At 70.5% G+C, this 109556-nt stretch carries 101 protein-coding genes, 1 rRNA gene, 1 pseudogene and 1 riboswitch (1 of these 104 only partly in view); of the genes and pseudogenes, 39 read left to right on the top strand and 64 right to left on the bottom strand.

What is annotated here, in order from left to right:
* Positions 1-8745, bottom strand: partial view of a non-ribosomal peptide synthase/polyketide synthase gene (locus ACIBJH_RS29015; protein ID WP_399119816.1) — the 5' end (the start) only. Its footprint begins 13173 nt before the window's first position; the window shows 8745 of its 21918 coding nt (coding positions 1-8745); it begins with the start codon at positions 8743-8745; the stop codon falls past the left edge of the window.
* A gap of 227 nt (positions 8746-8972) precedes the next feature.
* On the opposite strand from ACIBJH_RS29015, the gene ACIBJH_RS29020 reads away from it, so the two are divergent.
* The 3 genes from ACIBJH_RS29020 to ACIBJH_RS29030 are packed head-to-tail and all read left to right on the top strand — an operon-like array spanning position 8973 to position 11948.
* On the top strand, positions 8973-9998 hold the full coding sequence (locus ACIBJH_RS29020; protein WP_174479416.1) for an iron ABC transporter permease: 1026 nt from the start codon (positions 8973-8975) through the stop codon (positions 9996-9998).
* Entirely contained in the window at positions 9995-11062 is a 1068-nt protein-coding gene (locus ACIBJH_RS29025) for a FecCD family ABC transporter permease (RefSeq protein WP_399119817.1), read from the top strand. The genes ACIBJH_RS29020 and ACIBJH_RS29025 overlap by 4 nt, the downstream gene beginning before the upstream one ends.
* A gap of 4 nt (positions 11063-11066) precedes the next feature.
* Positions 11067-11948, top strand: coding sequence for an ABC transporter ATP-binding protein (locus tag ACIBJH_RS29030; RefSeq protein ID WP_399119818.1), 882 nt, complete (start codon positions 11067-11069; stop codon positions 11946-11948).
* 34 nt (positions 11949-11982) lie between these two features.
* Here ACIBJH_RS29030 and ACIBJH_RS29035 read toward each other — a convergent pair whose 3' ends face one another.
* Positions 11983-12936: a methionyl-tRNA formyltransferase gene (locus ACIBJH_RS29035; protein WP_399119819.1), complete on the bottom strand. Its 954-nt coding sequence runs from the start codon at positions 12934-12936 to the stop codon at positions 11983-11985.
* Positions 12937-13046: 110 nt separating this feature from the next.
* Here ACIBJH_RS29035 and ACIBJH_RS29040 point away from each other — a divergent pair, with 110 nt between their 5' ends.
* On the top strand, positions 13047-14342 hold the full coding sequence (locus ACIBJH_RS29040; protein WP_399119820.1) for a lysine N(6)-hydroxylase/L-ornithine N(5)-oxygenase family protein: 1296 nt from the start codon (positions 13047-13049) through the stop codon (positions 14340-14342).
* Between the two features lie 84 nt (positions 14343-14426).
* Here ACIBJH_RS29040 and ACIBJH_RS29045 read toward each other — a convergent pair whose 3' ends face one another.
* Genes ACIBJH_RS29045 through ACIBJH_RS29055 form a run of 3 tightly spaced genes read right to left on the bottom strand, consistent with a single transcriptional unit; the run spans position 14427 to position 18343 of the window.
* Positions 14427-15047, bottom strand: coding sequence for an isochorismatase family protein (locus ACIBJH_RS29045; RefSeq protein WP_399119821.1), 621 nt, complete (start codon positions 15045-15047; stop codon positions 14427-14429).
* Positions 15048-15058: 11 nt separating this feature from the next.
* Positions 15059-16558 carry an amidohydrolase gene (locus ACIBJH_RS29050; RefSeq protein WP_399119822.1) on the bottom strand — a complete coding sequence of 500 codons (1500 nt, stop codon included), beginning with the start codon at positions 16556-16558 and terminating at the stop codon, positions 15059-15061.
* Between the two features lie 42 nt (positions 16559-16600).
* Entirely contained in the window at positions 16601-18343 is a 1743-nt protein-coding gene (locus ACIBJH_RS29055) for an RICIN domain-containing protein (protein ID WP_399119823.1), read from the bottom strand.
* A gap of 419 nt (positions 18344-18762) precedes the next feature.
* Here ACIBJH_RS29055 and galU point away from each other — a divergent pair, with 419 nt between their 5' ends.
* Positions 18763-19716, top strand: a complete 954-nt coding sequence (gene galU / locus ACIBJH_RS29060) for a UTP--glucose-1-phosphate uridylyltransferase GalU (protein WP_399119824.1) — start codon at positions 18763-18765, stop codon at positions 19714-19716.
* Positions 19717-19785: 69 nt separating this feature from the next.
* On the opposite strand, the gene ACIBJH_RS29065 is transcribed toward galU, so the two are convergent.
* A complete protein-coding gene (locus ACIBJH_RS29065) occupies positions 19786-20223 on the bottom strand; it encodes a DUF4442 domain-containing protein (protein ID WP_399119905.1) in 438 nt (145 codons plus the stop codon).
* A gap of 152 nt (positions 20224-20375) precedes the next feature.
* Between ACIBJH_RS29065 and ACIBJH_RS29070 the strand changes: the two genes are divergently transcribed.
* Both ACIBJH_RS29070 and ACIBJH_RS29075 read left to right on the top strand, forming a co-directional pair.
* Entirely contained in the window at positions 20376-21392 is a 1017-nt protein-coding gene (locus tag ACIBJH_RS29070; RefSeq protein ID WP_399119825.1) for a hypothetical protein, read from the top strand.
* A 74-nt stretch (positions 21393-21466) separates the two neighbouring features.
* The gene (locus tag ACIBJH_RS29075; RefSeq protein ID WP_399119826.1) at positions 21467-22774 is read left to right on the top strand and encodes an MFS transporter; all 1308 of its coding nucleotides are present in this window, start codon (positions 21467-21469) and stop codon (positions 22772-22774) included.
* On the opposite strand, the gene ACIBJH_RS29080 is transcribed toward ACIBJH_RS29075, so the two are convergent.
* The 4 genes from ACIBJH_RS29080 to ACIBJH_RS29095 form a co-directional block, all read right to left on the bottom strand.
* Complete coding sequence (locus tag ACIBJH_RS29080) at positions 22736-23581, bottom strand: spermidine synthase (protein ID WP_399119827.1); 846 nt, start codon at positions 23579-23581, stop codon at positions 22736-22738. The genes ACIBJH_RS29075 and ACIBJH_RS29080 overlap by 39 nt on opposite strands.
* Before the next feature lie 49 nt (positions 23582-23630).
* Positions 23631-24467 (bottom strand): patatin-like phospholipase family protein, encoded by an 837-nt coding sequence (locus tag ACIBJH_RS29085; RefSeq protein WP_399119828.1) that lies wholly within the window; start codon positions 24465-24467, stop codon positions 23631-23633.
* Between the two features lie 164 nt (positions 24468-24631).
* The gene (gene tuf / locus ACIBJH_RS29090; protein ID WP_399119829.1) at positions 24632-25801 is read right to left on the bottom strand and encodes an elongation factor Tu; all 1170 of its coding nucleotides are present in this window, start codon (positions 25799-25801) and stop codon (positions 24632-24634) included.
* 311 nt (positions 25802-26112) lie between these two features.
* Positions 26113-26835 (bottom strand): DNA alkylation repair protein, encoded by a 723-nt coding sequence (locus ACIBJH_RS29095; RefSeq protein WP_399119830.1) that lies wholly within the window; start codon positions 26833-26835, stop codon positions 26113-26115.
* 50 nt (positions 26836-26885) lie between these two features.
* Here ACIBJH_RS29095 and ACIBJH_RS29100 point away from each other — a divergent pair, with 50 nt between their 5' ends.
* Positions 26886-27650, top strand: a complete 765-nt coding sequence (locus tag ACIBJH_RS29100; RefSeq protein WP_399119831.1) for a TVP38/TMEM64 family protein — start codon at positions 26886-26888, stop codon at positions 27648-27650.
* 4 nt (positions 27651-27654) lie between these two features.
* Here the strand turns inward: ACIBJH_RS29100 and ACIBJH_RS29105 are convergent, their stop codons facing one another.
* Positions 27655-28824, bottom strand: coding sequence for a thiolase family protein (locus tag ACIBJH_RS29105; protein WP_399119832.1), 1170 nt, complete (start codon positions 28822-28824; stop codon positions 27655-27657).
* A 145-nt stretch (positions 28825-28969) separates the two neighbouring features.
* On the opposite strand from ACIBJH_RS29105, the gene ACIBJH_RS29110 reads away from it, so the two are divergent.
* The gene (locus tag ACIBJH_RS29110; RefSeq protein WP_399119833.1) at positions 28970-29473 is read left to right on the top strand and encodes a winged helix-turn-helix transcriptional regulator; all 504 of its coding nucleotides are present in this window, start codon (positions 28970-28972) and stop codon (positions 29471-29473) included.
* Positions 29474-29495: 22 nt separating this feature from the next.
* Here ACIBJH_RS29110 and ACIBJH_RS29115 read toward each other — a convergent pair whose 3' ends face one another.
* From ACIBJH_RS29115 to ACIBJH_RS29125, 3 genes are all read right to left on the bottom strand, one after another.
* Complete coding sequence (locus ACIBJH_RS29115; RefSeq protein ID WP_399119906.1) at positions 29496-30131, bottom strand: cupin; 636 nt, start codon at positions 30129-30131, stop codon at positions 29496-29498.
* A 119-nt stretch (positions 30132-30250) separates the two neighbouring features.
* The gene (locus ACIBJH_RS29120; RefSeq protein ID WP_399119834.1) at positions 30251-31189 is read right to left on the bottom strand and encodes a PmoA family protein; all 939 of its coding nucleotides are present in this window, start codon (positions 31187-31189) and stop codon (positions 30251-30253) included.
* Positions 31186-32373, bottom strand: a complete 1188-nt coding sequence (locus tag ACIBJH_RS29125; RefSeq protein WP_399119835.1) for a Gfo/Idh/MocA family protein — start codon at positions 32371-32373, stop codon at positions 31186-31188. The genes ACIBJH_RS29120 and ACIBJH_RS29125 overlap by 4 nt, the downstream gene beginning before the upstream one ends.
* Before the next feature lie 251 nt (positions 32374-32624).
* Between ACIBJH_RS29125 and ACIBJH_RS29130 the strand changes: the two genes are divergently transcribed.
* Complete coding sequence (locus ACIBJH_RS29130; protein WP_399119836.1) at positions 32625-33500, top strand: undecaprenyl-diphosphate phosphatase; 876 nt, start codon at positions 32625-32627, stop codon at positions 33498-33500.
* 1 nt (position 33501) lies between these two features.
* Here ACIBJH_RS29130 and ACIBJH_RS29135 read toward each other — a convergent pair whose 3' ends face one another.
* On the bottom strand, positions 33502-34062 hold the full coding sequence (locus tag ACIBJH_RS29135) for a carboxymuconolactone decarboxylase family protein (RefSeq protein WP_399119837.1): 561 nt from the start codon (positions 34060-34062) through the stop codon (positions 33502-33504).
* A gap of 140 nt (positions 34063-34202) precedes the next feature.
* On the opposite strand from ACIBJH_RS29135, the gene ACIBJH_RS29140 reads away from it, so the two are divergent.
* Positions 34203-34481 carry a winged helix-turn-helix transcriptional regulator gene (locus ACIBJH_RS29140; protein ID WP_399119907.1) on the top strand — a complete coding sequence of 93 codons (279 nt, stop codon included), beginning with the start codon at positions 34203-34205 and terminating at the stop codon, positions 34479-34481.
* A gap of 110 nt (positions 34482-34591) precedes the next feature.
* A complete protein-coding gene (locus tag ACIBJH_RS29145) occupies positions 34592-34771 on the top strand; it encodes a hypothetical protein (RefSeq protein ID WP_200710564.1) in 180 nt (59 codons plus the stop codon).
* 41 nt (positions 34772-34812) lie between these two features.
* Here ACIBJH_RS29145 and ACIBJH_RS29150 read toward each other — a convergent pair whose 3' ends face one another.
* On the bottom strand, positions 34813-35553 hold the full coding sequence (locus ACIBJH_RS29150; RefSeq protein ID WP_399119838.1) for an SDR family NAD(P)-dependent oxidoreductase: 741 nt from the start codon (positions 35551-35553) through the stop codon (positions 34813-34815).
* Positions 35554-35581: 28 nt separating this feature from the next.
* Complete coding sequence (locus ACIBJH_RS29155; protein ID WP_399119839.1) at positions 35582-36322, bottom strand: MerR family transcriptional regulator; 741 nt, start codon at positions 36320-36322, stop codon at positions 35582-35584.
* A 54-nt stretch (positions 36323-36376) separates the two neighbouring features.
* Here ACIBJH_RS29155 and ACIBJH_RS29160 point away from each other — a divergent pair, with 54 nt between their 5' ends.
* The 3 genes from ACIBJH_RS29160 (at position 36377) to lnt (ending at position 38919) form a co-directional block, all read left to right on the top strand.
* On the top strand, positions 36377-36664 hold the full coding sequence (locus ACIBJH_RS29160) for a hypothetical protein (protein WP_399119840.1): 288 nt from the start codon (positions 36377-36379) through the stop codon (positions 36662-36664).
* Positions 36665-36775: 111 nt separating this feature from the next.
* On the top strand, positions 36776-37267 hold the full coding sequence (locus ACIBJH_RS29165) for a nuclear transport factor 2 family protein (RefSeq protein WP_399119841.1): 492 nt from the start codon (positions 36776-36778) through the stop codon (positions 37265-37267).
* 77 nt (positions 37268-37344) lie between these two features.
* The gene (lnt, locus tag ACIBJH_RS29170) at positions 37345-38919 is read left to right on the top strand and encodes an apolipoprotein N-acyltransferase (protein WP_399119842.1); all 1575 of its coding nucleotides are present in this window, start codon (positions 37345-37347) and stop codon (positions 38917-38919) included.
* Here lnt and ACIBJH_RS29175 read toward each other — a convergent pair.
* The gene (locus tag ACIBJH_RS29175; protein ID WP_399119843.1) at positions 38837-39748 is read right to left on the bottom strand and encodes a Gfo/Idh/MocA family protein; all 912 of its coding nucleotides are present in this window, start codon (positions 39746-39748) and stop codon (positions 38837-38839) included. The two genes, lnt and ACIBJH_RS29175, sit on opposite strands and share 83 nt — an antisense overlap.
* A gap of 98 nt (positions 39749-39846) precedes the next feature.
* Here ACIBJH_RS29175 and ACIBJH_RS29180 point away from each other — a divergent pair, with 98 nt between their 5' ends.
* Positions 39847-40359: a DinB family protein gene (locus ACIBJH_RS29180; RefSeq protein WP_399119844.1), complete on the top strand. Its 513-nt coding sequence runs from the start codon at positions 39847-39849 to the stop codon at positions 40357-40359.
* A gap of 121 nt (positions 40360-40480) precedes the next feature.
* Positions 40481-40963, top strand: coding sequence for a hypothetical protein (locus ACIBJH_RS29185; RefSeq protein WP_399119845.1), 483 nt, complete (start codon positions 40481-40483; stop codon positions 40961-40963).
* Between the two features lie 27 nt (positions 40964-40990).
* Here the strand turns inward: ACIBJH_RS29185 and ACIBJH_RS29190 are convergent, their stop codons facing one another.
* The 8 genes from ACIBJH_RS29190 to ACIBJH_RS29225 all read right to left on the bottom strand — a co-directional run bounded on the left by ACIBJH_RS29190 (position 40991) and on the right by ACIBJH_RS29225 (position 48108).
* Complete coding sequence (locus ACIBJH_RS29190) at positions 40991-41533, bottom strand: hypothetical protein (RefSeq protein WP_399119846.1); 543 nt, start codon at positions 41531-41533, stop codon at positions 40991-40993.
* Between the two features lie 102 nt (positions 41534-41635).
* Positions 41636-42319, bottom strand: coding sequence for a uracil-DNA glycosylase (gene ung, locus ACIBJH_RS29195; RefSeq protein WP_019071064.1), 684 nt, complete (start codon positions 42317-42319; stop codon positions 41636-41638).
* Positions 42320-42432: 113 nt separating this feature from the next.
* Complete coding sequence (locus ACIBJH_RS29200; protein ID WP_399119847.1) at positions 42433-44010, bottom strand: ABC transporter substrate-binding protein; 1578 nt, start codon at positions 44008-44010, stop codon at positions 42433-42435.
* Between the two features lie 201 nt (positions 44011-44211).
* Positions 44212-44973, bottom strand: a complete 762-nt coding sequence (locus tag ACIBJH_RS29205; RefSeq protein ID WP_399119848.1) for an SDR family oxidoreductase — start codon at positions 44971-44973, stop codon at positions 44212-44214.
* A 21-nt stretch (positions 44974-44994) separates the two neighbouring features.
* A complete protein-coding gene (fabG, locus tag ACIBJH_RS29210; protein ID WP_388110003.1) occupies positions 44995-45756 on the bottom strand; it encodes a 3-oxoacyl-ACP reductase FabG in 762 nt (253 codons plus the stop codon).
* Positions 45757-45898: 142 nt separating this feature from the next.
* The gene (locus ACIBJH_RS29215) at positions 45899-46315 is read right to left on the bottom strand and encodes a DUF3037 domain-containing protein (protein WP_399119850.1); all 417 of its coding nucleotides are present in this window, start codon (positions 46313-46315) and stop codon (positions 45899-45901) included.
* Positions 46312-47067: a HipA family kinase gene (locus tag ACIBJH_RS29220; protein WP_399119851.1), complete on the bottom strand. Its 756-nt coding sequence runs from the start codon at positions 47065-47067 to the stop codon at positions 46312-46314. Before ACIBJH_RS29220 ends, ACIBJH_RS29215 begins: the two co-directional genes overlap by 4 nt.
* A gap of 138 nt (positions 47068-47205) precedes the next feature.
* A complete protein-coding gene (locus tag ACIBJH_RS29225; protein ID WP_399119852.1) occupies positions 47206-48108 on the bottom strand; it encodes an SGNH/GDSL hydrolase family protein in 903 nt (300 codons plus the stop codon).
* Positions 48109-48401: 293 nt separating this feature from the next.
* Here ACIBJH_RS29225 and ACIBJH_RS29230 point away from each other — a divergent pair, with 293 nt between their 5' ends.
* Complete coding sequence (locus ACIBJH_RS29230; RefSeq protein WP_399119853.1) at positions 48402-48878, top strand: Rieske (2Fe-2S) protein; 477 nt, start codon at positions 48402-48404, stop codon at positions 48876-48878.
* A 3-nt stretch (positions 48879-48881) separates the two neighbouring features.
* Here ACIBJH_RS29230 and ACIBJH_RS29235 read toward each other — a convergent pair whose 3' ends face one another.
* Entirely contained in the window at positions 48882-49532 is a 651-nt protein-coding gene (locus ACIBJH_RS29235; protein ID WP_399119854.1) for a cysteine hydrolase, read from the bottom strand.
* A gap of 149 nt (positions 49533-49681) precedes the next feature.
* On the opposite strand from ACIBJH_RS29235, the gene ACIBJH_RS29240 reads away from it, so the two are divergent.
* Positions 49682-50149: a pyridoxamine 5'-phosphate oxidase family protein gene (locus ACIBJH_RS29240; RefSeq protein WP_399119855.1), complete on the top strand. Its 468-nt coding sequence runs from the start codon at positions 49682-49684 to the stop codon at positions 50147-50149.
* A gap of 142 nt (positions 50150-50291) precedes the next feature.
* Here the strand turns inward: ACIBJH_RS29240 and ACIBJH_RS29245 are convergent, their stop codons facing one another.
* Positions 50292-51194, bottom strand: a complete 903-nt coding sequence (locus ACIBJH_RS29245) for a LysR family transcriptional regulator (RefSeq protein ID WP_399119856.1) — start codon at positions 51192-51194, stop codon at positions 50292-50294.
* A gap of 59 nt (positions 51195-51253) precedes the next feature.
* A complete protein-coding gene (locus ACIBJH_RS29250) occupies positions 51254-52585 on the bottom strand; it encodes an aminotransferase class I/II-fold pyridoxal phosphate-dependent enzyme (RefSeq protein ID WP_399119857.1) in 1332 nt (443 codons plus the stop codon).
* A gap of 65 nt (positions 52586-52650) precedes the next feature.
* Here ACIBJH_RS29250 and ACIBJH_RS29255 point away from each other — a divergent pair, with 65 nt between their 5' ends.
* Together ACIBJH_RS29255 and ACIBJH_RS29260 are read left to right on the top strand one after the other, a co-directional pair.
* On the top strand, positions 52651-53337 hold the full coding sequence (locus ACIBJH_RS29255) for a pyridoxamine 5'-phosphate oxidase family protein (RefSeq protein WP_399119858.1): 687 nt from the start codon (positions 52651-52653) through the stop codon (positions 53335-53337).
* Positions 53337-53969 (top strand): FMN-binding negative transcriptional regulator, encoded by a 633-nt coding sequence (locus ACIBJH_RS29260; RefSeq protein ID WP_399119859.1) that lies wholly within the window; start codon positions 53337-53339, stop codon positions 53967-53969. The genes ACIBJH_RS29255 and ACIBJH_RS29260 overlap by 1 nt, the downstream gene beginning before the upstream one ends.
* 50 nt (positions 53970-54019) lie before the next feature.
* On the opposite strand, the gene ACIBJH_RS29265 is transcribed toward ACIBJH_RS29260, so the two are convergent.
* The 3 genes from ACIBJH_RS29265 to ACIBJH_RS29275 all read right to left on the bottom strand — a co-directional run bounded on the left by ACIBJH_RS29265 (position 54020) and on the right by ACIBJH_RS29275 (position 56079).
* Entirely contained in the window at positions 54020-54394 is a 375-nt protein-coding gene (locus tag ACIBJH_RS29265; protein WP_399119860.1) for a hypothetical protein, read from the bottom strand.
* Positions 54395-54434: 40 nt separating this feature from the next.
* Positions 54435-55439 (bottom strand): EamA family transporter, encoded by a 1005-nt coding sequence (locus ACIBJH_RS29270; protein ID WP_399119861.1) that lies wholly within the window; start codon positions 55437-55439, stop codon positions 54435-54437.
* A gap of 88 nt (positions 55440-55527) precedes the next feature.
* Complete coding sequence (locus tag ACIBJH_RS29275) at positions 55528-56079, bottom strand: Clp protease N-terminal domain-containing protein (protein WP_399119862.1); 552 nt, start codon at positions 56077-56079, stop codon at positions 55528-55530.
* Positions 56080-56298: 219 nt separating this feature from the next.
* Here ACIBJH_RS29275 and ACIBJH_RS29280 point away from each other — a divergent pair, with 219 nt between their 5' ends.
* Entirely contained in the window at positions 56299-56466 is a 168-nt protein-coding gene (locus ACIBJH_RS29280) for a hypothetical protein (protein ID WP_019071081.1), read from the top strand.
* Between the two features lie 142 nt (positions 56467-56608).
* Positions 56609-57037, top strand: a complete 429-nt coding sequence (locus ACIBJH_RS29285; protein ID WP_200710589.1) for an SRPBCC family protein — start codon at positions 56609-56611, stop codon at positions 57035-57037.
* Between the two features lie 105 nt (positions 57038-57142).
* Here the strand turns inward: ACIBJH_RS29285 and ACIBJH_RS29290 are convergent, their stop codons facing one another.
* Entirely contained in the window at positions 57143-57778 is a 636-nt protein-coding gene (locus tag ACIBJH_RS29290) for a PadR family transcriptional regulator (RefSeq protein ID WP_200710590.1), read from the bottom strand.
* 108 nt (positions 57779-57886) lie between these two features.
* Here ACIBJH_RS29290 and ACIBJH_RS29295 point away from each other — a divergent pair, with 108 nt between their 5' ends.
* The gene (locus ACIBJH_RS29295) at positions 57887-58795 is read left to right on the top strand and encodes an aminoglycoside phosphotransferase family protein (RefSeq protein ID WP_399119863.1); all 909 of its coding nucleotides are present in this window, start codon (positions 57887-57889) and stop codon (positions 58793-58795) included.
* A gap of 3 nt (positions 58796-58798) precedes the next feature.
* On the opposite strand, the gene ACIBJH_RS29300 is transcribed toward ACIBJH_RS29295, so the two are convergent.
* Entirely contained in the window at positions 58799-59335 is a 537-nt protein-coding gene (locus ACIBJH_RS29300) for a hypothetical protein (protein WP_399119864.1), read from the bottom strand.
* Here ACIBJH_RS29300 and ACIBJH_RS29305 point away from each other — a divergent pair.
* Positions 59334-60002 (top strand): class I SAM-dependent methyltransferase, encoded by a 669-nt coding sequence (locus tag ACIBJH_RS29305; protein WP_399119865.1) that lies wholly within the window; start codon positions 59334-59336, stop codon positions 60000-60002. The genes ACIBJH_RS29300 and ACIBJH_RS29305 overlap by 2 nt on opposite strands.
* 157 nt (positions 60003-60159) lie before the next feature.
* Positions 60160-60972, top strand: coding sequence for a PhzF family phenazine biosynthesis protein (locus tag ACIBJH_RS29310; RefSeq protein ID WP_399119866.1), 813 nt, complete (start codon positions 60160-60162; stop codon positions 60970-60972).
* A gap of 16 nt (positions 60973-60988) precedes the next feature.
* Here ACIBJH_RS29310 and ACIBJH_RS29315 read toward each other — a convergent pair whose 3' ends face one another.
* A complete protein-coding gene (locus ACIBJH_RS29315) occupies positions 60989-61789 on the bottom strand; it encodes a type II CAAX endopeptidase family protein (protein WP_317883348.1) in 801 nt (266 codons plus the stop codon).
* Positions 61790-61927: 138 nt separating this feature from the next.
* On the opposite strand from ACIBJH_RS29315, the gene ACIBJH_RS29320 reads away from it, so the two are divergent.
* The gene (locus ACIBJH_RS29320) at positions 61928-63715 is read left to right on the top strand and encodes a substrate-binding and VWA domain-containing protein (protein ID WP_399119867.1); all 1788 of its coding nucleotides are present in this window, start codon (positions 61928-61930) and stop codon (positions 63713-63715) included.
* Between the two features lie 12 nt (positions 63716-63727).
* Here ACIBJH_RS29320 and ACIBJH_RS29325 read toward each other — a convergent pair whose 3' ends face one another.
* Positions 63728-65245, bottom strand: coding sequence for a glutamate--cysteine ligase (locus ACIBJH_RS29325; RefSeq protein WP_399119868.1), 1518 nt, complete (start codon positions 65243-65245; stop codon positions 63728-63730).
* 522 nt (positions 65246-65767) lie between these two features.
* Between ACIBJH_RS29325 and ACIBJH_RS29330 the strand changes: the two genes are divergently transcribed.
* On the top strand, positions 65768-66352 hold the full coding sequence (locus ACIBJH_RS29330) for a hypothetical protein (protein ID WP_399119869.1): 585 nt from the start codon (positions 65768-65770) through the stop codon (positions 66350-66352).
* Positions 66353-66636: 284 nt separating this feature from the next.
* Positions 66637-66828 (top strand): DUF5999 family protein, encoded by a 192-nt coding sequence (locus ACIBJH_RS29335; protein ID WP_200713605.1) that lies wholly within the window; start codon positions 66637-66639, stop codon positions 66826-66828.
* A 93-nt stretch (positions 66829-66921) separates the two neighbouring features.
* On the opposite strand, the gene ACIBJH_RS29340 is transcribed toward ACIBJH_RS29335, so the two are convergent.
* From ACIBJH_RS29340 to ACIBJH_RS29380, 9 genes are all read right to left on the bottom strand, one after another.
* Positions 66922-68382, bottom strand: a complete 1461-nt coding sequence (locus tag ACIBJH_RS29340) for a glycoside hydrolase family 43 protein (RefSeq protein WP_399119870.1) — start codon at positions 68380-68382, stop codon at positions 66922-66924.
* Between the two features lie 57 nt (positions 68383-68439).
* Positions 68440-70980 carry a DUF4118 domain-containing protein gene (locus ACIBJH_RS29345; RefSeq protein WP_399119871.1) on the bottom strand — a complete coding sequence of 847 codons (2541 nt, stop codon included), beginning with the start codon at positions 70978-70980 and terminating at the stop codon, positions 68440-68442.
* A 1-nt stretch (position 70981) separates the two neighbouring features.
* On the bottom strand, positions 70982-71665 hold the full coding sequence (locus tag ACIBJH_RS29350) for a response regulator (protein WP_399119872.1): 684 nt from the start codon (positions 71663-71665) through the stop codon (positions 70982-70984).
* A gap of 100 nt (positions 71666-71765) precedes the next feature.
* Positions 71766-72398, bottom strand: coding sequence for a potassium-transporting ATPase subunit C (locus tag ACIBJH_RS29355; protein ID WP_399119873.1), 633 nt, complete (start codon positions 72396-72398; stop codon positions 71766-71768).
* 6 nt (positions 72399-72404) lie between these two features.
* Positions 72405-74504 (bottom strand): potassium-transporting ATPase subunit KdpB, encoded by a 2100-nt coding sequence (gene kdpB / locus ACIBJH_RS29360; protein WP_399119874.1) that lies wholly within the window; start codon positions 74502-74504, stop codon positions 72405-72407.
* Positions 74505-74542: 38 nt separating this feature from the next.
* Positions 74543-76207 carry a potassium-transporting ATPase subunit KdpA gene (kdpA, locus tag ACIBJH_RS29365; protein ID WP_399119875.1) on the bottom strand — a complete coding sequence of 555 codons (1665 nt, stop codon included), beginning with the start codon at positions 76205-76207 and terminating at the stop codon, positions 74543-74545.
* A gap of 7 nt (positions 76208-76214) precedes the next feature.
* Entirely contained in the window at positions 76215-76304 is a 90-nt protein-coding gene (gene kdpF / locus ACIBJH_RS29370) for a K(+)-transporting ATPase subunit F (RefSeq protein WP_016434100.1), read from the bottom strand.
* Positions 76301-76474 (bottom strand): hypothetical protein, encoded by a 174-nt coding sequence (locus tag ACIBJH_RS29375; protein ID WP_359610623.1) that lies wholly within the window; start codon positions 76472-76474, stop codon positions 76301-76303. Before ACIBJH_RS29375 ends, kdpF begins: the two co-directional genes overlap by 4 nt.
* Positions 76475-77573: 1099 nt before the next feature.
* Positions 77574-79415 carry an APC family permease gene (locus tag ACIBJH_RS29380; protein ID WP_399119876.1) on the bottom strand — a complete coding sequence of 614 codons (1842 nt, stop codon included), beginning with the start codon at positions 79413-79415 and terminating at the stop codon, positions 77574-77576.
* A gap of 256 nt (positions 79416-79671) precedes the next feature.
* Here ACIBJH_RS29380 and ACIBJH_RS29385 point away from each other — a divergent pair, with 256 nt between their 5' ends.
* Positions 79672-80172, top strand: a complete 501-nt coding sequence (locus ACIBJH_RS29385) for a hypothetical protein (RefSeq protein ID WP_399119878.1) — start codon at positions 79672-79674, stop codon at positions 80170-80172.
* Here ACIBJH_RS29385 and ACIBJH_RS29390 read toward each other — a convergent pair.
* Complete coding sequence (locus tag ACIBJH_RS29390) at positions 80150-82663, bottom strand: ATP-binding protein (RefSeq protein WP_399119879.1); 2514 nt, start codon at positions 82661-82663, stop codon at positions 80150-80152. The two genes, ACIBJH_RS29385 and ACIBJH_RS29390, sit on opposite strands and share 23 nt — an antisense overlap.
* A 182-nt stretch (positions 82664-82845) precedes the next feature.
* Between ACIBJH_RS29390 and ACIBJH_RS29395 the strand changes: the two genes are divergently transcribed.
* The 3 genes from ACIBJH_RS29395 (at position 82846) to ACIBJH_RS29405 (ending at position 88012) form a co-directional block, all read left to right on the top strand.
* Positions 82846-84420 (top strand): Na+/H+ antiporter, encoded by a 1575-nt coding sequence (locus ACIBJH_RS29395; protein WP_399119908.1) that lies wholly within the window; start codon positions 82846-82848, stop codon positions 84418-84420.
* Positions 84421-84713: 293 nt separating this feature from the next.
* Positions 84714-86672, top strand: a complete 1959-nt coding sequence (locus tag ACIBJH_RS29400) for an amino acid transporter (protein ID WP_399119880.1) — start codon at positions 84714-84716, stop codon at positions 86670-86672.
* Between the two features lie 818 nt (positions 86673-87490).
* Positions 87491-88012, top strand: coding sequence for a hypothetical protein (locus tag ACIBJH_RS29405; RefSeq protein ID WP_399119881.1), 522 nt, complete (start codon positions 87491-87493; stop codon positions 88010-88012).
* Here the strand turns inward: ACIBJH_RS29405 and ACIBJH_RS29410 are convergent.
* The gene (locus tag ACIBJH_RS29410; protein WP_399119882.1) at positions 87990-88580 is read right to left on the bottom strand and encodes a DUF1707 domain-containing protein; all 591 of its coding nucleotides are present in this window, start codon (positions 88578-88580) and stop codon (positions 87990-87992) included. The two genes, ACIBJH_RS29405 and ACIBJH_RS29410, sit on opposite strands and share 23 nt — an antisense overlap.
* Positions 88581-88678: 98 nt before the next feature.
* Between ACIBJH_RS29410 and ACIBJH_RS29415 the strand changes: the two genes are divergently transcribed.
* On the top strand, positions 88679-89074 hold the full coding sequence (locus ACIBJH_RS29415) for a molybdopterin-binding protein (protein ID WP_200713589.1): 396 nt from the start codon (positions 88679-88681) through the stop codon (positions 89072-89074).
* A gap of 42 nt (positions 89075-89116) precedes the next feature.
* On the opposite strand, the gene ACIBJH_RS29420 is transcribed toward ACIBJH_RS29415, so the two are convergent.
* The 4 genes from ACIBJH_RS29420 to ACIBJH_RS29435 all read right to left on the bottom strand — a co-directional run bounded on the left by ACIBJH_RS29420 (position 89117) and on the right by ACIBJH_RS29435 (position 91866).
* Positions 89117-90277, bottom strand: coding sequence for an NAD-dependent formate dehydrogenase (locus tag ACIBJH_RS29420; RefSeq protein WP_399119883.1), 1161 nt, complete (start codon positions 90275-90277; stop codon positions 89117-89119).
* Between the two features lie 104 nt (positions 90278-90381).
* Positions 90382-91314 carry a LysR substrate-binding domain-containing protein gene (locus tag ACIBJH_RS29425; protein ID WP_399119884.1) on the bottom strand — a complete coding sequence of 311 codons (933 nt, stop codon included), beginning with the start codon at positions 91312-91314 and terminating at the stop codon, positions 90382-90384.
* A gap of 26 nt (positions 91315-91340) precedes the next feature.
* A complete protein-coding gene (locus tag ACIBJH_RS29430; protein WP_399119885.1) occupies positions 91341-91565 on the bottom strand; it encodes a helix-turn-helix domain-containing protein in 225 nt (74 codons plus the stop codon).
* On the bottom strand, positions 91555-91866 hold the full coding sequence (locus ACIBJH_RS29435; protein ID WP_399119910.1) for a hypothetical protein: 312 nt from the start codon (positions 91864-91866) through the stop codon (positions 91555-91557). The genes ACIBJH_RS29430 and ACIBJH_RS29435 overlap by 11 nt, the downstream gene beginning before the upstream one ends.
* Between ACIBJH_RS29435 and ACIBJH_RS29440 the strand changes: the two are divergent.
* Positions 91757-92255, top strand: a pseudogene (locus tag ACIBJH_RS29440) (aldehyde oxidase); the annotation flags it as partial. The gene ACIBJH_RS29435 and the pseudogene ACIBJH_RS29440 overlap by 110 nt on opposite strands.
* Here the strand turns inward: ACIBJH_RS29440 and ACIBJH_RS29445 are convergent.
* On the bottom strand, positions 92167-92658 hold the full coding sequence (locus ACIBJH_RS29445) for a molybdopterin-dependent oxidoreductase (protein WP_399119886.1): 492 nt from the start codon (positions 92656-92658) through the stop codon (positions 92167-92169). The pseudogene ACIBJH_RS29440 and the gene ACIBJH_RS29445 sit on opposite strands and share 89 nt — an antisense overlap.
* 205 nt (positions 92659-92863) lie before the next feature.
* Here ACIBJH_RS29445 and modA point away from each other — a divergent pair, with 205 nt between their 5' ends.
* Genes modA through ACIBJH_RS29460 form a run of 3 tightly spaced genes read left to right on the top strand, consistent with a single transcriptional unit; the run spans position 92864 to position 95588 of the window.
* Positions 92864-93685, top strand: coding sequence for a molybdate ABC transporter substrate-binding protein (gene modA / locus ACIBJH_RS29450; protein WP_399119887.1), 822 nt, complete (start codon positions 92864-92866; stop codon positions 93683-93685).
* The gene (locus tag ACIBJH_RS29455) at positions 93682-94539 is read left to right on the top strand and encodes an ABC transporter permease (protein ID WP_399119888.1); all 858 of its coding nucleotides are present in this window, start codon (positions 93682-93684) and stop codon (positions 94537-94539) included. Before modA ends, ACIBJH_RS29455 begins: the two co-directional genes overlap by 4 nt.
* Positions 94536-95588: an ABC transporter ATP-binding protein gene (locus tag ACIBJH_RS29460; protein WP_399119889.1), complete on the top strand. Its 1053-nt coding sequence runs from the start codon at positions 94536-94538 to the stop codon at positions 95586-95588. Before ACIBJH_RS29455 ends, ACIBJH_RS29460 begins: the two co-directional genes overlap by 4 nt.
* A gap of 97 nt (positions 95589-95685) precedes the next feature.
* On the opposite strand, the gene gcvP is transcribed toward ACIBJH_RS29460, so the two are convergent.
* On the bottom strand, positions 95686-98571 hold the full coding sequence (gene gcvP / locus ACIBJH_RS29465) for an aminomethyl-transferring glycine dehydrogenase (RefSeq protein ID WP_399119890.1): 2886 nt from the start codon (positions 98569-98571) through the stop codon (positions 95686-95688).
* Positions 98572-98750: 179 nt separating this feature from the next.
* Positions 98751-98846: riboswitch (glycine riboswitch) on the bottom strand.
* Between the two features lie 114 nt (positions 98847-98960).
* Here gcvP and ACIBJH_RS29470 point away from each other — a divergent pair.
* Entirely contained in the window at positions 98961-99332 is a 372-nt protein-coding gene (locus ACIBJH_RS29470; RefSeq protein ID WP_399119891.1) for a PRC-barrel domain-containing protein, read from the top strand.
* Here ACIBJH_RS29470 and ACIBJH_RS29475 read toward each other — a convergent pair.
* The 11 genes from ACIBJH_RS29475 to rrf form a co-directional block, all read right to left on the bottom strand.
* The gene (locus tag ACIBJH_RS29475; protein ID WP_399119892.1) at positions 99254-100756 is read right to left on the bottom strand and encodes a DNA polymerase IV; all 1503 of its coding nucleotides are present in this window, start codon (positions 100754-100756) and stop codon (positions 99254-99256) included. The genes ACIBJH_RS29470 and ACIBJH_RS29475 overlap by 79 nt on opposite strands.
* 57 nt (positions 100757-100813) lie before the next feature.
* Positions 100814-101458 carry a MerR family transcriptional regulator gene (locus ACIBJH_RS29480; RefSeq protein ID WP_093624310.1) on the bottom strand — a complete coding sequence of 215 codons (645 nt, stop codon included), beginning with the start codon at positions 101456-101458 and terminating at the stop codon, positions 100814-100816.
* Between the two features lie 216 nt (positions 101459-101674).
* Entirely contained in the window at positions 101675-102148 is a 474-nt protein-coding gene (locus ACIBJH_RS29485) for a bifunctional nuclease family protein (protein WP_006123076.1), read from the bottom strand.
* Positions 102149-102233: 85 nt separating this feature from the next.
* Complete coding sequence (locus tag ACIBJH_RS29490; RefSeq protein WP_201053928.1) at positions 102234-102971, bottom strand: MerR family transcriptional regulator; 738 nt, start codon at positions 102969-102971, stop codon at positions 102234-102236.
* Positions 102972-103014: 43 nt separating this feature from the next.
* Entirely contained in the window at positions 103015-103896 is an 882-nt protein-coding gene (locus ACIBJH_RS29495) for an FHA domain-containing protein (RefSeq protein WP_399119893.1), read from the bottom strand.
* A 61-nt stretch (positions 103897-103957) separates the two neighbouring features.
* Positions 103958-104794, bottom strand: a complete 837-nt coding sequence (locus ACIBJH_RS29500) for a DUF881 domain-containing protein (RefSeq protein ID WP_399119894.1) — start codon at positions 104792-104794, stop codon at positions 103958-103960.
* A 5-nt stretch (positions 104795-104799) separates the two neighbouring features.
* Positions 104800-105132 carry a small basic family protein gene (locus tag ACIBJH_RS29505; RefSeq protein WP_019059351.1) on the bottom strand — a complete coding sequence of 111 codons (333 nt, stop codon included), beginning with the start codon at positions 105130-105132 and terminating at the stop codon, positions 104800-104802.
* Complete coding sequence (locus ACIBJH_RS29510) at positions 105129-105965, bottom strand: DUF881 domain-containing protein (protein WP_399119895.1); 837 nt, start codon at positions 105963-105965, stop codon at positions 105129-105131. Before ACIBJH_RS29510 ends, ACIBJH_RS29505 begins: the two co-directional genes overlap by 4 nt.
* Before the next feature lie 167 nt (positions 105966-106132).
* Positions 106133-108628: a mannose-1-phosphate guanyltransferase gene (locus tag ACIBJH_RS29515; protein ID WP_019075736.1), complete on the bottom strand. Its 2496-nt coding sequence runs from the start codon at positions 108626-108628 to the stop codon at positions 106133-106135.
* Positions 108629-108742: 114 nt separating this feature from the next.
* On the bottom strand, positions 108743-109351 hold the full coding sequence (locus tag ACIBJH_RS29520) for a CDP-alcohol phosphatidyltransferase family protein (protein WP_399119896.1): 609 nt from the start codon (positions 109349-109351) through the stop codon (positions 108743-108745).
* Positions 109352-109461: 110 nt separating this feature from the next.
* Positions 109462-109556, bottom strand: a 5S ribosomal RNA gene (gene rrf, locus ACIBJH_RS29525); the annotation flags it as partial.

The following is a 109556-nucleotide window of genomic DNA, read 5'->3' on the forward strand; positions in this document are numbered from 1 at the left end:
CTGGTGGTTCAACTGCATGTTCGTCAGGCCCCGGTAGGGGGTGACGACGCCCTTGGGGCGGCCGGTGGAGCCGGAGGTGTAGATGACGTAGGCGGGGTGTTCGAGGCTGAAGCGGCGGCGGACGGGAGTGTGCGGCTGACCCGCCAACTCCCCCTTGGTTTCAGGGTTGTCGAGGAGAACGCGGGTCATCTCGCCGTCCAGCGTGGCCGATACGGCCGTGGTGCTCAGCAGAAGGAGCGGGCGGGCGTCGGCCAGCATCAGGGACAGGCGGTCGGCCGGGTGGTCCAACTCCAGCGGGAGATAGGCCGCTCCGGTGCGCAGGACCGCGAAGAGGGCGACAACCATGTCGAGGGAGCGCGGCAGGGCGAGGGCGACGACCTGCTCGGGGCCCGCGCCCCGGTCGATCAGCAGCCGGGCCGTGCGGTTCACGGCCGCGTCGAGTTCGGCGTACGTCATGCTGCGCTCGCCGAAGACCAGGGCCCGCTCGTCCGGGGTGCGTTCGGCCTGTGCGGCGAGCAGGTCGGCGATGGTGTCCTCGGGGTCGGGGACCCGGCTGGCCGCCGACTCCCGCCGTAGCGCCTCGTGTTCGGCGGGTAGCAGCGGGTCCAGCGAACCCACGGGCGCGTCGAGGTCGGCGGTTAGGCGGTCGACGATCAGCGCGAAACGGTCAAGGAGCGCTTGCGCCTGGGCAGTCGGGACGAGGTCGGGGCGATGGGTGAGGGTGACGGCGATCTCGCGGCCGGGGGTGATGACGAGGTTGGCCGGGTAGTGGGTGGCGTCGACGTTGGCGACGGCGGTGGCGCCGTGCCGGGTCTTCAGGTCGGCGAGCCGTTCCTCGGTGTCGTTGTTGCGCAGCACGAACAGCGTGTCGAAGAGCTTGCGGTGGCCCGTCTCGGCCTGGAGGACGCCGAGGCTGAGGTGCTCGTACGGCATGAGGTCGAGGCGTTCGCCCTGGACACGGCGGAGCAGGTCGAGGACCGGTTCGGCGGGGTCGAGGGCGATGCGGGTCGGGACGGTGTTGAGGAACAGGCCGATGATGTTGCCGACGTCCGGGACCTCGCTGGGGCGGCCTGCGACGGTCGTACCGAAGACGACGTCGGCGCGGCCGGTCGCGGAGGCGAGGGTGAGTCCCCAGGCCGCGTTGAGGATCGTGTTGAGGGTCAGACCGTGAGCGGGCGCCAACTCGCGGAGTCGGTCGCCGAGTTCGGCGGGGAGGCGGGTGTCGAGCTGGTCGGGGATGACCGGTTCGAGGCCGTCGGCGGCGGTGGGCGCGAGCAGGGTGGGCTCGTCGAGACCGGCGAGCGCGGTGCGCCAGGCGGCCGTGGCGACCGAGTCGTCCTGCTCCTCAAGCCAGGTCAGGTAGTCGCGGTACCTGCCGGGCGCAGGGAGAGTGTTGGCGTTGCCGGCCGTCTCGTAGAGCGCGAACAGCTCGTCGAGGAACAGCCAGGCCGACCAGCCGTCCCAGAGGATCAGATGGCGGCCGATGACGAGCCGGTCGCCGCGCTCCGCGCCGAGGCGGAGCAGGAGGAGGCGGAAGAGCGGGGGTGCGGACAGGTCGAAGCGGCGGTTGCGTTCGGCGTCCGTCAACTCCCGTAGGAGTACGTCCTGTTCGGCTGCCGAGAGGAGGGAGAGGTCCACCTCTTCGAGGGGAATCTCCGGGGTCTCGACGATGAACTGCACCGGCTGGTCGAGGCCGTCGCTGGTGAAGCCGGCGCGCAGGCCCGGGTTGCGGTCGAGGAGCGTGCGGACGGCGGCGCGCAGCCGGGTGGTGTCCAGGCGGGTGGCGAAGTCGAAGGTCTCGTGGACGGTGTAGACGTCCAACGCGCCCTCGTCGTAAGCCGAGTGGAAGAACAGGCCCTCCTGGAGAGGGGCCAGCGGCCAGACGTCGGCGACCTCCGCCGGGGCGGCGACGGCTCGGACACGCGCGTGTTCGGCCTCGGTCAGGGCGAATGCCTCAACACGGCCGGTGGCTACGGCCGTTGCGGTGCCGGCCGCCAGCGCGAGGGCGGCGGGCGTGCGGTGGGTGAACACGTCGCGCGGGCTCAGGTCCAGGCCCGCCGCGCGGGCGCGGCTCGCGACGCCGATGGAGCTGATGCTGTCGCCGCCGAGGCGGAAGAAGTCGTCGTCGGGGCCCGCGTCCTCGATGCCGAGGACGGCCACGAAGATCTCGGTGAGCTGCTGCTCCAACGGCCCTGCGGGCAGGCGGCGTTCGGCGCGCTCGGCCTCGGGGGCGGGCAGCGCCGCCTGGTCGAGCTTGCCGCTCGGGGTGAGCGGGAGGTCGGCGAGGACGACGTACGCCTCCGGGACCAGGGGCGCGGGCAGCGCCTCCGCGAGGGCGGCACGCAGGTCGGCGGGGTCGACGTCCGCTCCGGCCGCCGGGACCGCGTAGGCGATGAGCCGCTGGTCGCGGATGACGACCGCGCCTCGGGCCACCGCCGGGATGCGTGTCAACTCGGCCTCGATCTCGCCGAGTTCGACGCGGTTGCCGCGCAGCTTGACCTGGCGGTCGGTGCGGCCGAGGTAGTCGATCGTGCCGTCGGGACGGCGACGTACGAGGTCGCCGGTGCGGTACATGCGGGCGCCGGGTCCGGTGGCGTACGGGTCGGCGACGAAGCGGTCGGCGGTGAGCGCGGGGCGCCGGTGGTAGCCGCGGGCCAGCTGGACGCCGGTGAGGTACAGCTCTCCGGGGACGCCGTCGGGGACCGGGCGCAGGCAGGAGTCGAGTACGCGCAGGCCTGTGTTCCACACGGGTCGGCCGATGGGCACGGTGGTGTCGGGCGAGCCGTCGTAGGTGTGGTGCGTGACGTCGACGGCGGCTTCGGTGGGGCCGTAGAGGTTGTGCAGCGGGACGCCGGTCAGCTCGTACCAGCGGTGGGCCGCGGAACCGGACAGGGCCTCGCCGCTGCTGAAGACTCGGCGCAGGCCGGCCGCCCATGCCGGGTCGGCGGTGACCTCGTCGGAGGCGAGGAACGCCTCCAGCATCGACGGCACGAAGTGCATGGTGGTGATGCCCTCGGCCTGGATCAGGCGGGCCAGATAGGCGGGGTCGCGGTGCCCGTCGGGGGCGGCGAGGACGACGGCGGCGCCCTCGCGCAGCGCCCAGAAGAACTCCCAGACGCTGACGTCGAAGCTGGACGGTGTCTTCTGCAACACCCGGTCGTCGGCGGCGAGTTGGTACGCGCCCTGCATCCAGGCCAGCCGGTTGCCGATGGCTCGGTGGGTGACGACGACGCCCTTGGGGCGGCCGGTGGAGCCGGAGGTGTAGATGAGGTAGGCGGGGTCGTCGGGGCGGGCGGGGTCCTCGGCTCCGCCGAACAGGGCCTCTTCGCCCTCCGCGTCCACCCGCAACACGTCCAGGCCCTCGACCGACGGGAGCCGGTCCGCGTCCCGTTCCGTCGTGACGACCGTGGTCGCGCCCGAGTCGGCCAGCATGTACGCGAGGCGCTCGGCCGGGTAGTCCAGGTCGAGGGGCAGATAGGCGGCCCCCGACTTCAGGACGCCCAGCAGCGCCACCATCAGCTCGGCCGAGCGCGGTACGGCGACGGCGACGAACCGCTCGCGGCCCGCACCCTTGGCCCGCAGCCGTGCGGCCAACTCCTCGGCCCGTGCGTCCAGTTCGGCGTAGGTGAGGGTGATCGTGCCGTCGTACACGACGGCCGTCGCGTCCGGAGTCCGCGCGGCCTGCGCGGCGAACGCGGCGGCGACGGTGGTGGCCGGGACCGGTCGGGTCTCCCCCGCCGGGTGGGCGGCGGTCAGTTCGTCCGGGGTGAGCAGGTCGAGGTCGGCGACGCGGACGCCGGGATCGTCGGCCAGGGCGTGCAGGACGAGGGTGAGCCGGTCGGCGAGGGACTGTACGGCGTCCGCGTCGAGGCGTCCGGCGTGGTGCTTGAGACGCAGGTCGAGGCGGCGGCCGGGCTTGACGATGAGGGCGAGGGGGTAGTGCACGGCGTCGTGGAAGGCGTGTCCCGCGACGGTGATCGTGCCGGTGAGGTCGGTGATGCCGGGGGCACCCTCGCCACCGGGGTAGTTCTCGAACACCACGAGGGTGTCGAAGAGTTCGCCGTCACCCGCGTGGCCGGTGGCGCGCTGGATGTCGGCGAGGCCGAGGTGCTGGTGGTCGAGGAGCGCGCTCTGTTCGTCCTGGAGCCGGTCGAGGAGCCCGCCCAGGGTGTCGCCTGGGGCCCAACGCAGGCGGGTGGGCAGGGTGTTGATGAACAGGCCGATCATCGACTCGATGCCGTCGACGGCGGCGTCGCGACCGGCGACCGTCGTACCGAACAGCACGTCCTGGCGGCCCGTCATCCAGCCGACGAGCAGACCCCACGCACCCTGGACGAGGGTGCCGAGGGTGACTCCGCGTTCGCGGGCGCGGGCGGTGAGCCGCGAGGTCATGCGTTCGGTCAACTCGGCGCGGATCTGGGCGGGTTCGAGCGGTCCGGCGGGCGCGGGGGTCTCGACCAGGCGGGTGGGCTCGTCGACTCCGGCGAGCGCGGTGCGCCAGGCGGCGCGGGCCGCGTCGCGGTCGGCTCCGGCGATCCGGCGGAGGTAGCCGCGGTAGGGGGCGACTTCGGGGAGGGGCGTGGGGTTCTCGCCGTAGAGGGCGAGGAGTTCGCGGTGCAGGACGGGCAGGGACCAGCCGTCCGCGACAATGTGATGGAACGTCAGGACCAGTCGGCTGCGGTCCTCGCCGAAGCGGATGAGGGCGCAGCGGATCAGCGGCGGGTGGGCGAGGTCGAAGCGGTGTGCGCGTTCGTCGGCGGCGACGGCCTCGGCGAGGGTGCGGCGGACCGTGGCGTCTTCCTGTGCGGACAGGTCGACTTCGTGCCAGGGCAGTTCGAGGCCGGAGGCGATGAGCTGGACCGGGCGGCCGTCGGGTGTCTGGCGGAAGCAGGCGCGCAGCGGGGCGTGCCGGTCGACGAGTCGCTGTGCGGCCGTGCGGAGCAGGGTGCCGTCGACCGGGCCGGACAGCTCGATGACCTGCTGTACGACATAGGCGTCGTGTTCGGCGCCGTCCACCAGGGCGTGGAAGAAGAAGCCCTCCTGGAGCGGGCCGAGGGGCAGCGTCTCCTCGACGGTGACGGGGAACTCGCCCTGCACCGCGTCGAGTTCTGCATCGCTCAGGGACTGCCACGGGGTGATGGTCGGGTCGTCGACCGTGCCCGTGCGGGCGACCGTGGCGAGTTCGGCGACCGTGCGGTGCCGGAACACGTCTCGGGGGGTGAGTTCCAGGCCCGCCCGGCGGGCGAGGATGAGGAGTTGGACGGCGACGATGCTGTCGCCGCCGAGCGCGAAGAAGTCGTCGTCGACGCCGACCGAGGGGACCTTGAGGGCTCGGGCGTAGAGGTCGCAGAGCAGTTCTTCGCGAGGGGTCTCGGGCGCGCGGCCCGCGCTGAGTTGCCGGGTGAGGTCCGGGACCGGCAGTGCGGCGGCGTCGAGCTTGCCGCTGGGGGTGACGGGCAGCCGGTCCAGCGGGACGAAGGCGGCCGGGACCATGTAGTCGGGGAGGTACTCGGTGGCGTGGGTCCGCAGGGTCGACATCAGGGCGTTGACGTTGCGGAAGGGGGCGGGGCGGTTGGCGAGTTGATGGCCGCCGCCGGGGCGGTACGGCGCCTGCGCCTCCTCGCCGAGGGCGAACACGGCGTCCAGGCTGCCGTCCTCGGCGTCCCCGTTCCAGGTGAGCGCCACGTCGTAGCCGTGCCGCTCCGCGATCTCGTACAGGGTCTCGGGGTCCACGCCGTACGGTCCGGCGGCCGGCCTGCTGCTGTCGGCGAGGGCGTCGAGCGCGGCAAGGTCGTCGGCGAGGCGGGAGTTGGGGATGCCGGTGACGCGCGACCGGGGCGGGCGGGCGGCGAGCAGCGCGTCCAGCGCCTCCGCCGAACCGAGCGCGGGCCAGGGCGAGTCGGGGGTCTCCTCGGGTGCGGTCGCCAGCGGCCGGAGCACAACGTCGTAGCGGTACCGGGTGAGTTCGTTGTGGTGGGTGCCGCGCTTGACGCGGATGTCGGCGGTGAGGCCGTCGAGGGTGGTGAAGTAGTCGGGGTCTACGAGGAGTTCGCCCTCCCAGGCGACGGCCCGGTCCACGGCGGCGCGCAGGGCTTCCTTGTCGTCGTCGGCCTCGTCGCGTGTCCGGCCGCTCTCGACGGCGGCGCTCAGGGTACGCAGCAGGCGCAGGTTGCGGACGTCGCCGACGAAGACCGCGCCGCCGGGGGCGAGCAGTTCGGCGGCGTTGCGGAGCACGTCGGTGAGGTAGTCGCCGCCCGGGAAGTACTGGATGACGGAGTTGACGACGATCGTGTCGAAGTGGCCCTCGGGCAGTCCGGTGAGGTCGTGCGCGGGGCGGGCCAACAGGGTGACGCGGTCGGCGAGTTCGGGGATCGCGGACACCTGGGCGTCCAGGGCGCGTACGGCTTCCTCGGAGAGGTCGGTGCCCCAGTACTCGGCGCAGTCCGGGGCGAGCCGGGACAGCAGCAGGCCGGAGCCGACGCCGATCTCCAGGACGCGGCGGGGCCGTAGCGCGCGGATGCGGTCGAGGGTGGCCTCGCGCCACTCGCGCATGTCGGCGAGCGGGATCGGAAGGCCGTCGTACATGCTGTTCCAGCCGGCGAAGTTCTCCTCGAAGCCGTCCGATCCGGCGGCGGAGTAGAGGAGTTCGTGCAGGTCCTTCCAGTCGGCGACGCCCTCGTCGGGGGTCGCCTCGGCGTCCAGTGAGGGCACGACGTAGGCGGCGAGGCGACGTTCGCCGGGGCGGTCCTCGCGGACGACGACGGCGGCCTGGTCGACGGCCGGGTGGGAGCGCAGGACGGACTCGATCTCACCGGGTTCGATGCGGAAGCCGCGGATCTTGACCTGGGTGTCTACGCGGCCGTGGAACTCCAGTCGGCCGTCGGTCTTCCAGCGCACCAAGTCGCCTGTGCGGTACAGGCGTTCGCCGGGGGCGCCGAAGGGGTCGGCGACGAAGCGTTCGGCGGTGAGGGCGGGGCGGCCGAGGTAGCCGCGGGCCAGGCCGTCGCCCGCGAGGTAGAGCTCTCCCGTGACTCCGGCGGGGACGGGGCGCAGTCGGTCGTCGAGGACGTAGGCGCGGGTGCCGGGGTCGGGGATGCCGATGGGCACGATGGTGCCGGCCGGGGTGTCCGGATCGCAGAGGCCGAGGGTGGAGTTGGTGGTGGCCTCGGTCGGGCCGTAGGCGTTGAACATCATCCGACCGCGCGCGTAGCGGCCGACCAGCTCGGGCGAGACGCGTTCCGTGCCGGCCAGGAGGGTTGCCTGCGGCGGGAGTTGGACGTCCTCGGGCATGGCCGCGAGGAGCGCCGGCGGGAGGATCATGAAGGTGATGCCGTGGGCGTTGGCGTAGTCCGCGAGGGGGGCGCCGGGGACGCGGCGGTCGGCGGGGACGACGACGAGTCGGCCGCCGGAGAGCAGGCCGAGGCACAGGTCCCAGAACGCGACGTCGAAGCTGGGCGAGGCGAACTGGAGGACCCTGCTGTGCGGGCCGATTCCGAATCGCTCCTGCTGGGTGGCGACCAGTTTGGCGACACCCGCGTGGGACAGCACGGTGCCCTTGGGGCGGCCGGTGGAGCCGGAGGTGTAGATGACATAGGCGGCGTGCGCGGTCGTCGACTCGTCGACGGTGGCGGGGCCTTGGGCGGGGTGGGCGGCGAGTTCGACGACCGTTTCCGGGGCGTCGAGGACCAGCGGATCGAGGCCCGGCGGGAGGTCGGGGGCGATCTCGGCGGTGGTGACGAGGCAGACCGGGCGGGCGTCGGCGAGCATGTAGGCGATGCGGTCGGCCGGGTAGTCGGTGTCGACGGGCAGATAGGCGGCGCCCGCCTTCAGGACGGCGACCTCGGCCACGATCATGTCGGCCGAGCGCGGTACGGCGAGCGCGACGACCTGCTCGGGTCCGGCGCCCCGGGCCACCAGCGCGTGCGCCAACTTCGCGGCGTGGGCGTCGAGTTCGGCGTAGGTGAGGCGGACGTCCTCGTGGATGAGGGCGATCTCGTGCGGGCGGGCGGCGACCTGGTCGGCGAACATGCGGGGCCAGGTGAGCGGGGGCACGTCGTGCGCGGTGTCGTTCCAGCCGTGCAGGATGCGCTGTCGCTCGTCGGCGCCGAGGAGTTCGAGGTCGGCGACCTGGGTGTCCGGGCGGGCGAGGGCGTCGGTGAGGAGGGCGCCGTAGTGGCCGAGGATCAGGTCGACGGTGGCGGGGGTGATGAGGTCGGTGCGGTAGTCCGCCGCCACTTCCCCGTCGGCCACCGTGAGGGCCAGGTCCAGTGGGCCGCTCTCGTGCCAGGGGTCGGTGCCGAAGCCCGTGGCGCACAACAGGCCGCCGCCGCGGAAGGGTTCGGGGGCGAGGAGCCGTAGGAGATCGGTCGTCGGCAGGTGGTGGGCGGCGGCCTCCGCCCGTACGGCGGCGATCTGGTCGCGGAGTTGGGCGAACGGGGTGCCGCCGTCGATGGTGACGCGCAGCGGGAGGCCCTCGTGGGCGACCGCCGTCTCGGTGGTCGTGGTGCCGCTGTAGCGGTGCAACAAGGCCACGAAGGCGGCGAGTTGGGTGGCCGTGTCGGCCGTGGTGTCGAGTACGGCCGTGCGGCGCGCGCGGGACACCGGGCCGTCCTGGCGTGGCGGACGGGGGAAGTCCAGCGGCAGTGCCGTCTCCGGTACCGGTGAGGCGAAGCGCCGTCGCCAGAAGTCGTTCGTCGCCGTTGCCTGCGCCTCTGCCCGTCCCGAAGAAAGCGTGTTGCCCGCCACAGCTGCCCGTGCCTCCCAATGCGTGCGGAACGGCTCAGCGGAGCCGCGACCGCTCGCATAGTAAGGTAAGCATTGCCTTACTTGATAGACCTTCCCGGGAACCACCGGCGCATGTCACAGCAGCTGAGGTTATGCTCACCTAAGCTGCTGGCCGGGCTGTCCGAGGGTCCGCCAACAGGGCTCCAGAGCACGGAAGATGACCCGGAAGACGACATGGAGACCGGCACGTGGCTTCAGGCAGAAGGCTTCGCACCACGGTGCTGGTGACCCTCGTCGTCGCCCTCCTCGTCCTGCTGTCCCTGCTGTCCGTCGCGCTGGGCGCGCTCAGTGTTCCGCTCGACCAGGTCGTGCGGTCGGTGCTGGGCCATCCGCCGAGCCGGCTGATCGACAACGTCATCTGGTCGGTACGCGTGCCGCGCACCCTGCTGGGCCTGACGACGGGTGCCGCGCTCGGCCTGTCCGGCGCGCTGATGCAGGCCCTGACCCGCAATCCGCTCGCGGACCCGGGGATTCTCGGGGTGAGCGCGGGCGCGTCCTTCGCGATCGTCCTGGCGGTCGGCGTGCTCGGGGCCACCTCGCTGTACGGCTATGTGTGGTTCGCGTTCGGCGGGGCGCTGGTCGCGAGCGTCGTGGTCTTCTTTCTCGGGCGGCTCGGCAGGTCCGGGGCGACGCCGGTCAAACTGGCGCTCGCCGGGGTCGCCGTCACCTCGCTGCTGCAGTCGTTCACCAGCGCCATCGTGCTGACCGACCAGGACGCGCTGGACCGCTACCGCTTCTGGTCGGCCGGCACCCTGGCCGACCAGGACTCCGGCGACCTGGTGCGCATCCTGCCCTTCCTCGCCGTGGGCGCCGTACTGGCGCTGTCCTGCGCGCCCGCCCTCAACAGCATGGCGCTCGGCGACGACGTGGCCGCCTCCCTGGGACGGCGGCTGGGGCTGGTACGACTCCAAGGGGTCACCGCCGTCGTGCTGTTGACCGGCGCGTCCGTCGCCGTCATCGGTCCCGTCGTCTTCCTCGGTCTGGTCGTCCCGCACATCGCCCGGGTCCTGGCCCAGTGGGTCGGCATCGGCCCCGACTACCGGTGGCTGCTGCCGCTGTCCGCCGCGCTCGCACCCGTGCTGCTGCTGTCCGCCGACATCCTGGGCCGGATGGTGGACCGCCCGACCGAGATCCAGGCCGGTGTCCTCGTCGCCTTCCTCGGCGGCCCGTTCTTCATCGTCCTGGTCCGCCGCCGGAAGCTCGCGGAGGTATGAGCGTGTCCGCACCACCAGCCGCCTTCAGCAACCGGCCGTTCCGGCTCACCTTCCCCCCGGTGTCCGGGGTACTGCGTCCACGCCTGCTGCTGACGGGAGTTGGCGTCGGCGTCGGCGCCTTCCTGCTCTTCTGCTGGGGTCTGACCATCGGTGACTATCCCGTGGCGTTCACCGACGTCATCCGGGCACTGTGGGGTTCGGGCGACGCGGGCACGGTCATCGTCGTACAGGATCTGCGGCTGCCGCGCGCGCTGGTCGGGCTGCTGGTCGGCATCGCGTTCGGGGTCTCCGGGGCCGTGTTCCAGACGATGACTCGCAATCCGCTGGCGAGCCCCGACATGATCGGACTCACCGAAGGCGCGGGAACCGCCGTGGTGGCGGCGGTCGTTCTGGGCTGGACCGGTGGACTCGGGCTGTCCACGCTGGGGTTGCTCGGGGCACTGGTGACCGCGCTGCTCGTGTACGCGCTGGCGTGGAAGGGCGGGGCCACCGGCTACCGGATCATCCTGGTCGGCATCGGGGTGTCCTGGATCTGCTCCAGTGCCACCAACTTCCTTGTGGCGCGCGGCAATCGGTTCGAGGCGGAAGCGGCCCTCGGCTGGCTGGTCGGCAACCTCAACGGCCGGACCTGGGGCCAGGTCGACTCCCTGGCCATCGCCCTGGCCGTGCTGCTGCCGGTCACGCTGGGCATGGGCCGCTGGATGCGCACGCTGATGCTCGGCGACGACGTGGCCGCCGGGCTCGGCACCCCCGTCCAAGTCGTGCGGCTGGCACTGCTGTTGGCCGGGGTGGGCCTCGTCGCGTTCGGCACGGCGTCGGCCGGTCCGGTGGCGTTCGTCGCGCTGGCCTGTCCGCAGATCGCCCAGCGGCTGGCGGGCACCTCCTCGCCGCCGCCGCTCGTCTCCGGTCTCACCGGCGCGTTCGTCGTCCTCGGCTCGGATCTCCTCGCCCGCGAGGCGATCCCCGGGACGGAACTGCCGGTCGGTATCGTCACCGGCGCCCTGGGCGCGCCGGTCCTGCTGTGGCTGCTCATCCGCGTCAACCGCGCGGGCTCTGGAGGCTGATCGCATGTCGACCACTGACCCGCGCGCCCCGCGGACGTCCGAATCACCCGCCTCCGGACCCGAGTTGCGGGCACGAGATCTTCATCTCGCCTACGACGGGCGGGCGGTGGTCGAGAATCTGGACCTGACCGTGCCGACCGGCCGGATCACGGCCATCGTCGGGGCCAACGCCTGTGGGAAATCGACCCTGTTGCGGGCGCTCGCCCGACTGCTGGCCCCGCGTCAGGGCGTGGTGGAGCTGGACGGTGTCGCGCTGCGTTCCGTGCCGACCCGTGAACTCGCCCGGAAACTCGGCATCCTGCCCCAGACCCCGGTGGCACCGGAGGGACTGACCGTCCTCGATCTGGTGGGCCGGGGCCGGTCCCCGCACCAGACCTGGTGGCGGCAGTGGTCGGCCGCGGACGAGGAGGCCGTGCACGCGGCCCTTGAGGCGACCAATCTCACCGAGCTGGCCGAGCGTCCGGTCGACGAACTCTCCGGCGGCCAGCGCCAACGCGCCTGGATAGCCATGGCAGTTGCCCAGGACACCCCGGTACTGCTCCTCGACGAGCCGACGACGTATCTCGACCTCGCCCACCAGATCGACGTACTCGACCTGATCACGGACCTCAACCGGCGCGAGGGCCGCACGGTGGTGATGGTCCTGCACGACCTCAACCAGGCCTGCCGGTACGCCGATCACGTCATCGCCATGAAGGCCGGCCGTATCGTCGCCGAGGGCGCGCCCGCCGATGTCGTCACCGAGGCGACCGTCGAGGACGTCTTCGACCTGCGCTGCCGGATCACCCCCGACCCGGTCAGCGGCACCCCGCTGGTGATCCCGCTGGGGCGGCACCACCACGACGGCGACACCTCCCGGGCCGAGGACGCCGTTTCGACCCGGTGAGGCCCCCGTCAACGCGTGACAGGGGCCCGCTCGCTCAGGGTCGGGACGTCAAGTACCCGCCCATCGTGCGGAAGTAGTCGCCGGCCCCGTACTCGGTGCCGTCGTCGGTGCGCACCCGGCGCACCAACAGCCCACGGCCACGCCCGGTGTGGGCCTCGGGGCCGGCCACGATGACCACGCCGTCGCCCTCGCGGATGAAGATCCGGCCCGGGGTGCCGCCGTAGCGTCCCTCCGAGACGGCAGCCGAGACGACCCTGAGCCGTTCGCCGCGGTGGAAGGCGTAGGCGTTCGGGTACGGGTCCGACTGGGCGCGCACGAGGCGCTCCAGGCGTTCCGCGGGCCAGCTCCAGTCGATCCGGCTGTCCTCCGCCGACCGCTTGTGGAAGAAGCTGGCGCGCCCGCGGTCCTGCGGCACCCACTGGCCGGCGTCGCGGCCCGAGGCGATCAGGTCGAGCGACTCGCGCACGATGGGCGAGATGAGGTCGACGGTGCGGTGGAACAGGTCGGTCGCGGTGTCGGTGGGGCCGACCGGGACCGAGCGCTGGATCAGGATGTCCCCGGCGTCGAGTTCGCCGTTCATGCGGTGCGCGGTGACACCGACGCGCGGCTCGTCGTTCAGGAGCGCCCAGATGATCGGGGAGAACCCGGCGTACGACGGCAGCAGCGAGTCGTGGACGTTGAGGGTGCCGTGCGGCGGAAGGTCGAACAGCTCCGGCGGCAGCCAGGTCCGCCAGTTGTTGGCGACGATGATGTCCGGCCGCGCTTCCCGTACGGCGTCGAGGAGTTCGGCGTCGTCGGGGCGGTTGCGCAGCAGGACGGGGACGTCGTGCTTCTCGGCGAGTTCGGCGACGTTGTCGTCCCAGATCTTCTCGTAGGCATGCTCACTCTTCGGGTGGGTGACGACGAGAACGACCTCGTGGTCGGAGTCCAGCAGCGCCTGCAGCGTGCGGTGACCCCAGGTCTGATAGCCGAGCATGACGACCCGCATGACGGTCCTTCCCTTCAACGACTCATTGCAAGGTAAGCCTTACCTTATCTAGCATTGGGTTGCCTGAGGGAGGCGATGCCACGGTGAAGTCACCGCTACTGGATTCCGAAGTGGTCCACGACATACTCGGAATCGGATTCGGTCCGTCAAATCTCGCTCTGTCCATAGCGGTTGAGGAGCACAACAAGAGCCTTCCGGCAGACAGCCGTCTCAACGCCCTGTTCCTGGAGCGCCAGCCGCGGTTCGGCTGGCACCGGGGCATGCTCATCGACGACGCCACGATGCAGGTGTCGTTCCTCAAAGACCTGGTCACGCTGCGGAATCCGACCAGCGACTACAGCTTCCTGTGCTTCCTGCGCGAGCAGGGCAGACTGATCGACTTCCTGAACCAGAAGACCCTCTTCCCGCTGCGCGTGGAGTTCCACGAGTACTTCGAGTGGGCCGCCGAGCGGGTCTCCCACCTCGTCTCCTACGGCAGCGAGGTCGTCGCCGTCGACCCGGTGCGCGGCGACGACGGCGAGGTGGCCTTCTTCGACGTCACCACCGGGGACCCCTCGGGGAACGGCGCGACCGTGACCCGCCGGGCCCGCAACATCAGCGTGGCCATGGGCCTTGAGCCACATGTGCCGCCGGGCCTCGAACTGGGCGAACGCCTCTGGCACAACAGCGAGTTGATCCCCCGCGCGACCGAACTGGCCGACGCGGGGCAGCCGGTGCGACGGGCCGTGGTGCTCGGCGCGGGCCAGAGCGCCGCCGAGGCGGTGGACTATCTGCACCGCACCTTCCCGGACGCCGAGGTGTGCTCGGTGTTCGCCAAGTACGGCTACACCCCGGCCGACGACAGCCCGTTCGCGAACCGCATCTTCGACCCGGAGGCGGTGGACGTCTACTTCTCGGCGCCCTCCGAGGTCAAGCAGTCGCTGCTCGACTACCACCGGTCCACCAACTACTCCGTGGTCGACATGGAGTTGATCGAGGCCCTGTACGCCACCGCGTACCGGGAGAAGGTGGCGGGACGGGAGCGGCTGCGCTTCCTGAACGTCTCGCGGGTCCGCTCCGTGGATGCCGGTGCCGACGGCGGTCTCGATGTCGCCGTGGAGTTCCTGCCCACCGGCGAGAAGCAGGTGCTGGCCGCCGACGTACTGGTGCTCGCGACCGGTTACCGGCCCCGCGACCTGGGTTCACTGCTCGGCGAGGCGGCCAAGCTCTGCCTCCGGGACGACGGGGACGAGATCCGCGTGGGCCGGGACCACCGGGTCGAGACCGTCCCGGAGGTGACCGCCGGCCTCTACCTCCAGGGCGGCACCGAGCACACCCACGGGCTGACCAGCACCCTGCTGTCGACGGTCGCGGTCCGGGCCGAGGAGATCCACCGCTCGGTACAGACGACGAAAGCAGCCGCCTGACACCCCACGACTCCCCGGGCCCGGAGGGTACGGTCCCTTCCGGGCCCGGGGTCTTTGCCTGCGACCGGTCAACTCGCCGTCACATCACCGGTGTTGGGACACCGGCTCGCCGAACACGTCCACAACGCCCCGCACGGTCCGCACCGCTCCACAGGTCGCCGCGATCCAGTCCACGGCCATCCGGTGGTCCTCGTGCGCGCGGTCGGCCACCGCGTCCGCGACGACGAACGGCTCCATGTCCTGCATCCACGCGTCGGCGGCGGTCAGCAGCACCTGCGTCCGTGCGAACACACCGACGATCACTGGCTGGTCGCGCCCCAACTCCGTGAGCCTGCGCCGCAGTCGGGTGCCGGCGAAGGCGCTGAACCGCTTGGCGACCAGCACGCTGTCGCCGACCTGCGGCCTGAGCGCGTCCACGATGTCCCGGGAGTCCTCGCCACCGGGCAGCCGCGGGTGCCCGAAACTGGTCTCGCGCCCGGCCGGTTCACGCTCGGCGGTCTTGAGGGTGTACAGGACGGGGATGCCCGCGGCCCGCGCCGACTCCGCCAACAGGCCCACTCCTGCGATGAGTTGACCGACCGGCGCGGAGGACTCGCGCAGCACGTGCAGAAAGTGGTTCTGAACGTTCAGGACGACGAGGGCGGCGCGGCGCGCGTCGACGGACCAGCCGGTGCGGTCCGGGGGCAGCGCGGCGGGGTCGGGCATGTCGTACGGGATCATGAGTAAGGGCCGTGGGTCCAGCGGCCGTTCGTCATCGTGGCGTGCACCGGCATCGCGCGCAGGGTGTCCGGATCGGCGTCCAGCGGGTCCACGTCCACGACTACCAGGTCCGCCGGGTCCCCGACCCTGATGAGCCTGCGGCCACGCGCCGCGGCGACCAACGCGTCCGGGACGGACAGGCGTTGCTCCGGATGCCAGGCGGGGCGTTCGTCGTCGGTGCGGCTGACCGCCGAGGCAATCGCGAGCCACGGGTCGAGCGGCGAGACCGGGGCGTCCGAGCCGAACTCCAGCCGTGCGCCCGCGGCGAGCAGGTCGCCGTAGGCGAAGGCGCGTTCGGTACGGCCGGCCCAGTGCCGGTCCGCCACGTCACGGTCGTCCGTCGCGTGCCGGGGCTGGACTCCCGCGATCACCCCCAACTCGGCGAATCTCGGGAGGTCTTCGGGGTTCAGCAGCTGCGCGTGCTCGATCCGGCCGCGGCAGCGCACCGCCTCGAAGGCGTCCAGGGCAACGGTGTTGGCGCGGTCGCCGATGGCGTGGACGGCCGGTTCGATGCCGTGGGCGGCGGCGCGCCGCATGAGCCGTACGAGTTCTCCGGGGGCGGTCTCCTCGATGCCGTGGGCGCCGTCCGTGCCCTCAAGGCCCGGGTAGGGGTCGCGGCACAGGGCGGTGCGGGTGTTGAGCGAGCCGTCCGTGAAGAGTTTCAGCGGGCCCACTCCGACCAGGCCGCCGATCTCGTCCCCCGTGCGCAGTCCGCGCTTGATCGCGGCGTCCAGACGACTCGGATACACCGCCGCCAACACCCGTACGGCGGGCCGGAATTGGGCCACGCGGCGTTCCCAGTCCGCGACCGTGTCGCCGAACTGGAAGTCGATGACACCGGTGACCCCGCGTGCGGCGGCGGCCCGGCAGGCCTCCTCGATCCAGCCGTCGAGCACCTCGGCCGGGGTCGCGGGAAGGGCCGCCAGGGCTTCGTGGGCCTCGTGTTCCCTGATCAGTCCGGTGGGGTGGTCGGCTCGGCCGACGAGGGCGAGGCAGGCGGAGTTGAACCACGCGGCATGGAGATCGGCGCTGACCAGGGCGACCGGCCGGTCCGGCAGCACCGCGTCGAGCAGTGCCTTGTGCGGGGCGTCGGGCCACAGGCCGTCGCGGAACCCGTAGCCGTAGAGCACCGTGCCGTCGGCCGCCCCGGCACGCGCCCGGACGAGGTCGGCCACCGCCCGCGCGGAGGCGGTGCCGGCCAGGTCCAGCCGGTGCCGGGCGCTCGCCCATTCCGCGAGGTGGACATGGGCGTCCCACAGGCCGGGCAGCAGCACCCGCCCGTCGAGATCGAGGACCGGTTCACCGCCGGTCCCGGTGTCCGTGTCCCCGCTCGCTTCCGGGACGACGTGGGTGATCCTGCCGTCCGCCACCCGCAGCCGGGCAAGCGGTCCACCGGCGCCGAGCCGGACCCGGGCGAGCGTCCATGCGGGCGCCGGGGCACTTGCGGTGTCTGCCATATGGGACCCCCTAGGTAAAGTTAGCCTTACCTTACCTTCATGTCAGTGCCCGGCCGGGACGAGCTCGGTGAGGGCACCGGTGACAGTGTTCACGACGTCCCCGACCACCGTCACCACCGGCTGCAGGGCATCGACGACCGGCGCGGGCGTGGGAGCGGGGTCCGGCGCGGGCTGCTCGCAGCAGGCGACCTGCACGGCGCGGGGCGCGTTCTGCGGTTGGTCCTGCTGGGGAACATCCGTGGGAGGCGGCTGCGGCACGTCACCACCCTCAGGTGCCGTCGGAGCACCGCCGCGGGGCGCGTCGCCCCTTCCGTCCGTCTTGCCTCCGTCCGTCGGTTCGCCGCCTTCGGCCCCCGCGTCGGCGGCGGATCCGAGCGCCCAGCGCTGCCCGGCGGACCCGTTGCGTCCCGCCAGCACGATCCGCGCCCCCTTCTTCCCGTTCTCGGGAGCGACGGCCAGCCCCTGGCTCCAGCGGAGCAGCAGCTCGCCGCGGACCGTCAGGTCGTAGTACACGTCGCCGGCGTGCACCAGGCACCCGGCCAGCGTGACCGTGCCCTTGTCGGTGTCGGCGGCGAGGCACAGTCCGGGATCGTCGAGGCTGCGCAGCAGACCGTCCTGGTCGTACGACCACTGCTGCGACCCGGCGTCGGAGCACACGGCCAGGGTGACGGCGGCACCGTCGCGCACCCGCCCGCCCGCCACGTCGAGGCACAGCCCGGACGCGAGGGCGCGCAGCACGCCCTGTTGGACGACTCCCGCGCCGACGGCACCGGTGGCCGACTCGTCACCGGCCGACGAGGGCGCCGCGACCGGGCTCTGGTGGGACGAACTGCCGCTGGGCGCACCCCAGGTGGCCTGCGGATCGGGGGTGTCGCCCTGGGTCCAGCCCTTGGAGACGAGCACGGTCGCGAGTAGCGCAAGGGAAGTCAGCCCCACGACCGCGGCCCTGGGGTGCCTGCGCGGAAAGGCGAGGACGCCGTCCGGGGTGGGGCGGTGGCGGCCCATCGGGCGGCGGGCGGCACGGGCGGCGGTCCCGGGCGTCGCGCGGCCGGGCCGTGAGTCGAGATAGCGGCGGGCGCCCCAGCCGAGCACGGTCTCGGCGAGCAGTACTTCGAGGCCGCCGTCGAAATGACTCAACTGCTCCGCCGCGAAACGGCAGTAGCGGCATGTCATGAGATGCCGTTGCACATCGGGCAACAGACTGCCGCCGCGGCGGATCGGGACGTCGAGGAGACGGTTGTAGTAGCGGCATTCCGGCGTCGGCGCGAGTTCATGGTGGGCGCGGACGCAACCTGCCCTGAATTGTTCACGTGCCTGGTCCAGCGCGGCGGTCGCGGTGGCCTCGTCCACACCCAGCAGACCGGCCGGTACGGTTATGGGTTCGGCTTCGACCTCGGTGTGCCACAGCAGGCATTGGGAGCCGCCCGGCAGCTTGCCGAAAGCTCGTTCTGCGAGCTTCCGCCTTTCGGAGGTGCCGGGCCTCGCCGCGCGTAGACCCCGGCCGCCAGTGGGTTTGCGAAGTTCCGGCAACAGCGCGGGAATTCGCTCATCGGCGGCCCACTTCTTCACCGTCTCCCTTACCGCCACAAGGAGTTGGGGCCGCAGGGCGCCACCGGTCACCCGGCTCGCGAGTACCTGATGGAAGGCGGCGCTCGCCACCATGGACGCCGAACTCTCGGCGGTGGCGAGGCAGATGGCCGCATATTCACTTGTCGACTGCCAGTGGCGCGCGAGCAGCAGGGCGACGGAACGAGTGCCCGAGGCCTTGTCACCGAGTTGTGCCATGAGATTGCGGTCCGACTCCCCCGGACTCGATCCGGGGCGAGGCGGGAACGGCGGGCGTGGGGGGGTAGGGGATTGCACGGGACCATTTCCTTCCAAGCCGCAGGACGGCACACGAATGCCCGACCATCGGAAAGCAGGTGCTTGCTTGGTGCATACCTATGACATGTCAGAAACGACCCTGACCATTGCCTTCTCACGACTGGCCTCATGAGGTGGCTCACACTCGCACAAGCGCCTGACAGGAAACAAGGAGTTCGGGTGACCAACGTTCAAAACGCTGTGAATTCAGATTGGTTACCGCCGGTATCCACAGGCGTCTACACGAAATCTCCAACTCTCCCGCGAACTAAGCGGGGCGCACAGGGAACTCCGAGGTTTCTCTCGGGGTGCTCTCATCGCCGTGGGCCACCATGAGCCGCATGATCGCCCCCCACTCCTCAGCCACCACCGCACCCGCCCCCGCCCCCACGGTCCGCAAGGCGGTCGTGCCGGCCGCCGGGCTCGGCACGCGGTTCCTGCCCGCGACGAAGGCGACGCCGAAGGAGATGCTCCCGGTCGTCGACAAGCCCGCGATCCAGTACGTCGTCGAGGAGGCCGCGGCGGCCGGACTCGACGACATCCTGATGGTCACCGGCCGGCACAAGCGCGCCATCGAGGACCACTTCGACCACGCCTTCGAGCTGGAACAGGCCCTGGCCGCCAAGGGCGACACCGTGCGCCTGGACGCCGTACGCGATCCCGCGCGCCTCGCCGACATCCACCACATCCGCCAGGGCGACCCGCTCGGCCTCGGCCACGCGGTGCTCTGCGCCCGCCACCACGTCGGCGACCAGCCGTTCGCCGTCCTCCTCGGCGACGACCTGATCGACCCGCGCGAGACTCTGCTCAGCCAGATGCTGGAGGTCCGCGAACGGTACGCGGGCAGCGTGGTCGCCCTGATGGAAGTCCCGGAGGAGCAGGTCCACCTGTACGGCTGCGCGGCCGTCGAGCCGACCGGCGAGGACGGTGTCGTACGGGTCACCGGCCTGGTCGAGAAGCCGTCCCGCGAGGACGCCCCGAGCCGCTACGCCGTCATCGGCCGCTATGTCCTCGACCCCGCGATCTTCCCCACCCTGGAACGCACCCCGCCCGGCCGCGGCGGCGAGATCCAACTGACCGACGCCCTCCAGGAGTTGGCCGCCGGAGGCACGGTCCACGGAGTCGTCTTCAAGGGCCTGCGCTACGACACCGGCGACAAGGCCGACTATCTGCGCACGGTGGTCCGGCTGGCCTGCGACCGCCCGGACCTGGGACCCGAATTCCTCGCGTGGCTGAAGGAGTTCGTGGCGGGGATGGAGGTCGGCGCGAGCGCCGACGAGCGGCTCGCCGCCTGAACTCCCCACGCACGAGGGCCCGGTCACGCCGTGGGCGTTGACCGGGCCCTCCTGTCAGCGATGCGACGGTCAGCCGTTCGGCCGGAGTGTCCAGGTGACCGTCATCTCCCCCGTCACGGCGCCGTCCTCGCGCTGGATGGCGACGGCGACCGGAAACTCGGGGCGTTCGCCCGCGTCGAGTTCGGCGACGACGTCGGCGACGGGGCGACCGAGGGTCGCGGTGGCCCGGACCGGGCCGAGGGCGATCTTCTTGAACGCGATCTCGGCGTTGACCGGGAGCGGCACGGCCCGCGAGAGCTGGTCGCCGAAGGCGGCGAGGACGATCGCGCCACTGGCGGACTCACCGAGGGTGAACATGGCACCGGCGTGCGGCCCGCCGACGTGGTTGCGGTACTCGCTCTGGTCCGGCAGGGCCAGCACGGCCCGCTCGGGACTGGTCTCCAGGTACTCCAGGTTCAGCGTGCGAACCATCGGCACCGTGGCGGCGAGCAACTCGCCGATGGACATCTGATCTGCGCTCATGGACAGCATGTTACCCATGGGTAGCCAAGTCGGACCAGACCTGTGCGCCGGCAAACACCGTCCGGCCCCCGGTTGGTACGACCCTGACAAGGGCCGGTGACCCAACCGTGTCCCGTGCCGCACTAGGGTTACTGCCCATGTGGCCAGGACAGCAGCCGCCCGGGGGCGAGCAGAACCCGCAACAGAACCCGTACCAGCAGCCGGGGTACCAACAGCCGAATCCGTATCAGCAGCCCGGCTACCAGCAGCCCAACCCCTATGGGCAGCAACCGCAGTGGGGCGCTCCGGGCCCCGCCGGCGGACCGCAGCCGCCGCAGGGCGGGGGCGGCGGAAACCGGACGAAGCTGGTCGCGATCGTCGCCGCCACGGCCGTCGTCGTGGCCGCCGGGGTGACTGGATTCCTGGTCCTGGGCGGGAACAAGGACGACAAGGCGGACGGCGGCAAGGACACGTCGAGCCAGTCGCCCTCGGCCTCCGCGGACCCGAGTGCCTCCTCCTCCGGTTCCGACGACAACCCGCGCGGCACCGAGACCGAGCAGCCGACCATCGCGGGCTGGAAGGTCGTCGTCAACCAGAAGTACGGCACCGCCTTCGACGTCCCCGCCGACTGGGAGGTGGGCACGCCGGGCACCTTCACCTTCTTCGAGGACGAGCAGAAGGGCGACGGCTCCCCGTACATCGGCTTCTCCGCGCCCGCCTATCTGAAGCAGAACTGGTGCGAGTCCGACGACGACAAGGACGGCACCAAGGAGACCTCGTCGCTGGCGTCCAGCGGCACCAAGGGCGAGGACGGTGCGAAGGACACCGCGAGCACCGCGCGCGGTGACGCCGCCGCGTTCGCCTTCGGTGGGTACACGGACCAGAAGGACTCCTCCAAGAAGTACCTGAAGATCGGCGCGGCGAAGTCGTACACGACGAAGTCCGGTGTCGCAGGCAGCGTCGCCACCTCCTACACGACCGGCGTGCCGAAGAGCGGCAAGTGCTCCTCGGACGGCAAGGCGACCACGTTCGCCTTCAAGAACTCGGCGGGCGACTTCGTCTCCTGGACCCTCTACGGCGCCAAGGGCGTCAGCGAGGAGATCCCCGACGCGACGATCCAGAAGATCCTCAGCACCGTACGGCTGCACGGCGACCCGACGGGCAGCGTCAGCTGACGCCGTGACGGGTTGGCCGGATTCTGGCAGCAAATGGTTTGGCAGGCCGTGGCGCGGGCGGCGATAGTCGGCCGGTGAACGACACCGCCGCCCTCCGTCACCCGCACCGTCCCGACTGGGCGGGCCGCAACTACACCCTGCTGACCACCGCCGCGGTGGCGACCGGGCTCGGTGGGAGCGGTGCGCTGATCGCCGCCGCGTTCGCGGTGCTGGACGCGGGCGGCGACAGCGGTGACGTGGGACTGGTGGCCGCCTCGCGCACGCTGCCGCTGGTGGTGTTCCTGCTGATCAGCGGCGCGCTCGCGGACCGGGTGCCCCGGCACCGGGTGATGGTCGCGGCCAACGCCCTCAGCTGTGTCTCGCAGGCGGCCTTCGCGGTACTGGTCCTCGCCGGCGAGCCCCGGCTGTGGCAGATGATGCTGCTGACCGCGCTCGGCGGCACCGGCCAGGCGTTCTTCGGTCCGGCGGCCGAGGGCATGCTGATGTCCACGGTGAGCGGGGAGCAGGCGGGCCGGGCGTTCGCGGTGTTCCGGATGGCGATGCAGGGCGCCTCCCTGGGCGGCGCGGCCCTCGGCGGCGCGCTGGTCGCGGTGGTCGGCCCGGGCTGGGTACTCGCCCTCGACGCGGCGATGTTCGCGGTCGCCGGGACGCTGCGCTCCTTCCTCGACGTGAGCCACATCCCGCCGCGCGCACCGGGTGGCGGGATGCTGGCCGATCTCCGGGACGGCTGGCGGGAGTTCATCGGCAGGCCCTGGCTGTGGTCCATCGTCCTGGCGTTCTCCATCGCCAACGCGGTGGTCGGCGCGGCCGACGGCGTCTACGGCCCGCTCGTCGCCCGGGACAGTCTCGGCGGCGCGGGCCCCTGGGGCCTGGCCCTGGCCGCGTTCGGCGCGGGCACGGTCGGCGGCGCCCTGCTGATGACCCGCTGGAAACCCCGCAGACTGCTCCTCGCGGGCATGCTCTGCATCTTCCCCCTGGCGCTGCCGTCCGCCGCGCTCGCGATACCGGTGCCGGTCGGTGTCCTGTGCGTGGTGATGTTCGTCGCCGGAGCCACCGTCGAGGTGTTCGGGGTGTCGTGGATGACGGCGCTGCACCAGGAGATCCCGGAGGAGAAACTCTCCCGGATCGCGGCGTACGACTGGCTGGGCTCGATCGCGCTGATGCCGGTCGCCGCCGCGGCGGCGGGCCCCGCGGAGTCGGCGTTCGGCCGGACGGCGGCCCTGTGGGGGTGCACGGCCCTGGTCGCCCTGGTCACGGCGGGAGCCCTGTGCGTACCGGAGGTACGGAACCTGCGGCGGCGCACCGGACCGCCCGCCCACGAGGAACCGGGGGCCGCGAACGGCTCAGCCGATCCCGAACGCTCCGTCGGGGGGCTCGGGTGACGGTACGGCGTCCTCATCCCGGACGGGTCGCGCGCCGCCGATGAACTCCCGTACCGCTAGCCCGTGTTCGAGCCGCGCGGGGAAGGCGTCCGAGGCCACGAGCCGGGTCAGGGCCACCGTGTCGAGAGGCCGGTGGGAGGCGACGAGCACCGCGTTGCCGAACCGGCGTCCGCGCAGCACAGCCGGCTCCGCGATCAGCGCCAGCTCCCCGAACACCGCGCCGAACGTGGCGAGTTGGGCGCGCAGGAACGCGAAGGGGGTGGAGTCCGCGAGGTTGGCGAGGTAGTACCCCTCGGCCCGCAGCACGCGCTCGGCCTCGCGGGCGTACGCCACGGAGGTCAGGTGCGCCGGGACCCGCGTCCCGCCGAACACGTCCGCGACCACCACGTCCGCCGAACCGTCCGGCGCCGCCTCCAGCCATGCCCGGGCGTCGGCGCCGTGCACGGTGACACCGGCACCGTCCGGCACTGGCAGATACTCGGCGACCAGCTTCAGCAGCCCCCGGTCGGCCTCCACGACGTCCTGCCGCGAACCCGGCCGGGTCGCCGCCAGGTACCGGGGCAGCGTGAGCGCCCCACCGCCCAGATGCACCACGTCCAGCGGGCGCCCCGGCTCCGCGACGATGTCCAGCACATGCCCCAGCCGCCGCGCGTACTCGAACTCCAGATGCGTCGGCGCGTCCAGGTCCACATACGACTGCGGCGCCCCGTCCACGGTCAGCAGCCAGGCCCGCGCCCGGTCCACGTCGGGCATCAGCTTGGCGGTCCCGTGATCAACGTCCCGGGTCACGGGTATGGGCTCGTTCACGGGTCCATTGTGCCGGGGTGGAGCGAGGGGGTGCTGTCGTACGGGCCCGTCAGACCCCCCACACCTCCCCCACCTCAGCCACGTGCGCCGCCGCCTGTTCCCGCCCCGCGCGAGCGGCCGGCGCCCGTACCGCCGGGTCGAGCGGGTTGCGGCCGTACGCCTGCTTCGCCTCCGGGGACGGATGAACGACAACCGCGCGGGCCCCCTGTTCCACGAGCCGCCGCGTCTGGTCCGCGGCCGAGGCCAGCGGGCCGCCGCCCACGGCCATCGGGGCGAGGACGACGACCCGGTCGTAGCCCTCGGCGAGATGGGCGTTGGCGGACGAGTGGATACCGCCGTCCATCCAGACCCTGCCCTCGATCGAGACCGGGGGCCACACACCGGGAACCGCGCAACTCGCGGCGACCGCGTCGGCGAGGGCCGTCCCGCTGTCCTTGTCGAAGACCCGCAGCTCTCCGGTCGCGGTGTCCACGGCGGTGAGGCGCAGGGCACGATCGGGCCACTCCGGCGAGACGAGCCTGCTCTCTATCGCGGCGCGCCGGGCCGCCGCGTCGGGTGTCCTGGCGGCGAGTGCCAAACGGCCGATCCTCCGGCCGTACGCCTCGGGAGTGCGCGAGGTCAGGGTCGTCAGCACGTAGCGGAACAGCAGGCCGAGGCCGAGTCGGCCCGGCATCTCGCCCTCGGGGGCCGCGAGTTGGCGCTCGTAGAGTTCCTTGAGCGTGCCCGCCGTCAGTTGCGCGCCGACGGCCGAACCGGCCGACGTACCGATCACGACATCGGCGTCGCCGAGATCCACGCCCGCCTCGCCCAGCCCGTACAGCATCCCGGCCATCCAGCCGATACCGCTGATGCCCCCGCCGCCCAGCACAAGTGCCTTGCCCGCCATGGTGCCCCCACCTCTCCATCACTCGCCACGACTGCTTCCGCGATCAAGTCTTGCGCACGGCACTGACAATGGCCGTCGCGGGTCGCCCGCCTGACACTGGCGGGACCACCCCGCCTCGAAAGCGCGAAGGTGCCCGCCCCCGCAGGGACGGGCACCTCGCTCGTTCAGCCGACCTCCGTCACCGTGCCCGCGCCGACCGTCCGTCCGCCCTCACGGATCGCGAAGCCGAGCCCCGGCTCCAGCGGGACCTCACGGCCCAGCTCGACCGCCATCGTGACGGTGTCCCCCGGCCTCGCGATCGCCGTCTCACCGAGGTCGATGTCGCCGACGACGTCGGCGGTGCGGATGTAGAACTGCGGCCGGTAACCGGTCGACACCGCGGTAGTACGGCCGCCCTCGCGGGCCGACAGGACGTACACCCGCGCCGAGAAGCGGCGGCTGGGCACGACGCTGCCGGGCGCCGCGACGATGTGCCCGCGACGGACCGCGTCCCGCGGCACCCCACGCAGCAGCAGCGCCACGTTGTCACCGGCCTGCGCCTCCGCCATGGGCTTGCCGAAGGTCTCCAGGCCGGTGACCACCGTCTCGACGGCGGCCCCGAGCACTTCGATCCGGTCGCCCACCCGGACCGTGCCGCGCTCGATCGCGCCCGTGACCACCGTGCCGCGTCCGGTGATGGTGAGCACGTTCTCGACCGGCAACAGGAACGGCGCGTCCAGGTAACGCTCGGGCATGGGCACATACGTGTCCACGGCGTCGAGCAGCGCGTCGATCGACGCCGTCCAACGGGGGTCTCCCTCAAGGGCCTTGAGGCCGGACACCCGTACGACGGGTACGGAGTCGCCGCCGTAGCCGTTCGCGGTGAGCAGTTCGCGGACCTCCAGCTCCACGAGGTCGGTGAGCTCCTCGTCGCCCGCGTCGGCCTTGTTGAGCGCGACCACGATGTGGTCGACGCCCACCTGCCGGGCGAGCAGCACGTGTTCGGCGGTCTGCGGCATGATCCCGTCGAGCGCGGAGACGACGAGGATCGCCCCGTCGAGCTGCGCGGCTCCGGTGACCATGTTCTTGACGTAGTCGGCGTGGCCCGGCATGTCCACGTGCGCGTAGTGCCGGGTGTCGGTCTCGTACTCGACGTGCGCGATGTTGATGGTGATGCCGCGCGCGGCCTCCTCCGGCGCCCGGTCGATCCGGTCGAACGGTACGAAGGCGGACGCGCCGCGCTCGGCGAGGACCTTGGTGATGGCGGCGGTCAGGGTGGTCTTGCCGTGGTCGACATGGCCCATCGTGCCGATGTTGAGATGCGGTTTCGTGCGGACGTATGCCGTCTTGGACATGGCGGTACCTCGAAGCCTGGTGAGTGAAGTGCGGGGACCCCGAGGACTCGCCGACCCTCCCCCTGCGGGGTCCGCCGGACGATCCGGAGAGGGTCAGCTTCGGGCGCCGTCGACTGCGGCAGCTAGAACAGGAACGAGTGCGGGAACGGCAGCCTTCGGGGCATCCGCGACCGCGGATGCTGCGAGGTGGAAGGCGTACCGGAACATGACGCCGATCATTGCCGACGCTTTGCCCCACGTCGAACGATTTATCAGTACCCGGACTTCAGAAGGGACTTCAGGCCCTGATGTTCTTCAGGCCCCGATGTTCTTCAGGAGCCGATGTTCTTCAGGGCCTCGCGCACCGACAGCGGCGCGAACCTCCCCTTCTCCCTCGCCAAGAAGCCCCGTACCGCCTCCGGGTCCGTCTTCGCGTACTCGCGCAGGCACCAGCCGATGGCCTTGCGGATGAAGAAATCGGGGTGCCCGGACTGGCGCAGGCAGTACGCGAAGAGGCGTTCGGTGTCGGTGCGCTCCTTGTATCGCAGCTGGTGAAGCAGGGCCGTACGGGCGACCCACAGGTCGTCGTCGACGATCCACGCGTCCATGTCGGCCGTCAGCTTGGGATCGGCGGCGACCAGGCCTCCCACTACGTGGGAGGCGAGTGCGTCGACGGTGTCCCACCAGGGGACCGTGGAGACGAGATGCCGGGCGACGGGCAGGAAGCCGGACGTGCAGTGCCTCACATGGCGACGCAGATAGTCCACCGCGAAGTACTGGTACTCGCGCTCGGGCAGTTCCCAGCAGCGCAGGGCGATCGCGGTGCAGTCGGTCTCGTCGGGGCGGGGCGTGCCCTCCAGGACCGTGCGGGACAAAGCCCTGCGTACGGGCGTGGTCAGACCGAGGAAGGGCGCGATGTCCTTCATATAGGCCCGCATCGGAACGGCCCGTTCCGCGTCGGTCGCGGCGGCGTACGTGGCGGTGAGCCGCTCCAGCACGGTGTCGGCGAGAACACTGCCCGGCACCTTCGGGGTGCCCGCACCTGTGACGCTCATGAGACGAACCATACGGCGATCACATACACAGGTCGGTTAGGGTCGCCGACATGCTCGCCGATGCCACCACCCGCTCTGGGGGCACCGCCACGGCCACGTCCGTCGTCCCCGTCGCGCCGCTGCTGCCCGTCGCCCCGACCGGCTTCACCGCGCGCTGCACGAGAGCCCTGCTCTCACCGTGGTCCCGGCTGTCGCTGCTGCTCGTCCTGCTCGCCGGGGCGGCTTCGACCGTGCTGCTCTTCCACCCGCAGCGCCTCCTCTCCGACGGCTGGCCGCCCCAACTCACCGGCGCCATGGCGGCGTTGGTGTTCGCCGCTGCCTACGGCCTGTGCAGCGTGGCCTTCGTACCGCGCCCGTTGCTCAACCTCGCGGCGGGCGCGCTCTTCGGCTCCCAGCTGGGCACCGCCTCGGCGCTGGCGGGCACGGTGCTCGGGGCCGGGATCTCCTTCGGGCTCGGCCGCCTGCTGGGCCAGGACGCGCTGCGCCCGCTGCTGCGCGGCCGGTGGCTCAAGGCGGCGGACGGGCAGCTCAGCAGGCACGGCTTCCGTTCGATGATGGCGGCCCGGCTCTTCCCGGGACTGCCGTTCTGGGGCGTGAACTACTGCGCCGCCGTCTCCCGCATGCGCTGGATGCCGTTCCTGCTCGCGACGGCACTCGGATCGCTCCCGAACACCGCCGCGTACGTCGTCGCCGGTGCCCGCGCGTCCAGCCCCACGTCTCCGGCCTTCCTGATCGCCATGGCCTGCATCGCCCTGCCGGCCCTCGGCGGCGCGGTGGTGGCCTGGCGCAAGCGCCACCACCTGCGCGCCCGGTGACAGGTCAGACCGACTCGATGATCATCGCGTTGGCGAGGCCCCCGGCCTCGCACATCGTCTGCAGCCCGTAGCGCGCTCCCCGGTCCCGCATCGCGTGCACGAGCGTGGTCGTCAGCCGGGTGCCGCTCGCGCCGAGCGGGTGGCCGATCGCGATGGCCCCGCCGTGCACGTTGACCTTGGCCAGATCGGCGCCCGTCTCCTGCCGCCAGGCCAGAACGACGCTGGAGAACGCCTCGTTGACCTCGAACAGGTCGATGTCGTCGAGGGTGAGCGAGGCCCTGCGCAGCACCTTCTCGGTGGCCGGTATGACACCGGTGAGCATGAGCAGCGGGTCGGATCCGGTCACGGCGAAGCTGTGCAGCCGGGCGATCGGACGAAGCCCCAGCCGGGCCGCCGTCTCGCTCGACGTGATCAGGACGGCGGAGGCGCCGTCGTTGATCGGGCTGGAGTTGCCCGCGGTGATGTTCCACTCGATCCCCGGGAACCGCTCGGCCCAACTCGGGTCGTAGAAGGCGGGCTTGAGGCCGCCCAGGACCTCGGCCGTGCTGCCGGGCCGTACGCACTCGTCGCGCGTGGCGCCCGCCAGGGGTGTCACCTGGCTGTCGAAGAGGCCCGCGTCCCAGGCGGCGGCAGCCTTGTGGTGCGAGGAGAGCGCGAAGTCGTCCAACTGGTCCCGCGTCATGGACCACTTGGCGGCGATGAGTTCGGCGCTGATGCCCTGCGGGACGAGACCCTCCGGGTAGCGCGCGGCGACGCCGGGGCCGAAGGGGTCCGTGCCGGGCAGCACGGCCGACCCCATCGGCACCCGCCCCATCGACTCCACTCCGCAGGCCACGACCAGGTCGTACGCCCCGGAGAGCACGCCCTGCGCCGCGAAGTGCACGGCCTGCTGGGAGGAGCCGCACTGGCGGTCCACCGTGGTCGCGGGCACAGACTCCGGGAAGCCCGCCGACAGGACGGCCTGCCGGGTGATGTTGACGGACTGCTCACCGACCTGGGTGACCGTGCCGCCGATGACGTCGTCGATGAGGGCGGGGTCGATCCCGGTGCGCTCGACGAGGGTGCGCAGGGTGTGCGAGAGGAGTTCGACGGGGTGGACCTGGGCGAGGGAGCCGTTCGGCTTGCCCTTGCCCACGGGGGTGCGTACGGCTTCGACGATCACTGCGTCACGCATGATGCGGGCCTCCAGGATGACCAGCCAGAAAGAACGACCAGAAAGAACGACCAGAAAGAGCGACCAGAACTACCGGTGAGTAGGAAATCCAAACTCACCATAGCTCTGTCAGTTGGAAAATCAAACCCTCACCTAAACTGGACGCATGGCCCCTCCCAATGACAAGCCCAATGACAAGCCCGTCCCCAAAGACCCGCGCCCCTGCTCGATCGCCGACGCCCTCGCGCTCGTCGGCGAGAAGTACTCCCTGCTCGTCCTGCGGGAGGTGTGCCTGGGCAATCGCCGCTTCGACCAGCTGGTCCGCAACATCGGTGCCCCGCGGGACGTCCTGGCCGCCCGGCTGCGCCGCCTCGTCGACGCCGGGATCCTCACCCGGCGGACGTACAGCGAGCACCCGCAGCGCTACGAGTACCGGCCCACCGAGGCGGGTCTCGAACTGGAGCCGGTCCTGATGACCCTCATGGCATGGGGTGACCGTCATCTCCGAAAGGATCTGCTCGACCGCCCCATGGTGATCGAGCACATCTGCGGCAACGAACTGGTCCCGGCCGTCACCTGCACCGCCTGCGGCGCCCCGGTCCGCCACGAGGACCTGACGGCCCACCCGCAGGCGCCCGGCTGGAGCGTGACCGGGCCGGCGGCGGCCTGACCAGAAGAAGCCGGGCCGGGGACTACGCCCCCTTGTAGACGTCCAACCGCCCGCACATCCCGAACTTCCCGTACGCCGAAGGCTGTTCGGCCCGTACGACGGCGTCGGCGAGGTGGGAGAAGTCGCCCCGGTCGAGCCGGTCGAGCTGCTCCCCCGTGGCCGCGGCGGCGGCCCGCGCACCCCGCTCCCAGCGCTCGCGCCACTCCGCGAGCCGGGGCCGCACGAGCGCGGCGGCGGCCCGATGGAACGCGGCAAGCGCTTCCGGGCCCTCGGCGGAGCGCAGCGCCTCGTAGCCCTCCAGGGCGAGGTCGCGGCGGGCCCGGGCGATCCGTTCCTGCTCCGCCTCGGGTGCGTCGGCCGGGATGGCGGTGACGGCGGCGTACGTCTCCAGGTCGGTGAGGTACTGCGGGGGCAGGGTGAGCACCGCGTCGCCCGCCTCGGGCAGCCCGCTGTTCTGCATGAGGACGGTGATGCGCAGATCGCCCTCGTTGACGAGCCGGTGGATGGTCCCGGGTGTGAACCAGGCGACCGTTCCGGCCGCGAGCGGTGTGACCTCGTACCAGGACGTCGTGCCCGATGATGTCCCCGTCATTGTCAGCGTCTGCACCGCACCGCGCCCGCCGGTGACGACGTACCCCTCCGAACACGCCAGGTGCATATGGGGAGTTCCGCCGCACACCCTGCCGGCACCATCGGCCTCGGCGGGCCAGTCGTAGACGGACAGTTGCGAGACGGCGATCCCGCCCGGCAGTCCGCCGAAGCCGAAACTCTCGGTGCTCACCACGGCCGCACCTCAAGGTACTTGGCGATCTCCTCCCGCTCCCACGCCCCGTCGGCGACGACGACGCGGTAGCGCCTGGTGAGCGTGTCGCCGGGGTCGAGCACCAGCTCGTCGTAGAAGGCGAAGGAGGGGGCGATGCCCGCGAACGGCTCGTTGCGTACGAACCAGTGGGCGGGGTGGGCGCCCTCGGCGCCGGTGTGGTCGTTCTCGGGGGCGTGCTCGAAGACGACCGTCGCGTGGCCGTCGGTGCCGTCGTGCTCTCCGGAGACGGCGAGCCAGGGGCCCTGGGAGCCCATCAGCCCGGGGCCCTCGCCGTCGGGGCCGATGATGCGGCCGTCGCGGAAGGCGCGCGGGCCGCGCCAGAACAGGCCGGTGTAGCCCGCGGCCTCGCGCCCGTGAGTGGTCGGACTGCCGAACAGCAGAGGCTCGTCGCGGCGGTTCGTCACGGCGCTGGTCCAGGTCAGCGCCCAGGAACCCGACTCGATGTCGACGTGGTGCACCTCGATCCGGCGCCGCTCGTCGGCCCAGAGTTCGCCGCTGTGAGGGTGCCAGGTCAGCCGTTCGGCGATGACGAGACGTTCGGCGCCCGAGTCGATGTGCGTGTCGATCTCGTCGAAGGCGACATGGGCCATCGACCCGACCCGCTCCGGGAGTTCGAGATACCCCTCGCCGTGAACGTAGGTGTTGCCGCCCCACAGGTTCTGGCCCGAGAGATGCGAGGCGGTGAACTGCAGGCCCTTGTGCCAGCGGTGGTCGTTGGGCCGGTAGTCCGTGACGATGTCGCCGGCCAGCGTTCTGATCGGGTGGAGGTACGGCTTCGGCGCCTCCCAGGCCGCCTCGGGCCGGTAGACGTAGCTGAACAGCTCGACGCCGGTGGCCGGTTCGGTCACCGTGACGCGGTCGCCGTGGGCATGGACGATACGCAGGCCGGTCATGCCGACACCTCCTCGCGCGCCACGGGCGCCCAGCCGGGGGCGCCGCCGTGCAGCGCCGTGTAATAGGGGTCACCGGGGCCGATCTCGCCTGCCCGTACGGTCGTGTCCGTGAACGCCGACTTGTAGAGCGCGGTGATCAGTTCCAGGCTGGTGCGCCCGTCGGTGCCGCTGGCGCGCGGCCGTTCGCCGGCCCGCATGCTGACGACGAGTTCCCGCAGCTGCTCCAGGTGCGAACTCGGCACGTCGGGGCCGAAGTTCTGCCAGGCGGCGGCCTCCTCGCCCGAGACGTCCGGGGCGGGGGTGATGCGCCAGTTGTCGTTGCTGTGGCCGTAGAGGTGGGTGAGTTCGACGGTGGCGCGCTCGCAGTCGATGCGGATGCGGCTGACCTCGTCGGGGCTCAGGACACTGTTGACGACGGTCGCCATCGCGCCGTTCGCGAAGCGGACCAGGGCGGTCGAGACGTCCTCGGTCTCCACGTCGTGGACCAGCCGCCCGGCCATGGCCTTCACCTCGCTCCACGGTCCGAGCAGATCGAGCAGCAGGTCCATCTGGTGGATGCCGTGTCCCATGGCGGGACCGCCGCCCTCGGTCGCCCAGCGTCCGCGCCAGGGCACGGCGTAGTAGGCGGTGTCGCGGTACCAGGTGGTCTGGCAGTGCGCCACGAGCGGCCGGCCCATGGCCTGCTCGGCGAGCAGCCGGCGCACATGCCGGGTGCCCGAGCCGAACCGGTGCTGGAAGACGATGGAGGCGTACGGCCCGCCGGGCGTCCCCTTCGCCGGGCCCTCTTCGTCCTCCACGGCGTCGAAGTCGGCCAGCGTCGGCACCGGCGGCTTCTCGCACCACACCCAGGCGCCGGCCCGCAGCGCGGCGACGGTCTGCGCGCGGTGCAGGGTGGGCGGGGTGCAGATGGTGACGAGGTCGGGCCGCTGTTCCCGGAGCATCTGCTCCAGGTCGGTGTAGGCGTGCGGAATCCCGGCCTCGGCACAGAAGGACTCGACCGAGGTGGCATCGATGTCAACGGCTGCGACCACCTCGGTCTCGCCCTCCTCCGCGAGCCGGGCGAGCGCGGGGAAGTGCGAGCCGCGGCCGATGGCACCGGCGCCGACCACGGCGGCCCTGATGCGTCGCCCGGTGAGGGGGGCCAGGGGCCGACGCGCCCCGGGGTTGGTGGCGGGTGTGGACATGGGCGTGATCAGCACTCCTCCGGAGACAGCGAGCGCGTCCAGCAAGCGCTTTCCTCCGCTGCAACGTATGCGCCGCCCCCGCGCCTGGTCAACACCACGCACCCGGAGTCGCCCGACCGCCCGTGAAACCCCTGTGTCCGGCCTGTCACACCGGGACGCTACGCTGCCCCTCACACACACTCGATCACCGCGCGCGGCGTTTTGGTGTGTCCTTTGCCCCTCCACGAGCAGCACTTGGACGCCGTAACTCCATGTCTTGGTTTGAATCCCTCATCCTCGGACTCGTCCAGGGGCTGACCGAGTTCCTGCCCGTGTCGTCCAGTGCGCATCTTCGGCTGACGGCGGCCTTCTCCGGCTGGAAGGACCCGGGTGCGGCCTTCACGGCGATCACCCAGCTCGGCACGGAGGCGGCGGTGCTGATCTACTTCCGCCAGGATGTCTGGCGGATTCTCGCCGCGTGGTTCCGGTCGCTCACGAACAAGGAGATGCGGCGCGACCACGACGCCCAGATGGGCTGGCTGGTGATCGTCGGCTCCATTCCGATCGGTGTGCTCGGGGTCACGCTCAAGGATCAGATCGAGGGACCGTTCCGGGATCTGCGGATCACCGCCACCATGCTCATCGTGGTGGGCATCGTCATCGGCGTCGCCGACCGCCTCGCGGCCCGCGACGAGACGGGCGGCCGGCACCGGGCACCCAAGCAGCGCAAGTCACTGGTGGACCTGAACGCCAAGGACGGTCTGCTGTACGGCCTCTGCCAGGCGATGGCGCTCGTCCCCGGCGTCTCCCGCTCGGGCGCGACCATCAGCGGCGGCCTGTTCATGGGCTACACCCGTGAGGCGGCGGCCCGTTACTCCTTCCTGCTCGCCATGCCGGCCGTACTGGCCTCGGGCGCCTTCGAGTTGAAGGACGCGGCCGAGGAGGGACACATCGCATGGGGTCCGACGATGTTCGCGACGGTGATCGCGTTCGCGGTCGGATATGCCGTAATCGCATGGTTCATGAAATTTATCTCGCACAAGAGCTTCATGCCGTTCGTCTGGTACCGCATCGCCCTCGGCATCGTCATCATCGCGCTGGTCACGGCGGGCGCGCTGAGCCCGCACGCGGCCGAGTCGGCGGGCTGAACTACCGCTCGGGCAGGGCGAGGGCCCAGGGCTCGGGGGCGATCCCAATGCCGTTGGCTACGTAGGCAATCGTGCGGTACCACCCGGCCAGCACGAGGAGTTCGAGGGCCTCGGGCTCGTCGAGGTACTCCCGCAGGCCGGACCAGACGGGGTCGCTCAGCCGTGCGCCGGCGTCGAGTTCGTCGACGGCCCGGAGCAGCGCGGACTGCCGTGCCGACCAGACCGGGTCGTCCGGAGTACCGGTCACGGTCAAGGTGACCTGCTCCGGGGTGAGTTGGGCCGCTTCGGCGTACGCCGCCATGTGGACGCCCCACTCGTAGGCGCAGCCGGCGCGGGCGCAGACGCGGGCGATCACGAGTTCGCGGTCGGCGGCGCCCAGGCGGCCGTGGACGAGGAGTCCGGCGCCCAACGCCCGCATGCGGGAGGCGAGTTCGGGGTGGCGTTCGAGCACCTTGAAGAGCATGAGGGGTTCGTGGGTGACGCCGGGCGGCATCCAGCGGTGCAGGGCGCGGTCCGTGTCGGGAGTGTAGGGCGGGGTGACTCCTTCGATGCGCTGTTTCATGTCCACCGACTCTTGCGCTTCTGAAATCGAAGCGCAAGAGTGAAGCAGGCGATCACCACCAGCCGTGTGAGGAGGCCCTGTTGGAACCGACCCCGCTGCCCGGCCGCCCCGTGCGCGGATCGACCACCGGCCGCCCCGTCATGGCCGCGCTCGATCTCCTCGGCCGCCGCTGGACCCTCCGCGTGATCTGGGAACTCCACCGTCACCCCGCCCCGATCGGTTTCCGCGATCTGCAACGCCACTGCGACGCCATGTCCTCCAGCGTCCTGTCCACCCGCCTCACGGAGTTGCGCGAGTCGGACATCGCGGGTCAGACACCGGACGGGGCCTGGCAGTTGACCCCGCTGGGCGCGGACCTGGTGACGGCGATGGGGCCGTTGCTGGACTGGTCGCGGGTGTGGGCCGAGCGGCGGACATGAACCAACTCGCCTCGCCGGGCGCTCGGTTCGCGGCGCCCGTGACCAACCCCATACGGTTTGAGTAGCCGTCCGGTAGCGCAGTGTCAGTCCTTGCCCCTAGGCTGTTCCGCATGTCCCCCGATTCCGTGACCCCTGGTTCCGTGCGGTCTGCTTACGAGGTGAACGAGCAGATCCGGGCTCTCTGGCTGCGCGCGGGCGGGTCGCTCTCCACCCAGGAGCGGGAGGAATACGAGCTGTTGGTGGTCGAGTGGGCCGCCGCGATACGCGACGGGGTCATCGAGGCCGCCTGAGCGGTGCGCGGCCACACCCCAGCACCGCCCCGTCGCCACCCTCACCGTCCGCCCGACACCCGCACCACCGTGCCCGTCGTGTACGACGCGTCCGGTGACATCAGCCAGGCGATGGCCGCGGCGATCTCCTCGGGCTGTCCGGGGCGGCGCAGCGGGATCGACGCGGACACGCGTCGCGCGCGGTCGGGGTCGCCCATTCTCGCGTGGATCTCGGTGTCGACGATGCCGGGTGCGACCGCGTTGACGCGGATGCCGTCGGGGCCGAGTTCCTTGGCCAGGCCCATGGTGAGGGTGTCCACGGCGGCCTTCGTCGCGGCGTAGTGGACGTAGTCCCCGGGGCTGCCGAGCGTGGCGGCGGACGACGACACGTTCACGATCACGCCGTTGCCCCGGGCCGTCATGGCCCGCGCGGCGCGGCGTGAACACAGCAGTGTGCCAAGGAGGTTGACCTCGACGACCTGGCGCAGGTCGGCGGTGTCGATGTCGGCGAGCCGGCCGAAGGGGCCGGTCACCCCGGCGTTGTTCACCAGCCCGGTGACGGGCCCGAGTTGTTGCTCCGCCGAGGTGAACAGCCGCTCCACGTCCGCCTCCACGGACGTGTCCGCGCCGATACACACGGCTCGTGCCCCGGACTGCCGTACTCTGTCCGCCACTTGCTCGGCCGCCTTCGCGTCCCGGAGATATCCCACGACCACGTCGTGCCCGTCCTCCGCGAGCCGCAGACAGGTCGCGGCGCCGATTCCCCGGCTGCCTCCGGTGACGACCGTGACGAGACGTTTCATGCGTACTTCCCTTCAGGGGCGGAGCAGTTCAGGTGGTGGCCGGTCCCAGCCGGGCGCGGATGAGTGTGTCGAGTCGCCGCCAGGCCGGGGACGAGGCGTTGACCGTGCCCTGGACGAGGGCGGGGATCTCGGAGTCCGCGGCCGGCCCGGGCGGTTCGGCGCCGGCGTAGCGTTCCCGGTGCGCCTCGGCGATACGACGGGCGAGGTCGTCGACGCGGGGATCGTCGGGGGCCAGGTCGTGCGCGCGGTCGTAGTCGAGGAAGAGCTGCCGCAGCGCCGGGTCGGCCAATGTCCCGGCCTGGTCGTGGAACAGGGTGATCGCCTGGTCGGGGTGGGTGGCGAAGACGAGGATCCACAGGTCGCGTTGCAGGTCCACCCAGCGTGAGGTGAACCCCCAGCCGGCCAGGTCCTCCAGGTGGGCGCCCACCTCTTCGGGCAGCGGTGTCAGGTCTCCGGCGGCGAGCCTGCGCAGGCGGCCCTGCGTTGCCCGCAGCTCGCGGATGCGGACGGTGAGGTCGTCGTCGATGTCGCGCAGTGCCCGCCGGAACTCCTCCTCGCCCGCCGATCTCAGCTCGCGGATCCGGGCGAGGGGGACGCCGGCTTCGGCGAGTGTGCGGATCTTGATCAGGTCGACGGCGTCGTGCGCGCCGTAGCGGCGATATCCGGACGCGTCGCGTTCGGGCTCGGGGAGCAGTCCCTTGGCGTGATAGACGCGGACGGTCTTGACCGAGACTCCGACATGTCCGGCCAGCTGCCCGATGGTGATCACCCGGCCATCGTCCCACTTGACCCCGCCCCTGGGGCAGGGTCGCAGCATGGGGGCATGACGAACGCGAACATCGACCGGCAGACCCTGCGCGAGCTGGCCGACGAGGGCAACGAGACCGCCCTGGACCGGCTGGCCGACCTCGCCGACGAGGCCGGTGACCTGGCGGAACTGAGCGAACTGCTGGACGAGGGATCCTCGCGTGCCGGGTTCCTGCTCACGCGGCGCGCGGCCGCGGCCGGGGACCTGCGCGAGCTGCAACGGATCTCCGACGCCGGGTACGAAGAAGCAGGCCAGGAGCTGGAACGGCTACTGAAGGCGCCCGCCGACGGGCAGCGGGAGTGAGGGATCCGGCCACGCCCGGGGGCGCACGCCTGTCCGAACACCACCGAATGTTCCCCACGTTGTCCCCGCGTACCCCTTGGCTCGACACACCGCGTGACCAACACTTGCCCGATGACGCAGCGTGTGGAACTGGCGATCGTGATGGACCGGCTGGCCGTGGACGAAGTGATCACCGAGTACGCGGTGGCGGTGGACGACGGCGACTGGGAGGCGTACCGAAAACTGTTCGCGCCGAACGGGCGGGCCGACTACCGGTCCGCCGGAGGCATCGAGGGGAACGCGGAGGAGATCTCCGGGTGGCTCGCCGAGAGCATGCGGCTGTTCCCGATGCGGCAGCATCTGATCGTGAACCGGCGCATCCGTTTCGGCGCCCTGGACCAGAACACCGACGACACCGCGCGTGTCCAGGCCGACTACGTCAATCCGATGCGTTTCGCCAAGGAAGACAGCAGTGACACGTCCACCGCGCCCGACTTCGTGTGCGGCGGGCGGTACGAGTTCGGGTTGCTGCGGACGTACGACGGCTGGCGGCTGACCGGGGTCGTCGTGGCGGAGAAGTGGCGGCGTCTTCCGGAGCGGCACCCGGAGGCCGTGGTCAACTGAGACGACCGGGTGGGCGTTCGCTGTCCGGAATCGTCCGTGACACGCACACTGGAGCCACCAGCGGGTAGGGGGTTCATATGAAGACCTTCGGCGACTGGCTCGTCTCCCCCTGGCGGCGTTCGCTGCTCGCCGTACTCGCGGGCGGGCTGCCCGTGTTCGCGTTCCCGGCGCCGTCGTGGTGGTGGTTCGCCTACGTCGCACTCGTCCCCTGGATCCTGCTGACCCGCTCGGCGCCGACCCCACGACGGGCCGTCTACGACGGCTGGTTCGGCGGGCTCGGCTTCATGCTGGCCGTGCACAGCTGGCTGGTGCCGAGCCTGAGCGTGTTCATCGTGGTCATCGCGGGCCTGCTGGGTGCGCTGTGGGCGCCCTGGGGATGGCTGGTGCGCCGCTTCCTCGGTGGCGTGCCGTCACCTCGGCGGGGCGCCGCCGCGCTCCTGGTCCTGCCCTCGGGCTGGCTGACGGTCGAACTGGTCCGGTCCTGGCAGGGGTTGGGCGGTCCCTGGGGGCTGCTCGGCTCCACCCAGTGGCAGGTGGAACCGGCGCTGCGGCTCGCCTCCGTCGGCGGGGTGTGGCTGCTGAGCTTCCTGGTGGTGGCCGTCAATGTGGCGGTCGCGGTGCTGGTCGCGGTCCGCGCGGTGCGGGTGCCGGCCGTCGCCGGGCTCGTCGCCACCGCCGCCGTGACCTCGGCGGCCTGGGTGTGGTCCCCGCGCCCCGACGTCGACGGCCGGGTCCGGATCGCCGTCGTACAGCCCGGGATCATCGACGGCGACGACAGCGGCGACCGGCGCTTCGACCGCGAGGAGCAGCTGACCCGCCAACTCGCCGGGCAGCACGTCGACTTGATCGCCTGGGGCGAGAGCAGCGTCAGCTTCGACCTCACCAAGCGGCCCGATCTCGCCCGCCGTATCGCCGCCCTCTCCAAGGAGACCGGCGCCGACATCCTGGTCAACGTGGACGCCGAGCGCTCCGACAAACCCGGCATTTACAAGAGTTCCGTCCTCGTCGGTCCGCAGGGGCTCACCGGAGACCGCTACGACAAGATGCGGCTGGTCCCCTTCGGGGAGTACATCCCGTTCCGCTCGCTGCTCGGCTGGGCCACTTCCGTGGGCAAGGCGGCGGGCGTGGACCGCAGGCACGGCACCGAGCAGGTCGTCATGAACGTGGGGCACGGGCTGCGCATCGGCCCGCTGATCTGCTTCGAGACCGCGTTCCCCGACATGAGCCGCCATCTCGCCCAGGACGGCGCCGACGTCCTCCTCGCCCAGTCGTCGACATCCTCGTTCCAGAACAGCTGGGCCCCCGAACAGCACGCCACCCTCGCCGCCCTGCGCGCCGCCGAGACCGGCCGCCCGATGGTCCACGCCACCCTGACCGGCGTCTCCGCCGTCTACGGCCCGAGCGGCGAACGCATCGGCGCCTGGCTCGGCACGGACTCGGACACGACTCAGGTCTACGACGTCCCGCTCGCGCACGGCATCACGCCGTTCGTCCGCTACGGCGCCTGGCCGGTGGGCCTGGCCCTGCTGGTGCTGGCGGCGATGTGCGCCGGTGAGGGCGCGACGGCGTTCAGGTTGCGGCGGACCGCTCCGCAACCGCTCGTACCACCCGCTCGCACAGTTCATGAGTCGCCAGCGCGTCCCGGGCGCTGAGCACCTTCCCCGCCCGTACGGCGTCCAGGAAGGCGAGCACGGCCTGCTCGATGCCGCGCTGCCGGGCCACCGGGACCCAGTCCCCGCGGCGCCGTACGGTCGGCTGGCCCTTGTGGTCGACGACCTCGGCGAGGTTGACGACCTGGCGCTTGGTGTCCTGGCCGGAGACCTCCAGGATCTCCTCCACCGAGCCGCTGAGCCGGTTCATCACCCCGAGCGCGGTGAAGCCGTCGCCGGAGAGCTGGAGCACGAGGTGGTGCAGCAGTCCGTCCTGGGTGCGGGCGCGCACGGTCATGTCGTCGACCGGCCCGGGCACCAGGAACCGCAGGGTGTCCACGATGTGGATGAAGTCGTCCAGGATCATCGCGCGCGGCTCCTCCGGGAGCCCGATCCGGTTCTTCTGCATGAGGATCAGCTCGCGCGGATGGTCGGCGCACTGCGCGTACCCGGGGGCGTAACGGCGGTTGAAGCCGACCGCGAGCGACACGTTCCGCTCCTCCGCGAGCCGCACCAGGCGCTCGGAGTCGGCGAGTTGGTAGGCGAGCGGCTTGTCGACGTACGTCGGTACGCCCGCCGCGAGCAGCCGGGTGACGATCTCGGGGTGCGCGGTGGTGGGCGCGTGCACGAACGCGGCGTCGAGGTCCTGCGCGAGGAGTGCGTCGAGGTCCGTGTGGCGCCGGTCCGCCGGCAGGTGGAGGCTCTCGGCGACGCGGGCGAGGGTGGCGGGGGTGCGGGTCTGCAGATGCAGTTCGACACCGGGCAGGGCGCCGAGAACCGGCAGGTAGGCCTTCCGCGCGATGTCACCGAGTCCGATGCAGCCGACCTTCACGGAGCCTCCCTGGCGCTCGCCCAGCGGTACGTTCCCGGAAGCATAGGGCGGGGCGATATCCGGTGGTGCGGGCGGACCGGGAGCGCGAGGATGCGGGCATGACGATCGAGCGCAGTGAACCTTCGACCACCGCCGACGAACGCACCATGCTGGACGGATGGCTCAACTATCACCGCGAGACCCTGGCCCTGAAGTGCGAGGGCCTGACCGACGAACAGCTGAGGACCACTGCCGTGGAGCCGTCCGAGCTGTCGCTCATGGGTCTGGTGCGGCACATGGCGGAGGTGGAGCGGGGCTGGTTCCGCAAGGTCATGGCGGACGAGCAGGCGGACCCGATCTACTTCACCGAAGAGGACCCGGACGGCGATTTCCACACCACCGAGACGGACACCTGGACGGAGGCGCACGCGACCTGGCGGGCCGAGATCGAGGCCGCGAACGCGCACGCGGCCCGGTTCACCCTGGACGACATCTCCGTGGGCAAGCACCGGCGCACCGGCGAGCGCTTCAACCTGCGCTGGATCTACACCCACATGATCGAGGAGTACGCGCGGCACAACGGCCACGCCGATCTGCTCCGGGAGCGGATCGACGGCAGCACCGGAGACTGACCGACACCACGTCACCCGGGGCGGGCGCGGGCCGTCCGTAAGGGGGCGGAGATCACCCGTGTGGGGCATCATCCGCCCGTCCGCTGTCCCAAACAGGGCCGGAACCAGCAGAGTTGCGCGGGTGCATCGAACGACGACCACCGCAACGCTCCTGGTCACCGTGGCTGTCTCGGCCCTGTCCGGCTGTGTGACCGTCCAGCGGCCACCGGCTCCCGCTCCCCCGGCCGCACCGTCCCAAGCGTCGGTGCCGCGCCCGGACGGCAGCGCGGAGCCGCAGGTCGTACAGGCTCCGGCCCGGGAGGCGCTGGAACTGATCGACCCCTCGCACCGCCCGAAACCGGTCGCGCATCCACCGCACCACGCGCCGGCCCCGCCCTCACGGGCGGCGCAGGCGCCGGTACCGGTCCCCCGCTCGCACCCGCATCCTCATCCCCACCCGCACACCAAGCCACGCCGTCCCACGCAGCCGGGCGCGGACATCCCGGACGTGGTCAAGTCGGTGCCGAAGAACACGTCGGACGTGTGCGCCCTGGGCAGGAAGTACGGCGGCTGGCAGTCGGACAGTCCGCAGTCGATCATCTGCGGTCAGACGTACGGGCGTTGAGGCCGACGGGAACAGATCGGCCGGACTCTAGGGCCGCTGTCTCGGCGGCCCCCAGTTCCCTTCCCCGGCCGCACCGCCCTCGGTGTCGAGCCGCAGTTCCAGCCGGCCGATCGCGGCCCGCACCCCGTTGCCGTAGCCGTCGTCCGCGAGGACTGTGCAGGCGTCGCGGGCGCGGCGGAGGTGGGTGCGGGCGGCGTCCGGGCGGTCGAGCTTGATGTAGTCGGCGGCGAGGTTGAGATGCAGGGAGGGGTAGAAGCCGCGCACCGCGCCCGCCCCCTCCCGGCCCACGTCGTCGGGGTCGTCGGCCTCCCGCCCGTCCGTCAGCTCGTCCGCCGCCGACAACGCCCTGAGATCCCAGGCGAGTTCGTCGGTCGGGTCGTCCTGGGTGTCGGCCAGGTAGTGGGCCAGTGTGCAGCGGTGCAGTGGGTCGCCGTCCTCACCCAGCTCCGCCCACAGGCCGAGCAGCCGCTCCCTGGCCTCCTCTCGGTCGCCGCCGTGGTGCAGCATGACGATCTGTCCGACCCGCGTCAGCAGAGCGTCCGGCGCCGCCTGCTCCTGTCGCTCCGTCACAGCGTCCTCCGCACCTTGTCAGCCACCGTTAGCCGTCCCTGTCGAAGCTAACGGGCGCCACTGACAATCGCCGTCAGGCGGCCCCGGACCGGCCCGGCGGGCTCAGCCCAGGTTCGGGATGCGCCAGTCGATCGCGGTGTGGCCCTGCTTGGCGACGGCCTCGTCGATCTGGGTGAACGGGCGGGAGCCGAAGAACTTCTTGGCGGACAGCGGGGAGGGGTGCGCGCCCTTGACCACCACGTGCCGCTCCTCGTCGATGAGGGGGAGCTTCTTCTGCGCGTAGTTGCCCCACAGGACGAAGACCGCCGGGTCGGGGCGGTCGGCCACCGCGCGGATCACCGCGTCGGTGAACTTCTCCCAGCCCTTGCCCTTGTGGGAGTTGGCCTCGCCGGAGCGGACCGTGAGCACCGCGTTGAGCAGCAGGACGCCCTGCTGGGCCCAGGGCATCAGATAGCCGTTGTCCGGGATCGGGAGGTCCAGCTCCTCCTTCATCTCCTTGTAGATGTTCCGCAGGGAGGGCGGGGTCTTCACGCCGGGGCGGACCGAGAAGCACAGGCCGTGTCCCTGGCCCTCGCCGTGGTACGGGTCCTGGCCGAGGACCAGCACCTTCACCTGGTCGTACGGGGTCGCCTCCAGGGCGGCGAAGACCTCCTCGCGCGGAGGGTAGACCGGACCCTTCGCCCGCTCCTCCTCGACGAACTCGGTCAGCTCCTTGAAGTAGGGCTGCTGAAGCTCGTCGCCCAGGACTCCGCGCCAGGACTCGGGGAGCATGGAGATGTCGGTCACGTCAACTTCCTTACCGTGTGCGGCGACTGCGATGCGGAGCGACCGCGCGGTGCGGTCGCCTCCATGTCCCAGAACCTACAGGCGACCACTGACAACCGGTGCCGCGATCCGGTTCACCAGCTCGTCTTGCGGTACAGCTGCCACATCATCATGATCGTCGACGGGTCGAGGGCCTGTTCCCCGCCGGAGATGTCGTCGCTGGCGGCCACGTACTGCCGGCCCTGCCACAGCGGCAGCAGCCGGGTGTCGTCCACCAGGATCTGCTGGGCCTCCTCGAACTCCTTGACCACGTCGGCCCGGTCGGTCTCCTTGCGGGACTCGGGCAGCAGTACGCCGGTGATCTTCGGCGAGGGGTAGGGCGTACCGAGCGCGTTCTGCTGTCCCACGAAGGGTGCGATGAAGTTCTCGGCGTCGGGGAAGTCCGGGAACCAGCCGCGCCCGAACACCGGGTACTCGCCCTTCTGGTAGCCCGTCACATAGGTCTTCCAGGGGCGGCTCTTCAGGGTGATCGTGAAGAGCCCGGAGGCGTCGAGCTGGCGCTTGAGTTCCTTGAACTCCAGGGCGGTCTCGGAGCCGTAGCGGTCGCTGGTGTACCAGAGGGTGAGCGGGACGCGGTCGGTGATGCCCGCGCGGGTGAGGATTTTCCGTGCCTTGGGGACGCTGGGGTCTCCGAAGTCGTCGAAGAAGGCGGTGGTGTGGCCGGTCAGGCCCTTCGGGACCATGGAGTAGAGGGGGTCCACGGTGTCGCGGTAGATCTTGTGGGTGATCGCCCCTCGGTCGACGACCTGGGCGACGGCCTTGCGGACGGCGGGGTTCTTGGCCCACTGGTCCTTGGGGTTGAACACCAGGTAGTTGATGTCGGTGCCGGAGCCGTCGACCAGTTGCAGGTCCTTGGAGGGGCTGCCCTGGAGGGTGACGATGTCGTCGGCGGCGAGGCCTCGGTAGGTGACGTCGATCTTCTGGTCCCGCAGCGCCTTCACCATGGTGCCCGAGTCCTGGAAGTAGCGGATCGTCACCGCGCTGTTCTCCCGCTTGGCGAAGCCCTTGTAGCGGTCGTTGCCGACGAGTTGGGCCTGCTTGCCGTCGTCGTAGGACTTCAGGGTGTACGGCCCGGAGCCGAAGACCTCGCCGTCCTTGCGCAGGGAGCGGGCGGGGTAGTCGTCGGGGTCGACGATCGACATGGCCGGGGTGGCGAGCACGAACGGGAAGGTCGCGTCGGGCTTGTTGAGGTGGAAGACGACCTCGCGGGCGCCGGTCACCTGGACGCGGGCGAGGCTGCCCAGCAGTCCTGCGGGTCCGCCCGGCACGTCGATCTGCCGGATGCGGTCGATGGAGTGCTTGACGGCCTGGGCGTCGAGGGTGTCCCCGTCGGCGAACTTCATGCCCGCGCGGAGTTCGCAGCGGTACGCCGTGTTCGAACTGTCGGTGAAACCGCAGCTCTTGGCGGCGTCCGGTTCGGGGGTGGTCGCGCCGGTCGGGTAGGCGAGCAGCGTCTGGTAGATGTTGCGGAACAGCTCCCACGAGCCGTCCCAGGAGGCGGCCGGGTCGAGCGTGCTGGGGGCGCTGGTGGTGCCGACGACGATGGGTCCCCGGTCGTCCGGATTTCCGTCCGAGAACACCCCGCATCCGGCCACCAGGGATATCGACGTGATCGCCGCGGCTCTCCGCAGGCCTCGGTTCCGGTTTGACACGCGCACGCTCCTCGATCCGCCGTACCAAGGGTCGGCAGACCATACCGCAGTGCCCCGGCCGGTTGAGCAAGGTTCGGACGGGGCACTTGATCAGCGGTTTCATGACGACGTTGTCAGTCCGCTGTGCGCGTTTTCGTACCTCGACACGGGCGCCGGTTCCGTAAAGGGAACAGCAAAGAAACCGGCGCCCGGGTCGTCGGGTCAGGCCACTCCGGCGTTCAGGAGGATGCCGCCGTCGACGACGAGGGTCTGGCCGGTGATCCACTCGGACTGGTCCGACGTGAGGAACGCGGCGGCGCCGCCGATGTCGGAGGGCACACCGAGCCGGGCCAGCGGGTAGGAGGCGGCGGCCTCCGCCTCGCGGCCCTCGTACAGGGCGGCGGCGAACTTGGTCTTCACGACCGCCGGGGCGATGGAGTTGACCCGTACGCCGGGTGCGAACTCGTGCGCCAGCTGGAGCGTCAGGTTGACCATCGCGGCCTTGCTGACGCCGTACGCGCCGATGAACGGCGAGGCGGAGATCCCGGCGAGGGAGGCGATGTTGACGATGGCGCCGCCGTTGTCCTTCTGCCAGGCGTGCCAGGTCTTCTGGGCGAAGCCGAGCGCCGAGATGACGTTGGTCTCGAAGACCTTGCGGGCGACGTTCAGGTCGAGGTCGGCGATCGGGCCGAACACCGGGTTCGTACCGGCGTTGTTGACCAGGTAGTCGACGCGGCCGAAGGCCTCCATCGTGCGCTCGACGACGACGGTCTGGTGGGCCTCGTCGTGGGCCTTGCCGGCCACGCCGATGACGCGGTCGGCGCCGAGCGTCTCGACGGCCTCCTTGAGGGCGTCCTCGTTGCGGCCGGTGATGCAGACCCGGTCGCCGCGGGCGAGCAGCGCCTCGGCGACGCCGTAGCCGATGCCGCGGCTGGCGCCGGTGATGACGGCGACCTTGCCGGAGAGTTCAGGCAGTTCAGTCATTTTCGCGTGTTCCCGTGTTCCCTAGTTGAGCGGTCCGCCGGCGACGTACAGGACCTGGCCGGAGACGAAGCCGGCCGCCTCGTCGGTGAAGAAGGCGACGGCGTTGGCGATGTCGTCGGGCTCGCCGACGCGCTGCACCGGGATCTGGGTGGCGGCGGCGGCCTTGAAGTCCTCGAAGCCCATGCCGACACGGGCGGCGGTCGCGGCGGTCATGTCGGTGGCGATGAAGCCGGGGGCGACGGCGTTGGCCGTGATGCCGAACTTGCCGAGCTCGATGGCGAGGGTCTTGGTGAAGCCCTGCAGACCGGCCTTGGCGGCGGAGTAGTTGGCCTGGCCGCGGTTGCCGAGGGCGGAGGACGAGGAGAGGTTGACGATCCGGCCGAAGCCCGCGTCGACCATGTGCTTCTGGACGGCCTTGGTCATCAGGAACGAGCCGCGCAGGTGCACGTTCAGGACGGTGTCCCAGTCGGAGACGCTCATCTTGAAGAGCAGGTTGTCGCGGAGCACGCCCGCGTTGTTGACCAGGATCGTCGGCGCGCCCAGCTCCGCGACGATGCGCGCGACGGCGGCCTCGACCTGTGCCTCGTCGGAGACGTCGGCGCCGACCGCGAGGGCCTTGCCGCCGGCCGCGGTGATCTTCTCCACGGTGTCCTTGCAGGCGGCCTCGTCGAGGTCGATCACGGCGACCGCACGGCCCTCGGCCGCGAGGCGTACGGCGGTGGCGGCGCCGATGCCCCGCGCTCCGCCGGTGACGATCGCGACCCGCTGCTCAGTGGTGGACATTCCTGGTTCTCCTCGCCCTTGAGAAACTCTCGCCCTTGAAAACTGCGGCCCGCCGGTGAGCGACCGCTTAGTACCTTCGGCAGACGTGACGCTAGAAGCCCTGGCACTCGGTGTCAACGTGCGCAGGGCCGGGTGTGATTCATTACCTCACCAGCAGGTCGAGCAGGCGCTCCGTCTCGGCCGCCGGATCGACGGTGAGTCCGGTGTGCACGGGCCCGGGCTGCACCACGGTGGACCGGGGCGCGATCAGCCAGCGGAAGCGCCGCCCGGCGTCGTCCCGCGCCGCCTGCCCGGCCGCGTCACCACCCGCACACACTCCTTCTACGGCACCGAGCGCGGCCCGGATCCCGGCCACATCGGCGCCCGGGTCGAGGGCGAGCAGCCTCGCCTCGTCCAGATGGGTACGGGCGCCGACGTAGGAGCGGGCACGGCAGTAGACGAGGACTCCGGCGTTGATGCACTCGCCGCGTTCCACGCGCGGTACGACGCGCAGCAGGGCGTACTCGAAGACGTCCCGTTCGTTGGCCTCGCTGGGCCGGATGATGTGGCGCTCGGTCACTGGAGTCCCTCGATGCGCTCGTGGATGAAGGGCACGCGCGCGAGGAGGGGTGCCGCGTACGCCTCACGGAGGAGGTCCGGGGTGTCGAAGCCGGGTTCGTCGGTGAGCCAGGCGTCGGGGATCTCGGCGGTGACCTCGGCGAGGAGTTCCGCGGTGACCTGCGGTGCCAGGTCCGCGGCGGCGCTCGCGAGGTCGGGGGCGAAGCGGGCGAGGGCGTGGTCGGCGGCGTCGTAGGGGCGGGCCGCCGATGCTTGCGCGCCGGGCCAGTTGTGGTGCCAGATCATGGTGGCGCCGTGGTCGATGAGCCACAGGTCGCCGTGCCACATCAGCAGGTTGGGGTTGCGCCAGGACCGGTCGACGTTGTTGACGAGCGCGTCGAACCAGACGATCCGGCCGGCCTCCTCGGGGCTCACCGCGAAGGCCAGCGGGTCGTAGCCGAGCGCGCCGGACAGGAAGTCCATGCCGAGGTTGGCGCCACCGCTGGACCTCAGCAACTCCTGTACCTGCTGGTCGGGTTCGCCGAGCCCGAGCACCGGGTCGAGGTCGATGGTCACCAGGCGCGGCACCCGGAAGCCCAGCCGCCGGGCCAGCTCCCCCACCACGACCTCGGCGACGAGCGTCTTGCGGCCCTGGCCCGCGCCGCTGAACTTCATGACGTACGGCGCGAAGTCGTCGCCCTCGACGAGCCCCGGCAGCGAGCCGCCCTCGCGCAGGGGCGTGATGTAGCGGGTCGCGATGACTTCCTTGAGCACTTTCCGAGACTCCCTGGCCTTGCCGTCCGCAACCGCTTCGGACGCGCCTCCGGCACGGATTGAGCAGTCTACGAGGAGTGGGGGGCGCCCGCTCTCACCAGGGCCGGGACAACCGGCGCCCCCTCTTTCCCGCTCAACTCATCGGCGGTACGCGCCGCAGCGGACGGCGCGCTCCACGGCGGCTGCCATGGCCTGCTGGCCCAGGGCGTTGGGGTGGGCGGGCGCGGTCGGGGCCGCCGCGACCAGGGGTTCGATCCAACGCTCGCCGGCCGCCTTGCACATGTCGTGTCCGACGGTCGGGGTGTAGGTGTCGACGTAGGCCGCGCCGTGCGCCGACGCCTGGTCCGCGATCATCGCGTTGAGCTTCTTCTCGGTGTCCCGCAGATAGGCGAAGTCACCGGCCGCGAGCGGTACGGCGGAGCTGGTGCAGCCGACTCCGTCGTCCGGGAACAGGTCGGGATAGCCGACCACCACGACCTTGGCCCGGGGAGCCCGCTCGTGGACGGCGTCCAGGGCCGCGGCGATCTTGGGAGCGGTGTCGTCGACGCGCTGCGCCAGCCGGTCCGTGCCGTCGCTGGTGAAGAAGGTCTGGCACGGGTTGCCGGTCGGGTTCTTGGAGGTCAGTCCGGCACAGGTGGCCAGGTTGCTGGAGAACCCGATGTCGTTGCCGCCGATGGTCAGGGTGACCACGTCGGTGTCCGCGCCGAGTGCGTCCAGCTGGGGCGCCTTCGTGCCCTGGGCTCCGGCCAGGGCCGTCGTGGTGGCGCCCGAACAGCTGACGTCGGTCAGCTGCCAGTTGCGCGCCGCCGCGAGGAGCGACGGATAGTTCTGGTCGGACCGCGCGCACGTGGCGTCGACCTGGGTCGGTATGCCGGGTCCTGAGGCGTACGAGTCGCCGAGCGCGGCGTAGTTCACGGTGTGCGCGGCGTGCGCGGCGTGCGTCGAGGCGCTCGCCGCCGTCGCCCCCGCGACGGACAAGGCCATCGCGCAACCCGCCACCGCGGCGCCGCGCAGCAGGTTCCGCCCGCCGGGAGATCTCATGCTCTGCTCGTTCAAGTCCGTCCATTCGTCGGGCCCCCGCCCCCGACACCCGTCGGGGTGTGGGCATTGTGCTGGCGAGACTTGAAACGGCGCGCGCACCGAAGAGGTTCACTCATGGCTTCACCGGGCGCGTGTTCAGGCCTTATGCAGGGCCGACAGCGAAACGACAGCGAGGTTTTACGCCTGCCTGATCTCGATAAGGCCAAGCTCTCGACACCGTCTGAACGACGGTCATCCGTATCCCGTACCCCTTTGCAGACCCACAAATGCTTTCTTCTGGAAGGAACGTCAGCATGACCAGCGATTCGATCGAACCCGTTACGGCGCCCTCCCGTCGCACCGCTTTGGCGGCGGTCGGCGCGGCGGGACTCGCCGTCGCGCTGACCGCGTGTTCGTCGAACGACGACTCGTCGTCGGACTCCTCGGACACCTCCGGCTCCACCACCACGGCCGGCGCGTCCACCGCCCAGGGTGACGCCGGTGGCACCGAACTGGCGAAGACCACCGACATCCCCGAGGGCGGCGGCAAGATCTTCGCCAACCAGGGCGTGGTGGTCACCCAGCCGACGGCGGGCACCTACAAGGCGTTCTCGTCGAAGTGCACCCACCAGGGCTGCGCCGTGACCACCATCAGCAACGGTGTCATCGGCTGCCCGTGCCACAAGAGCGAGTTCTCCATCACCGACGGCAGTGTGAAGCAGGGTCCCGCGACCCAGGCGCTGCCCGCCGAGCAGATCACCGTGACCGGGGACTCCATCACGCTGGCGTGACGGTCAGCGTCGATCGGCCCTGCGCGGTCGTTTGAAACAGCCCAGCACCTCGTCCGTGGTCGCGACCGTGGCGACCAATGCGAGGGTGTTGCGGATCATCGCGGGGGTGTACTCCGAGGGCACCCCCGCGATGGCGTCCTTCGGTACGACGACGGTGTAGCCGCGGTTGACGGCGTCGAACACCGCGTTGGGGATGGCCACGTTGGCCGAGACGCCGGTGACGATCAGTGTGCGGCAGCCCAAGTTCCGTAGCAGCGCGTCGACTTCGGTGCCCTGGATCGGTGACAGGCCGTGCAGCCGTCGTACGACGAAGTCCTCCTCGGCGACCTCGATCGGGGGTGCCACGCGGACGGCCGAGGTGCCCACCAGCTGCTGGACGGGCAGGCGTTCGGCGGCGCGGAACAGGCGGGCGTTGTGGTTCGCGCCCCGGCCGTCCGGGCGGCGTTCGGCGAGGGCGTGGATCACCTGGACCCCGCTCTCGTGCGCGGCGGCGACCAGCCGGGCGACATTGGCGAGCGCGCCCGACGAGCGTGCGGCGAGGGCGAGTTCGGGCAGCGCGCTGTCCGGGCCGACCACGCCCTGTTGACATTCGACGGTGAGCAGGGCAGTGCTCACCGTGTCGAGGATCTCACTGAGTTGTGCGTGCGACGGCATGGCTCTCCCTTGTCGTCGACGGCCGGGGCGGGTGACAGTAACGAGCATCGCGTGCGTTCGGAAGACGACCGGCGCTCATCCGGCCACCTTTCCTGACGCACCGCCAGAAGCGGCTGCCCGCCGCCCGCGCCGTTGCCGAAGGGGATCGCATGACCGCCACTCAGCGTCGAGGCCGGAAGATCATGATGACACCCGAGGAGCTGGACGGGTTCCTCGCCGCCGAGCGCACCTGCCGCGTCGCGACCGTCTCCGCCGACGGGGCCCCGCACGTCAGTCCGCTCTGGTTCGCCTGGGACGGCACCTCGCTGTGGCTCTACTCGATCACCCGCAGCAAGCGCTGGGCCGATCTGCGCCGCGACCGGCGCATCGCCGTGGTCATCGACGGCGGGCACGCCTACGACGAGCTGCGGGGCGTCGAGCTGTCCGGGACCGTCGAGTTCGTGGGCGAGTCCCCGCGCACGGGTGAGCCGCATCCCGAACTCGTCGCGGTGGAGAAGCTGTTCGCGCAGAAGAACTTCGGCCTGGACTCGATGCCGTACGACGGCCGGCACGCGTGGATTCGGCTGACGCCGGACACGGTCACGTCCTGGGACTTCCGCAAGTTGGCTGCGCTGTAGGGGAGATCGCCGGGCTGGGCATACGTCGGCGGCTCTCCGGGCGGATCGGCCTCGCCACGAGCACACCGGCTGCCCTGACGGCGAGCCGGCCGCGCTCCCCGCAAGTCGGCAGCCCTGCCCGCGACTTGCCCCGGGCGAGCCGTCAGACGACCGTCTCGGCCGCCGCCCGCAGCGCCTCGACCGCCGCGCGGATGGAGGGGCGGCGGTCGGCGTCCGCGCGCCAGACGACGTAGACATGGCGGCTCACCGGATGCTTCAGCGGGACGGTGACAACTCCGGCGGGCATCGGGCTGCGGCCCAGCAGAGGCGCGATACAGACGCCCAACCCGGCCGCCACCAGCCGCAGTTGGGTGTGCGTCTCGGCGGCCCGGTGGCCGATGATCGGCTCGATGCCCCGGGAGCGCAGGGTGAACATCAGCCACTCGTGGCAGAACTCACCCTCGGCCCAGGTGATCCACTCGTCCTCGGCGAACTCCCCGAGGTCCACCTCGTCGCGGCCCGCCAGCGGATGCCCGACCGGCATCGCCACATCGGCGGGGTCGTCGAGGATCGGCGCCTTGACCAGGCCGTCGGGCAGCGGCATCGGCTTGTTGTACCAGTCGAGAACGACGGCGAGGTCGAGATCGCCGCGCACGACGCCCGCGATACCGGTCTCCGGCTCCAGTTCGGTGGAGCGGACGCGCAGCGCGGGGTGCCGGCCGCGCAGCGCGGCGAGCGCGGCGGGGAAGAGACCGCGGGCGGCGGTCGGAAACGCGGAGAGCCTCAACTCGCCCACCACCTGCCCTCGTTGGGCCTCCAGGTCGGCCTGGGCCAGCTCCACCTGGGACAGGATCCGGCCCGCGTGCTCGGCGAGCAGCCGACCGGCGTCGGTGAGCCGTACCCCGCGCCCGTTCTTGGCGAGGAGTTGCTGCCCCACCTCCCGCTCCAGCTTGGACATCTGCTGCGACACGGCCGAGGTCGTCACATGCAGCCCCTCGGCGGCACCGCTGACCGAGCCGTGCCGGGCCAGGGCGTCCAGGGTGCGCAGCCGCTCCAGGTTCAACATGTAAGCGATACTACGAGATGCCCGGAGCCATACCCCGCTTGTGCTACAAGGTCACGTCCTCACGCGTAGCCGCGCATCGGCGTCCGGCCACAGGCTGAGGCGATCGCCTCCGCCAACCGCCCGGTCTCGTCGGCCGTCAGGGTCGAGACGGTGATCCGGATGCCGGGCGGTGCGCTCATCCGGAAGCGGGCGCCGGGGGCCACGGCCCAGCCCGCGTGGAGGAGGCGGGAGACCGCGCCGGTCTCGTCCGGTACCGGGATCCACACGTTGAGGCCGCTGCGGCCGTACGCCGTGACCCCGTGGTCGGCGAGCGCGGCGATCAGCGCGTCCCGGCGACGGCCGTAGGCGGCGGCCACCGCCGGGGTGTCCACCGCGCCGTCGGCCCACAGCCGGACCACGGCGCGCTGGGTGATCCGGCTGACCCAGCCCGGCCCGAGGCGCTGGCGGCCACGGACCCGGTCGAGGGTGACGACGTCTCCCGTGAGCACGGCGAGGCGCAGGTCGGGGCCGTAGGCCTTGGCGGCCGAGCGGACGAAGGCCCAGTGGCGGGTGGCGCCGGCCAGCGGGTGCAGGGGCTGGTCGACGATGCCGTGGCCGTGGTCGTCCTCGATCAGCAGGATCTCCGGATGCTCGCGGAGCACGGAACGCAGGGCACGCGCGCGTGTGGCGCTCACCACGGCCCCGGTCGGGTTCTGCGCCCGGTCGGTGACGATCAAGGCCCGCGCGCCGGACTCCAGCGCGGCGCGCACGTCGTCGGGGTGCGGTCCGTCGTCGTCGACGCGGACGGGGGTGACGCGCAGCCCGAGCGCCGGCACGAGATCGAGCAGGCTGCCCCACCCCGGGTCCTCGACGGCGACGGTGTCACCGGGCTTGAGATGGGCGGCGAGGACGCGCTCGATGGCGTCCAGCGATCCGGAGGCGACGGCCACGGGACCGGCCGGCACGCCGTCCGCGTCAAGGGCGGCCCGCGCGATGCGCGCCAGTTCCGGTTCGACCGGGTCGTCGCCGTACATGACCGGTTCGCAGTCGGAGAGTTCGGCGGCGTGGGTGAATGCCCCGGCGAGGGAGGGCAGCAGGGCGGGATCCGGATTGCCGTGCGACACCTCGCGCACCCCCTTCGGCACCTCCACCCGAATGTGCTCGCGCCCGGTCGTGGCCGGCTTCGGCCGTACCCGGCTGCCGCGCCGCCCGGCGGTCTCGATGACCCCGCGCTCCCGCAGGGTCCGGTACGCGGCCGCGACCGTGTTGGGATTCACGCCCAGTTCTACGGCCAACTCCCGCATGGGAGGCAGCAGTTGCCCCGGCTCCAGCTCTCCCGAGCCCACCGCGCGCTCGACGTCGGCAGCAATGTCTGCTGCGCGTCGCCCTTCGATCCGATATCCTCCTAGCACAAAGAGCATTATGCACTAGTGCAATATGCATCGCAACTCGAACGCCGATGAACACGGAGAACGTCATGCAGGGGACCACCACACCGCCGATACCGCAGCCCGCGGCGTACACGCCGACCGACCTGACCGTGCCCACGCGTTCCGCGGAACGGGCGTCGTACGACAAGGAGTTGGTGCACGCGATACTCGACACGGCCTACGTCTGCCACCTCGGCTTCGTCCGCGACGGCCGGCCGGTCGTGCTGCCGACGCTGTTCGGGCGGGTCGGCGAGCGGCTGTACGTGCACGGTTCGACGGGTGCGCGCCCGCTGCGGATGACGGGGCAGGCCGACCCGGGGCTCCCGGTGTGCCTGACGGTGACCCACGTGGACGGTCTGGTGCTGGCCCGTTCCGCTTTCCACCACTCGATCAACTACCGCTCCGTGGTGGTGCACGGCATCGCCCACCAGGTGACGGACCCGGAGGAGAAGCGGACGGCGCTGGACGCGCTGGTCGACCATGTCGTGCCCGGCCGCTCCGCGGACTCCCGGCCCGGCAACAAGAAGGAACTCGCCGCCACCATGGTGATCCGCCTCGACCTCGACGAGGTCTCCGCCAAGCTCCGCACCGGCGGCGCGAACGACGAGCCCGAGGACCTGGACCTCCCCCACTGGGCCGGCGTCCTCCCCCTGAACACCGGCTACGGCGCCCCGCTCCCGAACGACGACCTGTCTCCCGGCATCGAACTCCCCGGCTACCTGGCGGAGTTGTGATGCTGATCCACCCCTGGGACGCGCCGCAGGACGACACCGAGTGGCAACACTGGCTGGCCGCGCACGACTTCGGCCAACTGGCCGTCAACGGCCCACCCGGAGAAGCCCCGTTCGTCCAACCCCTCCACTTCGCCTACGACCCCGAGCGCGGCGAGGCGATCACCCACCTGGCCCGCCCCAACCCCCTGTGGCCGGCGCTGGAGTCGAACCCCCAGGTGGTGCTGAGCGTCGTTGACGACTACGTGTTCATTCCCGGCCCCTGGCAGGCGGACCCGGACGTCCCACCGGAACACGGCGTCCCGACCAGCTTCTACGCGGCGGTCCAACTCCGCTGCACCGCCCACCTCGTGGACGACCCGACCGAGAAGGCGACCCTCCTCAACCACCAGGTCGCCCACTTCCAGCCCGAGGGCGGCACCACACCGGTCACCCCGGGCGAGCCACCCAACGGCCGTCTGCTGTCCGGCATCCGCGCCCTACGCCTCGAAGTGACCGGCGTACGCGCCAAGTTCAAGTACGCGGGCAAACGGTCCACCGAGGTCCAGGACCGTATCGCGGCCGGGCTGGTGGAGCGGGGCGGGGTGCGGGATGACGTGGCTCGGGGGCATTTGGTGCGGCGGCGGGAGGGGTGAGGAGGGGACGGGCACGAGGATGAGGATGCGGGTGTCGGTGCGGCCTGCGGTCAGCCGAAGTGGAGCTCGACGTGTTTGTCCAGACAGAGCCTCATGACGCCGACCAGCCGGCGGGCGTCAGCGAGATGGCGTTGCAGAACGGGGTCGCTGCCATCGTGCTGGCGTCGCTCGACGATTGCTTCCAGTCGGGGCAGCATGGCCGCGCATTGGGCGGGTGTGAACTCGGAGACGCCGTCGTCCGGATGGTCGAGCAGCGGCTCCAGCGCGGTGGTGACGCTGATCCACTGACGGTCTCCGCCGAAGCCGTACATCTCGTCGAGGCCGAATCCCTCGGCCTGCGCCAGCCATTGCCTGAACTCGGCGAAGCCTCTGTAGGACCACTCGACGTCCGGGCTGGTCACATCGCCGTCTGCGGGGAAGAACATAAGCCCCACCCGGTCCCCCTTGCCCGTGCCCGGCTTGAGCCTAGGCGGCCGTTTCCCGGCGGGACAACTCCCTTTTGGGGCCGCCGATCGCGACCGGTTCCACCGAGCCCTTCGTGGGCGCCGAGGACTGGGCGATGAACGCCCCCAGCAGGACGACCGCTCCGCCGATGATCTGAGGGGCCGAGAGGTGTTCGCCGAGGAGGATCCAGGCCAGGACCGTCGCGATGACCGCTTCGAGGCAGGCGACGACGCCCGCGACCTGTGGGGAGAGGCGGCGGACGGAGACGACTCCGGTGACGTAGGCCAGGACCGTGGCGACCAGGACGATCCAGGCGAGGAGGAGCGCGGCCGGGACCGCGTTGCCGTTCATGTGGGCGTCGCCCTTGAGGACCGACCAGTGCATGGTCCAGGGGCGGGCCACGGCGGTGAGGACGAGGGCGCCGACGAGGAGGCCGTAGGCGATCACGCCGAGCGGGTCGGGTGCCTCGGCGCCGGCGTCGCTGCCCTGGTCGGAGAGGACGAAGTAGCCGACCTGGCAGCAGGCCGCGGCGAGCGCCAGGAGCAGGCCGACGACGTCGAAGCTCAGGCCCGACCACACCTCGACGACGCAGGCGAGGCCGCCGGCCGCGAGCATCACGCCGAGCGCGGCGGCGCGGGTGACCGGGCGCCGCTGCACGAACCGGACCCAGCCGAGCACGAGGGCGGGTGCGAGGTACTCGACGAGCAGGGCTACGCCGACGGGTATGCGGGAGATCGCGGCGAAGTAGCAGGCCTGGACGCCCGCGACGGCGAGCAGTCCGAAGCCGAGGAGCAGTGCGGGACGGCGGCGGACGAGCGCGCGGTGGCGCAGGGCGAGCGGCAGCATCACCAGGGCGGCGCCGGCCACCCGCAGCCACACCACGTGCAGGGGGTCCAGGCCTGCCTCGATCAGCGGCTTGGCCGCGACCCCCGATCCTCCGAAGGCCAGCGCGGACCCGAGCGCCAGACCGAGCCCGACACCCTTCGCCCCACCGGCGGCACTGCTCTCAGACGTATGCACGGCCACATGATGACAGGGGATGACATGAGCGTCACCCCTGTTGACACCTGTCTCAGCGCGTGGACGGCCTCCGCGCGGTCGGCGACCGGCCCGATCAGCAGCCCTGGTCGCCGCCCGTGACGTACTCCCCCGGCCGGCTCTCGATCCACACGAGCACCTCGGGGGACTCGATGCCCGCGCGGTGGAGGACCTCGACCGCGCGGGCCTCGGGGTCCGCGACGAGTGCGGCGAGGAGGTCGATGCCGCCCGCCAGGTCGCCGTCGCGGAGTTCGGCGCGCTCGCAGGCGTACTCCAGGGCGCCCGCGGCCAGCGGCGACCAGCCCTCCGCCGCCGGGATCACGGGGATCGCGCCGGAGTCCTCGACGCTGCCCTGCCAGCGCAGGCCGTAGCCGATGCTGCGCTGCACCAGGTAGCCGAGCAGTCTCGCGATCTGGGGGCCGTCGCCGAAGACGGCACGTGCCTCGGGGTCCGACTCCAGGAGGCTGTGCAGCAGATGGGCCGTGTCGATCTGCCGGTCCCCGTCCCGCAGGGCCCGGCGGCGGGCACCGGCCACCACCGCTGCCAGCTCTGCACTGAGCCTGGCATCGTTGTCCGCGCGGTGAATGCCTTGCTCGCGGTTCGACTGCCTGGGAATACGGGGTTGCACACTCTTACCCCATCAGTCCCCCGCATTGAGGGCATCCCCGGAGGGGAGCATTTCGGCATCCCACACAGAGTGGACTCCGGACGACGCGATCTCCTCCTTACGGATGAGATCACCCGCTTCACCTCCGAGAGGCGCGCGCCGCCTTGCCGCGCGCCCCGTGCGCAACCGCCCTGCACCCGGCGTACGTCTTTCGCGAACGTGGAGAGCAGGAGCTGGCTGGTGGCGCTGCCGGCGGTCGACGGCAGGCAGTACGTGTACCGGGTGTACGCCCCGGAGGACGCACTGCCCGCCGATCTGTTCTGGGACGCGTGGCACTGCCACGACGAAAGCGCCCACCCGCGCGCGTGGGATCTCTTCGACGCGGCGGTGATACGGCGCGTGGGATGAGCGCCGACGGGGTCGGTACGCTCCGAACGCGGGTGCTACGGACACTTCCTGACGGTTCATCAGTATTGAATGTTGCGCGCCCTGCGGCTACGTTCCGCGACACCGTAGCCCGACAGCGAGCCCGACAGGAAGAGGTGGTCGTATGGCCGAAATCAGCGCGGAGGCACGCATCGAGGCCCCGGCCGAGAAGGTGTGGACGCAGCTCACGGACTGGTCCGCGTACGGCGAGTGGAACACGACCCACACCAACTTCCCCAAGGGCGGCCCCGAGACCCTCGAAGCGGGCGCGACCTTCCAGGAGAACATGAAGCTGATGGGCTTCCCGGCGGAGGTCGAGTGGACCGTCGAGGAGGTGGAGGCGGCCCGCGTGCTGGCCATCCGCGGCAAGGGCCCGATGGCCGTGAACGTCGCCACGCGCTACACGCTCACGCCCGACGGCGACGCCACGACGGTCCGTATCGACGGTGAGTTCACGGGTGCGGCGGTGACGTTGATGGCGGGCAAGCTGAAGGACTCGGGGACGGCCGCCCTGAACGAATCGCTGCGCAAGCTGGGCGGGCTGGTGGCCTGAGGAAGGCGCCGGGGCACCGCAGGAACGGGAACGCGCACAGGGAAGGCGCCCCACGGAACTCCCGTGGGGCGCCTTGACCTGCTGCCCTTTCCGACCCCGAGGACATCAGTCCTCGTCGGCCAGGATCAGGTACAGCTTCTTGCGGGCGTCGTTGATGACGGTCAGCGCCTTCTCGCGCTGCTCCTTGCTGCCGGTCTTCCAGACCTGACCGAAGGCCTCCATCAGGCCGAAGCCGGCCTGGCGGATCTCACTGAGGGCCTCCCAGTCGACACCGCGGGAAGCCTCTTCCCAGGGCGCGTCCGGACCTTCCTCGGCCGCGGTACGGCCGGCGTCGGTGAGCGAGAAGAGCTTCTTGCCGCCCTCCGTCGCGCTGGCGATCAGGCCCTCGTCCTCCAGCAGCTGCAGGGTGGGGTAGACCGAGCCGGGGCTCGGCTTCCACGCGCCGCCGCTGCGCTCGGCGATCTCCTGGATCATCTCGTAGCCGTGCATCGGCCGGTCCTTGAGCAGGGCGAGGATCGACGCGCGTACGTCGCCGCGCCGCGCCCTGCCCCGCGGGCCGCCGCGCCCTCGTCCGCCCCAGGGGCCGGGACCGAAGCCCGGTCCGAAGCCGGGGCCACCGGGACCGCCCGGGCCACCCGGACCGAAGGGCCCGAAAGCCGCACGCCGTCCGTCGGGGCCGCCCCAGCCGCGCCGGGGGTGGCCTTCCTGTCCATGTCCACGCTCGTATCCGTGGGTACGCATCGCAATCACTCCATTCCATCGTTGATCTGTCGCGATGCGTCAACGATATATCGGAACTGTTCGGGTGACAAGCCCCGGAAAAAACTCGGTTGATCCGGACCCGGGCGCATGGATGACTGGACGACCATGCATGTCGACCAAGTGGACGTGACCACCGAAAACGTCGCGGCCTTGATCCAGGAGCAGTTCCCCCAGTGGAGCGGCCGGGCGATCCAGCCCCTGTCGTCGACCGGGACGGTCAACGCCATCTTCCGCATCGGGGACGACCTTTCCGCGCGTTTCCCGCTGCGCCTGGCCGATACCACCGAGGTGCAGGCGGTCCTCGAACAGGAGGCGCGGGCGAGCGCGGAGCTGGCACAGATGTCCCCGTTCCCGGTCCCGGAACCCGTCGCCCTGGGCAAGCCAGGAGCGGGCTACCCCATGCCGTGGTCGGTCCAGACCTGGCTGTCGGGCACGATCGCCATCGACGCCGACCCCAGCGCGTCGGACGCCTTCGCCGAGGACCTCGCGTCCTTCATCGCAGCCCTGCGGAACGCCGACACACACGGGCGGGTCTTCGACGGCGACAATCGCGGCGGCGTCATCGCCGACCACGACGACTGGATGGCGCAGTGCTTCCAGGAGAGCGAGGGGCTGCTCGACGTGCCCCGGCTGCGCCGGCTGTGGAGCCGCTTTCGGGAGCTGCCCCGCACGGCTGCCGACGTGATGAGCCACAGCGACCTGATCCCCAACAACGTCCTGGTCGCCGGAGACCGGCTCAGCGGCGTCCTCGACACGGGCGGCTTCGGCCCGGCCGACCCCGCACTGGATCTGATCAGCGCCTGGCACCTGTTGCAGCCAGGCCCTCGGGAAGTGTTCCGCCGGACGCTGGCCTGCGACGACCTGGAATGGGAACGCGGCAAGGCATGGGCGTTCGAACAGTCGATGGGTCTCGTCTGGTACTACGTCGAGACCAACCCGACGATGAGCGGCATGGGGCGCCGGACACTCGACCGGCTTCTGGAGTCGACGGACTGACGTTCATCCGCGGCGACGGTCCCGGCGCCACGCAAGCAACCAGTCGTCGACCACAGCGAAGTCCGCCCCGGTGAGGCCGGTCGTCGAATCCACGCGGTGGAGCAGGGCGTGCCCTGCGTGGTGGGCCGACACCCACGCATGATCGACGTCGGTGATCTCGTCGTCGACCCAGACGAAGGGGCGGCCCGCCGCGGCTCGGACGAGGGCTCGGGTCTTCCAGTTGAGTACGTCCGGCTCGTACTCCTGCGGCGGTTTCGGGAGATCGGCCACCGGGAAGCGCGGCAGCCCGAGGAGCGGCGACAGCACCTCGTTGGCGTACTCCATCCACGCGGTGGCCCAGATCGGCTCGCAGGGCAGCGCCAGCAGACGCGGAACATGGCCTGCGTCGATCTTCGCCAGCTGAGGGTTCGATGTGCCCTGCCAGTCCTCCCAGCCCTGAGGACTCGACGGAATCCGCGCCCCGCCGAGGGGCAGGAGCGTTCCGTCGACGTCCAGGAAAAGCAGTGGGCGTTCCGCCCGTTCCTCTAATGTCGCCCGCATGACCGCCCCCTCCTACCTCGCCGCGATCCGGGAGTCGTACGACACCGTCGCCGCCGACTATGTCCAACTCGTCAAGAATCCCGCCGAGTTGGACCCGCTGTCACGGGCGATGCTGGCCGCCTTCGCGGAGACCGTGCGGTCGGCGGGGCTCGGGCCGGTTGCGGACCTGGGGTGCGGGCCCGGCAGAGTCACCGCGTATCTGGCTGAGTTGGGGGTGCCGGTCTTCGGCATCGACCTGTCGCCGAGGATGGTCGAGCTGGCCCGCCGCGCCTGCCCGGACCTGACCTTCACGGTCGGCTCGATGACCGCGCCGGAGATCGGCGACGGCGAACTGGGCGGTGTCCTCGCCTACTTCTCCACGCACCACACCCCGCCGGAACAACTGCCCGTCGTGTTCGGCGAGTTCCACCGCACCCTCGCGCCCGGCGGCCACCTGATGCTGGCCGGCCACGTGGGAGAGGGCGAACTCCGGCGCCCGACACAGGCGTACGGCGGGCATCCCGTGTCCTACGAGTCCCATCTGCTCCCGGCGGAGCGGATCGCCGGGTTGCTGGAGCGGGCCGGGTTCGCGATCACCGCCCGGCTGATCCAGGAGCCCACCGCGGGATCGAAGCGGACGTACGGCACCTTCATGGCCCGGAAACCGGAGCACCCGTCGCCGTCGTAGCGGCCGTCCCTTCGGAGCGACCCGGAACCGCGCCGCCGAACCGGCCGCGTACCACCACCCCAACCCCACATCGCCGAACCAACCCTGCCACCGAATCAGTCCAGAGCTCCCGAATTGGCCTTGTCCCAGCAGGCCGGCGAACCCCTAGCGTCGGAGCATGCGGATTCGAATCGTCGACGCGTTCACCGACCGTCCCTTCTCCGGCAATCCGGCCGGGGTGGTGCTTCTCGACGGCTTCCCGGAGGGCGACGGCTGGCTGCGGCAGGTCGCGATGGAGGTGAACCATGCCGAGACCGCGTTCGCGCACCGGCTGCCCGCGGGCGGGGCCGCCGACTGGGCGTTGCGGTGGTTCACGCCGGCCACCGAGGTCGCGATGTGCGGACACGCGACCCTCGCCACGGCCCATGTGCTGCACACCACCGGCGCCCACGAGGGCCCCGTGCGGTTCGCCACCCGCAGTGGCGTGCTCATCGCCACGCCCGCACCGGACGGGTCGATCACCCTCGACTTCCCGACCGCCCCGCTCACCCCGGTCGAGATCCCGGACGGTGTCACCGAGGCCCTGGGCGCCGAGGCGCTGACCGCCGTCGACACCGGGCCGAACATCGGGGACCTCGTCGTCGAACTCGCCGACGAGAAGACGGTCGTAGGACTGGCGCCCGACCACAAGGCGCTCGCCGCCTACTCCGAGCGCGGGATCATCGCCACCGCCCGTGCCGAAGACCCCACGCGGGGCTACGACTTCGTGTCCCGCTGCTTCTTCCCGAACGTCGGCATCGACGAGGACCCGGTCACCGGGAGCGCGCACACGGCGCTGGCTCCGTACTGGGCGGAGCGGCTCGGGCGCACTGTCCTCACGGGGCTTCAGGCCTCGCCCCGGTCCGGGCTCGTCCGTACCGAACTGCGGGGCGGGCGCACCCTGTTGACCGGGCGCGCGGTCACGGTCATCGACGGCGAGCTGCTCGCCTGAGAGCGCGTTCCGCCGCTCACGCGGTGGGCAGCCAACCCACCTTGCCCGCCAGGAGCGCGTAGCCCACGAACGCCCCGATGTCGAGCAGGGAATGCGCCACGACCAGCGGGCCCACGCGGCCCCAGCGGCGGTACAGGTAGACGAAGACCACGCCCATCACCATGTTGCCGACGAAGCCGCCGATGCCCTGGTAGAGGTGGTAGCTACCGCGCAGTACGGAACTGGCCACCAGCGCGGTGCCCGGTGTCCAGCCCAACTGGCCGAGGCGGCGCAGGAGATAGCCCACCACGATCACTTCTTCGAGGATCGCGTTCTGCATCGCGGAGAGGATCAGGACCGGGTACTTCCACCAGACGTCGGGCAGCGCCTCCGGCACCACGGTGAGGTTGAAGCCGAGACCCCGTGCGGCCAGGTAGAACGCGATGCCGGTGCTGCCGATCACCGCCGCGATGGCCGCTCCGCGGCCGAGGTCGGGCCAGGGCCGGGTGCGGTCGAAGCCGATCGTGCGCAGGCTCTCGCCCTCCCTGAGGAGGAAGTGCGCGACGAGGGCGACGGGGACGAGTGCCGACGCGATGCCGAAGAGCTGCCAGGCGAGATCCAGCCATGGACGGCCGGGCGCGGCCGAGGCGTTGAGGGTGGCCGCCTGATCCTTGAGACCGCCCGGTTTCGTGACCGATCCGACAAAGCTGATCAGGGCGGACACTCCGCTCGCACCGAGCGAAAGCCCCAGAACGAGCAGTGCCTCGGACCGCAGAATCCGCCGTGTGGGCCGCTCCAGCGGAAAAGTTTCGGCCACCTGCCCTGCCTCCACCTGCACACCTGCCTTCAGTTCGGAATTCCCGCCTCATGCCCATCTTCGCCCCGCTAGGGTCTCGAAAGAACTTACGAAGATCGTGCGCGACAGGCCGTTGGGGGAGACGGAGGCACGGGTTCAACAGGGAGGGGCACCACCGTCATGGGACGTCACAGCTTGCCCGATCCGCACCGGGCGGGCGGCAGCGACCCCCGCCCTCGCGCGCGGCGCCGCAAGGTGGCCCTCGCCACGGTGCTCGTGCTGACCGTCGCCGGCGGTACCGCGGCCGCGGTGCAGAGTGGACTGCTCTCCTTCGGTTCCTCCTGCCGCAAGGACGCGGTACGTCTGAAACTGGCCGCCTCCCCCGACATGGCTCCCGCCCTGCGCGCGGCGGCCGGAAAGGCGCGCGGCGAGAACATCACGTCCGACGGGCAGTGCCTGAACATCTCGGTGACCGCCCAGGAGTCGTACAAGTTCGCGGACACGCTCAAGTCGGGCCGGCATCCGGACGTCCAAGTGTGGGTGCCCGACTCGGAGTTGTGGGTGAACCAGGTGACGTCGGGCGCCGACTCGGACGCGACGGAGGCGACTCCCGCGGGCAACGTCGCCTCCACCCCGGTCGGTGTGGCGATGGTCCCGGCCGCCGCGAAGTCGCTGGGGTGGCCGCAGAAGACGTACACCTGGCTGGACCTGGCCGGTGCCACCCTCCAGGACGACTCGCTGCGGCTGGGCGCGGCCGATCCGGCGCGGAGCGCGACCGGGCTGCTCGCGCTGACGGCCCTGAGTACGGCCGCCGCCAAGGTCAAGGGCGGTGACACGCAGGCCGCGGCGATGATGAAGACGCTGTCGCAGCGGATCTCGGACACCGACGGCCAGGTCCTGGACACCCTGCCGCGCGACTCCTCGGGCACCGAGCAGGGCAATCCGAAGCGCAACCAGGCGCTGGTGCTGAGCGAGCAGTCGGCGTTCGCGTACAACGCGTCGGCCGAGGGCGGCGGGAGTCTCGACCTGTTCTATCCGAAGGACGGTTCCCCTCGGCTGGACTACCCGTACAACCTGGTGGACCGGGAGCGGCTGACGACGGACGAGAGCCGAGCCGCGATCCGGTTCATGACGTTTCTGAGTCAGCCCGCGCAGCAGAAGCTGATGGAGAAGTACGGCTTCCGCACCGAGGACGAGGACGCGCCGAAGGCGGTGGTCGCCAAGGCCGGCGGCAGCAGTCCGCAGCCGTACGCCGTGGCGCCGGCCGAGCCGGCCTCCGACGCGGCGCTCCAGGAGGCGTTGGGGACCTGGACGATCACGGTGCAGAGCGCGCGGATCACCACGGTCGTGGACGCGTCGTCGTCGATGTCGGAGCCGGTGCCGGGGACCGGGCAGTCGCGGATGGATGTGACGAAGGCGTCGCTGCTGCAGGCGCTGGCCACGTTCACGCCCGAGGACGAGATCGGGCTGTGGGAGTTCTCCACGAAGCTCGACGGGAACAAGGACTACCGCGTGCTGGTGCCGACCGAGCGGCTCGGCGACCGTGTGGGCGGCGGCACCCAACGGGACCGGCTGTCCGCCGCGTTCGGGAGTCTGAAGCCGGTGCCGAACGGGGCGACGGGGCTCTACGACACCACGCTCGCCGCGTACAAGGCGGCCACGTCCTCTTATGCGGACGGGAAGTTCAACGCGCTGGTGATTCTGACCGACGGGGTCAACCAGGACCCGGGCAGCATCTCGCGGACCACGCTCCTCAAGGAGTTGCGCCAACTCACCAGCCCTGAGCGGCCGGTACCGCTGATCATGATCGCGGTGGGTCCAGAGGCCGACAAGGAGGAGGCCCGGCAGATCGCCGAGGCTACCGGCGGCTCGGGCCACGAGGTGAGCAACCCGGCCCAGATCCAGTCGGTGATCCTCCAGGCCATCGTGGCGGCGGGCGCGGCGGGCGCCTCCGCCAACTCGGGCTGAGGCAGCGGCGGTTCACCCCAGGGGTGCCGGTTCGGGGAGGCCCACCGGCCAGGTGTGGACCGGTTCCCCGAGGTGCATCAACTCGCTGTAGCGGCGGGTCGTCGCGGCGAAAGCGGCTTCCCTGCTGAGGCCCTGTTCGAGGGCGCGGTGGAAGGTGGCGGACTGCCAGGTCGCGCCGTTGGCCCGGCGTCGGCAGCGTTCGTCGATGACGCCCAAGTACAGGTCCCGGTCGGCCGGTTCGATCCCCCAGGCGTCAAGCCCGGCCTCCGCCAGCGGCAGCAGTTCGTCGCGTACGAGGGCCACCGCGTCGATCTCGGTGGTGCCGCCGAGCCGTCCGCGCCGGGGCCAGAGCAGGCGGGCGTCGATGCCGTGGCGGCACGCGGTGTCGAAGTTGGCGGCGGCGGCCTCGAAGGGCAGCCGGGTCCACACCGGCCGCGACTCCTCGGCGAGGGCGCGGACGACGCCGTAGTAGAAGGCGGTGTTGGCGATGACGTCGGTGACGGTGGGTCCGGCCGGCAGGACGCGGTTCTCGACGCGGAGGTGCGGGACGCCGTCGGCGATGCCGTAGACCGGGCGGTTCCAGCGGTACACCGTGCCGTTGTGCAGGACGAGTTCGGCGAGGGTGGGGATGCCGTCGGCGTCGAGGACTTCGAGGGGTTCCTCGTCGTCGTGGACCGGGAGCAGCGGCGGGAAGTAGCGGAGGTTCTCCTCGAAGAGCTCGTACGCGGAGGTGATCCAGCGTTCGCCGAACCAGGTGCGGGGGCGGACGCCCTGGGCCTGGAGTTCGGGCGGGCGGGTGTCGGTGGCCTGCTGGAAGAGGGGCGGGCGGGACTCGGGCCACAGCTCGTGGCCGAACAGGAAGGGCGAGTTGGCGCCCACGGCGACCTGGGCGGCGGCGACGGCCTGGGCCGCGTTCCACACGTCGGCGAAGCGGTCCGGGGTGACCTGGAGGTGCAACTGCACGGAGGTGCAGGCGGCTTCGGGGGCGATGGAGCCGGAGGTGCAGGTGAGGTGCTCGACGCCGTTGATGTCGAGGACGAAATCCTCGCCCCGGGCGGCCACGATCTGATCGTTGAGCAGGGTGTAGCGGTCGACCGCGGAGAGGTTCGAGGAGACCAGGTCGTCCCGGTCGAGCGTCGGCAGAATGCCGATCATCACTATTCCGGCGTCGACCTCGCCCGCTTTCCGGTGGGCATATGCCAGCGACGTACGGATCTCCTCGGCGAGCCGGTCGAATACCCGGCCCTCCAATCGATGTGGGGCAATGTTGACTTCCAGATTGAACATGGCGAGTTCTGTTTGGAAATCTCGGCTCGCGATGCGTTCGAGAACCTGCGCATTCAACATTTTCGGCATGCCGTCGGCGCCGGCGAGGTTGAGTTCGATCTCCAGCCCCATGAGATTCCTGGGGCGGTCGAACCGCTTCTCGGCCAGCAGCCGCTCCAGTCCCGTCAGGCACCGCCGCAGCTTGGCGCGGTAGCGCTGGCGGTCGGCGAGCTCGAACGGCCCTGCCACGACCTTCTCCCCCATCGAAGCCCCACCTCCTCGTCCCGGGTAGGAAGGATGATGCCCAGACCTGGCGATCGATAACGTCCCGCGGCGGCCCGGCGCCCGCTACTCTGGTACGAAGTGACCCGCGGCACATTCACGAGGCATGGGGCGATGCGCGGTTCCGCGCGCAATGTGGACCTCGTGAAAAACGCCGACGAGAATTGGCCGACCGCATGGGTGACATATCCCGAGGTCATCGCCGTTTCCCCGGTTCGGAACCGGGATGATTCCCGCGAATCGCTGGCCGAATGGTCCCTTGTTGTTCATACAGGAAACGGTTAGACGAAACACCGTCTGAACACGTGTCGTATAAACTCCGCGAACAAGGCAGAAGGTTGGCGCCACAGTCCTGGAACCTGCCGTCGAGGTGACGTGCGGCAGGCCGTACCCATGTTCACAGCACCCCCGGCCCCCGCCTCTCTGACCCCGAGAGCTGACAGCGCCGTCCGCCCCCGTCCCGCCCTCGCGCCACCGTGCCTGTCGAATGAGAGGCGACCCACCATGCCGCTGCATGTCCCCCCGGCTCCCGCGCCCGCACTGCGCTCCGTTCTCACGGCACTCGGTTCCCCCACCGCCGTCCGCGAGGCCCGAACACCCTCACTGCGCGCGGCCCAGGGGCCCGCCACACCCGAACTCCCGTTGCCCGTCCATGTACTGAACCGCGTCACGCCGGAGGGGACGGCCGTCACCTCCCTGGCCGGGTGGCGTTTCCTGATCCGCTGCGGTGACCGCGCGGTCGCCGCCGCCGAGACGATGCTGACCCCCGACGGCTGGGCGTTCTCGCACTTCTTCGAGGGCCCGTACATCGCCGCCACCGAGCGGGCGCTGCGCCAGGCCGAGAACATGAAGAGCGCCTACCAGCCACGCCTGCTCTCCGTGCCCGGCCTCTACATGCTCACGCTGTGGCTGCACGGCGATCTCACCGCGGACGGCACCGGCGGCCACCCCGCCGCGACCGATCTGCTGGTCCCACTGGCCCCGGCACCCCCCGGCATCGCGGCCCACCGTCCGCACCGGGTCGCCGAGTTGCTGCCGGTGCTGACACATCGGGTGACTCCGGCGCCACTACTCAGTTCACCCGCCTGACTTCTCTCCGCTGTCACCTCCGTACCCCGTCACCGAATTCCCGGTGGCGGGGTACGATCGCGTTTCCGATCCTCTTTATGTTCGTATCGCTCGTACGAGCAGGAAAAAGCTCGTACGAGCCGGGAATTGGGATGAACCGTCCGCGCGGGTGATGCGTCATCAACCTGTGAGAAGAGGTGCCGCAAAATCCCTGCGGATTGACGCCCGTGGGGCAACACTGGGTTCGGACCGACTCAACACCACGGGGGACGGACATGACCACAACAGAGCGAGAGATCCCACCAATGTGCAAGCACCAGCCGCCGTGTCCCACAGCCGAATCAGCCGACCGGGAATCCGCCCGCCTCACGGCGAGCCATCCGGAACAGGGCTGGAGCCTGCTGTGCAACGGCGTTCTCCTGTTCGAGGACACCGGTGAGCTACTGCCCGACGGCCAGATCATCGCCCCGCACCGCCAGGTGATGACTGCCGCTTGAGCATTTCAAGGACATGAGGGGCCGGCCGTACACATTTCGGTGCGCACCGGCCCCGACGCATATCCGGGACTGATCACTCCCCGTAGTCGACCGCTATACGAATGCCTCGCCGAGTGCCGAATACTCGAACCAGTCGAAGGCCGCCGTGCCCTCGCCGACATACATGCCGATCACCCGCCCGGTGAAGCCCCCGGCGACCTGGGTGGAGAGATAGCGGCCGTCCAACTCGGCCAGTTCCACGACGCCTTCGGGGCCCGACACGGAAAAGGTGAGGGTGTCGGGGCCGCGCGTGGCGGCGCCGGCCGTACCGATGTCGACGGCGAGGGTGACCGGGCCGGGCGGTACCCGTCGCTCAGCGACCCGCTGCCGTACCGGGCCGATCCGCGCGAGCACGCTCACCACTCCCCTCTCGATCTCGATGTCGTAGTGATGGGCCTCGTCCATGCGGACGGAGAGACCGGCGCGGCCCGAGCCGGGGTCGATGCGGACCGCCGCCCGGCAGTCGGGGTGCTGCTGTCGGCGGCCGAGAAAGGCGGGGCCGGCCTGCGCGTCGAGGGTCAGCCAGCCGGGCCGCTCGGTCAACGACCAGCTGCCGTCCGGCCTGCTGCGCGGGGAGATCCAGGAGAAGGCGAGGGTCGGGGCGTCGAAGTCGTCGCGTGCCGGCGGGAGTTGGAAGGGGTGCCAGGCCTTCGGAGCGGGGTGCTGTTCCCGCACCGGGCCGACCCGTGGCCAGCCGTCCACCCATTCCACCGGGGTCAGGAACGTCTCCCGGCCCAGGACGTGGAAGCCGGGGAACCAGCCGCGGGGCCGGGTGCCGAGCAGCACCATCCACCAGGTGCCGTCGGGGGCGGTGACCAGGTCGGCGTGGCCGGTGCTCTGGATGGGCAGATCGGTGCTGCGGTGGGTCAGGATCGGGTTCGCGGGGGCCGGTTCGTAGGGGCCGCGCGGGGAGCGGGCGCGGGCGATCGAGACACTGTGGCCGTGTGCGGTGCCGCCCTCGGCCAGCATCAGGTACCACCAGTCGCCGACGCGGTACAGGTGCGGGGCCTCCGGGTGCTGGAGTCCCGTGCCGGACCAGACGGGGAGCGGACCCTCCAGGACCTTGCCGGTCGCCGGGTCGATGCGGGCCACCTTCACCCCGGCCACGGCACACCAACAGTTCCCGTCCTCGTCCCAGGCAAGGTCGGGGTCGATACCCGGCACGTCGACGAGCACGGGGTCCGACCAGGGACCCTCGGGCCGCTCGGCGGTGACGAGGAAGTTGCCCTTGCCGCCGGCGTCGGTGGTGATCAGGTGGAAGCGGCCGTCGTGGTGGCGGAGGGTCGGGGCGTAGATGCCGGCCGAGGCGGGGGTGTCGTCCGGCAGGTCCAACTGGCTCGGCCGGTCAAGGGCGTTGCCGATCTGGCGCCAGTGCACCAGGTCCCGGCTGTGGAAGAGCGGGACTCCTGGGAAGTACTCGAAGCTGGAACACGCGAGGTAGTAGTCCTCGCCGACCCGGCACACGCTGGGGTCGGGATGGAACCCGCCGATGACCGGGTTGTCGTACGTCCGCATGCGCCTCAGTCCCTCCGCCCGGCCCGCACTCGAAAGTTTCGGGCCATTCACCGATCCTTACGGAGCGGGACTGTAGGTGGGTCCTTCGACCGGGGCAAGAGCGGGGGCGAGTTGGAGACTGAGCACCATGGTGAGGCCGCCGCCCGGTGTGTCCTCGGCGCCGAGCGTGCCGCCGAGCGCCTCGGTGAAGCCGCGTGCCACGGCGAGACCGAGGCCGACTCCGGCGCCGCGCGGGGCGTCGCCGTAGCGCTGGAAGGGTTCGAAGATGCGGTTCTTCGCCTCGTCGGGGACGCCGGGGCCGCGGTCGACCACACGGATCTCGACGCGGTCGGCGATGGCACTCGCCTTGACCAGTACGGGAGTTGACTCCGGGCTGTACTTCACCGCGTTCTCGACCAGGTTGGCCACCGCCCGCTCAAGGAGCCCCGGGTCGACGGCCACCATGGGCAGCGTCTCCGGGATGTCCAGTTCGACGGTGTCCTCGGGGACTCCGCCCAGCGCCATCGGGACGACCTCGTCGAGGTCCACCTCGCGGATCATCGGAGTGACCGTGCCGGTCTGCAGGCGGGACATGTCGAGGAGGTTCCCGACGAGGTTGTCCAGACGGTCGGCGCCGTCCTCGATGCCGGCCAGCAGCTCCGCCTGGTCCTCGTCCGACCAGGCGACGTCCTCGGAACGGAGCGAGGTGACGGCCGCCTTGATGCCCGCGAGGGGCGTGCGCAGATCGTGGCTCACGGCCGCGAGCAGAGCCGTACGGATGCGGTTGCCCTCGGCCAACGCGCGGGCCTGGTCGGCCTCTTCGCGCAGCCGACGACGGTCCAGTACGACGGCGGCCTGCGCGGCGAACGCGGCCAGGACGCGGCGGTCCTCGGCGGGGAGCACCCGGCCGGAGAGCGCGAGGGCCATGTGGTCGCCGACCGGTACGTCGACGTCCGCGTCCTCGGGGTTCTGGCAGGGGCGCGGGCCCACGCTGCCCGCGCAGGTCCAGGGTTCGACGTCGCTCGCCCGCTCCAGCAGGGCGGCCGACTCCATGCCGAAGGTCTCCCGGACCCGTTCCAGAAGCGCCTCCAGGCTGGTCTCGCCGCGCAGCACATTGCCCGCGAGGAAGGACAGGATCTCCGACTCGGCGCGCAGCCGGGCCGCTTGATGGGTGCGCCGGGCCGCCAGGTCGACCACCGACGCGACGGACACCGCCACGGCCACGAAGATCGCGATGGCGACGATGTTCTTCGGGTCGGCGATGGTGAAGGTGTGCACGGGCGGGGTGAAGTACCAGTTCAGCAGCAGCGATCCGACCGCCGCCGAGGCCAGCGCGGGAAAGAGTCCGCCGAGCAGGGCCGCCGCCACGGTCAGCGACAGAAACAGCAACATGTCGTTGGCCAGGCCCACTTCGGGCGCGACACCGCTCAACAGCCAGGTCAGCAGCAGCGGTCCGCCGATTCCGGCCAGCCAGCCCCAGACGATCCTGGCCCGGCCGAGCCGCGCGCCCCGGTTCACGGGCAGTCCGCGCCCCTTGCCCGCCTCGTCGTGGGTGATGAGATGGACGTCGAGGTCGGGTCCCGAGTCCCGGGCGACCGTCGAACCGACGCCGGGCCCGAAGACGTACTGCCAGCCCTTGCGGCGGGAGACGCCGAGGACGATCTGGGTGGCGTTGACCCCACGCGCGAAGTCCAGCAGGGCCACCGGGATGTCCTCGCCCACCACTTGGTGGAAGGTGCCGCCCAAGTCCTCGACGAGCGTGCGCTGTTGGGCCAACTCCTTCGGGGAGGCGGAGGTCAGGCCGTCGCTGCGGGAGATGTAGAGCGCCAACACCTCGCCGCCCGCGCCCTTTTCGGCCAGGCGCGCGGCCCGGCGGATGAGCGTGCGTCCCTCCGGTCCGCCGGTCAGACCTACGACGATCCGCTCGCGCGAGCCCCAGATCGCCGAGACGCGGTGTTCGCTGCGGTACTCCTGGAGGTAGGCGTCGACCCGGTCGGCCAGCCACAGGAGCGCCAACTCCCTTAGGGCGGTGAGGTTTCCGGGGCGGAAGTAGTTCGACAGAGCCGCGTCGACCTTGTCCGGTTTGTAGATGTTGCCGTGCGCCATCCGGCGCCGCAGCGCGGGCGGTGACATGTCGACCAGCTCGATCTGGTCGGCGCGGCGGACGACCTCGTCCGGGACGGTCTCCTGTTGCCGTACGCCGGTGATGGACTCGACGATGTCGCCCAGGGATTCCAGGTGCTGGATGTTGACCGTGGAGATCACGTCGATGCCGGCGGCGAGGAGTTCCTCGATGTCCTGCCAGCGCTTGGTGTTGCGGGAGCCGGGGATGTTGGTGTGCGGCAGCTCGTCGACGAGGGCCACCTCGGGGTGGCGGGCGAGCACCGCGTCGACGTCCATCTCGCTGAACGTCGTGTCCCGGTAGGCGAGTTCGCGGCGCGGGATCTCTTCGAGGCCGTGCAGCATCACCTCGGTGCGCGGCCGGTTGTGGTGCTCGACGAACGCGACCACACAGTCGGTGCCCCGCTCGATTCGGCGGTGCGCCTCGGACAGCATCGCGTACGTCTTGCCGACGCCCGGTGCCGCGCCGAGGTAGATCCGGAGCTTGCCGCGTCCCATGTCATCCTTCGAAGCGGTAGCCCATGCCGGGCTCGGTGATCAGATAGCGGGGGCTCGACGGATCCCCCTCCAACTTCCTTCGCAACTGGGCCATGTAGACCCGCAGGTAGTTGGTCTTGTTGCTCTGGGACACCCCCCACACCTCCTGCAGCAGGTACTTCTGGGTGACGAGGCGGCCCGGGTTGGTGATCAGGATCTCCAGCAGATGCCACTCGGTGGGGGTGAGACGGATGTCGTGTCCGGCGCGGGTGGCGCGCTTGGCGAGCAGGTCGATGGTGAAGTCGTCGGTGGTGACCAGGGTGGTGGTCGGGGCGAGCGGTACGTCCTCGACGCGGCGGACCGCGGCCCGTAGCCGGGCCAGGAGTTCGTCCATGCTGAACGGCTTGGTGATGTAGTCGTCGGCGCCCGCGTCGAGGGCGGCGACCTTCTCGTCGGAGGCCTGCCGGGCCGAGAGCACCAGGATCGGGACCCGGGTCCAGCCGCGCAGCGCCTTGATGACGTCGACGCCGTCCATGTCGGGCAGTCCGAGGTCGAGCATCACGACGTCCGGCTGTCGCAGGGCCGCGAGCCGGAGCGCGGTGGCGCCGTCGGGGGCCGCGTCCACACCGTACTGGCGGGCCTGCATGTTGATCACGAGGGCCCGTACGAGCTGCGGGTCGTCCTCCACCACCAGCACCCGTGTCATGGGGGTGTGCCTTTCGTGTGGTCCCTGGCATGGCGGCGGGAGTCGGCGGCACCGGGATCTCCCCCGGACCGCCGACTCCGCTGCCGGTCGCGTAACGCCATCAGCTCTTCGTCACAAGGGACTTGAGCGCGATGTTGAGTTCGAGGACGTTCACCGTGGGCTCGCCGATGAAGCCGAGGGTGCGGCCGTCGGTGTGCTCCTTGACCAGCTTCTCCACCTGGGTGACGGAGAGGTGGTTGCGCTCGGCGACCCGGTGGACCTGGAGTTCGGCGTAGGCCGGGGAGATGTCCGGGTCGAGGCCGGAGCCGGAGGAGGTGACGGCGTCGGCCGGTACCTGGGAGGGCTTGACCTTGTAGTCGGCCGTGGAGTTGTTCTTCACGACCGCCGCCTTGGCGTCCTCCACCTGCTTGACGAGCACCTTGCTGTCGGCGGCGAGGTTGGTGGCGCCGGAGAGGATCAGCTTGTACTGGGTGTTGACCGAGTTCGTGCCCAGTCCGTTGGCCGGACGCCCCTGGAAGTAGTCCAGGCTGTAGCCCTGTTGGCCGATCAGCGAGGAACCGACGACCTTGCCGTCCGCCTTGATCTCCGAGCCGTTCGCCTTGCCGGGGAAGACCGCCTGGGCGATGCCGGTGACGACCAGCGGGTAGACGACGCCCGTCACCAGGGTCAGCACGAGCAGGGCGCGCAGGCCCGCCCAGAGCAACCGGGCTGTGTTGGATACCGAGTTGTTCATAGCTGGTCAGCCGATTCCGGGGATGAGGGAGATGAGCAGGTCGATGATCTTGATGCCGATGAAGGGCGCGATCAAGCCGCCGATGCCGTAGATCCCGAGGTTGCGGCGGAGCATCTTGTCCGCGCTGACCGGCCGGTACCGCACGCCCCGCAGGGAGAGCGGGACCAGCGCGATGATGACCAGCGCGTTGAAGATGACCGCGGAGAGGATCGCGGAGTCGGGCGAGGCCAGGTGCATGATGTTGAGCTTGTCGAGGCCCGGGTAGACCGCCGCGAACAGCGCCGGGATGATCGCGAAGTACTTCGCGACGTCGTTGGCGATGGAGAACGTCGTCAACGCGCCCCGGGTGATGAGGAGTTGCTTGCCGATCTCGACGATCTCGATGAGCTTGGTCGGGTTCGAGTCGAGGTCGACCATGTTGCCGGCCTCCTTCGCGGCCGACGTCCCCGTGTTCATCGCGACGCCGACGTCCGCCTGGGCCAGCGCGGGCGCGTCGTTCGTACCGTCACCGGTCATCGCGACGAGCTTGCCGCCGGCCTGCTCCCTCTTGATGAGCGCCATCTTGTCCTCGGGAGTGGCCTCCGCGAGGAAGTCGTCGACGCCGGCCTCGTCCGCGATCGCCTTGGCGGTCAGCGGGTTGTCACCGGTGATCATGATCGTCTTGATGCCCATGCGGCGCAGCTCGTCGAACCGCTCGCGCATGCCCGCCTTGACGACGTCCTTGAGGTGGATGACGCCCAACACCCGCGCGCCGTCGGTGTCTTCGACGGCCACCAGCAGCGGAGTGCCGCCCGCCGCGGAGATCCGGTCGGTGAGCGCGCCGGCGTCCTCGGACACCTCACCGCCCCGTTCCCGGACCCAGGCGACGACTGAACCGGCCGCGCCCTTGCGGATCTTGCGCCCGTCCACGTCCACACCCGACATCCGGGTCTGGGCGGTGAAGGCGATCCACTCGGCGTGCGCCAACTCGCCCTGGTGGCGCTCGCGCAGGTCGTACTTCTCCTTCGCCAGGACGACGATGGAACGGCCCTCGGGCGTCTCGTCGGCGAGCGACGAAAGCTGGGCGGCGTCGGCGAGTCGGGCCGCGGTGGTGCCGGTCACCGGCACGAACTCGGAGGCCTGCCGGTTGCCCAGGGTGATGGTGCCGGTCTTGTCGAGGAGGAGTGTCGAGACATCGCCGGCGGCCTCAACTGCCCTGCCGGACATGGCCAGTACGTTGCGCTGCACCAGCCGGTCCATGCCCGCGATGCCGATGGCGGAGAGCAGCGCACCGATGGTCGTAGGGATGAGACAGACCAGCAGGGCCACCAGCACGATCATCGTGAGGTGCGTGCCCGCGTAGTCCGCGAACGGCGGCAGCGTGGCGCAGGCGAGCAGGAAGACGATCGTCAACGAGGCCAACAGGATGTTCAGGGCGATCTCGTTGGGCGTCTTCTGCCGGGCGGCGCCCTCGACCAGGGCGATCATCCGGTCGATGAAGGTCTCACCCGGCTTCGTCGTGATCTTGATGACGATGCGGTCGGAGAGGACCTTCGTCCCGCCGGTGACGGCAGAGCGGTCGCCGCCGGACTCGCGGATGACGGGCGCGGACTCGCCGGTGATGGCCGACTCGTCGACACTCGCCACACCTTCCACGACGTCACCGTCGCCCGGGATGATGTCACCCGCCTCGCACACCACCAGGTCGCCGATGCGGAGTTCGGTGCCGGGGACCTGCTCCTCCTGGTCGCCCACGAGCCGTCGGGCCACCGTGTCGGTCTTGGCCTTGCGCAGGGTGTCGGCCTGCGCCTTGCCGCGGCCCTCGGCGACGGCCTCCGCGAGGTTGGCGAAGATCACGGTCAGCCACAGCCAGGCGCTGATCGCCCAGCCGAACCAGTCGCCCGGGTCCTTGAAGGAGAAGACCGTGGTCAGCACGGACCCGATCCACACCACGAACATCACGGGCGACTTGACCATCACCCGCGGGTCGAGCTTGCGGCAGGCGTCGGGCAGGGACTTGATCAGTTGCTTGGGGTCGAACAGGCCCGCGCCGACACGCCCTTCGGGGGACGCGTGACCGGTAGGCACATCGCTGTGCGGCGCCCTGGTCGGAGTGGCAGTGGACATCGAGTCCTCTTGGTCTTCTTGGTTGTCTGTGCGGGTGCTCATGACGCCAGCCCCTCGGCCAGCGGGCCCAGCGCGAGGGCCGGGAAGTAGGTCAGACCGGTGATGATGAGGATCGCGCCCACCAACAGGCCGGTGAACAAAGGCTTTTCGGTACGCAGGGTGCCCGCGGTGACCGGCACCGGCTTCTGGTCGGCGAGCGAACCGGCCAGGGCCAGCACGAACACCATCGGCAGGAAACGGCCGAGCAGCATCGCGAGCCCGGTCATGGTGTTGAACCAGTCGGTGTTCGCGTTCAGACCGGCGAAGGCCGAACCGTTGTTGTTCGCGGCGGAGGTGAAGGCGTACAGCACCTCGGAGAAGCCGTGCGCGCCGGAGTTCAGCATCGAGTGCGGCGGGGTCGGCAGCGCCATGGAGGCGGCGGCGAAGATCAGCACGAGCGCCGGGGTGATCAGGATGTAGCAGGCCGCGAGCTTCATCTCGCGGGTGCCGATCTTCTTGCCCAGGTACTCGGGTGTACGGCCGACCATGAGCCCGGCGATGAACACCGCGATGACCGCCATGATCAGCATTCCGTAGAGGCCGGAGCCGGTACCACCGGGTGCGATCTCGCCCAACTGCATGCCGAGCATGGTGATTCCGCCGCCGAGACCGGTGAACGAGGAGTGGAAGGAGTCCACCGCGCCCGTCGAGGTCAGGGTGGTCGACACCGCGAAGATCGAGGAGGCGCCGACGCCGATGCGCTGTTCCTTGCCCTCCATCGCACCGCCGGCGATCTGGAGCGCCGAGCCGTGGTGGGCGAACTCGGTCCACATCATCAGGGCGACGAAGCCGACCCAGATGGTGGCCATGGTGGCGAGGATCGCGTAGCCCTGCTTGATCGAGCCGACCATCACGCCGAAGGTCCGGGTGAGCGCGAACGGGATGACCAGCAGCAGGAAGATCTCGAAGAGGTTGGTGAACGGGGTCGGGTTCTCGAAGGGGTGCGCGGAGTTGGCGTTGAAGTAGCCGCCGCCGTTGGTGCCGACCTCCTTGATGGCCTCCTGGGAGGCGACCGCGCCGCCGTTCCACTGCTGGTGCCCGCCCATGAACTGCCCGACTTCATGGATGCCGGAGAAGTTCTGAATGGCACCACAGGCGACGAGCACGATCGCCGCAACGACCGACAACGGCACCAGGATTCGGATCGTCCCGCGCACCAAGTCGGCCCAGAAGTTGCCGAGTTCACCGGTACGGGAGCGCGCGAAGCCCCGTACGAGAGCCACCGCGACGGCGATACCGACGGCCGCGGAGACGAAGTTCTGCACGGCGAGACCGGCGGTCTGCACGACGTGACCCATGGTCTGCTCGCCGTAGTACGACTGCCAGTTGGTGTTCGTCACGAACGACACGGCCGTGTTGAACGACTGCGCCGGATTGACGGAGGAGAAGCCCAGCGACCCGGGCAGGATGCCTTGCAGGCGCTGAAGCAGATAAAGGAAGAGGACACCGACGGCCGAGAAGGCGAGCACTCCGCGCAGATACGCGGGCCAGCGCATCTCGGTGTTGGGGTCGGCACCGATGCCCTTGTAGATCCACTTCTCGACGCGCAGGTGTTTGTCGGAGGAGTAGACCCGGGCCATGTAGTTGCCGAGGGGGATGTAGGCGAGAGCCAGCGCGCCTATGAGGGCGAGCAGCTGGAGGACGCCTGCGAGTACTGGACCCATGTCGTGCTCAGAACCTCTCCGGGAAGATCAGGGCGAGGACGAGATAGCCCAGCAGGGCGACGGCCACGACGAGGCCGACGATGTTCTCGGCGGTCACAGCTTCGTCACCCCCTTGGCGACGAGGGCCACCAGCGCGAAGACCGCGATCGTGGTGACGACGAAGGCCAGATCGGCCATCGTGAGCTCCTGGATTGAGGTTCGAATGGAACGGACGCTTAGAGGTAACCGCGCCCATGACCGAATCCGGCCGCCGTTGACGGGTCCCATACGGCGGCCCGCACGCCTTTGACGGGACCCTTACGGCGGCACCGGACTTCAGCGCGCCAGCGGGGTTCTACGGCGATGGGGGCATCGGTCGGCGGACGGTTTCGGCGGCGCCGGTGCCGGGGTGGGGGGCGGCTCTACGGCAGGGTCGGCACTGGCCCGCGGGCGGGTTCCGGTGACTGAGGGGCAGGGCTGCGGGCGGTTTCCGGCGGCGCCGGTGCCGGGGCGGGGAGCGGCTCTACGGCAGGGTCGGCACTGGCCCGCGGGCGGATTCCGGCAACTGCGATGCCGGGCCGCAGGCGGTTTCCCGCCGCGCGGACACTGGCCCGCAGGGCGGCTCTACGGCAGCGTCGGCTCGGGCCCGCGAGCGGATTCCGGCAACTGCGATGCCGGGCCGCAGGCGGTTTCCGGCGACGCCGACACCGCCCGCGGGGCGGCTCTACAACTGGATCGGCACTGGCCCGCGAGCGGCACCACAACAACACCGGCGCCAAGCCGCAGGCCGCTGGCTCTACGGCAGCGCCGACACCGGCCCGCGCGGCGGCTCTACGACACGATCGGCACTGGCCAGAAGGCGGCTCCACGGCGACATCGACACCGGGCCGCAGGCGGCTCTACTGCGGCGCCTACACCGACCTGCGGGCGCTCTACGCCGATGCCGACACCAACCTGGTAGGCCGTTCCACGCCAGCACCAGCACCGGCCCACAGGGCGGCTCCACGACAACGTCGGCACTGACCCACAGGTCGTTCCACAGCAGCGCCGACACTGGCCCGCGGGCGGTTTCCGACGACTACGATGCTGGGGCCGCAGGCGGTTTCCCGCCGCGCCGACACCGGCCCGCAGGGCGGCTCTACGGCAGCGTCGGCTCGGGCCCGCAGGCGGTTCCACCGCAACACCGGCGCCGGGCCGCAGGCGGCTCCACTGCGGTGCCTACACCGACCCACCTTCCTGCGCCGACGCCGTCACCGGTCCGCAGGCGGTTCCTCACCGACACCCGCACCGGCCCACAGAGCGGCTCCACGCCAACTCCGTGCGGCAGCCGCGGGCGCGAGCGCCGCGCCCCGGGGGCGAAGCCGGCGCCCGCTGCACACCCCTCGCGTCAGAACAACCGGAACCGCAGTCGGCAGATCACCGCGTCCGTGTCCCGGCGTACCGCATGGGCGACGACGGCCCCGCGCTGGTTCTGGAGCAGCCGCTGCCACAGCCGTACGGGCTCCACCTCTGCGATCAGGACGGTGATGCGAGTGTCCGGTTCCGTCGCCGAGACGTCCCGTACGTACGCGGCGATCGGGCGGCCCAGGGTGCGGCGTTCGCAGGTGAGGCGGACCAGGGGTATGCCGGGGTTCCACTCGGCCCAGGCGCGCTCCAGGGCGTGGAGGTGGGCGCGGTCCTCCGGGTCGGGGTAGCAGACGGTGACCGCGCGGACCTCGTCGCCGAGGGAGGCGGCGGCCGTCAGGGCCTCGGAGGTGAGCCGGGTGAGGGAGGAGACCGGCACGATCACCACGGAGCGGTCGCGGTGCGGCGGGTCCGGGATGCGACCGAGGCCGAGCCGTTCGCCGATGTGCGCGTAGGCGCGGTGCACGGTCTCGAAGGCGAGCACGAGCAGAGGCAGGGCGATCACTATCAGCCAGGCGCCCTCCTCGAACTTGGTCGCGGTGACGACGATCGCGGCAACGCCCGTGAGAAGCGCGCCGAAGCCGTTCAGTACGGCTTTCCCGCGCCACCCGGGGCCCCGCTCGCCGCGCCAGTGCCGGACCATGCCGACCTGGGCGACGGTGAAGCCGACGAAGACACCGATCGCGAAGAGCGGCACGAGGGTGTTGGTGTCGCCGCCGGAGAACACCAGCAGGGCCGCCGAGACCGCGGCCAGCGCGAGCACGCCGTGCCGGTGCACCTGGCGGTCGGCCTTGAGCGCGAAGACGTGCGGGAGGTAGTTGTCCCGGGCCAGCAGCTTCAGCAGCACGGGCAGCCCGCCGAAGGACGTGTTCGCGGACAGGGCGAGCAGGATCATCGTCGCGAACTGGATGACGTAGAAAGCCCAGTTGTGGCCGAGGGAGGCGTCCGCGAGCTGGGCGAGGACGGTGACTCCCTGGACGGGCTGGAGGTGGAAGCGGGAGATCAGGACGGACAGGCCGATCAGCATCACGCCGAGCACCGCGCCGAGGGCGACCTCCGCGCGCTGGGCCCGCTTGACCCGGGGCGCGCGGAAGGAGGGCACGGCGTTGGCTATCGCCTCGACGCCGGTGAGGGCGCTGCAGCCGGAGGCGAATGCTTTCAGCAGGAGCAGCGTGCCGACGCTCGTGGCGTTGTCGGCGAGCGCGGAGGCGTGGCCGTCGGCGGTCGCGGTGCTGACCGGCCCGGACCGGAACAGGCCGACCACGATGAGCACGAGGATGGAGCCGACGAAGACGACGGTCGGCACGACGAAGGCGCGCGCCGACTCCACGACCCCCCGCAGATTCACCGCCGTGACCAGTACCAGCACCGCGAGACACAGCCACAGCCGGTCGTCGTACAGTCGCGGGAAGGCCGACGTCAGGGCCGCGACACCGGCCGTCACGGCCACCGCCACGTTCAGTACGTAGTCCAGCACCAGCGAGGCCGCGGCCACCAGGCTCGTCCGCGCGCCGAGGTGGGTCTTCGCCACCGCGTAGGAGCCTCCGCCGTCCGGGAAGGCCGCGATGACCTGCCGGTAGGAGGCGACGAGGACCGCCAGCAGGGCGGCGATGGCGAGCGTCACCGGCAGGGTGAAGCCGAGTCCGTGCGCGCCGGCTGCGGCCAGCACGAGGACGATCGCCTCGGGGCCGTACGCCACGGACGCCATGGCGTCCAGGGAGAGCGCGGCGAACCCGCCGAGGGCGGTCAGCCGATGGCGCTCGCCGGTATCCGGGGGCTCCTCGTCGGCGGGCGTCTCGTCCGGCTGGACGGTGAGAACGGTCATGCTGGTGGCTCCTTCAAGGTACGGACGCGCGGGTGCGCTCCAGGTTCGGTCCCGTCACCGCGGGTTTCTCCTTCTCCTTGCGGCTTCTTCGCGCCGAACACGCGTTCCTTGACGCGAACTTGACGAGGGTGTGACCAGGGCAACTGCTCCCGCCCGCCGGCGAGGACGCTGCGGGGGCGTCAAGAACCACCGGCCACCCGTCAGAGTCCCGTCAAGGTCCGACTTCCGTACGCCGGGAATCTCTACGGTCGCCTCCATGGCACCGGTGGAGGACCGACGATGGGCGCGCGATCTGCGCGGCACGTTCCGCTGCGCGGGCGCGCTTCTCGGACTCCTGCTGGTCGTCGACCACTTCAGCGGTCGGTTCACGCTCTGGCGCGCCGCGCTCTGGTTCGCCGTGGCGCTGTTGCTCTTCGTGGTGCTGTATCCGGCCCGGGTCCGGGCGGGCGAGGGCTGGCTGTCCGCACGCGGGCCGCTGCGCGAACGACGCGTCCGCACGGACCGGCTCGTGTCGGTGCGCTGTCTGGACGGGATCTCTCAACGGCTGTTGCTGCGGGACGAGTTCGGCGGCCGGGTCGAGATCGATCCCGAGGTGCTGGTCAACAACCCCGACTTGTGGCACCGGTTGGCCGAGGACGCGCACAAGTCCCTTGCCTCCGGCTCGCTCACCTGCGGGGCGACCGCCCTGCGCCGGATCGCGGAACGCGTCGAACGCGAGACCGCCGAGACCGTGTTCAGGGTGTCCGGCCTGGAGTAACAGCCGTGGTCGGGTCCACCTCAACCGCCCTCTCCGCCAAGGGAATCGACACGACCATCGTCAGGCCACCCCCAGGTGTGTCCTCCGGAGCGAGCGTCCCGTTCATCGCCTCGGTGAGACCGCGCGCGAGGGCGAGACCCAGCCCGAGCCCGGTGGTGTTGTCCGTGTCACCGAGCCGCTGGAACGGCTCGAAGAGCCGCTCACGACCGGTGGTCGGCAGCCCGGGCCCCCGGTCCACGACCCGCAACTCCACCCGGCCGCCCAGCGCGCTGGCGGTGACCATGACCCGGCGCCCGGCCGGGGTGTGCCGGGCCGCGTTGCCCGCCAGGTTGGCGATCACCCGCTCCAGCAGCGGCGGATCGACGAGCACCGGCGGGATCGACTCCACGTCCCGCAGATCCACGTCGGGCACGTCCGCGAGCGCCATCGGCAGGACCTCCTCCAGGCTGGTGGCCCGCAGGTTCAGCGGCAGGACACCGGCCTCAAGACGGCTCAAGTCGAGGAGGTTTTCCAGCAGTCGGTTCAGCTTGGCCATCGACTCGTCGGCGGTGGCGAGGAGTTCGTCCCGGTCCTCGTCCGAGAACTCCACATCCCGGCCCCGCAACGAGGTGACGGCGGCCCAACCCGCAGCGAGCGGCGTCCGCAGGTCATGTCCGACCGCCCGCAGCAGCGCCGTACGCAGCCGGTCGGCCGCCTTCACCGGCTCTATCTCGGCCGCCGCTTCGGCGAGTTGGGCCCGTTCGACGGCGGAGCCGACATGCGCGGCGAAGGCGGCCAGCACCCGCCGTTCCGAGGAGGAGAGGGTGCGTCCGCGCAGCACCAGGTAGGCGCCGGGGCCGGCCGGGACGGTGGTCGCCCCGCCGCCGATCTCATGGTCCGGCGGTTCGTCGACGAGTTCCGCCGAGTCGGTGCCGAAGGTCTCGCGGGTGCGTTCCAACAGGGCCGGGATCGTCTGGCCGCCGCGCACGATGCTGCCCGCGAGGGAGGACATGGTCTCGGCCTCGGCGGTGGCACGCGCCGAGCGCCGGGACAGTCGTAGCGAACGGTCGACCACGGCGGCCACGGTCGCCGCCACGACCGTGAACACCCCCAGCGCCAACAGGGCGTTGGGGTCGTCCAGCGTGAACTGGCCGATGGGCGGGATGAACCAGTAGTTGAGCAGCAGCGAGGCCGTCACCGACGCGATGACCGCCGAGGTGACACCGCCTATGCAGGCGACCCCGACCACGGCGAGCAGGAACAGCAGTGCCTCGCTGGTGAGGTTGACCGTGCCGCGCACCTGCGCGAGACAGACGGTGAGCAGCACCGGCAGTACAAGTCCCGCCACGGGACCGGCGATCAGCCGTGCCGTCGAGAGCGTACGGCGGCGGGACGGGAGCAGGGTGCCGCGCCCGGCGCGCTCGTGCGTGACCCGGTGGACGTCGATGTCACCGGAGAGTTCGGTGACCGTCTCGCCCGTGCCGGGTCCGGTCAGGAAGCGTTCGAGGCGGCCCCGGCGGCTGGTGCCGAGGACGAGTTGGGTGGCGTTCTCGGTGCGGGCGAACTCGACCAGGGCGGTGGCGACTCCGTCGCCGACCACTGAGTGGTAGCTGCCGCCGAGGTCCTCGACGAGCCTGCGCTGCCGGGCGAGCGAGGCGTGGGACACCCCGGCGGCGAGTCCGTCGCTGCGGGCCACGTGCACGGCGAGCAGATCGCCGCCCGCCGACCGGTCGGCGATGCGGGCGGCCCGCCGGATGAGGGTGTCGCCCTCGGGACCGCCGGTCAGCGCCACGACCACCCGCTCCCGGGTCTCCCACACCCCGCCGATCGCGTGCTCGGCGCGATAGGTGTGCAGCGCCTCGTCGACCCGGTCGGCGACCCACAGGAGCGCCAACTGCCGTAGTGCGGTGAGGTTTCCGGGCCGGAAGTAGTTGGCGAGGGCCGCGTCGATCTTCTCGGGCGTGTAGATGTTGCCGTGCGCCATGCGCCGCCGCAGTCCCTCGGGCGGCATGTCGATGAGTTCGATCTGCTGTGCTCGGCGTACGACGTCGTCAGGCACCGTCTCGTGCTGCGGGACCCCGGTGATCTTCTCGACGACGTCCTTGAGGGAGGCGAGATGCTGCACGTTGACGGCGGTGACGACGTCGATGCCGGCGGCGAGGAGTTCGTCGATGTCCTGCCAGCGCTTGGCGTTGCGTCCGCCGCCGGGCACGTTGCTGTGCGCGAACTCGTCGACGACGGCGACCTCCGGGCGTCGGAGGAGGACCGCGCCGAGGTCCATCTCCTCGAACTCCCCGCCCCGGTAGGCACATTGAGCCCGCTCGACGACCTCCAGGCCGTCGAGCATCGCCTCGGTGAGCGGGCGCCCGTGGCACTCGGCGAAGCCGACCACCACGTCGGCACCGCGGGCGGCCCGGCGCCGCGCCTCGTCGAGCATGCGGTAGGTCTTGCCGACGCCCGGGGCCGCCCCGAGGTAGACCTTCAGTCGCCCGCGTCGCAGTACGTCGTTCATCGCCTCCCAGAGAAGCGCCCGGCAGGCCTTCGGGCAGGCCTCTTGACGCGTCTCTGGCGCCGCCCCTGCGCACGTTGACACTGTCTTGACGGCGCCCGGCCGGGTTAGGGTGACCGCGGTGTGCCGGGAAGTCTGGTCGGCGGGGAGTCCGCATGGGCTCGTCCAAGACCCAGGGGGACGGCATGCGCGGCGTCGGTACGGTTCTCGCTCTCGTGGTACTGGCGACGCTGGTCGCGACGTTCGCCCGCCGGTGGCGCATCCCGGCGCCCTCCCTCCTCGTGGTCGCCGGTCTCGCCGTGGCTCTGCTGCCGGGCACCCCGGCCATCGGGATCAGCCCGGACGTGATCGGTCTGGTGGTGCTGCCGCCGCTGCTCTACGCCAGTGCCGAGGATTTGTCGTGGCGCGAGCTGAAGGCCGTGTGGAAGCCGGTCGGGATCCTCGCGATCGGCCTGGTCCTCGCCTCCGCGGCGGCGGTGGGCTGGGTGGCGTCCACGGTGACCCCACTGTCCTGGCAGATGGCGTTCGTGCTCGGCGCGGTCCTGGCCAGCACCGACCCGGTCGCCGTCACCGCGCTGGGCCGGCGGCTCGCGCTGCCGCCCCGGGTCCAGATGCTCGTCCAGGCGGAGTCCCTGTTCAACGACGCGACCTCGCTGGTCCTGTTCCGGGTCGCGGTGAGCGTCGCGGTGGCCTCGGCGGCGGCGAACTGGGGTGCCGCAGGTGGGGAGTTCATCGTCCTCGCGGGCGGTGGCACGGTCATCGGGGCGGCCGTGGCCCACGCCGTGACCCTGATCCGGCGGCACACCGAGGACCCGGTCCTGGAGACGGTGATCGCCCTGGTCACGCCGTACGCGGCCTATGTACTGGCGGAGGGGGCGCACACGTCGGGCGTGACCTCGGTCGTGGTCGCCGGGGTCGTCCTGGGCGGTCGCGGCGACCGGCTCACCAACGCCCGCATCCGGCTCCAACTGCACGCCGTCTACGGCACGTTGGTGTTCCTGCTGGAGAGCGTGGTGTTCTCGCTGATCGGACTGGCGCTGCCCACGCAGGTGCGGGCGCTGTCCGACGGCGACCGGGCCTGGCCGCTGTACGCCCTCGCGGTGGCGGGCACCCTGATCGCCGTACGACTGCTGTGGCTGGCGCCGTTGTCGGCGGTGGTGCAGCGCAAGGCCGGGACGCACCGGGTGAACTGGCGGGTGCCGATGGTGCTGACCTGGGCGGGCACCCGGGGTGTCCTTCCGCTGGCGGCGGCTCTGTCGATCCCGGAGGTCACCAGCAGCGGCGCCGCGCTGACCGACCGACCGCTGGTCCTCGTCCTGACCACCTCGGTCGTGGTCGTCACCCTGGTCGTGCAGGGCTTCACGCTCGCGCCCGTCGTCCGCCGCTCCGGCATCGCCCTCGAACCCGACCACACGGAACGCGAAGAGGCCTCCGCCCGCTGCAAGTTGGCCGACGCGGGCATCCGACGGCTCGACGAACTCGCCGAGCTGGAAGCCGTACCGGACGTCGTCCTCGACCGGCTCCGCCGGGGCCTCAACGCCCGCCTCGACGACGCCCGCGACCGCCTCGCCGAGCCCAACGGCCAAGCGGCGCACGCCGAATCGGCCGACCTCGTCTACCGCCAGCTGCGCCGCGACCTGATCGCCGTGGAAGCGGTGGAACTGCAGCGCCTCTACGACGACCACGCCATCAGCGACACGACCCGCAGACGGTTGCAGCGGTCGCTGGACCTGGAGGAGGCGAGGCTGGCGGACGTGTGAGGCAGGGGCAGCCGCTCTTCCCGCTCCGCGCACCCGTCCCGTCGTCACGCTCGGTGTGCACCGTCCGGTACGGCCCTCCCCACATCCCCCATACAGCCCAACGCGCCCCGAACCACTCCCGGCCACCCCTTCCTGATGCGCTCCTGCCGCCCACCCGGCCAGTCTTAACGGAAGATTGACGCCCACGGCCCCCGCATCCGTGGGCCCACGCGTCACTCTCCGCTTACGCTGGTGCGGCCGTCCGCGTGATGGCCAGAAACCGCACGCTGACCCGCACCCCCAGGAGCACGCCCATGGCCACGACCGAACACCCTCCCAGTCGCCTGCGCGCCTGGATGCTGGAGGGCCTGGCCGACATGGGCAAGGGCGGCGGCCAGCAGGTGCCGCAGTCCGCGCCGGAGCCCGAACAGCACGCCCACAAGGGTCAGCGCTGGTGGCGGGTGATGTGCCTGACCGGTGTCGACTACTTCTCCACCCTCGGCTACCAACCGGGCATCGCGGCCCTCGCGGCCGGACTGCTCTCGCCGGTCGCGACGATCGTGCTCGTGGTCGTCACGCTGGCCGGTGCGCTGCCCGTGTACCGGCGGGTGGCGGAGGAGAGCCCGCACGGCGAGGGCTCCATCGCGATGCTGGAACGGCTGCTGTCGTTCTGGAAGGGCAAGCTGTTCGTCCTCACCCTGCTCGGCTTCGCGGCGACCGACTTCCTGATCACCATCACCCTGTCGGCGGCGGACGCCTCCACCCACCTCGTGGAGAACCCGCACCTGACGAGCATGCTGCACGACAAGCAGATGCTGATCACGCTGATCCTGGTCGCCCTGCTCGGCGCGGTGTTCCTGAAGGGCTTTCTGGAGGCGATCGGCGTCGCCGTCTACCTGGTGGCTGCCTATCTCAGCCTCAACGTCGTCGTCGTGATCGTCGGCATGTGGCACGTGGCCACCCATGGGCACGTGGTCACCGACTGGAGCAGCGCCCTGACCACCGAGCACGGCAACGTCTTCGCGATGATCGGCGTCTCCCTCCTGGTCTTCCCCAAGCTGGCGCTCGGCCTGTCCGGCTTCGAGACGGGCGTGGCCGTGATGCCGCACGTCGAGGGCGATCCGGACGACACCCACGACAACCCCAAGGGCCGTATCCGGGACACCAAGAAGCTGCTGACGACCGCCGCGCTCATCATGAGCGTGTTCCTGATCGCCACCAGCTTCATCACCACCGTGCTGATCCCGGAGAAGGAGTTCAAGACGGGCGGCCAGGCCAACGGCCGCGCGCTCGCCTACCTCGCGCACGAGTACCTGGGCAACGGCTTCGGCACGGTCTACGACCTCTCGACCATCGCCATCCTGTGGTTCGCCGGCGCCTCCGCGATGGCGGGCCTGCTCAACCTGATGCCGCGCTATCTGCCCCGCTACGGCATGGCCCCGCACTGGGCGCGCGCGGTCCGCCCGATGGTGATCGTCTTCACCCTGATCGCGTTCCTAGTGACCTGGATCTTCGACGCCAGCGTCGACGCCCAGGGCGGCGCCTACGCCACCGGCGTCCTGGTCCTGATGTCCTCGGCCGCGATCGCGGTGACCATCTCCGCCCGCCGCGCCCGCCAGCGCAACTGGACCATCGCCTTCGGGGTCGTCTCTGCGGTCCTCCTCTACGTCACCGTCGTGAACGTCATCGAGCGCCCGGACGGCGTGAAGATCGGCGCCTGCTTCATCGCCGGCATCATCCTGGTCTCCCTGCTGTCCCGGCTGGCCCGCGCCTTCGAACTGCGCGTGACGAGCGTGCAGTTGGACGACATGGCGGAACGATTCATCCGGGACATGGCCAGCCGGAAGATCCGCTTCGTGGCCAACGAGCCCGACCGCCGCGACAAGGCCGAGTACCGCGACAAGATCGAGCAGATCCGCGCCGACAACGACATCCCCGGCGAGGACTTCGTGTTCGTGGAGGTGACCGTCCTCGACGCCTCCGAGTTCGAGGCGGGCCTGACGGTGCGCGGCGATGTGCTGCACGGCCGCTACCGGGTGCTGACCCTGGAGTCCTCGTCCATCCCGAACGCGCTGGCCGCGCTGATGCTCCACGTCCGCGACACGACGGGCCGCATCCCGCACATGTACTTCGAGTGGACCGAGGGCAACCCCTTCGCCAACTTCCTCCGCTTCTTCCTCTTCGGCCAGGGCGAGGTCGCCCCGGTCACCCGAGAGGTCCTCCGCGAGGCAGAACCGGACCGCGCCAGGCGCCCACGGGTGCACACGGGCTGAGGGGGCGGGGGGGCCGCGGTCGGCGCTTCGGCTGAGCGGACCGGGGCCGCGGTCGGTACGTCGACTGAGCGGACCGGGACCGCCGCCCGCACGTCGGCAGAGCGGACCGAGACTCCAGCCAGTACGTCGGCCCAGAGGACAGCTGCCGTCGGAACACCGGCCGAGCGGACCGGGACCGCTGTCGGCACCTCGACTGAGCAGGCCAGGGCCGCGGCCCGCACGTCGACACAGCGGACCGAGACCCTTGCCGGCACGTCGGCCCAGAGGACCAGGGCCGCCGCCGTCACACCGGCCGAGCCGACAGGGACCGCTGCCGGCACGCCGACTGAGCAGGCCAGGGCCGCCGCCCGCACGTCGACACAGCGGACCGAGACCCTTGCCAGTACGTCGGCCCAGAGGACCAGGGCCGCCGCCGTCACACCGGCCGACCCTTCGGGACCGGCCAGGCCGCCGCCGTCACCGCAAGAGAACCGCGGCCGGCGCCCGCGCGTGCACGCCAGCTGAGCAGCAGACCGGGACCGCTGCCGGCACCTCGACTGAGCGGATCAGGGCCGCTGCCGGAACACCGGTCGACCGCTCGGGACCGGCCGGGCCGCGGCCCGCGCATACACAGCGGCCGAGCACGCCGGCCGAGCGGACCAGCACCGCTACCGGCACGCCGGCCGAGCACACCGGCGCCGTTACCGGCACGCCGGCCGACCGTTCCGGACCGGTCGGGCCGCCGTCACCGTAAGAGACACGACAAAATCCGGTCCCGCAGTGTAAGAGGCGCGTCAGCGGCCCGCGCTGCGGGCTCGGGGCGGCCTACCGTCGGGCTCATGCGGCACAGCACCCCACCACCGGACCCGACCGGCGACCGCCACTGGCGTGGCGACGCCCGGCTGGCGGCGGGCTGCGCGCTCGGGTTCCTCGGGATGACCCTGCTGGTCGACTGGGACGCCGGAACCCTGACCCTGCCCCGCGCGCTGTTGTGGTTCGCCATGTCGGCGGCGCTCTGCGCCGTGCTGCTCCCGCATCGCGTCACCGCGGGCCCCGGCTGGCTCACCGTGGACAGCCCGCTGCTGCGCCGCACGGTGCGCACGGACGCGCTGACGGTCGTACGGCGGTACGGCGATGTCTCCGCGCGTCTGGTTCTGCGGGACACGCACGGACAGTGGCTCGAACTGGACCCCCGGGTGCTGGTCGCCAACCCCCTTCTCTGGCACGAACTGGACACGGGCATACGGCACTCCATGGAGCGCGGCACGCTGCGTCAGGGCACCGATGTCCGGCGTCACCTGGGCCATCTGGTCGACGACGAGACGGCCCGGTCGGTGCTCAGGGCGTCGGGGATTTCCTGACCTTGCGCCGCGCCCGGCGTATCAGGACCTTCCCGAACCCCAACTGCCCGACGATCTCTATCCGCAGGTCGACCGGAGCGTCCTGGTCGCCGCGTCCACGCGTCTTGACCTTGCTGTAGTTGAGGACCAGGTCGTCGGTGTTCACAGCGACGCCCGGCGGGAGCAGCAGCCGTAGCGCACCGAGGTGCATGTCCAGGTCGACGCGGAGCGTGGCCTGGGTGATCACGGCCTGGGTGAAGTCGAGGGTCACATCGCCCAGGCGCGACTGGATCTCCAGCCGGCGCGGCACCACCCAGCCGTCACCGCGCCGCGTCGAGCCGCCGTTCTGCTCGATGCGGGCGACGTCCTTCACCTCGACGGAAGTCGCGCCGGCGACCACGGGCAGGTCGGCCGTCAGGACCGCCAGCTCCCCCAGCGTGCGGGCGGACAGGGCTGCCTCGACGCGCTCGTCGAGCTCCTCGGCGGTCAGCCGTCCGTCACCGGCCGCGCCGGTCAGCACGTCCACGACGCGGTCCCGGTCCGCATGCGAGGCCCGCAACCCGGTCGTGCTCATCAGCTCACCCGACATACCCTCACCCCGATCGACGGACTGACGCCATATCGCGTTATACCCCAGAGCCAACCCCCCGTCCACCGACTTCCGTTTCTGCCCCTAGGGTTGCGCGTATGCAGTCCTACACAATCGGCCAGGCGGCGCGGCTGCTCGGCGTGAGCCCGGACACCGCGCGCCGGTGGGCGGACGCGGGCCGGGTGACGACTCACCGCGACGAGGGCGGCCGTCGGCTCATCGACGGTGTCGATCTGGCCGCGTTCTCGGTCGAGTTGGCGAAGTCGGGCGCCGTCGAGGAGGACACGTCCTACACCTCGGTGCGCAACGCGTTCCCCGGCATCGTCACCGCGATCAAGCTCGGCGACGTCGCCGCCCAGGTCGAGATCCAGGCCGGTCCGCACCGGCTGGTCTCGCTGCTGACCCGGGAGGCGGTCGAGGAACTCGGCCTGGAGGTCGGCATGGAGGCCACCGCCCGCGTGAAGTCGACGAACGTACATATCGACCGCGTGTGAGGCGGGCGGTGGCCTCCGTCCGTCACCTGGGGGGAGCTTCCGTCACTTGTTGACGGAGTAGGAGTGCGCGCCGGTCCCCGCCAACGCGCCCCCGTCCACGATCAGATACTCGTCGCGGATCGGCCGCCCGGCGAAGAACGCCTCCAGGATCTCCCGGGTGCCCGCCGCGTACCGGGCCTGCGCCGACAGCGACGAACCGGAGATGTGCGGAGTCATCCCGTGGTGCGGCATCGTGCGCCACGGGTGGTCCGCCGGAGCGGGCTGCGGGAACCACACGTCACCGGCGTACCCCGCCAACTGCCCACTGCGCAGCGCCCGTTCGACGGCGTCCCGGTCGACGATCTTCGCCCGCGCGGTGTTGATGAGATACGCGCCGCGCTTCATCTGCGCGAGCAGTTTGTCGCCGAACAGCCCCTCCGTCTCGGGGTGCAGCGGCGCGTTGATGGTGACGACATCGCAGTGCGGCACCATGTCCTCGGCGCTCTCGTGCCAGGTCAGCCCCAACTCCCGCTCCACGTCCTCGGACAGCCGGTACCGGTCGGTGTAGTGCAGCTTCACGTCGAACGGCGCGAGCCGCCGCAGCACCGCGAGCCCGATCCGCCCGGCGGCGACCGTCCCGACGTGCATGCCTTCGAGGTCGTACGAACGGGCCACGCAGTCCGCGATGTTCCAGCCGCCGTCGAGCACGACCTGGTGGGACGGCAGGTAGTTGCGCACCAGGGACAGCGTCATCATCACCACGTGCTCGGCGACGCTGATGCTGTTGCAGTACGTCACTTCGGCGACCGTCACGCCGTGGGAGATCGCCGCGTCGAGGTCGACGTGGTCGGAGCCGATGCCGGCGGTGACCGCGAGCTTGAGGTTCTTCGCGGCGGCGATCCGCTCGGGGGTGAGGTACGCGGGCCAGAACGGCTGCGAGATCACGATGTCGGCGTCGACCAGTTCCCGGTCGAAGACCGAGCCCTCGCCGTCCTTGTCGGAGGTGACGACCAGGGTGTGCCCGGCGCCCTCCAGGTAGGCGCGCAGGCCGAGTTCACCGGAGACACTGCCGAGCAAGTGGCCCGGGGTGAAGTCGACGGCCTCGGGGGTGGGGGTGGTCTGGCCGCCCGGGTAGTGGTCGATCACGGGCAGGTCGTCGCGGGCGTACGAGGTCGGGTATCCGTCGGTGGGGTCGTCGTACAGGACACAGAGAACCTTGGCCATGTCGCGGCTCCTCAACTCCGTTGTCGGAAGGTGCGCTTCACGATCCTCGGAGTGAATCGCCCTGGTCAAAGCGAACGTTGCTATGCCCGGATAGCCCGCGTCTATCAGCGCCCTTCTCCCAGATAGGTGTGCAGCAGCTCGTCGAGCGCGTCACGTACGCCCGCCTCCCGCGCCACCTTCAACAGGGCTTCCGCCAGCACGGATCGGGGCTCGGTGCGGGCGACGACGAGTCCGACCCGGGGTCCGTGCGCGGGCCCGTTCAGCGGCACCACCCGCATCCCCTCCGGTACGTCGAACATGTGCAGCCACGCGTGCGAGATCACGCTCGACCAACGCCCGCCGGGGAGCAGTGTGTAGAGCCCGGCGACGCTGTCCGACTCGATCGCCGGGGAGGCCGTCGCCCCCTCGGCGGCGAAACACTCGTCGATGATGCGGCGGTTGCGCATCCTCGAGTTCAGCAGGCAGAGCGGGAGGGTGGCCGCCTGCGCCCAACTGGCCTCGGAAACACCGGCAAGTGGTCCGTCGACCGGCGTGAGGAGCACATACCGCTCCTCGTAGAGCGGGAAGCGGCGGACGTTGCGCAGGCTGTCGTCGTCCAGGTACGTCATCGCCGCGTCCAGTTCGAACTCGGCGAGCCCGTGCAGGATGTCGACGGACGACAGCGACTCCAGGGCGACCCGGGCCCGGGGATGCCGTTCGCAGAACGGGGTGGTGAGGAGGGATGCGGCGGGCAGCGCGGTCGGCACCACGCCCAGCCGCAGCGTGCCGGCCAGCCCGCCGCGCAGGACGGACAACTCCTGCTGCAGGGCGTCCCGTTCGGCCAGGATGCGGTGCGCCCAGGCAAGCACCACCTCGCCCTCGGGCGTCAGCCCCTCGTACCGCCGGCCGCGCCGCACGATCGGCACGTCCAACTCGTGCTCCAGGCGCCGGATCGCGGCCGACAGCGAGGGCTGCGAGACATAGCAGGCCGCCGCGGCGCGCGCGAAGTGCCGCTCACGGGCGAGCGCGACGAGGTACTCCAGCTGACGCAACAGCATCCCTGACCTCCCCTGTGACGTGCAGGTTAGGCGCTGTCCGTCCGGCACAACAGGGCTGCCCACAGGTCGAGTCGGTCGTAGAGGCGGGAGAGGTCGCGCCCGGTGAAGCACTCGATGCGCCCGATGCGGTAGTGCACGGAGTTGACGTGCTGATGCAACGCCTCCGCGGTCCGCGCCCAGGAACCGTCACAGGCGAGAAAGGTCTCCAGGATCCCCAACAGGACGGCGTCGCCCCGCAGTTCACCGAACACGGTCCGGCTGAAGGCGGTACGGACGGACCTCGGCCGGAACGCCGGTGAGCAGCGCGCCGGGCCCGGTGAGCACGGAGGCGTCGACGAGCGCGGATCCGTGGCCTGCGGTGCCGCGCGCCGAGCTGCGCGCGTAACGCGCCTGCGCCAACGCCCCGTTGAGACCCTTCGCCTCGGCCTCCCTCTGGGTGACGACCGCGAACGCGGTTCCGTCGGGCCACCGTCCTACGGCCGCTGCCCCCCTGTACGCGGCGGGCGCGCCGGTCGGGGTGGAGTTCGCCGCCGACGGACACTTCGGCAGCATCCCGCGTTCCGTGGCCTTCAACACGCAGTGGTTCAGGGTCGCCGCGGACCCGGATACGGGCGAGATCCGCATCCTGCGCAGTGCGCACGCGGCCGACGCCGGCAAGGGGTGCGGTGGAGACGGCCGCGTTCCGCCGTTGTCGGCTCCCGCAGTACGCGGACGTGCCGCGCGCCGAGGTGCACTTCATGGAAACGGCGGACGCCATCGGGCCGTTGGGCGCCAAGTCGATGAGCGAGAGCCCCTTCAACCCGGTCGCGCCCGCCTTCGCCAACGCGCTGCGGGACGCGACGGGCGTCCGCTTCACGGAACTTCCGCTGACCCGCGACCGGGTGTGGCCGGCACTGGCCGACTCGCCGCGCCGTACGCCCCGTCCACCCGTATCGCACTGATCCCACTGATGTGCCGGGCCCCGCAACGGTCCTGCGGTAGCACCAGTTGCGGCCCCGCACGGTCGAGCGGGGTGTCGTCGATGCTCACAGCGAGCAGAACAGGGGCATGAGCGAAGTCGGGATCGATCTCGGCCCAGGACAGCAGCGCGTGGTGCCCGTCCGTGCCGCTCACCGCGATGAGGAAGCGCAACCGGTCCTTGCGGCGGACGGGGTCGAAGCCCGGACCGGCCGCGGACAGGACGTCGTAGAGCCGTGGTCCCGCGAAACGGTGGACCTGGGTGCCGCTGGTGGCGCACTCGAAGCTGACCCGGACCCGGTGCAGCGGCCAGTTCAGCAGTTCCGGCACGGTGAGCCGGGCCGGTCGGGCGAGGTCCCCCGTCAGATCGAGCTGCGCGAGCGTCACGAGCCATCACCTCCCGGAATGTGGTACCCGGACGACAGTCCCGTACAAACGCACATGCGGACCCCGCAAGCGAATAGCGCAGCTCATGCGATGCGACAGGAGACTTACACCTTGCATATGCGGCAGTATCATCGCGGCACGGCTGTTGCGGCCGGGCAAGGGCGCGACGACCCCTTATCGGCAGAATCAGAGGAGTAGAACCGTGATGACCCGTTCCGCGCGTCGGACCCGCCGGACCCTGCAGGTTGCGGGGGCCGGAGCCGCCGCGCTGCTGGCCCTGAGCGCCTGCTCCTCCAGCGACGACTCGTCCTCCTCGAAGTCCGGCACCTCGGCGTCCGCGTCCCCGAAGATGTCCGGCACCGTCACCGTCTTCGCCGCCGCCTCGCTCAAGGAGTCGTTCACGACCCTGGGCAAGGAGTTCGAGACGGCCCACCCGGGCACCAAGGTCACCTTCAACTTCGCCGGCAGTGACGCCCTCGCCGCGAGCATCACCAGCGGCGCCCCGGCCGACGTGTTCGCCGCCGCGAGCCCCAAGACCATGGCGATCGTCACGGACAAGGGCGACGGTGTCGGCACCCCGGCGACCTTCGTCCGCAACCAGCTGGAGATCGCCACCCTGCCGGGCAACCCCGACAAGGTGACCTCTCTGAAGGACCTCACCAAGTCCTCGCTCAAGGTCGTGCTGTGCGACAAGACGGTGCCGTGCGGCGCGGCCGCCCAGAAGGCGCTCACCGCAAGCAAGTTGAAGCTCACCCCGGTCTCCTACGAGGAGGACGTCAAGTCCGCCCTCAACAAGGTGGTGTTGAAGGAGGCCGACGCGGCGGTCGTGTACAAGACCGATGTGCACGCGGCGGGTGACAAGGTGGAGGGCGTGGAGTTCCCCGAGTCCGCCGACGCCATCAACGACTACCCGATCGTCCTTCTGAAGAACGCGCCCAACGCGGTCGCCGCCAAGGCGTTCATCGCGCTGGTGCAGTCCGCCGAGGGCCAGAAGGTGCTGTCCGCGGCGGGCTTCCTCAAGCCGTGACGCAGCTCGACACCTCCGACGCCGCGGCCGAGACCCTGAAGGGCGGGCCGCGGCGTCGCCGTGTCCGGATGACCGGACGCGGGGTGCCGCTCCCGCTCCTGCTGCCCGCACTCGTCGGCCTGGCGTTCCTGCTCCTCCCCCTGCTCGCCCTGCTGGTGCGGGCCCCCTGGCGGTCGCTGCCGTCACAGCTCACCAGCACGGAGGTCTGGCAGGCCCTCCAACTCTCCCTGCTGAGCGCGACCTTGGCGACAGCGGTGTGCCTGGTCCTGGGCGTGCCGCTGGCCTGGCTGCTGGCCCGCACGGAGTTCCCCGGCCGCCGCTTCGTCCGGGCCCTGGTGACACTCCCGCTGGTCCTGCCCCCGGTGGTGGGCGGCGTGGCGCTGCTCCTGGCCCTCGGCCGCAACGGTGTCGTGGGCCAGTGGCTCGACTCGTGGTTCGGCATCACCCTCCCCTTCACCACGACCGGTGTCGTGGTCGCGGAGGCGTTCGTCGCGATGCCGTTCCTGGTCATCAGCGTCGAGGGCACCCTGCGCGCCGCCGACCCCCGCTACGAGGAGGCCGCCCAGACCCTCGGCGCCTCCCGCTTCACGGCGTTCCGCCGGGTCACACTTCCCCTGATCGCCCCCGGCATCGCGGCAGGCTCGGTGCTCGCCTGGGCCCGCGCCCTGGGCGAGTTCGGCGCGACGATCACCTTCGCCGGCAACTTCCCCGGCCGCACCCAGACCATGCCCCTCGCGGTCTACCTCGCCCTCCAGAACGACCCCGAGGCGGCCATCGCCCTCAGCCTGGTCCTGCTGGCCGTGTCGATCGCGGTCCTGGCAGGACTTCGGGACCGCTGGATGACGACCTCATGACCACACCGGACAAGGGCCTCGACACCCATCTCGTCGTGGACCGCGGCGCCTTCCGCCTGGACGTCGAACTGACCGCCGCCCCCGGTGACGTCGTCGCCCTGCTCGGCCCCAACGGCGCCGGAAAGACAACCGCGTTGCGAGCCCTGGCCGGCCTGGTGGACCTGACGGACGGTCATCTACGGCTGGACGGCGAGGAGTTGGACCGTACGCCCCCGGAGTCCCGCCCGGTAGGCGTCGTCTTCCAGGACTACCTCCTCTTCCCGCACCTCACCGCCCTCGACAACGTGGGCTTCGGCCCCCGCTGCCAGGGGGCGACCAAGGCTGAGTCCCGCGCCATCGCCACCGAGTGGCTGGAGCGGTTGGGCCTCGCCGAGCACGCCGGCGCCAAGCCCCGGGGACTCTCCGGCGGCCAGGCCCAACGCGTGGCCGTGGCAAGGGCGTTGGCGACCCGCCCACGCCTCCTGCTCCTCGACGAACCCCTGGCCGCCCTGGACGCCCGCACCCGCCTGGACGTACGGGCCCAACTCCGCCGCCACCTGGCCGAGTTCGAAGCGGTCGCGGTCCTGGTCACCCACGACCCCCTGGACGCCATGGTGTTGGCCGACCGACTGGTGGTGATCGAGCACGGCACGATCGTCCAGCAGGGCACCCCCGCCGACATCGCCCGCCACCCGCGCACGGACTACATCGCCCAACTGGTCGGCCTCAACCTCTACAAGGGCAGCGCCGAGGGTCACACGGTCACACTCGACGCAGGCCCCACGATCACCACCACGGAGGACCTGACCGGCGAGGTCTTCGTGGCGTTCCCACCAAGCGCGGTGACTCTCTTCCGAGACCGCCCCACAGGCGCCAGCGCCCGCAACCTCTGGCACTGCGAGGTGGCGGGCCTGGAAACCCACGGCGACCAGATCCGCGTAGACCTGACGGGCGAACTCCCCCTGGCGGCAGACCTGACGACACCGGCAGCGGCCGAACTGAACCTGCATCAAGGGGCATCGGTCTGGGCCGCGGTGAAGGCAACCCAGACCCACTCATATCCCACGTGAGCACCCACGCCCCTTCTTTTAGGGGCGCGGGGCTGTATCGATTTGGGGCTCCGCCACGGGGCGCGACCAGCCACAACGGCGCCGCACCCGAAAGACGTCAGTCCTCGTACGCATCCAACGGCGGGCAGGAACAAACAAGGTTCCGGTCACCAAAGGCCTGGTCGATCCGCCGTACCGGCGGCCAGTACTTATCGGCAACGGACACACCGGCCGGGAAGACAGCCTCCTCGCGCGAGTAAGCGTGCCCCCACTCCCCACCCAACGCGGCAGCGGTATGCGGCGCGTTCCGCAACGGATTGTCCTCAGCCGGCCACTCCCCCGCCCCGACCTTCTCGATCTCGCCCCGAATCGCGATCATCGCCTCGCAGAACCGGTCCAGCTCGATCAGGTCCTCGGACTCCGTCGGCTCGATCATCAGCGTCCCGGCCACCGGGAACGACATCGTCGGCGCGTGGAAGCCGTAGTCGATGAGCCGCTTGGCGATGTCGTCGACACTGACGCCCGTCGCCTTGCTGATCGGCCGCAGATCGATGATGCACTCGTGCGCGACGAGCCCACCGGGCCCGGTGTAGAGCACGGGGTAGTGCGGTTCGAGCCGCTTGGCGATGTAGTTGGCGGAGAGCACGGCAACCTGCGTGGCCCGCTTCAGCCCCTCGCCACCCATGAGCCGTACGTACGCCCAAGAGATCGGCAGAATACCGGCCGAGCCCCACGGCGCGGCGGAGATGGGCCCAACTCCCGTCTCAGGACCGGCCTCAGGCTGAAGCGGATGGTTCGGCAGATACGGCGCCAGGTGCGCGCGCACGCCGACCGGCCCGACGCCCGGCCCACCCCCGCCGTGCGGAATGCAGAACGTCTTGTGCAGATTCAGGTGGGAGACATCGCCGCCGAAGTGCCCCGGCTTGGCAAGCCCCACAAGGGCGTTGAGGTTGGCGCCGTCGACGTAGACCTGACCGCCCGCCTCGTGCACCTGCGCGCAGATGTCGGCGACGTGCTCCTCGAACACCCCGTGCGTGGACGGGTAAGTGATCATCAGCACCGCCAACTCCTCGCGGTACTGCTCGATCTTCGCCCGCAGATCCTCGACGTCGATCTCGCCGTCCTCGGCGGTCTTCACGACGACGACCTTCATCCCGGCCATCACGGCACTGGCCGCATTCGTGCCGTGCGCGGACGACGGGATCAGACACACGGTCCGCTGCTCGTCCCCGTTGGCCCGGTGGTACCCACGCACCGCCAGCAGCCCGGCCAACTCACCCTGCGAACCGGCGTTGGGCTGCAGCGACACCTTGTCGTACCCGGTGACCTCGGCAAGCTGCTCCTCCAACTCCCGGATGAGCGTGAGGTATCCCTGCGCCTGCTCGGCGGGCGCGAAGGGGTGCAGCTGCCCGAACTCGGGCCAGGTGACCGGTTCCATCTCGGTGGTCGCGTTGAGCTTCATCGTGCAGGAGCCCAGCGGGATCATGCCCCGGTCGAGCGCGTAGTCCCGGTCGGCCAGCTTGCGCAGGTAGCGCAGCATCGCGGTCTCGGAACGGTGGTCCCGGAACACGGGGTGCGTGAGGTACGCGTCATTCCGAAGCAGCCCCTCGGGCAGCGTGTCCTCGGCGGACGCGTCAAGCGCCTCAACGTCACCGTCCACCCCGAACGCGGTCCATACGGTGGCCAGTTGGGCACGCGTGGTGGTCTCGTCGCAGGCGATGGACACCCGGTCGGCGTCCACGAGGTGGAGGTTGACGCCGTCCTCGCGGGCGGCGACGACGACCTCGGCGGCCCGGCCGGGGACGCGCGCGGTCAGCGTGTCGAAGTAGCCGCCGTGCACGACCTCGACACCGCCGGCGGTGAGCCCGGCGGCCAGGATCGTCGCGTACCGGTGCGTCCGCCGCGCGATGCCCTTGAGCCCCTCGGGCCCGTGGTAGACGGCGTACATCCCGGCCATGACGGCGAGGAGCACCTGAGCGGTGCAGATGTTGCTGGTGGCCTTCTCGCGGCGGATGTGCTGCTCGCGGGTCTGGAGGGCGAGGCGGTAGGCCTTGTGGCCGTCGGCGTCGACGGAAACACCCACGAGCCGCCCGGGCAGGCTGCGCGCGAACTTCTCGTGCACGGCCATGTATCCGGCGTGCGGCCCGCCGAAGCCCATCGGCACCCCGAAGCGCTGCGTCGTACCGACCGCGATGTCCGCGCCCAGCTCGCCCGGTGACTTGAGGAGCGTGAGCGCGAGGAGGTCGGCGGCGACGGTGACGAGCGCCCCGAGCCCGTGCGCCTGCTCGATCAGCGGCTTGATGTCGCGAACGGCACCGGAGGCGCCCGGGTACTGGACGAGCACGCCGTTGATCTCGCGCTCGGCGATCTCCGCCGGGATGCCCTCGCTGAGGTCGGCGACGACGACCTCGACACCGGCCGGCTCGGCGCGGGTCTCGATCACGGCGATCGTCTGCGGCAGCGTGTCCGCGTCGACCAGGAACAGGCCCTTCTTGTTCTTGCCCATGCGCCGCGACAGCGCCACGGCCTCGGCGGCGGCCGTGCCCTCGTCGAGCAGGGAGGCGCCGGAGGTCGGCAGCCCGGTGAGGTCGGCGACCATGGTCTGGAAGTTGAGGAGGGCTTCGAGCCGTCCCTGGGAGATCTCCGGCTGGTACGGCGTGTAGGCCGTGTACCAGGCCGGGTTCTCCATGACATTGCGCAGGATCACGGGCGGGGTGAAGGTCCCGTAGTACCCGAGGCCGATCATCGAACCGAGGACCTCGTTGCGGTCCGCGAGGGAACGCAGTTCGGCCAGTACCTCGGCCTCGGTGCGGGCGCCCGGCAGGTCCAGGGAGTCGGCGTTCTTGATCACATCGGGGACCGCGGCGGCGGTGAGCTCGTCGAGCGAGCCGTAGCCGACCTGCGCGAGCATCTTGGCCCGCGCTTCCTGGTCGGGACCGATGTGGCGCTGCTCGAACGGGATGCCCTGTTCGAGCTCGGAGAGCGAAGTGCGAGGGGCGGTCATTTGGGAGGCCTCCTGGTCGGACACGACCTTCGAGGGCACCACGACAGTGGGGTGCCCGGACGGCCTCCCCCTCTGTCATCTCAACCTGAGAGCTTCACCGGCCACCCGAGGGTCACCGGTTTTCACCGTCGGTGAGAGCGAGGGCCGTCGCCGGCACCCGCCCTGCTTTCCAGAGTGACCTCGTCCGTGCGGTACGTGAGCCTGAGAGATTCCGGGGAGGATTTGCTCCTTCGGCGCCTCCGATGAAGTCTGGAGGACTCTCCCGCACGGGGTCAGCAGCCGTTCGCCAGCCTACCAGCGAGCGGTGAAGCCGAGCTTTCGAGTGGCCACCGGCCCGATTGTGCTCTTTTGTAGAGTTTACGAATGAGTTGCGACCAGGAGGAGGGCCCGTGCAGACCGATATCGATCCGCGCAACCTGATCGGCCGCAAGGCGTTCGACCGCACCGGTGCCAAGATCGGCACGATCGACGAGGTCTACCTCGACGACGCGACCGGTGTACCGGAGTGGGCGGCCATACGCACCGGCCTGTTCTCCAGGGACGCCTTCGTCCCCCTGGAGCCCAGCGAACTGATCGAGGGGACCCTGCACATCCCCTTCGAACGCTCCCTGATCAAGGACGCCCCCGACTTCGGCGTGGGCCGCCACCTCTCCCCCGACCAGGAACTCCAGCTCTACCACCACTACGGCCTCGACGTGGCCCCACCTCCCTCCTTCCCGGACCGCGACTTCGGCAGACTGGCGGGCTCGGACGACACCTGAGCCGAAGCGGCGGGAGGGACGGCGGGTCTTCGACCTTCCGGGGGCGGCGCCACCAACTGCCCTGATGCTCCGGTCAGTTCACTCGCGTCCCGCGTCACCAACGGCAGCGGCTCCGCCTGCTCCAGCTCCGGATCGTCGGTACGGAACGTCCGCACCCGCCCCGGCCCGGCATCCTCCGGCGTTTCAAATCGCACGGTGACCCGCCCCAGCCCGCTGCCCTGCACCCACCCGTGCCCGAACCCGGAGTGGTGCACATCGTGGCCCGCAGGCCAGCGCCGCTCCACGGGCGCCGACTCCTCCCCTCCGGCTTCCTCCTCCGTGTGCTCCTCCTCAAGAAGGTCGACCTGCTCCCCCGCCGCCTGCGCGAACAGGTCCTCCTGCGTGTAGTCGGCGAGCCCGGAGACTCCCACCCCGAGCAGTCGCACCCCACCCGTGGTGTCCACGGAGTCCAGCAACCGCGCCGCGGCCTCCCGCACCACCCCCGGATCGTCGGTGGGCCCACGCAGTGTCTCGGACCGGGTCAGCGTCGAGAAGTCGTAGCGCCGCACTTTGAGAACGATGGTCCGCCCCGACAGCCCGGCGCCCCGCAGCCGCCGCACACACCGGTCGGCGAGGCGCTGCACTTCCAGGCCCACCCGGATCCGGTCGTGGATGTCCACGTCGTAGGTGTCCTCGACGGACACCGACTTGGTCTCCCGCTCGGCCACCACGGGCCGCTCGTCGTGCGCGAGCGCCATGGCGTACAGGGCGTGCCCGTGTGCCTTGCCGACCAGCCGTACCAGCTCGTCCTCGCCCGCCTCGGCGATCTCGTCGACCGTGGTGATCCCGGCCCGGCGCAGATGGTCGCCCGTCGCCGGTCCGACCCCCGGCAGTGTGCGCACCGACAGCGGCCCCAGCAACGCCCGCTCGGTGCCGGGCTCGATCAGCACCAGCCCGTCGGGCTTGGCCCGCTCGGAGGCGATCTTCGCGATCATCTTGGAGGCGGCGAGGCCGACGGAGCCGGTGAGCCCCGTGACGGCTCGTATGTCGGCTCGGAGCCGCTCCCCGGCCCGCCGCGCGGACTCGGCGTCCCAGGCCGTCTCTCCGGCCTCCAGGTCCACGAACGCCTCGTCCAGGCTCAGCGGCTCCACAAGGGGCGACAGCGCCCGCAGCAAGGCCATCACCTGCTCGCTGATCGACCGGTAGAAGCCGAAGCGCGGCACGAGATACGCGGCGTTCGGAGCGAGTCTGCGCGCCTGGGCCATGGGCATCGCCGAGTTCACCCCGAAAACCCGTGCCTCGTACGACGCGGTGGCCACCACCCCGCGCGGCCCGAGCCCGCCCACGACGACGGCCTTCCCGCGCAGGCTCGGCTTGGAGGCCTGCTCCGCCGAGGCGAAGAAGGCATCCATGTCGAGATGCAGGATCGTGGGCGCGGTTCTCACATCTCCGATGCTGCCCTACGCCACTGACAATGCCCCGCTACGGCTCCCGCCGGGCCCTCAGACGGCCCGGTTGCGCCGCCTGGCCAGCTCGTCGGCGGGGTTGACTCCGACGAGGGTCTCGCCGGTGTCGACGCGCTCCCCGTGCAGCTGCGACAGGGCGCTCTCCACATCCCGCCACACCACGCCCACGGCGATCCCGAAGACGCCCTGGCCGCCCTGGAGCAGGGCGTGGACCTCGTCCGGCGAGGTGCACTCGTAGACCGTGGCGCCGTCGCTCATCAGCGTCATGCGCTCCAGATCGCGGAAGTCGCACTCCCGCAGGTGCAGAACGGCGCTGCGGATGTTCTGCAGCGACACACCCGTGTCGAGGAACCGCTTGACGATCTTCAGGACGACGACGTCCCGGAAGCTGTAGAGCCGCTGCGTCCCCGACCCGTGTGCGGGCCGCACGCTGGGCTCGACGAGCCCGGTGCGCGCCCAGTAGTCCAGTTGCCGATAGGTGATGCCTGCCGCCGCACAGGCCGTAGGGCCCCGGTAGCCGATCTGCTCGGACGCCATGGACGTCGCCCCTCCGCTGCTCGGCACGGCAGTGGGTCGATGCGGAGCGTGATCGGCCGCACTGCCATGAAGCGGGTACGGGCCACTGTCCCCGAAACTGCGTTCCGGGGCACCCCCAGCCGTACCGTCGCCGCTGCTTCTCACGCCGACCTCCGTCCTTGACCTGCCTTCTCGACGGTAGGCAGTCACCAGGGGTGCGTCAACGATCGCCACGCTAGGCACGCCGAGTGATAATCACCCTAGGAGTGGTTTCCCGTACCCCACCGCGGGGAAAGGCTAGCCGAATGCTCTCGCGGCGGGCCGCAGGACGCTCTCACACGCCGGTGGCAAATGCCAGCATTTCTCTGCCGGCCGCCGATCTCACTGGCTGTTGGTCCCGAAGTCCTCGGGCGAGATCTGGTCGAGGAACTCGCGGAACTTCTCCACCTCGTCCTCCTGCTCGTCCGGGATCGCGATGCCGGCGTCGTCGAGCACGCCGTCGCTGCCGTAGATCGGCGTCCCGGTACGCAGTGCCAGCGCTATGGCGTCGGACGGGCGGGCGCTCACCTCGACTCCGCTGGCGAACACCAGCTCGGCGTAGAAGACGCCCTCACGCAGATCCGTGATGCGTACTTCGGTCAGCTCCTGGCCGACGGCCTCCAGCACGTCCTTGAACAGGTCGTGGGTCAGCGGTCGTGCGGGGGCCATGCCCTGCTGTGCGAAGGCGATCGCCGTCGCCTCCCCGGGCCCGATCCAGATGGGGAGGTAGCGGTCGCCTCCCACTTCACGCAGGAGCACGATCGGTTGGTTGGAGGGCATTTCGACCCGGACACCTACGACATCGAGCTCGTTCACACAGCAACCCTAGGCCGTGCCCGGGACGTTTGGGTAGTCGGGCCGAGAACGGGTGACCGATCAGGGGGCCGCGATCCCGTCCGGTTCAGGGCAGACGCACTCCGAGCGCGGTCTGCACCAGCGCCGCGTGCAGCTTCACCGTGAGCCCCGCCAGCTCCTTCGTACGGGCCTCCGCGTGGGCCCTCGTCTGCGGATTGCGGTGCCGCTTCAGCGGGGCGACCACCTGGTCGACGAGCCCGGCCTCGCGGTCCGCTGCGGCCTTCATCGCGCGCAGGTGCCGCGGCTCGATCCCGAACCGCCCCAACTCCAGGACGAGCCCGGCCACGGTGACGGCTTCCGCGTCGTACACGCCGTCCGGCAGCGGCGCGATGAGCCCGTACGACTCCCACTCGTCGAGTTCCTGCTCGCCGATCCCGGCGGCGGCCAGCAGCTCGGCCCGCCCGATCCTGGCCACCGTGGGGCCCTCCACGGGCTCCAGGACGACCTCGCCGTCCCGCTGACGCCCCACCGTGGGCAGGGGCGCGGCTTCCCCGCGCTCCATGGCGTCGAGGTGCTCGCGGATCACCTTGAGCGGCAGATAGTGGTCCCGCTGCATCCGCAGGACATGGCCGAGGCGCTCGACATCGGCGGGGCTGAACTTGCGGTAGCCGGAAGGGGTCCGCTGCGGCTCGATGAGCCCCTCCGACTCCAGGAATCGGATCTTGGAGATGGTGACTTCGGGGAACTCGTCGTGCAGCGTGTTCAGCACCGTGCCGATGCTCATCAGCCCGGTGTCCGTGGCGGCGGTACCGTGCCCGGCACCGCCGCTCGGTGTTTGAAGCATGGACCTTCCTGGGGGAATCCCCCGGACCCAGTCCGAGGGAGGGTCAGTAACCCCGCTGGCTCGCGTAGAACACCAGCCGGTACTTGCCGATCTGCACCTCGTCACCGTTGGCCAGCGGAACCGAGTCGATGCGCTCACGGTTGACGTAGGTGCCGTTCAGGCTGCCGACGTCGGCGACCGTGAAGGAACCGTCGGCAACGCGCCGGAACTCCACATGGCGGCGCGAGACCGTCACGTCGTCCAGGAAGATGTCGCTCTGCGGGTGACGGCCGGCCGTGGTCAACTCGCCGTCCAGCAGGAAGCGGCTGCCCGAGTTCGGACCGCGGCGCACCACCAGGAGCGCCGAGCCCAACGGCAGCGCGTCGACGGCGGCCTGTGCCTCCGGGGAGAGCGTCGGCATCTGCGTCTGGCCGGTCACCTCGGCGTCGTAGGCCTCAAGACCGGAGATCGAGATGGTCGACGTCGTCTCGGACGCGCGCTCCGGGGTCACGCCGGGTCGCAGCGGCGCACCGCAGTTGGAACAGAAGCGGCTGTTCTCCGCGTTGCGGTTACCGCACCTCGTACACACCAGGGCCGACATAGGGGAAAACCCTCCACCCGTACTTGAGGTTGACGGTTGCCCGAAACCTATGTCGCCGGGCTGCGCAGGGTCAACCGACGGCGCGCCCTGACCAGCGACCTGGTCACGGAACAGCGGACGCTGGCCTTCCGCGTCCGGTTGTGCGCGATGGCGAGCGGTCTGATTGTCGCTGCTCTCTTTCGCACTCTTGCCGAACAACTTCGCAAACAACTTCACGGGCGATTCCCCTTGACCGAAACAGACCCGCCCGTGGGGCAGGACGAACCCTGATTGAACACACCGGTCGACCCGGACATCCTCACAACGTCCGTATCCACCAGACAGTTTCCACCACGCACCACCCAATCGGTGCGTCGACCCCCCGCAACCTCATGCCCTCGCCGGACGGTCCCCATGCACCCCCGGTTCACCGGGAGGACGACCGAGCGTAGTCAGGCTGCTTCGCGGCCCGCAAGGCATCCACAACGATCTTGCTCGACCGCCCGACGGTAACGGTGGCCTGCTCCTTCTCAAGAGTCTGCACCACACCTCCAGGGATGTTGAGCGCCGGTTCGAGATCCTGCGGCTTGCCGATGACCTTGAAACGATAGGGGGCGTTGATCTTGTTCCCGTCGACGCTCACGCTCTTGTCGGAGTCCGTCAGATAGGTGCCGGCGACCACACGTACACCGTTCACCTGGATCGCCTCCGCGCCCGCAGCGCGCAACTCTTGGACCGCATCGAGCAACATGTCCGCCTCGACCGTTCCCTTCGTGTCGTCGATGGTCATCGTGATGCCGGGTCCCTGCGCGGCCACGGTGCCCGCCAGAATGCCGAGTTGCTTCTCCTTCTCGGCGGTCTGCTTGCGGGCCTCCTCGGCCTGGTCGGAGCTGTTCTCCAGCTCGTCACGCTGTTTCTGCAGACCTTGCTTCTCGTCCTCTAGACGCTGAGTACGGTCGTCCAGTTCATCGAGAATGCGCACAAGATCTTCCTGCCGGGCCCCGCGCAGCGCACTGTCGCTGTTGCTGTTCGAGGCGACCTGCACGGCCAGCCCGAAGCCGAGGCCGAACAGCAGCACGGCGACGATGAGTTGGGCCCTGCTGGCGCGCGGCGGCCACAGCCCCTGCACCAGCCGCTGCCGACCCGTGACGGTGGGAGCGGGCGTCTCCTCGGCGACCGGCGCTTCCGAGGAAGCAGACGCCGGTACCTCTTCGGGCAGTTCCCTGCGCAGCCGGTTCTCCGGCTGCTCGTCCTCGTTGCTCATCTACCTCACGCCCGGAAGACGTGCCGGCGGATGGCCGCGGCGTTGGAGAAGATCCGGATGCCGAGAACGACCACAACACCCGTGGACAGTTGGGCGCCGACGCCCAACTTGTCGCCCAGGAACACGATCAGCGCGGCCACGACCACGTTCGACAGGAACGACACCACGAAGACCTTGTCGTCGAAGATCCCGTCGAGCATCGCCCGCAGACCACCGAAGACGGCGTCGAGCGCCGCGACGACCGCGATCGGCAGATAGGGCTCGACAACCACCGGCACCTCAGGCCGGACCAGGATTCCGGCCACCACTCCCACGATGAGGCCCAGTACGGCGATCACGATGTGCCCTTCTCAGTTCTCGGCTGTGCTGTTCGTACGATCACACTCGGCGCGGCGGGCAGCCGGAGATCGCTCTCCACGGCGATGGTCGCCCTGATGCCGTAGTTGTCTTCCAGAGCGTTCAGGTAGAGCCCGTCGGCACCGTTCTGGAACCTCGTGCTCAGACGCTTGCCGTCCCCCACCGCGAGCACCGTATAGGGCGGCACCAGTGGCCTGTTGTCGACCAGTATCGCGTCGCCCGCGGCCCTGATCGCGGACAGTGCCGTCAGCCGCTGCCCGTTGACGGAGACGGCCTCGGCACCCGCCGCCCACAGCCCGTTGACCACGCGCTGCATGTCGCGGTCGCGCACCCGCCCGGTGTCGGAGAAGTCCGCGGTCTCGCGCGGGTTGTCGCCCCCGCTGCTGCTGGCTTCCTTCGCGTCGTCGACGACGAGCTTCACACCGGGGCCGTGCACCGCGGTCGCGCCGGACAGCATGCTCACCAGGTCCGCCTGGCCGCTGCCGCCGCTCGTCTTCAGTGCCGCCCGCTGCCGCGCGCTCACGTCGTCCCGGAGTGTGTCGACGGTGTCTTCCAACTTGTCCGCCGACTTGGTCTCTTTGTCGATACGGTCGATCAGTTCCTGCCGCTCCTTGGCCACCACGGGGGCGGCCACTCGCGCCTGCGCCGCTCCCAGGGTCACGACAAGGGCCGCCAGTACGAGGCCGGCGGCGAGACCGAGCTTCGTCCGGAGGGGCTTTGGCATGCCGCTCGCGCCCGCGGCCTTCTTGCGGGCGGCGGCCTCGGCGTAACCCTCGTCGAGGCTGTGGTCCATGACGTTGGTGAGCAGCGACATGGATGCGTCCGGACGCGCAGGGCGCGTGGGTGTGCTCCGAACGGGGGGCTGCTGCGGCATGCCGCACATCGTCGCACGTGGTGGCCTGTACCTCCGAATGGCCCCACCGGCGTGCCGGACAGGCCCCCTTGGGGAGACATGTCCGGCACGCGCGCGTGGTCCGCGTTTTACCGTCCGGCGCTGTCCACGACCGCCGACCACTCGTCCAACAGGGCCTGGGCGGAAGCGTCGTCGGGCCCTTCGGCCCACAGATGAGTGACCGCCTCGGCCGGGTCGGGCAACACCATCACCCAGCGCCCGTCGGTCTCCACCACGCGTACCCCGTCCGTGGTGTCGACAAAGCGATCACCGGCCGCTTCCACGACCCGGCGCATCACAAGTCCCTTGACGGCCCAGGGAGTCGCGAGATCCCGCTTCAGGACGTGCGCCCGCGGAATCCGGGCATCGATCTGGCTCAGCGTGAGTTGAGTCCGCGCCACCAGCCCGATGAGTCGTACGAAGGCTGCGGCACCGTCGAAGACACTGCTGAACTCCGGGATGATGAACCCGGCCTTGCCGTCCCCACCGAAGATGGTCGTCTCGTCGCGCCCGACCCTGGTCAGGTCGTCCGGCGAGGTCGTCGTCCACTCCACCTGGGTCCCGTGATAGGCCGCCACCTGCTCGGCGATCCTCGTGGTGGTCACCGGCAGCGCCACCCGCCCGCTGCGCCGCTCGGCGGCCACCAGGTCGAGCATCACGAGCAGGGCCCGGTCGTCCTCGACGATCCGCCCCTTCTCGTCGACGAGCGACAACCGCTCACCGACCGGGTCGAACCGCACCCCGAACGCGGCCCGCGCGGAGGCCACGATCTCGCCGAGCCGCACCAGCCCCGAACGCCGCGTGTCCGCGGTCTCCGTTGGCCTGGACTCGTCGAGACCGGGATTGATCGTCAGCGAGTCCACACCGAGTTTGCCGAGAAGGCTGGGCAACACGAGCCCGGCGCTGCCGTTCGAGGCGTCCACCACGACCTTCAGGCCGGAGTCCGCGATTCCGGTCGTGTCGACATTCCGCAGCAGGGACCCGGTGTACGAGTCGAAGACACTGGCCGGGAAGTGCAGGTCCCCGATCTCACCGGGGAACGCACGCCGGTACTCCTGGCGCGCGAACACCCGGTCCAGCTTGCGCTGGCTCCCCTGTGAGAGGTCGGCGCCCTGGCTGTCGAAGAACATGATGTCGACGGAGTCCGGCACCCCGGGTGTGGTCCGGATCATGATCCCACCGGCACTGCCCCGCGCGGTCTGTTGCCGGGCCACGGGCAGCGGAACGTTCTCCAGGTCCCGTACGTCGATCGCGCTGGTCTGCAGGGCGGAGATCACCGCACGCTTGAGCGCACGGGCACCGCGGGAGTGGTCTCGGGCCGTGGTGACCGTGGAGCCCTTCTTGAGCGTCGTGGCGTAGGCGCCGGCGAGACGCACGACGAGTTCCGGTGTGATCTCGACGTTCAGGATCCCGGACACACCACGAGCGCCGAACAGGTGCGCCTGCCCTCGCGACTCCCAGATGACCGACGTGTTGACGAAGGCGCCCGCCTCGATCGTCTTGAACGGGTAGACCCGCACATTGCCCTGCACGATCGATTCTTCACCGATCAGGCACTCGTCACCGATGACGGCGCCGTCCTCGATCCGAGCCGCACGCATGATGTCGGTGTTCTTTCCGACGACACAGCCACGAAGATTGCTGTGCTGGCCGACGTACACGTTGTCGTGCACGACCGCCCTGTGCAGAAAAGCCCCGGTCTTTACGACGACGTTCGAACCGATGACGGTGTGCTCACGGATTTCGGCGCCGGCCTCCACCTTGGCGTAGTCACCGATGTAGAGAGGCCCGCGGAGAACCGCGTCGGGATGCACCTCGGCACCCTCGGCCACCCATACGCCCGGCGACAGCTCGAAGCCGTCGATCTCGACGTCGACCTTGCCCTCCAGGACATCGGCCTGCGCCTTCACATAGCTCTCGTGAGTACCGACGTCCTCCCAGTAGCCCTCGGCGACAAAGCCGTAGACCGGCTTGCCCTCCTTCATCAACTGCGGGAAGACATCGCCGGACCAGTCGACGGGAACATCGGCCTCGACATAGTCGAAGACCTCGGGCTCCATCACATAGATGCCCGTGTTCACCGTGTCCGAGAAGACCTGGCCCCAGGTCGGCTTCTCAAGGAAACGCTCGACCTTTCCCTCTTCGTCGACGATGGTGATGCCGAATTCCAGCGGATTGGGCACCCGGGTCAGACAGACCGTGACCAGCGCACCCTTTTCCTTGTGGAAATTGATCAGTTCGGTGAGGTCGAAGTCGGTCAGGGCATCACCGGAGATGACGAGGAAGGCATCGTCCTTCAACGCCTCTTCGGCGTTCTTGACGCTTCCGGCGGTACCGAGTGGCTTCTCCTCATTGGCATACGAGAGCTCCATGCCGAGCTCTTCGCCGTCACCGAAGTAGTTCTTGACCAGCGAGGCCAGGAACTGCACGGTGACTACGGTCTCATTGAGCCCATGCCTTTTGAGCAGCCTCAGCACGTGCTCCATGATCGGTCGATTGACCACGGGCAACAGTGGCTTGGGCATGCTTGAGGTCATGGGGCGAAGGCGTGTGCCTTCGCCTCCGGCCATCACGACGGCCTTCATGTCGGAAGCGTCCTCCTCTGAGAGACGACGGTCTAGCCGACTTCACCAGTCCAGATTGTCCCGCACTTTTGCGCAACGGGCCATCGAGCGACTGTTACCGCCCCATCGGCAAGGTCAGTCGGCCGTGGCATCCGCGCGCAGCAGGCGGCGGACTTGTACCACGTAGAGGACTCCTGCCCACCAGTACAGCGTTGTACCCCATCCTGCGAACGCCCATCCGAAAATCGCTGCGAGTGACGGAAGCCATCCACTTCCGTCACTGAGCAACAGCAACGGGAACGCGTACATCAGGTTGAACGTAGCTGCCTTGCCCAGGAAGTTCACCTGCAGCGGCGGATAGCCGTGGTGCCTGAGGACGGCGACCACCACCAACAGAACCAGCTCCCGCGCCAGCAGTGCCGCGGTCAACCAGATTGGCAGAATCTCGCGCCAGGTGAGTCCGACGAGAGTCGAGAGAATATAGAGCCGGTCCGCAGCGGGATCAAGAAGCCGGCCAAGGCTACTGATCTGGTTCCAGCGCCGCGCGAGCTTACCGTCCAGGTAGTCGCTGATCCCGCTCAGCATCAGCACCAGGAGCGCCCAGCCGTCGCTCTTGGGGCCTCCGAACTCGGGCCTGAGGATCAACCACAGAAAGATGGGTACGCCGACCAGGCGCGCCATGCTGAGGATGTTCGGGATGGTGAGCACCCGGTCTGTCTGGACGCGGGTCTCCTGGACCTCCACCCGGGGGCCTCCTGTGGGAAAACGTTCCGACGATGCCCCCTGACCCTACCCCAACGCAAAAAAGCTCTGGCTCTTGGGCTGCGTGCCCAAGAGCCAGAGCTCTAAAAGGAGTTCGGCGGCGTCCTACTCTCCCACAGGGTCCCCCCTGCAGTACCATCGGCGCTGTAAGGCTTAGCTTCCGGGTTCGGAATGTAACCGGGCGTTT

This window comes from Streptomyces sp. NPDC050548 (assembly GCF_044457385.1).
Lineage (GTDB): Bacteria > Actinomycetota > Actinomycetes > Streptomycetales > Streptomycetaceae > Streptomyces.

Coding starts and splice junctions, on each gene's coding strand:
- ACIBJH_RS29025 (WP_399119817.1), top strand. CDS start 9,995: ATGAGCGTGTCCGCACCACCAGCCGCCTTCAGCAACCGGCCGTTCCGG.
- ACIBJH_RS29030 (WP_399119818.1), top strand. CDS start 11,067: ATGTCGACCACTGACCCGCGCGCCCCGCGGACGTCCGAATCACCCGCC.
- ACIBJH_RS29035 (WP_399119819.1), bottom strand. CDS start 12,936: ATGCGGGTCGTCATGCTCGGCTATCAGACCTGGGGTCACCGCACGCTG.
- ACIBJH_RS29045 (WP_399119821.1), bottom strand. CDS start 15,047: ATGCCCGACCCCGCCGCGCTGCCCCCGGACCGCACCGGCTGGTCCGTC.
- ACIBJH_RS29050 (WP_399119822.1), bottom strand. CDS start 16,558: ATGGCAGACACCGCAAGTGCCCCGGCGCCCGCATGGACGCTCGCCCGG.
- ACIBJH_RS29055 (WP_399119823.1), bottom strand. CDS start 18,343: ATGGCACAACTCGGTGACAAGGCCTCGGGCACTCGTTCCGTCGCCCTG.
- galU (WP_399119824.1), top strand. CDS start 18,763: ATGATCGCCCCCCACTCCTCAGCCACCACCGCACCCGCCCCCGCCCCC.
- ACIBJH_RS29065 (WP_399119905.1), bottom strand. CDS start 20,223: ATGTCCATCGGCGAGTTGCTCGCCGCCACGGTGCCGATGGTTCGCACG.
- ACIBJH_RS29070 (WP_399119825.1), top strand. CDS start 20,376: ATGTGGCCAGGACAGCAGCCGCCCGGGGGCGAGCAGAACCCGCAACAG.
- ACIBJH_RS29085 (WP_399119828.1), bottom strand. CDS start 24,467: ATGGCGGGCAAGGCACTTGTGCTGGGCGGCGGGGGCATCAGCGGTATC.
- tuf (WP_399119829.1), bottom strand. CDS start 25,801: ATGTCCAAGACGGCATACGTCCGCACGAAACCGCATCTCAACATCGGC.
- ACIBJH_RS29095 (WP_399119830.1), bottom strand. CDS start 26,835: ATGAGCGTCACAGGTGCGGGCACCCCGAAGGTGCCGGGCAGTGTTCTC.
- ACIBJH_RS29100 (WP_399119831.1), top strand. CDS start 26,886: ATGCTCGCCGATGCCACCACCCGCTCTGGGGGCACCGCCACGGCCACG.
- ACIBJH_RS29105 (WP_399119832.1), bottom strand. CDS start 28,824: ATGCGTGACGCAGTGATCGTCGAAGCCGTACGCACCCCCGTGGGCAAG.
- ACIBJH_RS29110 (WP_399119833.1), top strand. CDS start 28,970: ATGGCCCCTCCCAATGACAAGCCCAATGACAAGCCCGTCCCCAAAGAC.
- ACIBJH_RS29115 (WP_399119906.1), bottom strand. CDS start 30,131: ATGCACCTGGCGTGTTCGGAGGGGTACGTCGTCACCGGCGGGCGCGGT.
- ACIBJH_RS29120 (WP_399119834.1), bottom strand. CDS start 31,189: ATGACCGGCCTGCGTATCGTCCATGCCCACGGCGACCGCGTCACGGTG.
- ACIBJH_RS29125 (WP_399119835.1), bottom strand. CDS start 32,373: ATGTCCACACCCGCCACCAACCCCGGGGCGCGTCGGCCCCTGGCCCCC.
- ACIBJH_RS29130 (WP_399119836.1), top strand. CDS start 32,625: ATGTCTTGGTTTGAATCCCTCATCCTCGGACTCGTCCAGGGGCTGACC.
- ACIBJH_RS29135 (WP_399119837.1), bottom strand. CDS start 34,062: ATGAAACAGCGCATCGAAGGAGTCACCCCGCCCTACACTCCCGACACG.
- ACIBJH_RS29140 (WP_399119907.1), top strand. CDS start 34,203: ATGGCCGCGCTCGATCTCCTCGGCCGCCGCTGGACCCTCCGCGTGATC.
- ACIBJH_RS29145 (WP_200710564.1), top strand. CDS start 34,592: ATGTCCCCCGATTCCGTGACCCCTGGTTCCGTGCGGTCTGCTTACGAG.
- ACIBJH_RS29150 (WP_399119838.1), bottom strand. CDS start 35,553: ATGAAACGTCTCGTCACGGTCGTCACCGGAGGCAGCCGGGGAATCGGC.
- ACIBJH_RS29160 (WP_399119840.1), top strand. CDS start 36,377: ATGACGAACGCGAACATCGACCGGCAGACCCTGCGCGAGCTGGCCGAC.
- ACIBJH_RS29165 (WP_399119841.1), top strand. CDS start 36,776: ATGACGCAGCGTGTGGAACTGGCGATCGTGATGGACCGGCTGGCCGTG.
- lnt (WP_399119842.1), top strand. CDS start 37,345: ATGAAGACCTTCGGCGACTGGCTCGTCTCCCCCTGGCGGCGTTCGCTG.
- ACIBJH_RS29180 (WP_399119844.1), top strand. CDS start 39,847: ATGACGATCGAGCGCAGTGAACCTTCGACCACCGCCGACGAACGCACC.
- ACIBJH_RS29205 (WP_399119848.1), bottom strand. CDS start 44,973: ATGACTGAACTGCCTGAACTCTCCGGCAAGGTCGCCGTCATCACCGGC.
- fabG (WP_388110003.1), bottom strand. CDS start 45,756: ATGTCCACCACTGAGCAGCGGGTCGCGATCGTCACCGGCGGAGCGCGG.
- ACIBJH_RS29225 (WP_399119852.1), bottom strand. CDS start 48,108: ATGAGATCTCCCGGCGGGCGGAACCTGCTGCGCGGCGCCGCGGTGGCG.
- ACIBJH_RS29230 (WP_399119853.1), top strand. CDS start 48,402: ATGACCAGCGATTCGATCGAACCCGTTACGGCGCCCTCCCGTCGCACC.
- ACIBJH_RS29235 (WP_399119854.1), bottom strand. CDS start 49,532: ATGCCGTCGCACGCACAACTCAGTGAGATCCTCGACACGGTGAGCACT.
- ACIBJH_RS29240 (WP_399119855.1), top strand. CDS start 49,682: ATGACCGCCACTCAGCGTCGAGGCCGGAAGATCATGATGACACCCGAG.
- ACIBJH_RS29245 (WP_399119856.1), bottom strand. CDS start 51,194: ATGTTGAACCTGGAGCGGCTGCGCACCCTGGACGCCCTGGCCCGGCAC.
- ACIBJH_RS29255 (WP_399119858.1), top strand. CDS start 52,651: ATGCAGGGGACCACCACACCGCCGATACCGCAGCCCGCGGCGTACACG.
- ACIBJH_RS29260 (WP_399119859.1), top strand. CDS start 53,337: ATGCTGATCCACCCCTGGGACGCGCCGCAGGACGACACCGAGTGGCAA.
- ACIBJH_RS29265 (WP_399119860.1), bottom strand. CDS start 54,394: ATGTTCTTCCCCGCAGACGGCGATGTGACCAGCCCGGACGTCGAGTGG.
- ACIBJH_RS29285 (WP_200710589.1), top strand. CDS start 56,609: ATGGCCGAAATCAGCGCGGAGGCACGCATCGAGGCCCCGGCCGAGAAG.
- ACIBJH_RS29290 (WP_200710590.1), bottom strand. CDS start 57,778: ATGCGTACCCACGGATACGAGCGTGGACATGGACAGGAAGGCCACCCC.
- ACIBJH_RS29295 (WP_399119863.1), top strand. CDS start 57,887: ATGGATGACTGGACGACCATGCATGTCGACCAAGTGGACGTGACCACC.
- ACIBJH_RS29305 (WP_399119865.1), top strand. CDS start 59,334: ATGACCGCCCCCTCCTACCTCGCCGCGATCCGGGAGTCGTACGACACC.
- ACIBJH_RS29300 (WP_399119864.1), bottom strand. CDS start 59,335: ATGCGGGCGACATTAGAGGAACGGGCGGAACGCCCACTGCTTTTCCTG.
- ACIBJH_RS29310 (WP_399119866.1), top strand. CDS start 60,160: ATGCGGATTCGAATCGTCGACGCGTTCACCGACCGTCCCTTCTCCGGC.
- ACIBJH_RS29320 (WP_399119867.1), top strand. CDS start 61,928: ATGGGACGTCACAGCTTGCCCGATCCGCACCGGGCGGGCGGCAGCGAC.
- ACIBJH_RS29325 (WP_399119868.1), bottom strand. CDS start 65,245: ATGGGGGAGAAGGTCGTGGCAGGGCCGTTCGAGCTCGCCGACCGCCAG.
- ACIBJH_RS29330 (WP_399119869.1), top strand. CDS start 65,768: ATGCCGCTGCATGTCCCCCCGGCTCCCGCGCCCGCACTGCGCTCCGTT.
- ACIBJH_RS29335 (WP_200713605.1), top strand. CDS start 66,637: ATGTGCAAGCACCAGCCGCCGTGTCCCACAGCCGAATCAGCCGACCGG.
- ACIBJH_RS29340 (WP_399119870.1), bottom strand. CDS start 68,382: ATGCGGACGTACGACAACCCGGTCATCGGCGGGTTCCATCCCGACCCC.
- ACIBJH_RS29345 (WP_399119871.1), bottom strand. CDS start 70,980: ATGGGACGCGGCAAGCTCCGGATCTACCTCGGCGCGGCACCGGGCGTC.
- ACIBJH_RS29350 (WP_399119872.1), bottom strand. CDS start 71,665: ATGACACGGGTGCTGGTGGTGGAGGACGACCCGCAGCTCGTACGGGCC.
- ACIBJH_RS29355 (WP_399119873.1), bottom strand. CDS start 72,398: ATGAACAACTCGGTATCCAACACAGCCCGGTTGCTCTGGGCGGGCCTG.
- kdpB (WP_399119874.1), bottom strand. CDS start 74,504: ATGTCCACTGCCACTCCGACCAGGGCGCCGCACAGCGATGTGCCTACC.
- kdpA (WP_399119875.1), bottom strand. CDS start 76,207: ATGGGTCCAGTACTCGCAGGCGTCCTCCAGCTGCTCGCCCTCATAGGC.
- ACIBJH_RS29375 (WP_359610623.1), bottom strand. CDS start 76,474: ATGGGACCCGTCAACGGCGGCCGGATTCGGTCATGGGCGCGGTTACCT.
- ACIBJH_RS29380 (WP_399119876.1), bottom strand. CDS start 79,415: ATGACCGTTCTCACCGTCCAGCCGGACGAGACGCCCGCCGACGAGGAG.
- ACIBJH_RS29385 (WP_399119878.1), top strand. CDS start 79,672: ATGGCACCGGTGGAGGACCGACGATGGGCGCGCGATCTGCGCGGCACG.
- ACIBJH_RS29390 (WP_399119879.1), bottom strand. CDS start 82,663: ATGAACGACGTACTGCGACGCGGGCGACTGAAGGTCTACCTCGGGGCG.
- ACIBJH_RS29395 (WP_399119908.1), top strand. CDS start 82,846: ATGCGCGGCGTCGGTACGGTTCTCGCTCTCGTGGTACTGGCGACGCTG.
- ACIBJH_RS29400 (WP_399119880.1), top strand. CDS start 84,714: ATGGCCACGACCGAACACCCTCCCAGTCGCCTGCGCGCCTGGATGCTG.
- ACIBJH_RS29405 (WP_399119881.1), top strand. CDS start 87,491: ATGCGGCACAGCACCCCACCACCGGACCCGACCGGCGACCGCCACTGG.
- ACIBJH_RS29410 (WP_399119882.1), bottom strand. CDS start 88,580: ATGTCGGGTGAGCTGATGAGCACGACCGGGTTGCGGGCCTCGCATGCG.
- ACIBJH_RS29415 (WP_200713589.1), top strand. CDS start 88,679: ATGCAGTCCTACACAATCGGCCAGGCGGCGCGGCTGCTCGGCGTGAGC.
- ACIBJH_RS29420 (WP_399119883.1), bottom strand. CDS start 90,277: ATGGCCAAGGTTCTCTGTGTCCTGTACGACGACCCCACCGACGGATAC.
- ACIBJH_RS29425 (WP_399119884.1), bottom strand. CDS start 91,314: ATGCTGTTGCGTCAGCTGGAGTACCTCGTCGCGCTCGCCCGTGAGCGG.
- ACIBJH_RS29435 (WP_399119910.1), bottom strand. CDS start 91,866: ATGCTGCCGAAGTGTCCGTCGGCGGCGAACTCCACCCCGACCGGCGCG.
- modA (WP_399119887.1), top strand. CDS start 92,864: ATGACCCGTTCCGCGCGTCGGACCCGCCGGACCCTGCAGGTTGCGGGG.
- ACIBJH_RS29460 (WP_399119889.1), top strand. CDS start 94,536: ATGACCACACCGGACAAGGGCCTCGACACCCATCTCGTCGTGGACCGC.
- gcvP (WP_399119890.1), bottom strand. CDS start 98,571: ATGACCGCCCCTCGCACTTCGCTCTCCGAGCTCGAACAGGGCATCCCG.
- ACIBJH_RS29490 (WP_201053928.1), bottom strand. CDS start 102,971: ATGCTTCAAACACCGAGCGGCGGTGCCGGGCACGGTACCGCCGCCACG.
- ACIBJH_RS29500 (WP_399119894.1), bottom strand. CDS start 104,794: ATGAGCAACGAGGACGAGCAGCCGGAGAACCGGCTGCGCAGGGAACTG.
- ACIBJH_RS29510 (WP_399119895.1), bottom strand. CDS start 105,965: ATGTCGCTGCTCACCAACGTCATGGACCACAGCCTCGACGAGGGTTAC.
- ACIBJH_RS29515 (WP_019075736.1), bottom strand. CDS start 108,628: ATGAAGGCCGTCGTGATGGCCGGAGGCGAAGGCACACGCCTTCGCCCC.